Origin of the sequence: Neisseria sp. 27098_8_158 (assembly GCF_041433145.1) — a bacterium.
GTDB lineage: Bacteria > Pseudomonadota > Gammaproteobacteria > Burkholderiales > Neisseriaceae > Neisseria > Neisseria subflava_E.
In genome coordinates, this window is record NZ_JAPWAZ010000002.1 from 1 (window position 1) to 115,044 (window position 115,044).

At 50.5% G+C, this 115,044-nt stretch carries 109 protein-coding genes, 1 other RNA gene and 2 pseudogenes (1 of these 112 only partly in view); 65 read left to right on the forward strand and 47 right to left on the reverse strand.

Translation table 11 applies throughout. The features are described from left to right. Positions 1-32: 32 nt before the first annotated feature. The 4 genes from dksA to O3681_RS05495 all read right to left on the reverse strand — a co-directional run bounded on the left by dksA (position 33) and on the right by O3681_RS05495 (position 2,812). The gene (gene dksA / locus O3681_RS05480) at positions 33-449 is read right to left on the reverse strand and encodes an RNA polymerase-binding protein DksA (RefSeq protein ID WP_004519243.1); all 417 of its coding nucleotides are present in this window, start codon (positions 447-449) and stop codon (positions 33-35) included. A gap of 233 nt (positions 450-682) precedes the next feature. Then, the gene (locus O3681_RS05485; RefSeq protein ID WP_101755624.1) at positions 683-1,240 is read right to left on the reverse strand and encodes a YggT family protein; all 558 of its coding nucleotides are present in this window, start codon (positions 1,238-1,240) and stop codon (positions 683-685) included. Between the two features lie 2 nt (positions 1,241-1,242). Further along, entirely contained in the window at positions 1,243-2,040 is a 798-nt protein-coding gene (gene proC, locus O3681_RS05490; protein WP_107723948.1) for a pyrroline-5-carboxylate reductase, read from the reverse strand. Positions 2,041-2,116: 76 nt separating this feature from the next. Continuing rightward, positions 2,117-2,812, reverse strand: a complete 696-nt coding sequence (locus O3681_RS05495; protein WP_107723947.1) for a YggS family pyridoxal phosphate-dependent enzyme — start codon at positions 2,810-2,812, stop codon at positions 2,117-2,119. Between the two features lie 117 nt (positions 2,813-2,929). Here O3681_RS05495 and O3681_RS05500 point away from each other — a divergent pair, with 117 nt between their 5' ends. From O3681_RS05500 to yccS, 3 genes are all read left to right on the forward strand, one after another. Continuing rightward, positions 2,930-3,976, forward strand: a complete 1,047-nt coding sequence (locus tag O3681_RS05500) for a type IV pilus twitching motility protein PilT (protein ID WP_004519239.1) — start codon at positions 2,930-2,932, stop codon at positions 3,974-3,976. A gap of 86 nt (positions 3,977-4,062) precedes the next feature. After that, positions 4,063-5,292 (forward strand): PilT/PilU family type 4a pilus ATPase, encoded by a 1,230-nt coding sequence (locus tag O3681_RS05505; RefSeq protein WP_049333157.1) that lies wholly within the window; start codon positions 4,063-4,065, stop codon positions 5,290-5,292. Between the two features lie 165 nt (positions 5,293-5,457). Beyond that, positions 5,458-7,599 (forward strand): YccS family putative transporter, encoded by a 2,142-nt coding sequence (yccS, locus tag O3681_RS05510; RefSeq protein WP_371459486.1) that lies wholly within the window; start codon positions 5,458-5,460, stop codon positions 7,597-7,599. A gap of 93 nt (positions 7,600-7,692) precedes the next feature. Here yccS and O3681_RS05515 read toward each other — a convergent pair whose 3' ends face one another. Then, on the reverse strand, positions 7,693-8,871 hold the full coding sequence (locus tag O3681_RS05515; protein WP_036493913.1) for a phosphoglycerate kinase: 1,179 nt from the start codon (positions 8,869-8,871) through the stop codon (positions 7,693-7,695). A gap of 193 nt (positions 8,872-9,064) precedes the next feature. Between O3681_RS05515 and O3681_RS05520 the strand changes: the two genes are divergently transcribed. Then, positions 9,065-10,414, forward strand: coding sequence for a M16 family metallopeptidase (locus O3681_RS05520; RefSeq protein WP_371459487.1), 1,350 nt, complete (start codon positions 9,065-9,067; stop codon positions 10,412-10,414). 58 nt (positions 10,415-10,472) lie between these two features. Further along, complete coding sequence (locus O3681_RS05525) at positions 10,473-11,771, forward strand: M16 family metallopeptidase (protein WP_371459488.1); 1,299 nt, start codon at positions 10,473-10,475, stop codon at positions 11,769-11,771. Positions 11,772-11,901: 130 nt separating this feature from the next. Here O3681_RS05525 and O3681_RS05530 read toward each other — a convergent pair whose 3' ends face one another. From O3681_RS05530 to O3681_RS05560, 7 genes are all read right to left on the reverse strand, one after another. Next, positions 11,902-13,290 (reverse strand): calcium-binding protein, encoded by a 1,389-nt coding sequence (locus tag O3681_RS05530; RefSeq protein ID WP_283122298.1) that lies wholly within the window; start codon positions 13,288-13,290, stop codon positions 11,902-11,904. A 3-nt stretch (positions 13,291-13,293) separates the two neighbouring features. Then, positions 13,294-14,163: a hypothetical protein gene (locus O3681_RS05535; protein WP_371459489.1), complete on the reverse strand. Its 870-nt coding sequence runs from the start codon at positions 14,161-14,163 to the stop codon at positions 13,294-13,296. A gap of 286 nt (positions 14,164-14,449) precedes the next feature. Then, entirely contained in the window at positions 14,450-15,307 is an 858-nt protein-coding gene (locus O3681_RS05540; RefSeq protein ID WP_371459490.1) for a hypothetical protein, read from the reverse strand. A 72-nt stretch (positions 15,308-15,379) separates the two neighbouring features. Next, on the reverse strand, positions 15,380-17,218 hold the full coding sequence (glmS, locus tag O3681_RS05545) for a glutamine--fructose-6-phosphate transaminase (isomerizing) (protein WP_371459491.1): 1,839 nt from the start codon (positions 17,216-17,218) through the stop codon (positions 15,380-15,382). 161 nt (positions 17,219-17,379) lie between these two features. Beyond that, positions 17,380-18,753: a bifunctional UDP-N-acetylglucosamine diphosphorylase/glucosamine-1-phosphate N-acetyltransferase GlmU gene (gene glmU, locus O3681_RS05550; protein ID WP_371459492.1), complete on the reverse strand. Its 1,374-nt coding sequence runs from the start codon at positions 18,751-18,753 to the stop codon at positions 17,380-17,382. 97 nt (positions 18,754-18,850) lie between these two features. Then, complete coding sequence (locus O3681_RS05555; RefSeq protein ID WP_003686634.1) at positions 18,851-19,135, reverse strand: membrane lipoprotein lipid attachment site-containing protein; 285 nt, start codon at positions 19,133-19,135, stop codon at positions 18,851-18,853. 61 nt (positions 19,136-19,196) lie between these two features. Further along, a complete protein-coding gene (locus tag O3681_RS05560; protein ID WP_371459493.1) occupies positions 19,197-19,844 on the reverse strand; it encodes a pyrimidine 5'-nucleotidase in 648 nt (215 codons plus the stop codon). A gap of 64 nt (positions 19,845-19,908) precedes the next feature. Here O3681_RS05560 and O3681_RS05565 point away from each other — a divergent pair, with 64 nt between their 5' ends. The 5 genes from O3681_RS05565 to O3681_RS05585 all read left to right on the forward strand — a co-directional run bounded on the left by O3681_RS05565 (position 19,909) and on the right by O3681_RS05585 (position 24,332). Beyond that, the gene (locus tag O3681_RS05565) at positions 19,909-20,910 is read left to right on the forward strand and encodes a thiamine ABC transporter substrate-binding protein (protein WP_070587829.1); all 1,002 of its coding nucleotides are present in this window, start codon (positions 19,909-19,911) and stop codon (positions 20,908-20,910) included. A 111-nt stretch (positions 20,911-21,021) separates the two neighbouring features. After that, a complete protein-coding gene (locus O3681_RS05570; RefSeq protein WP_371459494.1) occupies positions 21,022-21,867 on the forward strand; it encodes a mechanosensitive ion channel family protein in 846 nt (281 codons plus the stop codon). Between the two features lie 76 nt (positions 21,868-21,943). Beyond that, on the forward strand, positions 21,944-22,411 hold the full coding sequence (locus tag O3681_RS05575; RefSeq protein WP_371459495.1) for a CinA family protein: 468 nt from the start codon (positions 21,944-21,946) through the stop codon (positions 22,409-22,411). A 127-nt stretch (positions 22,412-22,538) separates the two neighbouring features. After that, a complete protein-coding gene (locus tag O3681_RS05580) occupies positions 22,539-23,216 on the forward strand; it encodes a hypothetical protein (protein WP_315114119.1) in 678 nt (225 codons plus the stop codon). A gap of 30 nt (positions 23,217-23,246) precedes the next feature. Further along, on the forward strand, positions 23,247-24,332 hold the full coding sequence (locus O3681_RS05585) for a hypothetical protein (protein ID WP_371459496.1): 1,086 nt from the start codon (positions 23,247-23,249) through the stop codon (positions 24,330-24,332). 72 nt (positions 24,333-24,404) lie between these two features. Here O3681_RS05585 and efeB read toward each other — a convergent pair whose 3' ends face one another. The 3 genes from efeB to efeU all read right to left on the reverse strand — a co-directional run bounded on the left by efeB (position 24,405) and on the right by efeU (position 27,809). Further along, positions 24,405-25,670 (reverse strand): iron uptake transporter deferrochelatase/peroxidase subunit, encoded by a 1,266-nt coding sequence (gene efeB / locus O3681_RS05590; RefSeq protein WP_070631554.1) that lies wholly within the window; start codon positions 25,668-25,670, stop codon positions 24,405-24,407. Between the two features lie 135 nt (positions 25,671-25,805). After that, a complete protein-coding gene (efeO, locus tag O3681_RS05595; RefSeq protein WP_049333129.1) occupies positions 25,806-26,972 on the reverse strand; it encodes an iron uptake system protein EfeO in 1,167 nt (388 codons plus the stop codon). A gap of 12 nt (positions 26,973-26,984) precedes the next feature. Beyond that, positions 26,985-27,809: an iron uptake transporter permease EfeU gene (efeU, locus tag O3681_RS05600; RefSeq protein ID WP_036492490.1), complete on the reverse strand. Its 825-nt coding sequence runs from the start codon at positions 27,807-27,809 to the stop codon at positions 26,985-26,987. A 395-nt stretch (positions 27,810-28,204) separates the two neighbouring features. Between efeU and O3681_RS05605 the strand changes: the two genes are divergently transcribed. From O3681_RS05605 to O3681_RS05615, 3 genes are all read left to right on the forward strand, one after another. Then, the gene (locus tag O3681_RS05605) at positions 28,205-29,380 is read left to right on the forward strand and encodes a cytochrome-c peroxidase (RefSeq protein WP_070765511.1); all 1,176 of its coding nucleotides are present in this window, start codon (positions 28,205-28,207) and stop codon (positions 29,378-29,380) included. Positions 29,381-29,518: 138 nt separating this feature from the next. After that, complete coding sequence (locus tag O3681_RS05610) at positions 29,519-29,848, forward strand: FKBP-type peptidyl-prolyl cis-trans isomerase (protein WP_094192864.1); 330 nt, start codon at positions 29,519-29,521, stop codon at positions 29,846-29,848. A gap of 125 nt (positions 29,849-29,973) precedes the next feature. Continuing rightward, positions 29,974-30,222 carry a BolA family protein gene (locus O3681_RS05615; protein WP_003686612.1) on the forward strand — a complete coding sequence of 83 codons (249 nt, stop codon included), beginning with the start codon at positions 29,974-29,976 and terminating at the stop codon, positions 30,220-30,222. Between the two features lie 152 nt (positions 30,223-30,374). Here O3681_RS05615 and O3681_RS05620 read toward each other — a convergent pair whose 3' ends face one another. Both O3681_RS05620 and bioH read right to left on the reverse strand, forming a co-directional pair. Then, a complete protein-coding gene (locus tag O3681_RS05620; RefSeq protein ID WP_371459497.1) occupies positions 30,375-31,163 on the reverse strand; it encodes a methyltransferase in 789 nt (262 codons plus the stop codon). 55 nt (positions 31,164-31,218) lie between these two features. Next, positions 31,219-31,965, reverse strand: coding sequence for a pimeloyl-ACP methyl ester esterase BioH (bioH, locus tag O3681_RS05625; protein ID WP_371459498.1), 747 nt, complete (start codon positions 31,963-31,965; stop codon positions 31,219-31,221). On the opposite strand from bioH, the gene O3681_RS05630 reads away from it, so the two are divergent. From O3681_RS05630 to rnpB, 7 genes are all read left to right on the forward strand, one after another. Further along, positions 31,964-32,680: a ComF family protein gene (locus O3681_RS05630; RefSeq protein ID WP_371459499.1), complete on the forward strand. Its 717-nt coding sequence runs from the start codon at positions 31,964-31,966 to the stop codon at positions 32,678-32,680. The two genes, bioH and O3681_RS05630, sit on opposite strands and share 2 nt — an antisense overlap. A 64-nt stretch (positions 32,681-32,744) precedes the next feature. Continuing rightward, complete coding sequence (gene trmL, locus O3681_RS05635) at positions 32,745-33,209, forward strand: tRNA (uridine(34)/cytosine(34)/5-carboxymethylaminomethyluridine(34)-2'-O)-methyltransferase TrmL (protein ID WP_371459500.1); 465 nt, start codon at positions 32,745-32,747, stop codon at positions 33,207-33,209. 48 nt (positions 33,210-33,257) lie between these two features. Next, a complete protein-coding gene (locus O3681_RS05640; protein WP_371459501.1) occupies positions 33,258-33,977 on the forward strand; it encodes a septal ring lytic transglycosylase RlpA family protein in 720 nt (239 codons plus the stop codon). 98 nt (positions 33,978-34,075) lie between these two features. Further along, entirely contained in the window at positions 34,076-34,660 is a 585-nt protein-coding gene (gene ruvA, locus O3681_RS05645) for a Holliday junction branch migration protein RuvA (RefSeq protein WP_070646431.1), read from the forward strand. A gap of 13 nt (positions 34,661-34,673) precedes the next feature. Beyond that, positions 34,674-34,907 (forward strand): methionine-binding protein, encoded by a 234-nt coding sequence (locus O3681_RS05650; RefSeq protein ID WP_371459502.1) that lies wholly within the window; start codon positions 34,674-34,676, stop codon positions 34,905-34,907. Between the two features lie 54 nt (positions 34,908-34,961). Beyond that, positions 34,962-35,672 (forward strand): hypothetical protein, encoded by a 711-nt coding sequence (locus tag O3681_RS05655; protein WP_107848562.1) that lies wholly within the window; start codon positions 34,962-34,964, stop codon positions 35,670-35,672. A 53-nt stretch (positions 35,673-35,725) separates the two neighbouring features. Continuing rightward, positions 35,726-36,087: RNase P RNA component class A (gene rnpB / locus O3681_RS05660), an RNA gene on the forward strand. 106 nt (positions 36,088-36,193) lie between these two features. Here rnpB and O3681_RS05665 read toward each other — a convergent pair. Next, positions 36,194-37,516 (reverse strand): murein transglycosylase A, encoded by a 1,323-nt coding sequence (locus tag O3681_RS05665; protein ID WP_371459503.1) that lies wholly within the window; start codon positions 37,514-37,516, stop codon positions 36,194-36,196. Between the two features lie 90 nt (positions 37,517-37,606). Next, the gene (locus tag O3681_RS05670; RefSeq protein WP_371459504.1) at positions 37,607-38,194 is read right to left on the reverse strand and encodes an RDD family protein; all 588 of its coding nucleotides are present in this window, start codon (positions 38,192-38,194) and stop codon (positions 37,607-37,609) included. Between the two features lie 240 nt (positions 38,195-38,434). On the opposite strand from O3681_RS05670, the gene asd reads away from it, so the two are divergent. Continuing rightward, positions 38,435-39,550 carry an aspartate-semialdehyde dehydrogenase gene (asd, locus tag O3681_RS05675; RefSeq protein ID WP_063076326.1) on the forward strand — a complete coding sequence of 372 codons (1,116 nt, stop codon included), beginning with the start codon at positions 38,435-38,437 and terminating at the stop codon, positions 39,548-39,550. Between the two features lie 89 nt (positions 39,551-39,639). Here asd and O3681_RS05680 read toward each other — a convergent pair whose 3' ends face one another. Further along, positions 39,640-40,437: a factor H-binding protein gene (locus O3681_RS05680; protein WP_371459708.1), complete on the reverse strand. Its 798-nt coding sequence runs from the start codon at positions 40,435-40,437 to the stop codon at positions 39,640-39,642. A gap of 197 nt (positions 40,438-40,634) precedes the next feature. Between O3681_RS05680 and O3681_RS05685 the strand changes: the two genes are divergently transcribed. Then, on the forward strand, positions 40,635-41,117 hold the full coding sequence (locus O3681_RS05685; RefSeq protein ID WP_049349171.1) for a dihydrofolate reductase: 483 nt from the start codon (positions 40,635-40,637) through the stop codon (positions 41,115-41,117). An 82-nt stretch (positions 41,118-41,199) separates the two neighbouring features. Here O3681_RS05685 and O3681_RS05690 read toward each other — a convergent pair whose 3' ends face one another. Continuing rightward, positions 41,200-41,466 carry a DUF3079 domain-containing protein gene (locus tag O3681_RS05690; protein ID WP_003686685.1) on the reverse strand — a complete coding sequence of 89 codons (267 nt, stop codon included), beginning with the start codon at positions 41,464-41,466 and terminating at the stop codon, positions 41,200-41,202. Between the two features lie 167 nt (positions 41,467-41,633). On the opposite strand from O3681_RS05690, the gene O3681_RS05695 reads away from it, so the two are divergent. Then, entirely contained in the window at positions 41,634-42,089 is a 456-nt protein-coding gene (locus tag O3681_RS05695; protein WP_371459505.1) for a GNAT family N-acetyltransferase, read from the forward strand. 68 nt (positions 42,090-42,157) lie between these two features. Here O3681_RS05695 and dinG read toward each other — a convergent pair whose 3' ends face one another. Both dinG and O3681_RS05705 read right to left on the reverse strand, forming a co-directional pair. Next, entirely contained in the window at positions 42,158-44,308 is a 2,151-nt protein-coding gene (dinG, locus tag O3681_RS05700) for an ATP-dependent DNA helicase DinG (RefSeq protein WP_371459506.1), read from the reverse strand. Between the two features lie 164 nt (positions 44,309-44,472). Further along, positions 44,473-44,691 (reverse strand): DUF2061 domain-containing protein, encoded by a 219-nt coding sequence (locus tag O3681_RS05705; protein WP_070826381.1) that lies wholly within the window; start codon positions 44,689-44,691, stop codon positions 44,473-44,475. 128 nt (positions 44,692-44,819) lie between these two features. Here O3681_RS05705 and O3681_RS05710 point away from each other — a divergent pair, with 128 nt between their 5' ends. Continuing rightward, the gene (locus O3681_RS05710; RefSeq protein ID WP_371459507.1) at positions 44,820-45,770 is read left to right on the forward strand and encodes a D-2-hydroxyacid dehydrogenase; all 951 of its coding nucleotides are present in this window, start codon (positions 44,820-44,822) and stop codon (positions 45,768-45,770) included. 195 nt (positions 45,771-45,965) lie between these two features. Here O3681_RS05710 and gnd read toward each other — a convergent pair whose 3' ends face one another. Then, positions 45,966-47,414, reverse strand: coding sequence for a decarboxylating NADP(+)-dependent phosphogluconate dehydrogenase (gene gnd, locus O3681_RS05715; RefSeq protein ID WP_371459508.1), 1,449 nt, complete (start codon positions 47,412-47,414; stop codon positions 45,966-45,968). A gap of 482 nt (positions 47,415-47,896) precedes the next feature. Here gnd and ggt point away from each other — a divergent pair, with 482 nt between their 5' ends. Then, positions 47,897-49,678 (forward strand): gamma-glutamyltransferase, encoded by a 1,782-nt coding sequence (gene ggt, locus O3681_RS05720; protein ID WP_371459509.1) that lies wholly within the window; start codon positions 47,897-47,899, stop codon positions 49,676-49,678. 236 nt (positions 49,679-49,914) lie between these two features. Here ggt and lpxC read toward each other — a convergent pair whose 3' ends face one another. After that, positions 49,915-50,829: a UDP-3-O-acyl-N-acetylglucosamine deacetylase gene (lpxC, locus tag O3681_RS05725; RefSeq protein ID WP_107723921.1), complete on the reverse strand. Its 915-nt coding sequence runs from the start codon at positions 50,827-50,829 to the stop codon at positions 49,915-49,917. 651 nt (positions 50,830-51,480) lie between these two features. Between lpxC and gap the strand changes: the two genes are divergently transcribed. Beyond that, positions 51,481-52,485, forward strand: a complete 1,005-nt coding sequence (gene gap / locus O3681_RS05730; RefSeq protein ID WP_107723920.1) for a type I glyceraldehyde-3-phosphate dehydrogenase — start codon at positions 51,481-51,483, stop codon at positions 52,483-52,485. Positions 52,486-52,580: 95 nt separating this feature from the next. On the opposite strand, the gene tsaA is transcribed toward gap, so the two are convergent. After that, a complete protein-coding gene (gene tsaA, locus O3681_RS05735; protein WP_070606544.1) occupies positions 52,581-53,255 on the reverse strand; it encodes a tRNA (N6-threonylcarbamoyladenosine(37)-N6)-methyltransferase TrmO in 675 nt (224 codons plus the stop codon). 170 nt (positions 53,256-53,425) lie between these two features. Here tsaA and O3681_RS05740 point away from each other — a divergent pair, with 170 nt between their 5' ends. From O3681_RS05740 to O3681_RS05760, 5 genes are all read left to right on the forward strand, one after another. Next, positions 53,426-54,061: a nicotinamidase gene (locus O3681_RS05740; protein ID WP_107723918.1), complete on the forward strand. Its 636-nt coding sequence runs from the start codon at positions 53,426-53,428 to the stop codon at positions 54,059-54,061. Between the two features lie 47 nt (positions 54,062-54,108). Further along, positions 54,109-55,077, forward strand: a complete 969-nt coding sequence (gene waaC, locus O3681_RS05745) for a lipopolysaccharide heptosyltransferase I (RefSeq protein WP_371459510.1) — start codon at positions 54,109-54,111, stop codon at positions 55,075-55,077. A gap of 184 nt (positions 55,078-55,261) precedes the next feature. Continuing rightward, entirely contained in the window at positions 55,262-56,011 is a 750-nt protein-coding gene (locus tag O3681_RS05750; RefSeq protein ID WP_003686610.1) for an electron transfer flavoprotein subunit beta/FixA family protein, read from the forward strand. A gap of 10 nt (positions 56,012-56,021) precedes the next feature. Next, complete coding sequence (locus O3681_RS05755; protein ID WP_371459511.1) at positions 56,022-56,954, forward strand: electron transfer flavoprotein subunit alpha/FixB family protein; 933 nt, start codon at positions 56,022-56,024, stop codon at positions 56,952-56,954. 61 nt (positions 56,955-57,015) lie between these two features. Beyond that, positions 57,016-57,627: a YigZ family protein gene (locus O3681_RS05760; protein ID WP_293187332.1), complete on the forward strand. Its 612-nt coding sequence runs from the start codon at positions 57,016-57,018 to the stop codon at positions 57,625-57,627. Between the two features lie 54 nt (positions 57,628-57,681). Here the strand turns inward: O3681_RS05760 and O3681_RS05765 are convergent, their stop codons facing one another. Further along, positions 57,682-57,993, reverse strand: coding sequence for a DUF4298 domain-containing protein (locus tag O3681_RS05765; RefSeq protein ID WP_314458485.1), 312 nt, complete (start codon positions 57,991-57,993; stop codon positions 57,682-57,684). Positions 57,994-58,132: 139 nt separating this feature from the next. Between O3681_RS05765 and purD the strand changes: the two genes are divergently transcribed. Next, the gene (gene purD / locus O3681_RS05770) at positions 58,133-59,404 is read left to right on the forward strand and encodes a phosphoribosylamine--glycine ligase (RefSeq protein ID WP_371459512.1); all 1,272 of its coding nucleotides are present in this window, start codon (positions 58,133-58,135) and stop codon (positions 59,402-59,404) included. A 72-nt stretch (positions 59,405-59,476) separates the two neighbouring features. Next, positions 59,477-60,046 carry an L-threonylcarbamoyladenylate synthase gene (locus O3681_RS05775; RefSeq protein WP_308882040.1) on the forward strand — a complete coding sequence of 190 codons (570 nt, stop codon included), beginning with the start codon at positions 59,477-59,479 and terminating at the stop codon, positions 60,044-60,046. 384 nt (positions 60,047-60,430) lie between these two features. On the opposite strand, the gene O3681_RS05780 is transcribed toward O3681_RS05775, so the two are convergent. After that, the gene (locus tag O3681_RS05780; protein ID WP_063068604.1) at positions 60,431-60,871 is read right to left on the reverse strand and encodes a surface-adhesin E family protein; all 441 of its coding nucleotides are present in this window, start codon (positions 60,869-60,871) and stop codon (positions 60,431-60,433) included. Positions 60,872-61,081: 210 nt separating this feature from the next. Between O3681_RS05780 and purB the strand changes: the two genes are divergently transcribed. Next, positions 61,082-62,452, forward strand: coding sequence for an adenylosuccinate lyase (gene purB / locus O3681_RS05785; protein WP_293212178.1), 1,371 nt, complete (start codon positions 61,082-61,084; stop codon positions 62,450-62,452). A gap of 129 nt (positions 62,453-62,581) precedes the next feature. On the opposite strand, the gene msrAB is transcribed toward purB, so the two are convergent. Then, positions 62,582-64,150 carry a bifunctional peptide-methionine (S)-S-oxide reductase MsrA/peptide-methionine (R)-S-oxide reductase MsrB gene (msrAB, locus tag O3681_RS05790; RefSeq protein WP_371459513.1) on the reverse strand — a complete coding sequence of 523 codons (1,569 nt, stop codon included), beginning with the start codon at positions 64,148-64,150 and terminating at the stop codon, positions 62,582-62,584. A gap of 145 nt (positions 64,151-64,295) precedes the next feature. Between msrAB and O3681_RS05795 the strand changes: the two are divergent. Both O3681_RS05795 and ftsY read left to right on the forward strand, forming a co-directional pair. After that, a pseudogene (locus O3681_RS05795) lies at positions 64,296-64,463 on the forward strand (signal recognition particle-docking protein FtsY); the annotation flags it as partial. Between the two features lie 81 nt (positions 64,464-64,544). Beyond that, positions 64,545-65,828 carry a signal recognition particle-docking protein FtsY gene (gene ftsY / locus O3681_RS05800; protein WP_371459709.1) on the forward strand — a complete coding sequence of 428 codons (1,284 nt, stop codon included), beginning with the start codon at positions 64,545-64,547 and terminating at the stop codon, positions 65,826-65,828. Between the two features lie 156 nt (positions 65,829-65,984). Here the strand turns inward: ftsY and O3681_RS05805 are convergent, their stop codons facing one another. From O3681_RS05805 to O3681_RS05825, 5 genes are all read right to left on the reverse strand, one after another. Beyond that, on the reverse strand, positions 65,985-66,881 hold the full coding sequence (locus O3681_RS05805) for a polyprenyl synthetase family protein (protein ID WP_070646462.1): 897 nt from the start codon (positions 66,879-66,881) through the stop codon (positions 65,985-65,987). After that, positions 66,865-67,092, reverse strand: a complete 228-nt coding sequence (locus tag O3681_RS05810) for an exodeoxyribonuclease VII small subunit (RefSeq protein ID WP_003681131.1) — start codon at positions 67,090-67,092, stop codon at positions 66,865-66,867. The genes O3681_RS05805 and O3681_RS05810 overlap by 17 nt, the downstream gene beginning before the upstream one ends. Positions 67,093-67,227: 135 nt before the next feature. Then, a complete protein-coding gene (locus tag O3681_RS05815) occupies positions 67,228-69,084 on the reverse strand; it encodes a ribonuclease catalytic domain-containing protein (protein ID WP_070584463.1) in 1,857 nt (618 codons plus the stop codon). A gap of 108 nt (positions 69,085-69,192) precedes the next feature. Beyond that, complete coding sequence (locus tag O3681_RS05820; RefSeq protein ID WP_371459514.1) at positions 69,193-70,113, reverse strand: patatin-like phospholipase family protein; 921 nt, start codon at positions 70,111-70,113, stop codon at positions 69,193-69,195. A 99-nt stretch (positions 70,114-70,212) separates the two neighbouring features. Beyond that, positions 70,213-70,830, reverse strand: coding sequence for a tellurite resistance TerB family protein (locus O3681_RS05825; protein ID WP_049349212.1), 618 nt, complete (start codon positions 70,828-70,830; stop codon positions 70,213-70,215). A 150-nt stretch (positions 70,831-70,980) separates the two neighbouring features. Between O3681_RS05825 and rsgA the strand changes: the two genes are divergently transcribed. Beyond that, a complete protein-coding gene (gene rsgA / locus O3681_RS05830) occupies positions 70,981-71,847 on the forward strand; it encodes a ribosome small subunit-dependent GTPase A (protein WP_371459515.1) in 867 nt (288 codons plus the stop codon). 108 nt (positions 71,848-71,955) lie between these two features. On the opposite strand, the gene O3681_RS05835 is transcribed toward rsgA, so the two are convergent. The 3 genes and pseudogenes from O3681_RS05835 to O3681_RS05845 all read right to left on the reverse strand — a co-directional run. Further along, the gene (locus tag O3681_RS05835; RefSeq protein WP_371459516.1) at positions 71,956-72,150 is read right to left on the reverse strand and encodes a virulence regulator; all 195 of its coding nucleotides are present in this window, start codon (positions 72,148-72,150) and stop codon (positions 71,956-71,958) included. 23 nt (positions 72,151-72,173) lie between these two features. Beyond that, the gene (gene metG, locus O3681_RS05840) at positions 72,174-74,231 is read right to left on the reverse strand and encodes a methionine--tRNA ligase (RefSeq protein WP_314272825.1); all 2,058 of its coding nucleotides are present in this window, start codon (positions 74,229-74,231) and stop codon (positions 72,174-72,176) included. A 128-nt stretch (positions 74,232-74,359) separates the two neighbouring features. Next, a pseudogene (locus tag O3681_RS05845) lies at positions 74,360-74,770 on the reverse strand (hypothetical protein); the annotation flags it as partial. A 658-nt stretch (positions 74,771-75,428) separates the two neighbouring features. Between O3681_RS05845 and O3681_RS05850 the strand changes: the two are divergent. After that, positions 75,429-75,803 carry a hypothetical protein gene (locus O3681_RS05850; RefSeq protein WP_107723905.1) on the forward strand — a complete coding sequence of 125 codons (375 nt, stop codon included), beginning with the start codon at positions 75,429-75,431 and terminating at the stop codon, positions 75,801-75,803. A gap of 86 nt (positions 75,804-75,889) precedes the next feature. Here the strand turns inward: O3681_RS05850 and O3681_RS05855 are convergent, their stop codons facing one another. From O3681_RS05855 to O3681_RS05875, 5 genes are all read right to left on the reverse strand, one after another. Further along, positions 75,890-76,048, reverse strand: coding sequence for a hypothetical protein (locus O3681_RS05855; protein ID WP_159068473.1), 159 nt, complete (start codon positions 76,046-76,048; stop codon positions 75,890-75,892). Positions 76,049-76,175: 127 nt separating this feature from the next. Further along, positions 76,176-77,429: a UDP-N-acetylglucosamine 1-carboxyvinyltransferase gene (murA, locus tag O3681_RS05860; RefSeq protein ID WP_049333045.1), complete on the reverse strand. Its 1,254-nt coding sequence runs from the start codon at positions 77,427-77,429 to the stop codon at positions 76,176-76,178. A gap of 190 nt (positions 77,430-77,619) precedes the next feature. Beyond that, the gene (gene ftsX / locus O3681_RS05865; RefSeq protein ID WP_063076502.1) at positions 77,620-78,537 is read right to left on the reverse strand and encodes a permease-like cell division protein FtsX; all 918 of its coding nucleotides are present in this window, start codon (positions 78,535-78,537) and stop codon (positions 77,620-77,622) included. Then, positions 78,534-79,184 carry a cell division ATP-binding protein FtsE gene (ftsE, locus tag O3681_RS05870; protein WP_107723904.1) on the reverse strand — a complete coding sequence of 217 codons (651 nt, stop codon included), beginning with the start codon at positions 79,182-79,184 and terminating at the stop codon, positions 78,534-78,536. Before ftsE ends, ftsX begins: the two co-directional genes overlap by 4 nt. A 251-nt stretch (positions 79,185-79,435) precedes the next feature. Continuing rightward, positions 79,436-79,918: a TlpA disulfide reductase family protein gene (locus tag O3681_RS05875; RefSeq protein WP_049349226.1), complete on the reverse strand. Its 483-nt coding sequence runs from the start codon at positions 79,916-79,918 to the stop codon at positions 79,436-79,438. Positions 79,919-80,087: 169 nt separating this feature from the next. Here O3681_RS05875 and arsC point away from each other — a divergent pair, with 169 nt between their 5' ends. Both arsC and O3681_RS05885 read left to right on the forward strand, forming a co-directional pair. Then, on the forward strand, positions 80,088-80,447 hold the full coding sequence (gene arsC, locus O3681_RS05880; RefSeq protein WP_004519164.1) for an arsenate reductase (glutaredoxin): 360 nt from the start codon (positions 80,088-80,090) through the stop codon (positions 80,445-80,447). Between the two features lie 25 nt (positions 80,448-80,472). Beyond that, positions 80,473-81,129 carry a YdcF family protein gene (locus O3681_RS05885; RefSeq protein ID WP_070606488.1) on the forward strand — a complete coding sequence of 219 codons (657 nt, stop codon included), beginning with the start codon at positions 80,473-80,475 and terminating at the stop codon, positions 81,127-81,129. 179 nt (positions 81,130-81,308) lie between these two features. Here O3681_RS05885 and O3681_RS05890 read toward each other — a convergent pair whose 3' ends face one another. Continuing rightward, complete coding sequence (locus O3681_RS05890; RefSeq protein ID WP_234394603.1) at positions 81,309-81,461, reverse strand: hypothetical protein; 153 nt, start codon at positions 81,459-81,461, stop codon at positions 81,309-81,311. A 117-nt stretch (positions 81,462-81,578) separates the two neighbouring features. Continuing rightward, on the reverse strand, positions 81,579-82,673 hold the full coding sequence (locus tag O3681_RS05895; RefSeq protein WP_107723903.1) for an ABC transporter substrate-binding protein: 1,095 nt from the start codon (positions 82,671-82,673) through the stop codon (positions 81,579-81,581). Positions 82,674-82,832: 159 nt separating this feature from the next. Between O3681_RS05895 and gltX the strand changes: the two genes are divergently transcribed. From gltX to O3681_RS05955, 12 genes are all read left to right on the forward strand, one after another. After that, a complete protein-coding gene (gene gltX, locus O3681_RS05900) occupies positions 82,833-84,227 on the forward strand; it encodes a glutamate--tRNA ligase (RefSeq protein WP_107723902.1) in 1,395 nt (464 codons plus the stop codon). 106 nt (positions 84,228-84,333) lie between these two features. Further along, on the forward strand, positions 84,334-84,765 hold the full coding sequence (locus O3681_RS05905) for a hypothetical protein (protein WP_234394602.1): 432 nt from the start codon (positions 84,334-84,336) through the stop codon (positions 84,763-84,765). Further along, positions 84,758-85,732: a hypothetical protein gene (locus tag O3681_RS05910; RefSeq protein WP_371459517.1), complete on the forward strand. Its 975-nt coding sequence runs from the start codon at positions 84,758-84,760 to the stop codon at positions 85,730-85,732. The genes O3681_RS05905 and O3681_RS05910 overlap by 8 nt, the downstream gene beginning before the upstream one ends. 277 nt (positions 85,733-86,009) lie before the next feature. Then, positions 86,010-86,348 carry a hypothetical protein gene (locus tag O3681_RS05915; RefSeq protein ID WP_308881978.1) on the forward strand — a complete coding sequence of 113 codons (339 nt, stop codon included), beginning with the start codon at positions 86,010-86,012 and terminating at the stop codon, positions 86,346-86,348. A 58-nt stretch (positions 86,349-86,406) separates the two neighbouring features. Beyond that, entirely contained in the window at positions 86,407-86,742 is a 336-nt protein-coding gene (locus O3681_RS05920) for a zinc ribbon domain-containing protein YjdM (RefSeq protein ID WP_308881976.1), read from the forward strand. A 215-nt stretch (positions 86,743-86,957) separates the two neighbouring features. Beyond that, positions 86,958-89,267: a DNA helicase RecQ gene (gene recQ / locus O3681_RS05925; protein ID WP_371459518.1), complete on the forward strand. Its 2,310-nt coding sequence runs from the start codon at positions 86,958-86,960 to the stop codon at positions 89,265-89,267. Between the two features lie 226 nt (positions 89,268-89,493). Then, entirely contained in the window at positions 89,494-89,943 is a 450-nt protein-coding gene (locus O3681_RS05930; RefSeq protein ID WP_371459519.1) for a DoxX family protein, read from the forward strand. A gap of 83 nt (positions 89,944-90,026) precedes the next feature. Beyond that, a complete protein-coding gene (locus O3681_RS05935) occupies positions 90,027-90,344 on the forward strand; it encodes a hypothetical protein (protein ID WP_250591055.1) in 318 nt (105 codons plus the stop codon). 86 nt (positions 90,345-90,430) lie between these two features. Next, positions 90,431-91,273, forward strand: coding sequence for a DUF692 domain-containing protein (locus O3681_RS05940; protein ID WP_371459520.1), 843 nt, complete (start codon positions 90,431-90,433; stop codon positions 91,271-91,273). Continuing rightward, entirely contained in the window at positions 91,263-91,949 is a 687-nt protein-coding gene (locus tag O3681_RS05945; protein WP_107723896.1) for a DUF2063 domain-containing protein, read from the forward strand. Before O3681_RS05940 ends, O3681_RS05945 begins: the two co-directional genes overlap by 11 nt. A 142-nt stretch (positions 91,950-92,091) precedes the next feature. Further along, positions 92,092-92,670 carry a sigma-70 family RNA polymerase sigma factor gene (locus O3681_RS05950; protein WP_063068580.1) on the forward strand — a complete coding sequence of 193 codons (579 nt, stop codon included), beginning with the start codon at positions 92,092-92,094 and terminating at the stop codon, positions 92,668-92,670. Positions 92,671-92,682: 12 nt separating this feature from the next. Continuing rightward, entirely contained in the window at positions 92,683-92,856 is a 174-nt protein-coding gene (locus O3681_RS05955; RefSeq protein ID WP_049323681.1) for a hypothetical protein, read from the forward strand. Positions 92,857-93,094: 238 nt separating this feature from the next. Here O3681_RS05955 and O3681_RS05960 read toward each other — a convergent pair whose 3' ends face one another. Both O3681_RS05960 and O3681_RS05965 read right to left on the reverse strand, forming a co-directional pair. Continuing rightward, positions 93,095-97,243, reverse strand: coding sequence for a translocation/assembly module TamB domain-containing protein (locus O3681_RS05960; protein WP_371459521.1), 4,149 nt, complete (start codon positions 97,241-97,243; stop codon positions 93,095-93,097). Between the two features lie 80 nt (positions 97,244-97,323). Further along, the gene (locus tag O3681_RS05965; protein WP_107696804.1) at positions 97,324-99,165 is read right to left on the reverse strand and encodes an autotransporter assembly complex family protein; all 1,842 of its coding nucleotides are present in this window, start codon (positions 99,163-99,165) and stop codon (positions 97,324-97,326) included. Positions 99,166-99,612: 447 nt separating this feature from the next. On the opposite strand from O3681_RS05965, the gene sstT reads away from it, so the two are divergent. Together sstT and O3681_RS05975 are read left to right on the forward strand one after the other, a co-directional pair. Then, complete coding sequence (gene sstT, locus O3681_RS05970; protein WP_070646271.1) at positions 99,613-100,836, forward strand: serine/threonine transporter SstT; 1,224 nt, start codon at positions 99,613-99,615, stop codon at positions 100,834-100,836. Between the two features lie 227 nt (positions 100,837-101,063). Beyond that, entirely contained in the window at positions 101,064-102,920 is a 1,857-nt protein-coding gene (locus tag O3681_RS05975; protein ID WP_371459522.1) for an ABC transporter ATP-binding protein, read from the forward strand. Positions 102,921-103,028: 108 nt separating this feature from the next. Here the strand turns inward: O3681_RS05975 and O3681_RS05980 are convergent, their stop codons facing one another. Beyond that, a complete protein-coding gene (locus O3681_RS05980) occupies positions 103,029-103,757 on the reverse strand; it encodes a TIGR00730 family Rossman fold protein (RefSeq protein WP_371459523.1) in 729 nt (242 codons plus the stop codon). Positions 103,758-103,898: 141 nt separating this feature from the next. Between O3681_RS05980 and truC the strand changes: the two genes are divergently transcribed. The 11 genes from truC to nuoH all read left to right on the forward strand — a co-directional run. Next, the gene (gene truC / locus O3681_RS05985; protein ID WP_107696843.1) at positions 103,899-104,615 is read left to right on the forward strand and encodes a tRNA pseudouridine(65) synthase TruC; all 717 of its coding nucleotides are present in this window, start codon (positions 103,899-103,901) and stop codon (positions 104,613-104,615) included. 97 nt (positions 104,616-104,712) lie between these two features. Then, positions 104,713-105,816 carry a peptide chain release factor 2 gene (gene prfB, locus O3681_RS05990; protein ID WP_003681666.1) on the forward strand — a complete coding sequence of 368 codons (1,104 nt, stop codon included), beginning with the start codon at positions 104,713-104,715 and terminating at the stop codon, positions 105,814-105,816. A 450-nt stretch (positions 105,817-106,266) separates the two neighbouring features. After that, the gene (locus O3681_RS05995; RefSeq protein ID WP_371459524.1) at positions 106,267-107,724 is read left to right on the forward strand and encodes an oligopeptide:H+ symporter; all 1,458 of its coding nucleotides are present in this window, start codon (positions 106,267-106,269) and stop codon (positions 107,722-107,724) included. Between the two features lie 334 nt (positions 107,725-108,058). Further along, positions 108,059-108,415: an NADH-quinone oxidoreductase subunit A gene (locus O3681_RS06000; protein WP_003686600.1), complete on the forward strand. Its 357-nt coding sequence runs from the start codon at positions 108,059-108,061 to the stop codon at positions 108,413-108,415. Then, positions 108,406-108,888 (forward strand): NADH-quinone oxidoreductase subunit B family protein, encoded by a 483-nt coding sequence (locus tag O3681_RS06005; protein WP_002215610.1) that lies wholly within the window; start codon positions 108,406-108,408, stop codon positions 108,886-108,888. Before O3681_RS06000 ends, O3681_RS06005 begins: the two co-directional genes overlap by 10 nt. A gap of 12 nt (positions 108,889-108,900) precedes the next feature. Further along, entirely contained in the window at positions 108,901-109,494 is a 594-nt protein-coding gene (locus O3681_RS06010) for an NADH-quinone oxidoreductase subunit C (protein WP_049332999.1), read from the forward strand. After that, entirely contained in the window at positions 109,484-110,740 is a 1,257-nt protein-coding gene (nuoD, locus tag O3681_RS06015) for an NADH dehydrogenase (quinone) subunit D (protein ID WP_002221612.1), read from the forward strand. Before O3681_RS06010 ends, nuoD begins: the two co-directional genes overlap by 11 nt. Further along, the gene (nuoE, locus tag O3681_RS06020) at positions 110,740-111,213 is read left to right on the forward strand and encodes an NADH-quinone oxidoreductase subunit NuoE (protein WP_107723887.1); all 474 of its coding nucleotides are present in this window, start codon (positions 110,740-110,742) and stop codon (positions 111,211-111,213) included. The genes nuoD and nuoE overlap by 1 nt, the downstream gene beginning before the upstream one ends. A 57-nt stretch (positions 111,214-111,270) precedes the next feature. After that, complete coding sequence (nuoF, locus tag O3681_RS06025) at positions 111,271-112,566, forward strand: NADH-quinone oxidoreductase subunit NuoF (RefSeq protein ID WP_003676995.1); 1,296 nt, start codon at positions 111,271-111,273, stop codon at positions 112,564-112,566. Between the two features lie 58 nt (positions 112,567-112,624). Next, a complete protein-coding gene (nuoG, locus tag O3681_RS06030) occupies positions 112,625-114,886 on the forward strand; it encodes an NADH-quinone oxidoreductase subunit NuoG (RefSeq protein WP_107723886.1) in 2,262 nt (753 codons plus the stop codon). 2 nt (positions 114,887-114,888) lie between these two features. Next, positions 114,889-115,044 carry the 5' end (the start) of an NADH-quinone oxidoreductase subunit NuoH gene (nuoH, locus tag O3681_RS06035; RefSeq protein WP_002216340.1) on the forward strand. The gene runs 921 nt beyond the window's last position, so only the first 156 of its 1,077 coding nucleotides appear in the window; it begins with the start codon at positions 114,889-114,891; its stop codon lies beyond the right edge, outside the window.

A 115,044-nucleotide genomic window follows, 5' to 3' on the forward strand; every position in this document is an offset into this window, starting at 1 on the left:
GACGGCCTTTTGAGGTTTCTATCTTTATATTCTTAGTCGGCGAACTGTTTTTTCATTCGTTCGCGGCGCTCTTGCGCTTCTACGGACAATGTCGCGGTCGGACGTGCCAGCAGGCGTTTGAGGCCGATGGGTTCGCCGGTATCGGCACAGAAACCGTAATCACCTTCGTCAATGCTGCGGAGAGTCGCTTGCACTTTATTGAGAAGTTTACGCTCACGATCGCGGGTGCGCAGTTCTAAAGCGTATTCTTCTTCTTGAGTAGCTCGATCAGCAGGATCGGGAGCGGATTCGTGCTCTTGAAGATGGCCGGTAGTGGTGTTTGCATTTTCAATCAGCTCTTCTTGCATTTTAACCAGTAGTTCGCGGAAGAAGGCCAATTGGTCGCTGTTCATGTAGTCCTCTTCAGGACCATCCCAGTTTAAAATATCTTGTTCTGTCAGCTTTGCCATGGTGTCTGCTTTCGGTTTGTTGTTAATGATTTGGATGCTACGGGTTTGCTTTTATTGGGTTTTCTTGAATTTCCGTTTTGGAAATTGGGCGAATCATATCATGTTTTACCTATTCATTTGTTCTTTATATTTCGATTTGCACTTTTTTGCACTACCTTACACCTAAATGTATTAAAGCGCTTTTTAGGACGTTGTATTTTTGGTCGTTAATACCTGCTGCGCTTTCAGACGGCCTATTGAAGCAACCATAGGTTGGTTTGCTGGATAAGTTGGGGAAACCATCGGGCCAGCCACAACCATAATAAGAGTGCCAATAAACTGCCTGAAAAATCGTATCGTCCTACGCGTAAGAAGGAAAACGGTTTGAGCAATGGCTGCAAGATTCGTTCGATGGCATAAGTCAACGGCGAATAGCGGCCCTGTATACTGAACACCATTCTAATAATCAGACCAATAAGTAATGTATAAGCCGCGGCTTTCAGCATATGGAGCGCGGCAAACCAGAAGTTTGCCAAAATCAGCTTATTGCTGATGGACAGCGCCGGCGAGATGAAAATAATGGCGGTACAGGCAAGGTAGTACACCAGAAAACCTGAAGGCAGGCAGTACCAATCGGTTTTCTCGCCGGATGGAAATGCTTTTTGCCAAGGTTTGGTCAGCCAGCCTGTTGCCTGTATGCTGAATTTGAGCAGGGGTTGTTCTGCTGCCAATCCTGCGTATCGGAGCAAAAAGCGCGTGATACACAGGATGGCAATAGCGTCTGCCAATAATAGGAGCAAGTCGCCGCGCATGTTCAGACGGCCTTATATTGTTGCGCCATTTCTTGCGAACGTTTGACGCAGGCTTCTACACCCTGTTCGATGGCTTCGGCAACGTGACGGACTTTGAAGGTTTCGATGGCTTCGTGTGTCGTGCCGCCTTTGGAAGTTACGTTTTGCTGTAATTGTGCGAATGCTTCGCCGGTTTGTTCGGCCAAAGCCACTGCGCCTTTAAATGTAGCAAGGCTCAGTTCGCGTGCGTCTTGCTCATTGAAACCTTGTGCTAAGGCCGCATTTTGGAGAGCGCCCAACAGATAGAAAACATAGGCGGGGCCGCTGCCGCTGATGCCGGTAATATTGTGGAGTTGCTCTTCCTCGTTCAGCCAAACGGTTGTGCCGACAGAGCGCATGATGCCGTCTGCGGCTGTGCGGTCGGCTTCTGAAACACTTGCATCGGCAAACATACCGGATACGCCCAAACCGATTTTGGCCGGCGTATTGGGCATGATGCGTACGATACGGCGTGTGCCTCCCAGATAATGGCTGAGGGTATCGATGGACAAACCTGCCGCTACGGACAACACCAGCGCACCATTTAAACGGATGTTTTGACAGGCTGCCTGCATGTCTTGCGGTTTAACAGCGAGAATGAGGACATCGTCCGCACTCAATTCGGGCAGGTTTTCAGAAGTGGCTACGCCCAATTCTTGCTCCAGTTGCGCTCGTCTTTCGGCGCCGCGTTCGACAATGTGGACACGATAACCGTCTTGTTTGACCAAACCGCCTGCAATGGCAGTCGCCATATTGCCGCCGCCGAGAAAATAGATATTCATATATATGTCACTCCTTTGTGATATCGATCAGGCCGTCTGAAACTGCTGTCTACCCGGTTCAGACGGCCTATTACTTTTATTGAGGATAATGCCGCTTGCCGAAAATCGCGCTGCCGATGCGGACGTGGGTTGCGCCGCATTCTACCGCAATTGGCATATCGCCGGACATACCCATAGACAAAACATCTGCTTCGACACCTGCCGCATTCAGCTCAGCCAACAGCCGTTGCATGGTGTGAAACTGGCCGCGTAACTCATCGTCGCTGCTGTCAGCCTTGGCCACACACATCAATCCGCGCACTTTAATATTCGGCAACTTGGCCACTTCAAGGGCCAGCGCAACCGCTTCATCGGGCGCCACACCGTGTTTCGCCTCTTCCGCGGCAATGTTCACTTCAATACACACCTGCAACGGCGACATTTCAGACGGCCTTTGTTCACTCAAGCGCCGAGCCGTTTTCAAACGGCCTATCGTATGCACCCAATGTGCGCGCTCGGCCACAAATTTGGTTTTATTAGACTGCACATCGCCGATAACGTGCCAAACAATATCCGGCAAATCGGCCAGCGTTTCCGTTTTCTCAAACCATTCCTGAATATAGTTCTCGCCAAAATCGCGCTGACCGGCCGCATATACTTCGCGGATATCATCTGCCGGAAAGGTCTTGCTGACCGCTACCAGCTTCACCGCTTCCGCAGGCCGTCCGACAGCCTCAGCCGCCTGTTCAACCGCCCGGCATACGTCCTGATAGTTTTGTTGCAATACCGACATGGTTTTCTCCTTTAACCCGTTCATCACTCGGCATTTTGAAAATTTTACTTGGTCGAACGGATTTATCTATTTAAAATAAAGCGATTTTATTATTCTAAACCAAAACAAGGCCACATTATGCAGATTACCGACTTACTCGCGTTCGGCGTGAAAAACAAAGCCTCCGACCTCCATTTGAGTTCTGGCATTTCCCCCATGATACGCGTACACGGCGACATCCGCCGCATCAACCTGCCCGAGATGAGCTCGGAAGAAGTCGGTACCATGATTACCTCGGTCATGAACGACCACCAGCGCAAGCTCTATCAACAGGATTTTGAAGTCGATTTCTCATTTGAGCTGCCTAATGTTGCCCGTTTCCGCGTCAACGCCTTTATGACCGAACGCGGCCCGGCCGCCGTATTCCGTACCATTCCGAGCACCGTTCTGACGCTGGAAGAATTGCGTGCGCCGCGCATTTTCCAAAAAATTGCCGAAAATCCACGCGGTTTGGTCTTGGTAACCGGCCCGACCGGTTCGGGTAAATCCACCACGCTGGCGGCGATGGTCAACTACATCAACGAAACCCAACCGGCCCACATTCTGACCATCGAAGACCCGATTGAGTTCGTCCACCAAAGCAAAAAGGCGCTCATCAACCAGCGCGAGCTGCATCAGCACACCCACAGCTTTACCAACGCCCTGCGCTCCGCCCTGCGCGAAGACCCCGACGTGATTTTGATCGGTGAGATGCGCGACCCTGAAACCATCTCCCTCGCCCTGACCGCCGCCGAAACTGGCCACTTGGTTTTCGGTACGCTGCACACGACCGGCGCCGCCAAAACCATCGACCGTATTGTCGACGTATTCCCAGCCGGCGAAAAAGAAATCGTGCGCTCCATGTTGTCCGAATCCTTGCGCGCCATCATTTCCCAAACCCTGCTGAAAACCCGCGACGGCAACGGCCGCGTCGCCGCACACGAAATCCTGATTTCCACACCGGCCGTGCGCAACCTCATCCGCGAGAACAAAATCGCCCAAATCAACGCCGCCCTCCAAACCGGTCAGGCCCACGGTATGCAAACCCTCGATCAAGCCCTGCAAACCCTTGTCCGCCAAGGCACCATCAGTCCCGAGCTGGCACGCAGCAAAGCGCAAAACATCGAAAACCTCTCTGTTTTCTAAACCATACTCAGGCCGTCTGAACCCCATCATCCCGTTTTCAGACGGCCTTTCAGCCTGACCGAATACCCGTTTTAAAGAGAATCATCATGAGCGACCTCGCCCCTCTGCACGACCTGTTAAGCGAAATGGTGCAAGCCTACTCACAAAAAAACCAAGCACCGCACATCCCGACCCCGGCCGAAATCGGCACGCATCTTCACCCCCTGCTCGACCGTATGTGTGAAGAGGCCGAAAAACGCAACGCGTCCGACATCTTCATCAGCGCAGGCTTTCCCCCTGCCATCAAAGTCGGCGGCACCCTCACGCCCATGCCCCACAAAGCGCTGACCGGCGCAGACACCGCCGCCATCGCCGAGTCCACCATGAACCCCGACCAGCTCGAAGCCTTCAATCGCGACTGGGAAATCAACTATTCCGTCCAATCGCGCAGCAACACGCGCTACCGCGTCAACGCCTACCACGAGCAAGGCCGCGTCGGCATGGTATTGCGCCGCGTCAGCCAAGACATTCCCGAAATGAAGACCCTCGGCTTGCCCGAAAAGCTCCAAGAGCTTGCACTCGCTCCGCGCGGCCTGCTGATCCTCGCCGGCCCGACCGGTTCGGGTAAGTCCACCACCATGGCCTCCATGCTCAACTACCGCAACCAAAAGCTGCCCGGCCATATCGTTACCATCGAAGACCCCATCGAGTTTATCTACAAACCTTGCCGCAGCATCTTCACCCAGCGCGAAATCGGCATCGATACCGACAACTGGAAAACCGCCGTTCAAAGCGCCATGCGTCAAGCACCCGATGTCGTCTGTATCGGCGAAGTCCGCAGCGAAGAAAGCATGGAATACGCCCTCCAACTGGCTCAAACCGGCCATCTGTGCGTTTTCACCATCCATGCCAGCACGGCCTCCCAAACCATCGAGCGTATCATCAACTTCTATCCGGAAGACCGACGCCAACAGGTTTTGATGGATTTGGCGTTAAACCTCGTCGGTATCATCGGCCAACGCCTCACCATCAAGAAAAACCGCCAACGCACGGCCGTTACCGACCTCCTGCTCAATACTCCGGCCATGCAGGACTTGATTTTCAAAGGCGAATTGCTGGAAATCCGTGACCTGATGGCACGCTCCGGCAGCAACGGCATGCAGACGTTCGACCAAAACCTCTTCAACCTCTACGCACAAGGCCAAATCGAACTCAGCGAAGCCCTGCGCCAAGCAGTTTCCGCCAACGATTTGCGCCTGCGCATTCAAATGCACGACGAGGGCAACAATACCGAGCGTCTCTACGACCGCATCAGCGACCTCAACCTGATGACCTGATGGCGCAAGCCAAACAAGGCCGTCTGAACGGATGTGGAAACGAAATCAAGTATTTTCCCGTATCCGTTCAGACGGCCTTATCTCATTTAAAGCATTCTGAAACCGACTGAAAATCCTGTTAAAATCCAATCATTCACCTCATAACGAATAATAAACAACACCATCATGAACACTCCGCCGCTCAAACCTCTGATCATTGCCTCCCTGCCCGTCTTCGCCAGCGTATTCATCGCCGCCACCCTCGTTTGGCACTTCGATACGCCCAAACTAGTTATGCCCTTCGTACTCGGCATTATTGCCGGCGGTTTGGTCGATTTGGACAACCGCCTCACAGGCCGTCTGAAAAACATCGTCATCACCGTTGCCCTGTTTACCCTCTCCTCATTGCTTGCCCAAAGCACCATCGGCACAGGCGTTCCCTTCATCTTGGCCCTGACCCTGATGACTTTCGGCTTCACCATCCTCGGCACCATCGGCCTAAAATACCGCACCTTCGCTTTCGGTGCGCTCGCCGTCGCCACCTACACCACGCTGACATACACCCCCGAAACCTACTGGCTGACCAACCCCGTCATGATTCTGTTGGGCACTGTCCTATACAGCGTCAACACCCTGATCTTCCAAATCATCCTGCCCCACCGCCCCATCCAAGAAACCGTCGCCAATGCCTACGACGCACTCAGCAACTACTTCGATGCCAAAGCCGACTTTTTCGATCCCGACGAAGCCGCATGGTTGGGCAACCGCCAAATCGACTTGGCCATGAGCAACACCAGCGTGATTACCGCCTTCAACCAATGCCGCGGCGCACTTTTCTACCGATTGCGCGGCCAACACCGCCATCCGCGTACCGCCAAAATGCTGCACTACTACCTCTGCGCGCAAGATATGCACGAACGCATCAGCTCCGCCCACGTCGATTACAGCGAAATGGCCGAGCAGCTCAAAAATACCGACCTCATCTTCCGCATCCGCCGCCTGCTCGAAATGCAAGGCCAGGCGTGCCGCAACGTTGCCGCCTCCCTGCGCAACAACAAACCCTACGCATACAGCAAACGCCTCGGCCGCGCCATGGAAGGCTGCCGCCAATCCCTCAGCCATTTTGCCGAGACCCATGCCGACAATGCCAACCTCCACAATATCCGCCGCCTGCTCGACAACCTCAGCAGCGTCGATTACCAACTGCGGCAACTGCAAAACGATGCGTCCCTTGCCGAAAACGACAATGCCGACACCCGCATCGCCGCCCTTGAAAACACCAAGTTCCGCAATATCGGCGAAACCGTCATCAGCCAACTCAATTTCGACTCCGGCGTCTTCCGCCATGCCACCCGCCTCTCCATCGTCGTAGCCGCGGCCTGCATCATTGTCGAAATCCTCCATCTCAACCTCGGCTACTGGATTCTGCTGACCGCACTTTTCGTCTGCCAGCCCAACTACACCGCCACCAAAAGCCGCGTGTACCAACGCATTGCCGGCACGATTCTCGGCGTGATTGTCGGTTCGCTCGTTCCCTACTTCACCCCGTCTGTTGAAACCAAGCTCTGGATTGTCATCGCCAGCACCACCCTGTTCTTCATGACCCGAAGCTACAAATACAGCTTCTCCACCTTCTTCATCACCATCCAAGCCCTGACCAGCCTCTCGCTTGCCGGTTTGGACGTGTACCACGCCATGCCCATCCGCATCATCGACACCATCGTCGGTTCCGTTATCGCATGGGCTGCCGCCACCTACCTCTGGCCCGATTGGCGTTATCTCACCCTCAGTCACACCGCCGCCCAGACCATCACTGCCAACGGCCGCTATCTCGACGCCATCCTCGACCAACTGCAAAACGGCAGCCGTGACGATGTCGACTACCGCCTCACCCGCCGCCAAGCCCACGAAAGCACCGCCGCCCTCAGCAGCACCTTATCCGACATGAGCAGCAACCCGAAAAAATACCAAGACCGCCTGCAAGACGGTTTTACCCTGCTCAAAACCAGCTATGCGCTGACCGGCCACATTTCCGCGCTCGGCGCATACCGCGACCAGGTTCATCACGACGGCAGCGATACCTTCGCCCCATATGCCCGCCTGACCCACCACATCGCCGAACTCCTCAAACAAATGCCGCAGACCGAACCGGCCACCTTCGATGCAAGCATCGAAGCCATCCGACAGGAGTTTGCCGATTTGGAACAGACCGACAAAGAGCAGTCCCAACAAAACCAAATTCTCAAACACCAGCTCGACCTCATCATCCGCCAGCTTGCACCGTGTTATCAGGCATTGCACAGACAGTCGGATACGCAAACCGCCTAAACCGATAACACATTTCAACAAAATAAATAAGGCCGTCTGAAACCCGATTTGGATTTCAGACGGCCTTTATTCAGCCATCGAGATTAAAACTGATTATGCGCCGCGTTTTTCCAAAGCAGCAACGGCAGGCAACTCTTTGCCTTCCAAGAACTCAAGGAACGCACCGCCGCCGGTAGAGATGTAGCTGATTTGGTCGGTTACGCCGAATTTGGCAATCGCCGCCAAAGTGTCGCCGCCGCCGGCAATCGAGAACGCATCGCTTTGGGCAATCGCTTCGGCCAATACTTTGGTACCGCCGGCAAATTGGTCAAACTCAAACACGCCGACCGGGCCGTTCCACACCACCGTACCGGCAGCTTTGAGCAACTCGGCCAAAGCAGCTGCTGATTTCGGGCCGATGTCCAAAATCATGTCGTCTTCGGCAACGTCGGCAATGTCTTTCACCACAGCTTCCGCATCAGCGGCAAAGGCTTTAGCGACAACCACATCGGTCGGCAACGGAACAGAGCCGCCTTTGGCCGCCATTTTCGCCATGATTTTTTTGGATTCTTCCACCAAATCGTGTTCGGCCAAAGATTTGCCGATGGCTTTGCCTTCTGCCAACAGGAAGGTATTGGCAATGCCGCCGCCGACGATCAGTTGATCAACTTTGTCGGCCAAAGATTCGAGGATGGTCAGTTTGGTAGACACTTTGCTGCCGGCAACGATGGCAACCATCGGATGAGCAGGTTGTTTCAGGGCTTTGCCCAAAGCGTCGAGTTCGCCCGCCATCAACACGCCGGCGCAGGCAACCGGTGCGGCTTGGGCAACGGCTTCAGTCGAAGCTTGGGCACGGTGGGCGGTACCGAATGCGTCGTTGACGAACACGTCGCACAAAGAAGCGTAGGCTTTGCCCAGCTCCAAGTCGTTTTTCTTCTCGCCTTTGTTGATGCGCACGTTTTGCAGCATCACGACATCACCGGCGTTCAAAGTCGGTTTGTTTTCACGCCAGTCGTTCAATACTTTCACGTCTTTGCCCAACAGTTTGCCCAAATGCGCGGCAACAGGCGCCACATCGTCTTCAGGATGGAATTCGCCTTCGGTCGGTCGGCCGAGGTGGGTCATCACGATCACAGATGCGCCGTTGTCCAAGCAGTATTTAATGGATGCGAGCGAAGCGCGGATACGGGTGTCGTCGCTGATGTTGCCGTCTTTGAACGGTACGTTCATATCGGCGCGGATAAGAACGGTTTTGCCTTGAACATTTTGTTCGGTCAGTTTCAAAAATGCCATGATGATTCCTTTGTGATGGTTGGAAACGGGAATGTTTGGGATTATCCGCGAATGAGGCGCGACGGTAAAGATTGGCAACGGCCGCGCTTGATGTGAATCAGCAGATAAGGCCTGGGCCGTCTGAAACATTCGGCCAATCTTTCAGATTTTCCGCTATACTTTGGCGATTGATTTTCATTTTACGGATTAAACCATGTTACGCCGAATTGCTTTAATGCTTGCCTTCGCGCTGCCTGCCGCCTCATGGGCGCAGACGCTTTCTGAAACCCTGCCCAACGGTCTGAAAATCATCGTCAAAGAAGACCACCGCGCGCCTGTGGCCGTTTCGCAGATTTGGTACAAAATCGGCAGCGTGGATGAGAAACCAGGCAAAAGCGGCCTGAGCCACGCTTTGGAACACATGATGTTTAAAGGCACGAAAGACGTCCCCTCCGGCGAGTTCAACCGCCGCGTGTCCGAGCTGGGCGGGCAAAACAATGCCTATACCAACCGCAATGAAACGGTGTATTACGAAAACGTCGCCGCCGCCAACCTGCCCGAGATTCTGAAGCTCGAAGCCGACCGCATGCACAACCTCAACTTCAGCGACAAAGAATTCCTCAACGAGATGAACGTCATCCGTGAAGAACGCCGCCAGCGCACGGAAGACACGGCCGACGGCAAAATGTGGGAGCAAGCCTATCTTGCCGCCTTTACCCAACCGTCCATGCGCGCCTCCGTCATCGGCTACATGAAAGATTTGCACACCCTAAAAGCCGACGACTTGCGCGCGTGGTACAAACAATATTACGCGCCCAACAATGCCGTATTGGTCATTGTCGGCGATGTCGATGCCAAACAAACGCTTCAGACGGCCGCCAAACTCTTTGGAGATATTCCCGCCAAAGCTCAGCCGCCGCGCAACAAACTCCATACCGAACCCTATTTGCGCAAGCCTGTTACAGTCAAAGCCACTTCTCCGGTTACACACCAGCCGCTGATTGCCATCAACTTCCGTGTGCCGAAACTCCAAAAACTCGATGACACGATGCCTTTCGCCCTCGACGTCCTCTCCGATATTTTGGCAGGCAACGCGTCCAGCCGTTTTGATAAAAACCTCGTGCGCGGCAAGCAAACCGCATTGAGCGCAGGAACGCATTACGACATCATCAGCCGTGAAATGCCGCTGTTCAGCGTCATGGCCATGCCTGCCGAAGGCGTGAAAACCGATACCCTGATTGCCCAGCTGCGCCAAGAAATCAAAGACATTGCCGACAACGGCGTTTCCGAAGAAGAATTGCAGCGCGTCAAAACCCAGGCAGCGGTCAGCGAAATCTACGCCAAAGACTCCATGTCTTCCCAAGCCTCCATGATGGGCCGCCTCGAAGCGCGCGGTTTCCAATATACCGACGAACAAGAAATCCACCGCCGCTTACAGGCAGTCAGCGCGCAAGAAGTACAGGCCGCCGCCCGGATGTTGACCGACGAGCGCATGAGTACCGTCATCATCGAGCCGCAAAAACCTGCCGCCGCGCCAAGCAAAAAAGCTGCCAAACGCCGATAAACATCAGGCCGTCTGAAAGCCCATACCCTTTCAGACGGCCTTAACAGAAAGCCACAACATGAAACCCACCCTGCTCGCCCTTGCCCTACTCCTGCCCTTAAGCGTCCAAGCCGCCACCGACATCCAACGCTGGCGCAACCGCGACGGCACCCAAATCCTCCTTGTCGAACGCCACGAAAACCCCATCATCGACCTTGAAGTCAGCTTCAAAGGCGCAGGCAGCGTCGCCAATCCGGACGGCAAAAGCCAAGTTGCCGAATTTACCGCCGCCCTTCTGACCGACGGCACCCAAGAACTGGACGAAGAAGCCTTCAATGCCCAAGCCGACAACATCGGCGCACAAATCAGCAGCGACAGCAATGCCGAAAGCGCATCCGCAGGCTTCCGCAGCCTCAGCAAAGCCGACATCCGCGACAAAGCCGCCAACTTGCTCAACCACTCGCTGACCCGTCCGCGCTTTGACGAAGCCGTTTTCCGCCGCCGTCAAATCCAATCCATTACCGGCTTGCAACAACAGGAAACCACCCCCGACTACACCGCCACGCGCGAACTGACCAAGCTCATCTACCCGAACCATCCCTACGGCAGCGGCGCAAACATAACCGTTGACAGCCTCAAACGCGTTAGTCTGGACGACATCCGCGCCTTCCACCGCACCCACTACGGCAAAGACAACGCCATCGTCGCCATCGTCGGCGACCTCAACCGCAAACAGGCAGAGCAACTGGTCGAGCGCGTCCTCAAAGACCTGCCGGCCAAAGCCACCGCAACCCACGCCATTCCACCCGTTCCCAAACAAACCGCCCAACGCCGCTACATCCCCTTTGCCGGTACACAGGCACAAGTCCTGCTCGGCACCTCCCTCATCAAACGCCACGACCCTGACTACTATGCCCTCGTTGCCGGCAACTACATCCTCGGCGGCGGCGGTTTCGACAGCCGCCTCATGAAAGTTTTGCGCGACCGACACGGCTACACCTACGGCGTATACAGCAGCCTCGCCCCGGCGACAGAAGAAGGCACGTTTGCCGTTTCCTACTCCACCCAAAAGAAAAACACCAAAGCCTCACTGGCCGACACCCAAGCCGTCATCGAGCAGTTTATCGCCGAAGGCCCGACCGAAGCCGAGCTGAAACAGGCAAAAGCCAATATCGTCGGCGGCTTTCCTCTGCGCTACGACTCCAACGACAAACTGCTCAACTACCTGAGCCTGATCGGCCTCTACGACCTGCCCAACGACTACTTGGAAGCCTACCCCAAAGCCATTAACGGCCTGACCGTCGAACAAGTCCGCGACGCATGGCAACGCCGCGTTAAATTCAAAGACCTCAACACCGTCGTTGTCGGCGCAGAATAAAACGCTTTAAAACAACAGGCCGTCTGAAAGATTTTTCAGACGGCCTTTAGCTTTGTTTAAAATCAATCAAACCATTTGTAGATAATTGGTAGAATTTAAGTCCTCTTTTTACATTTTCTTTTGATTTTACTTAAGAAATCCTCGCTCCATGTGATTGGGATTGCACGATTTGTTTTTGTTGCTCCTCATATTCAATTTGTTGTGCTGTTTGCTGAATTTGGCTCAAGCTTTCCTCTACCGGCGTCTTAGCCGCTTCCCACATATCTACAGAAGCCATTATTAATCCGGGGGCTCTGTGTCCGACCGAGACTTTCCCATTATCGTTAATATTGATTAAAGACACACCACTCATCTTGTTTTTATAAGCCACTGAAGCTAACGACATCGCAATATTGTCCAAACTATTTGCATCGTAAGCGATGTTTTTCTGGGCACAAAAATCAGCAAAAATCTGTTTCCCTTGATGATAGATTTTTTGGGCGTTTTGCGGCATATCCTCAATAGTTAAAGCCGTTGGTTTATCAATATCCGCCGCGTATTGATCGCGTTCATCCCTTTCATCCAAAGACATCATATTCGGATCTTTTTCGATAAGGTCACGGGTTTTTTGGTACATTTCGTTGGCATTCTGCTCAATGTCTCGCCAACGCCCCAGCAGGCTTTTATCATATAAGGCTGGTGATTTTTTCAGCTTATTAAATAACCCTCCTCCTTGACGAAACAGAAGAATACCTGTTTCTTCCATCAGAATATCTGGTTTTTCTTGGTTCGATTTCTCCGATTGGAGTCTTTTGAAGTCCTTATCCGTAATATTGACAAACGGCAGCTTGTCGGTATCGGTATAGACGAGCGGGACCGATCTGCCTATACCTTTCGGGTCCAATACGGAATTGAACACTGCATTTGCTTTGCCTACCGCCCATTTCTGAAGTTTTCCCGAAGCGTCTTGGGAAGATGAACCGCCGATGAAGTCGAAGTTGTCGTTTTTAGGCGTGATTCTGAGGTTGCGGATTTCTCGACTGCCGTCGGGCCGGACGAAGAATTGGAGTTTGGCAATATCCGTTTGGGTAACGGTTACTTGGGTTGAGCCGAAAATAAAAGCGCGTTCGACGTAATCGGAGGATGAGGTATCTATGCCGTATTGGGAAATAGCTGTAGTAAATCCTCTTTCTGTTTTAGGTAATTCTCTAACTCTTTGAGCAATCTTTGTCTTTCCATAAATCAAATCGATAGCTTCATCAAAAGAGTAAGGCTTATCTCTAACAAGTAGATTTTTAGCATTAAAAAAGTTTTCAAACATTTTAAAATCTGCTGCCGAAGCATATCGTCCTGCACCATTTCTCATATAGTCTGTTGCGTCAATATGAATAGGTTTTCGTTCGGTAGAGGTTGCCGCAGTAAGCATATCTTCTTTCTTTGGAGGGATTGCAGCATTCCACAAATAATGTGATAAAACTTTATCTACTGATACTTCAGATACTTTTAACGCATTACGAGAAATTCCACTTACATTAGGCATGTCTTATCCTTTCAGTTTAGTTTGATGGATATAATATGGTTGCCAGAGTATATCTCCACAATTATTCATAAATAGGATTTCTGAAAATCTACTCTGATATGTTTTTTCTTTTTTCGTTTCATCTTGGCGTAATCCAGGAATAATCTCTTTGATCTCTACATAAAAATTCCCCACACCATAATCCATAATATTAATATTTTTTGGAATTTCGTTTTCCGGAAAAATTCTTGCAAATTCTATATAGGTAACTAATTCACTATTTTTTATTTTTAATATAGCTTCTTTTTTATTTAAGATATTACAGCAGTCCGAGCCAAAAATAACTTCTTCCTCTTCAGGTGCTCTAAACACCAGGGTAAATCCTTTGCTGCCATAGCCGGTTAAATATTTCTCTAAATCTTCAGTTTTTTCTATTTCTTTTTCCTGATATTGTGGTAATAGAGGATGATCTCTTGGGTCTTTCTTTTCTAAAAAAAGGCTATCCCATTTTCCGTTAGTATAATCTTGTGGGACAAACCACACACGGCAAGCTTTTTTATTACGAATACAATCCTCGCTGGTATAAGCATCCCCAGCCAATGTAGTAGTAAAATCTGTCCGATAAGCTTCTGCAACCCCCAACAACCTACCTGCAAAACTGACCATTGCTTTCCTGTGTAATTCTGCGGGCGTATAAAACTTTCTATCCCGCCAGCAATAGCCCGCTCTGAGTTTTTCCCTGTATTCCTGTTCCGAAACCCCGTCAGGCTTTGGGTCTTTGGCAATCAGTTCTTTCCAGTATTGGTATTTGTCGGGTGCGGTATATTCATATATACCGAAGCCTGCTGCCGCCAAAGCAGCGATTACCAGTAGGTATTTGTAGACTTTATTCATTTGCTTGCCTTTAATTAATAACCAAGGTTGTCTAAAACTTTTCAGACGACCTCTTTGCTTGTAAGAGGTTCCAATATAGCATATTGGTTTGCACCATTTTTCATATAGTTAGTTGCATCTATTTTGATAGGATTACGATTTGTAGAAGTTACTAATGAAGCCATATTTTCTTTCTCTGGAAGCATTGCAATATTCCATAAATAATGAGATAAAACTCCATCTATGGTTACTTCTGATACTCTTAATGATTTTCGCTGTCTTACATAACATTCCTATTGGATATAGGTTAATAAATATAATGAGGCTGCCACAATACATCGCCACAATTATTCATGAATAACATATCTGAAAAGTCAATCTGATAAGTTTTTTCTTTATTTTCATCCCATTGATAGAATCCTGGACTAACCTCTGAATAACTAAAATAAAAATTACCAACCCCGTAATTTTCGATATCGATATTCTTTGGTATCTCACTCTCTGGAAACGTTGCCGCTCCCTCTAAATAAGTAATCAACGTATTATTTTTTATTATTGGGGCAGCTTCTTCTATACTTAAAACTTTACAGCAGTCAGAACCGTAAATGCTTGCTCCTCCTTGATTATATCCTCTGATAATCAAAGAAAAACCTTTTACATCATACTGTTCCAAATATTTTTTTAAATCATCCGGTTGTTTTATTTCATATTTTAAATACTTTGCCAACAGTGTTCCATCCGTTGGATCTTTCTCCGCCAAAAACATCCTATCCCATTGCTCGTTAGTGTAATCCTGCGGAACAAACCAGACGCTACAGGCTTTTTCGTGACGTACGCAGTCTGCACCCGTAGAATAATCCCGTCCACCCTGATTGGTGGTCATGTTGGCCTTATAGGCTTCTGTTTCTCCCAATAATCTACCTGCAAAACTGACCATTGCTTTCCTGTGTAATTCCTCAGGGGTGTAAAACTTCCTGTCCCGCCAGCAATAGCCTGCTCTGAGTTTTTCCCTGTATTCCTGTTCCGAAACCCCGTCAGGCTTTGGGTCTTTGGCAATCAGTTCTTTCCAGTATTGGTATTTGTCGGGCGCGGTATATTCATATATACCGAAGTCTGCTGCCGCCAAAGCAGCGATTGCCAGTAGGTATTTGTAGACTTTATTCATTTGCTTGCCTTTAATTAATAATTAAGGTCGTCTGAAACTTTTCAGACGACCTTTTATCGTTCAAGCTAGGCTTTACTCAACCGTTACCGATTTAGCCAGATTTCGCGGTTTGTCCACGTCTGTACCGCGTGCGAGGGCGGCGTGGTAAGACAGGAGTTGCACGGGGATGGTGTGCACAATCGGCGAGAGTACGCCGACGTGGCGTGGGGCGCGGATAACGTGCACGCCTTCGGTGGCGTTGAAGTTGCTGTCGAGGTCAGCGAAGACGAATAGTTCGCCGCCGCGTGCGCCGACTTCCTGCATGTTGGCTTTCACTTTGTCCAACAGACTGTCGTTCGGAGCAATTACGACAACAGGCATGTTCTCGTCTACCAAGGCCAACGGGCCGTGTTTCAACTCACCCGCAGGATAAGCTTCGGCGTGGATATAGGTAATCTCTTTCAGCTTCAATGCACCTTCAAGGGCGATTGGGAAGTGGATACCGCGGCCCAAGAATAGTGCGCTGGTTTTCTTGGCAAATTTTTGCGCCCAAGCGGCGATTTGCGGCTCAAGATTGAGAACGTGCTGAATGCTGCCCGGCAGTTGGCGCAATTCTTCGACGTATTCACGCGCCTGTTCATCGGAAACCAGGCCGCGCTGTTTGCCCAAGGTAACGGCCAGGCCGAACAGGACAACCAGTTGGGTCGTGAACGCTTTGGTAGAGGCAACGCCGATTTCTGCACCAGCGCGTGTGTACAGTACCAATTCGCTTTCACGCGGCAGGGCGGATTCCATCACGTTACAGATAGACAGGCTGTGTTTGTGTCCCAAGGATTGCGCGTATTTCAGGGCTTCCATGGTGTCTAGGGTTTCGCCGGATTGGGAAATGGTGATGACCAGTTGTTTCGGATCGGCAATCACGTCGCGGTAGCGGTATTCGCTGGCGATTTCCACGTCGGTCGGCACTTTGGCGATGGATTCGAGCCAGTATTTAGCAGTCAGCGCGGCATAGTAGGACGTACCGCAGGCAAGGATTTTGATGCTGTGGATGTCGTCGAATACTTCGCGTGCATTCGCGCCGAAGTTTTCAGGTTCGAAACCGCCGTCCAAGAAGACTTCGGCAGTATCGGCAATGGCGCGGGGCTGTTCGTGGATTTCTTTTTGCATGAAATGGCTGTATGGACCCAACTCCAAAGAAGCCAAAGACAACTCGGACACTTTAATCGCGCGTTCGGTTTGCGCACCGGTTTTGTCGAGCAGTTTTTCGATACCGTTTGCGTTCAGCAGGGCAATGTCGCCGTCTTCCAAGTAAGCGATGCGGCGGGTAAAGGCGATTACGGCGGATACGTCGGAAGCGATAAAGGTTTCTTGCTCGCCCAAGGCCACCAACAGCGGGCAGCCCATGCGCGCAACAACCATTTGTTCAGGGTTGTCTTGTGCGATAACGGCAATGGCGTATGCGCCGTGGAAACGGGCAGTCGCGGCTTGGACGGCTTCAAACAGTTTGCCGCCGTTTTGTGTGTATTCGTGGTTGACGCTGTGGGCGATGACTTCGGTATCGGTTTGCGATTCGAAGGTGTAACCCAACGCTTGCAGGCGTTCGCGTTCGGCTTCAAAGTTTTCGATGATGCCGTTGTGGACAACCGCAATCATGCCGCCGGAAATGTGGGGGTGGGCGTTAGGCTCGGTTACACCGCCGTGGGTTGCCCAACGGGTATGGCCGATGCCGATATGGCCGAACACGCCTTTTTCGCGTGCCGCATCTTCCATCAGCTGCACACGGCCGACACGGCGGACGCGTTTGATTTTGCCGTCCATGTTTACGGCAATACCCGACGAATCATAGCCTCGGTATTCAAGGCGTTTGAGACCGTCGGTCAGAAAATCGACTACATTGTGATTGGCGCGAATAGCACCTACGATACCGCACATATAAGTTCCTTAGTATCAAAAGTTTGAGAAAATGACTGCTGCTCCGGCTCCCGAAAGCGGCAGTCGGAAAACGCCGTTTTATATTCATTGAAACGGCAAATCTGGGTTTCAGACGGCCTGTTGTTTCTCAAGGCCGTCTGAAAGTAAATAAAAGACCGGCCTTACTTCTTATCGCCTTTTTCCGGACGCACCCAGCCTTCGATGACGGTTTGGCGCGAACGGGCGAGGACGAGTTTGCCGTCTTCGCAGTTGCGGGTAATCGCACTGCCCGCGCCTGTCGTCACTTTGTTGCCGAGGGTAACGGGGGCAACCAGTACGCAGTTTGAACCGATGCGCACTTCGTCGCCGATGACGGTTTTGTGTTTGTTCACGCCGTCGTAGTTGGCAATAATCGTGCCGGCGCCGAAGTTGGTTTTGCTGCCGATCTCGGCATCACCGATGTAGGTGAGGTGGTTGGCTTTGGTGCCGTTGCCGATGGTGGCGTTTTTGACTTCGACGAAGTTACCAATGTGTACGTCGTCGGCCAGTTTGGCTTGCGGACGCAAACGGGCGTATGGGCCGATTTGGTTGTTTTCGCCGACTTCGCAACCTTCAAAATGGGAGAATGGGGCGATTTTGGTGTTGGCACCGATTTTGGCGTTTTTGATCACGCAGTTGGCACCGATTTCAACGTTGTCGCCGAGTTCGACTTCGCCTTCGATGACGACGTTGACGTCAATCACGACATCTTGTCCGTGTTTCAGACGGCCTCGTAAATCGAAACGTGCCGGATCGCGCAGGGTTACGCCTGCTTTGAGCAATTCTTGCGCCTGTTCAGTTTGGAAAATACGCTCGAGTTCGGCCAGTTGGAGTTTGTTGTTCACGCCGGCGGCCAGATAAGAGGCGCGGACTTGGACGGGATGAACTTTAATACCGTCGGCAACGGCTTTGGCGATGAGGTCGGTCAGATAGTATTCGCCTTGGGCATTGTTGCTGGAAAGGCTGTTCAACCAAGCTTCGAGTTTGGCGTTAGGCAAAACCAAAATGCCGGTATTGATTTCTTTCACGGCTTTTTGGGCGGCATCGGCGTCTTTTTCTTCGACAATGGCAGTTACGCTGCCGTTGCTGTCGCGGACGATGCGGCCCAAACCTGTTGGGTCGTTAGGCACATCGGTCAACAGGCCGACTTCGTCGCCTGCGGCTTCAAGCAGGGTTTCGAGGGTGGCTGCGTCAATCAGGGGAACGTCGCCGTACAACACCAGCGTGCGGCCTTCGGCGGAAAGGTGCGGCAGGGCGGTTTTGACAGCGTGGCCGGTACCGAGCTGTTCGGTTTGTTCGACCCAAACGACATCGCGTTTGACGGTGTCCAAGACTTGCTCTTTGCCGTGGCCGATGACGACGCAGATGTTTTGGGGATTCAGGGAGGCGGCAGTGTCGATAACGCGCTCAACCATGGGAAGGCCGCCGATGCGGTGCAGCACTTTGGGCATTTTGGAGTACATGCGCGTGCCTTTGCCGGCGGCGAGGATGACGATATTTAAAGCTGTCTGAGCCATGATACGGTTTCCGTTGTCGTTGTTTGAGGCCGTCTGAAAAGTGTGGCAACAAGTGTTGATTGTTTTTCACTCCGTTTCAGACGGCCTTGGGATATTGTTATTCGGTTGCTGGCTGTTGGTTGGCAAATTGCGGTTTTTGCCAGTGCTGGCCGCGTTCGCCGTGTTCAGCATGATCCGCTTGATTGGATTGGACGGCGCGGCGCTCTGGGCGGAACTGGTTGTAATTCATGTTTTTAGAATAAGTACCGTCCTGATAAACGATAGGTGTGCCGGTAGCATATTTTTGGCGTACGGCGGTACGGCCGGATTCGTTGGTGTAGGTTTCCCAAGAGCAACCGGCCAAAACGGCGGCGGCGGTCAGAATTAAAGCGAGTTTACGCACGATGTTGTCCTTGTTTTTAAATGTCGGCAATACCGTGTATTGTACTTGATTTTTCAAAACTTCACGGCAGTTTTGTGCAAAATTCAAGCAAGCCCTGCATATCTTTCGCTATGCCGTCGGCAAATGGCAACGGATGGGCTTTTTCGCCGTACCAAACGGTCTTCATGCCCAAGGCTTTGGCTTGGTGCAGATTGTCGGCGCTGTCGTCCACCATAATGCACTGTTCGGGTTTGACGCCCAACAGGCGGCAGACGTTGAGATAGGCTTGCTGATTGGGTTTGTAGAGCAGACCGAAGTCGTCCGTGCCGAACAAGCCGTCAAAATGCGCTTCCAAGCCCAATGCCTCAACCAATGCGCGGACATAAAACGAAGGCCCGTTGGAAAATACGGCTTTTCGCCCTTTCAGACGGCCTAAAACGTCATCAGTTCCATCCATACCCTCCACCTTTGCCAAAATTTGCTTAAGGGGGTGACTTTCACGCAAAAATTCATCGATATCGACTTCGGGATGATGAATTTGCAAACCGGCAAGCGTCGCGCCGTATCGGTGCCAATAATCTTGGCGCAGGTGGGAGGCGGCTTCTTCGGAAAGTTTCAGACGGCCTGCCATGTATTCGGTCATGGCGCGGTTGATGATGTAGAAAATGCCGGCTTCGGCATTGTGCAAAGTGTTGTCGAGGTCAAACAGCCAAATGGGGGAATGATTCATATCGTGCCTTGATATGCAGATTTTGTTATGATATTTCGTATTTTACCCGCACAAAGGAAAGAGAATGAAACTGAAATTGTCCGCCCTAGCCCTGTTGCTGGCTTCGGCAAACCTATACGCCCAAACCGAAGTGCGTTTGGCCGTGCACAAATCCTTCAGCCTGCCCCAATCCGTCATCGCACAATTTGAAAAAGCCAACGATGCCAAAGTGTCCGTCATCAAGGCAGGCAGCGGCAACGAAATGCTCAACAAGCTGATTTTGAGCAAGGCCAACCCGATTGCCGATGCGGTTTACGGTTTGGACAACGCCAACATCGGCAAAGCCAAAGCCGCCGGCATCCTCGCCGCCAGCCAACCCAAATCCGCGCCCGTAACCGCTTCCCTGCCCGATGCGCTGGCCGTCGATTACGCCTATGTCGCCATCAACTACGACAAAAAATGGTTTGAACAGAAAAAACTGCCCCTGCCGCAAACCCTGCAAGACCTGACCAAACCGGAATATAAAAACCTTCTGGTGACTCCGTCTCCCGCCACATCCTCGCCTGGCCTCTCCTTCCTCTTGGCCAACATCGGCGGCATGGGTGAAGAAGGCGCGTTCAAATGGTGGGCGCAAATGCGCCAAAACGGCGTGAAAGTCGCCAAAGGTTGGAGCGAAGCCTACTACACCGACTTTACCCAAAACGGCGGCGCCTATCCCCTCGTGGTCAGCTATGCCACCAGCCCGGCGGCCGAAGTCCACTACTCCAAAGGCAAATACAGCACCCCGCCCACCGGCAACCTCTTCCTCAAAGGCGGCACATTCCGCCAAGTTGAAGGCGCGGCCGTTTTGAAAGGCGCAAAACAACCCGAACTGGCGGCCAAACTGGTGAGCTGGCTGCAAAGCGGTGAAGTGCAAAAAGCCCTGCCTGCCGAAATGTGGGTCTATCCAGCAGTCAAAAACACGCCGCTGCCCAAAGTATTCGAGTTTGCCCAAACCCCGAAACACAGCGATTCCCCCAACCGCGCCGACATCAACACCAAACAAAAACAATGGGTGAGCCGTTGGAGCAAAACCGTTTTACGTTAAACCGAAAAACTTAAAAACACATCAAGGCCGTCTGAAAAAACAAATCATTAGTTTTTCAGACGGCCTTGTTTTACAATGACCTTTTAAACAACTTCACACGCACACACAATTATGAATTTCGATCTTCAAGTCCTCTCCTCCTTCTCCGGCTGGGAACAACTCGCCCAAACCGGCATGTCTTTCGGCATGAACCTGCTGGCCGCCTTGGCCATCTTCTTTATCGGCCGCTGGATCGCCACGCGCTTAGTAACACTGATGAAAGCCGCGCTGACACGCGCCAAAGTCGATAAAACGCTGGTCAGCTTCCTCGGCAACGTCGCCAATATCGGCCTGCTGATCCTCGTCATCATCGCCGCACTGGGCAAACTCGGCATCCCGACCACTTCCGTTACTGCCTTGATCGGTGGCGCAGGCTTGGCCGTGGCTTTGTCTTTGAAAGACCAACTGTCCAACTTCGCCGCCGGCGCGCTGATTATCCTGTTCCGCCCATTTAAAGTCGGCGACTTTATCCGCGTCAACGGCTTTGAAGGCATCGTCCGCGAAATCAAAATGGTACAGACCTCTTTAAGCACACCTGACAACGAAGAAGTCGTCCTGCCCAACAGCGTGGTCATGACCAACAGCATCACCAACCGCTCCTCCCTGCCCCTGTGCCGAGCTCAAGTCGTTGTCGGCGTCGATTACGCCTGCGACTTGAAAGCCGCCAAAGCCGCCGTATTGAGAGCGGCAACCGAGCATCCATTATGTGTTCAAACCGAAGAACGACCTGCCGTCGTATACATTACCAACCTTGGCGACAGCGCCATCGAAATCACCCTTTGGGCGTGGACGCAAGAAGAAAATCTCGGCCCGTTCCGATTCGCCCTGAACGAGCAAGTGGTTGAAAACCTGCGTGCCGCCAACATCAACATCCCATTCCCACAATGTGATGTCCACCTCATTCAGCCGAAAGTCTGATTTCAGCTTTCAGGCCGTCTGAAATCCGGCGGGCCAAGCGCCTGCCCGGTTTTACCCTTTTCCCTAAGGAGCCGCCATGTCCCACCTGCAAACCATCGCCGAACACCTGACCAACCGCCGTCAAACCGTTACCTGCGCCGAGTCCTGCACCGGCGGCCTGCTTGCAGGTGAGCTGACTTCCATTCCCGGCAGCTCGCAGTGGTTTCACCAAAGCTTCGTCACATACAGCAACCAAGCCAAACAAGACCGCCTCGGCGTCATGCCCGACACCTTGCTGAAACACGGCGCGGTTAGCCGCGAGACCGTCTATGAAATGGCACGCGGCGCAAAAGCCGTGGCGCAGGCAGATTACGCCTTGAGTATTTCCGGCATCGCCGGTCCTAGCGGCGGCAGCGCGGCCAAACCGGTCGGTACAGTCTGGTTCGGCCTGGCCACGCCCGAAGGCTCGTTTGAGCAAACCGTACTATTCCCAGGCGACCGCGAAGCAGTAAGGGGGCAAGCCGTCGAATACGCATTGGCTTTCTTGGCGGAACATTTGGTTTGATAGAAAAAACTCAGGCCGTCTGAAATCAGGTTTCAGACGGCCTTTCACAAATTAAGATATTTAAAACTTTAATGGTATATACTTAATCATATTTTTTACTATCAACCGAAAATATAAAGGAAAAATAATGAACAAAACAAAAAAATATACACTAGCTTTTTTAGGTTTTTTTGTAACTTTTTTAAGTGCCTGTTCCCAATATGGCGATCCATATAAAGACGTACCGAAAGAAATTAATGGACATCCTGTATACGAGGTGCCGTTCGAACAGCCTTTGATTATCGACCCGAAGAAGGAGCAGGTGTTTTATTTCAAATTGAAAAAAAAGCCAAAAGCCCTCGAAACGAACTATGCGGTCTATATTATGGCAATGTTTCCATTTGAAGATAAAAAATATTACGATATTGAAAAGGGAGTGGATATGAATGATTATTTAATTGAAAATAAATTGCTAAATTTTGAAACTTCTCTAACTCATTTAGATAAAAACCAGAAAGAAACTCAAATAAGTCTGAGTAATAATTTTATTCATTATGCTGAATTACCAAAAATTAATAATGATTATATGAATGCCGTTAGATTCAAGAATAACCAAACTCAATTTGTTGCTGATGAAAATACTGCGCTCTCATCTCGCACATTTAATGGAGAAGAATTCAGTATCCGAAAAAATGCAATGGCTTGGTTTCTGATACAGGAAAAAGGAGGTTATTACAGACTTAAAATCAGACCGCTGCAAAAATTCCCTAATTATCCAAAGCTCCGTCTGTCTGTGTCCGTCAATACCCAACCGTATCATAAATAATTTAATTCTGAAATTCTGATCAAAGGAAAAATGATGAACAATCAAAAGAAATACACCCTGACAATTTATGTGGCAGGCGCAGGTACACCTCTGTTGAAAAACGGAAAACCTTGGATGGAGAATGGCAAGCAACTAACCTCTGATCCAGGTCATGTTTTCTACGGTATTAGCGAAGATGGTGGTCAAACAATCAAGGCCTACGGTTTTGCACCACCACACGGTTCTGAAAAGTTTAGCTGGACTTCTCCTGACAAGCCAGGCGAGGTTCAAAAAGATGAACATAAAGTTTATAGCAAGCAAGTATATCGAAAAACGGTAGCTATTACAGAAGCGCAGTATAAAACCTTAGAAAATTTTGGAAAAAATCCAAAAAAATATAGTTTTAATTCAGATATCTACAACTGGAACAGCCGAAGCTGCATCGATTTCGTCTATGCCGCATTAAATGCCAGCAACGTTTATTCCACTCACAGCAAAGATTTATACAGGAACGGCCAGAAAATCGGTACGATTAATACTTCCAAAAAAGCGGCAACCAAAGTATTGGGCAATATTCCCGAATTTGAAAAGATCCCGAATACCATTTCCCGTTATCCTGCAGGAAAAAATATCGATGAGTTAATGGAAAATGTACACAAGCTAATGCCTGAGAGAACTTTTACCCAACGATACATTTTAACTGAAAATCAACGCGAACAAGGGCATCAATACGCACAGGTTAGCATCGATGGGGATATTCTAAAAATCAACGATATGCCTAAAACTGCCCAGGCCATCTTCCATCAGTGTAAACAGGCTTTTACTGACTTCTGTGATAAGAAAAATATTGCCTATGATAAAAATGATGTAGATAAAATTGCTATGTCATTAACCTCCGCATACTATGAAAACAATATGCAGGACGTGTCTTTATTCAATATTAACGATAATGGGAAAGTCTCGGTCGGACACAGAGCCCCCGGATTAATAATGGCTTCTGTAGATATGTGGGAAGCGGCTAAGACGCCGGTAGAGGAAAGCCTGAGCCAAATTCAGCAAACGGCACAACGAATTGAATATGAGGAGCAACAAAAACAAATCGTGCAATCCCAATCACGTGGAATGATGCTTTCTTAACTAAAAAGGCCGTCTGAAATCTGGAAATCAGGTTTCAGACGGCCTTTTTATCTATTCAAACCATCGGCGGATTTATACGCCCAAAAGTTCTTTGCCGAGGAAGCTGCCTTTTTCGACACCCGGCAGGACGAAGAAATAGCCGCCGCCAAACGGGCTGATGTATTCCTCCAGCGGCTCGCCGTTAAGCAGGTTTTGCACGAAGATGAAGCCGTCGGCCAGGTTGGCCTGATAGCAGATGAAAATCAGGCCGACGTCGAGCTGGCCGTTGGCGGCGAGGCCGCGCGAGTAGTTGAAGGCGCGGCGGTAGAGCAGGTGTTTTTTCATGAACTCCGGATCGCGCGGATTGGCAAGGCGCATATGGCTGTCTTTGGGCGTGATTTTGCCGTCGGGGTCTTTGGCGAAATCGGCGGTGTCGCCCTCTTTTTTACCGTCCATGGGCGCGCCGCTGTATTTGCGCCGGCCGAAAATATCGGTTTGTTCCTGCATCGGGGTGCGGTCCCAAAACTCGACAAAGTGGCGGATGAGGCGGACGGCCTGATAGCTGCCGTTTTTCGCCCATGCCGGTTCGTCCAAGCTGTTGGCGGCAACGCCCGTCCACAGGACTTGATCGGCGACTTTGGGATCTTCGACTTTGGGATTGCCTGAGCCGTCGCGGAAACCTAAAAGATTGCGCGCGGCAATGGCGCCGGGTTCGGCTTTAGGGAGCCAACCGTCTATGCTCCAACGGATCACGGCAAACTGGGCGGTGTTTTTGATGATATCGCGCAGGGCGGCTTGGCAGGTTTCGGGGGAGAATGCGCAAATTTGCAGGCTGAGGTCGCCGTCGCACCAAGATTTTTGGAGTTTGTCGTTGGGGAAGTCGCGCATTTCCTGCAGGTGTTTCGGCTTTTTGTCTTTGAGGCCGAAGCGGTCGTCAAAGAGGCTGCTGCCGACGCCGACGGTAACCGTCAATCCGTCGGGGCGGAATTGTTTGCCGAGGATGCCGCTGCCCGCAGGCGGGAGCTTGTCGTCGCCGTCTTGGTATTCGCCGCCTTGGGTGAGGAATTCGATGCGGGCGGTCAGGGCGCGGAACAGGTTTTCAAGTTGTTTGGCGTCTTTGGCGGTAACGTCAAAGGCACACATGATGCCGAAGAGCTGGTGTGGCGTGACGATACCTGCCTGATGCTCGCCATAACACGGATAGGCCAGCTCGGAATGTTGGTTGTTTTGGGTCTCGGCGGCGGCTTCGCCTTGTTTTTTACCGGCAAAATAACCGGCAACGCCGATGGCACCGGCGGCAAGGGCAGTTTTGAAAAGGGTTCGTTTTTCGGGTTGTGCCGGTTGTTTGTTTTGGCTCATGGTCTGCTCCTTGGCAGGGAACGGAAAGATTGCAATCGTGTGAAGTAAGGTTGGTTTTCAAGCATATTTTGTGTGGGCGACAATAAGATTCAGACGGCCTTTCAATATCCAAAGGCCGTCTGAAAACGCGTCATCTTATTTCAAACCCAAAATGCCGCGCAGTTTGGCCAAGTCTTCTGCCAAGGCATTAATCGGCGCCTGCAGGGCTTTGCGGTCTTCTTCGCTCAGTTTGTCGTACAGCTCGAAGCCGTCTTGTTTTTTGTATTTCGCCAAAATGTCTTCAACCTGTTTGAAGTTGGCATCGGTTTTTTCCAACAACGCTTTGTCTTTGGCTTCGATCAGCGGACGGAACAAATCAACGATTTTTTTGGAGCCTTCCACATTGGCTTGGAAGTCGCTCAAGTCGGTATGGCTGTAACGGTCTTCTTCGCCGCTGATTTTGCTGCCGGCCACTTCTTCAATCAGTTCGGACGCGCCGCCGACCACCTTACCCGGAGGGAATGCCAATGCGTCGATTTCTTTTTGCAGTGCTTCGACATCGGTCATCAGTTTGGCTGCAATTTCCTTCACGCCGGATACGTCTTTTTCTACCCAAAGGGCGTGTTCGATACGGTGGAAGCCGGTAAATCCGGCATCTTTCGCACCGTCTTTGAAGTCGTCTTCACGCGCATCGATGACGGGGTCGAGTTCGCTGAAAAGCTCGGCAATCGGTTCGATACGTTCGTAATGGACGCGGGTGGCGGCAAACAGGGATTTGGCCTTTTCAATGTCGCCGGCTTTAACGGCTTCGGTAAAGGTTTTGGTTTTCGCCACCAGCTCTTTAACCTCGCCTTGAACGTAAGCTTTATAGTCGGCGAGCGGTTGGGACAGTTTTTCCAAATCCGCTTCGTTGGCAGTGTCTTTGAAGCCGCTGTCGGTAACAATCAGCTTACCGCGCGGATTGGTCAACAGGCCGCAAGTCATTTCGTATTCGCCCGGCAGTAGGGTAACGGTCATTTTGTCGGATAAACCCGGGGCGATGTTTTCACGCTCGTCCACCACCATCACGCCTTTCAAGATTTCCCATTCCAGCTTGCGGCCGCTGTCGTTTTTAATGTTGAACACGACTTGGCCGCTGGGGACGGTCAATTCCATTGGTTCACAAGCAGTATCGTTCACGCCGATATTGACCGAACCGTCGGCATTAGCGGCAGCGGATGCGCCTGAAGCGGCAGGCGCGGCTTTTTCGGCTTCAGGCGGCTGACACGCGGTCAAACCCAGAGCCAACATTACGGACAAAGCAGTCAGATTGAATTTTTTCATTTTCATTCCTTTTTATTTAGTTAACGTTTTTGCTGGCGCACTGCCGCGCAAAAACCAAATCATGACGGGAACCAGATACAGCAGCCAAATCAGGACTTCGCCTTCGGTTGGGTGGTCGGTATAGCCGAAGAAACCGCCGAGCAGCACGCCTAAAGGGCTGTCTTCATGCAAATATTTCGATGTGTCGAAAGCAATATCCTGCATCACATTCCATACGCCGGCCTCATGCAGCGCGCGAAACGAACCGGCCAGCAGACCGGCCGCCACCACAATCAAAAACGCGCCCGTCCAACGGAAAAACTTCGCCAAGTTCAGGCGCATACCGCCCTGATAAATCAGCGTACCGATGACAACCGCCACCAACAGCCCCAATACCGCGCCTATCGGCATAGACCACGTCGGGCTTTGCTGGAACACGGCCAGCAGGAAAAACACACTCTCCAAACCTTCGCGCGCCACAGCCAAAAACGCCATGCCGACCAAGGCCCAACCCTGGCCGCTGCCGCGGTTTAAGGCCGACTGAACAGAATCCTGAAGATGCTGTTTCATCGAACGCGCGGCCTTCTTCATCCACAAAATCATGTACGTCAGCATCGCCACAGCCACCAGGCCGATGGCGCCGACCACCAATTCCTGTTCTTTTTGCGGAATCTCGCCGGTAGCGGAATGAATGCCGTAACCAATACCCAAACACATGACCGAAGCCAAAAACACGCCCAGCCAAACCTTCGGCATCAGCTCGCTGTGTCCCGACTGTTTCAAAAAACTGGCAACAATGCCGACGATCAGGGCGGCTTCGATGCCCTCGCGCAGCATAATCAATAAAGCAATCAGCATAAAAAACTCTAAAGTGAAATGTTCATTTGTTAACGCATTTATAACGCTTTATGCTTAATAACGCAAATTATTTTTATTTTTTAATAACCCCATATTTATTAAGATTTTTTAAAATAAAATAACGGACGTAATCAATAAAAACTAAAAGGCCGTCTGAATAAGGCCGTCTGAATTTTATTTTTTCAGACGGCCTTAATTTATCTAAGCAATTGTAAATAAATAATAAAAAAGTTCCATAGTATAAATTTCCCTATCAGTGATATTTTCAGAATTTATCAAATTTAAAAGGTTGATTTACAACAAAAATTAAAACCGCCTTATCTTTTATAGTTGGCATATTGCTGGTGCAATCAGCAATCCATGACATAACAAACGCATAACAAAGGAACCCTCCTATGCCACGTTTAAAACTCCACCAAATCGCTTTGGCTTTGGCCGTTTCTGCCGCGCTGACCGCCTGCGGCGAGAAAACGGCTCAAACAACCGAAACCCCTCAAGCGGCTTCTGCCGCGAGCACTGCCGATGCTGTCGCAAGCACCGCCGCCGTTTCAGCCCCTCAAAATTCCGCCGATGTTTCTGCCGAAGACAAAGCCCTGTTGGAACGCGCGCAAGCCGTGTTCAAACCTTTGCCTGATGCGGCCGAAATGCAAAAAATCCGTCCGTTTACCGAAGAGCAGGTCAAACTCGGCCAACAACTTTGGTACGAAACCCGCCTGTCCAAAGGTAACACTGTCAGCTGTAACTCCTGCCACAACTTGGCAACGGCCGGCGTGGACAACATGCCGACCAGCGCGGGCCACAAAAGCCAATTCGGCGCCCGTAACCCCCCGACTGCCCTGAATGCCGCCTTGTTGGGCAGCCAATTCTGGGATGGCCGTGCCGCCGATGTGGAAGAACAAGCCGGCGGCCCATTGCTCAACCCGGTTGAAATGGCCAACGCGACCGAAGCCGATGCCGCCGCCAAAATCGCCGGCATTCCCGAATACCAAGAGAAATTCAAAGCCGCATTCCCTGAAGACGGCGCGGTTTCCTTCAAAAACATCACCGCCGCATTGGGCGCATTTGAACGCACCCTGCTGACCCCGACCCGTTGGGACGACTACCTCAAAGGCAACGTATCGGCCCTGAGCGAACAAGAACGCAAAGGCGTACGCGCATTTATGGACAACGGCTGTATGTCCTGCCACAGTGGTGTCAACTTGGGCGGTACCATGTTCCAAAAATTCGGTTTGGTGGACGGTCCTTACTGGAAACACATCGACGATCCTAAACACGACAAAGGCCGTGCGGACGTAACCAAAAAAGCCGAAGACGAATTCTTCTTCCGCGTTCCCGGCTTGAGAAACGTTGAGCGCACCTACCCATACTTCCACAACGGCAGCGTTTGGGAACTGGATAAAGCCGTCAACATCATGGCGAAAGCGCAATTGGGTAAAACCCTGGCTCCGGAAGACACTGAAAACATCGTTGCCTTCTTGAAAGCCCTCTCCGGCAATGTTCCGGAGTCTGCCCGAACCATGCCTGAGCTGCCCATCTCCCACGATGTCAAATCCCAACCTGACAACAAATAAGGGTTAGCATAAAACAAGGCCGTCTGAAAATCCGTTTCAGACGGCCTTTTTGTTGCCGGCCATATGGGCGCCTTTGTTTCACGATTCCACACAATATGGTAATCTTGAGCCGATTTTCACCATACATCCGAAAGGAACATCATGAGCCTGATTATTGAAGACTTGCAAGAAGGCCACGGCAAAGAAGCCGTCAAAGGCAAAGAAATCACCGTACATTACACCGGCTGGTTGGAAGACGGTACCAAATTCGACTCCAGCCTCGACCGCCGTCAACCGCTGACCATCACCCTGGGCGTCGGCCAAGTGATTAAAGGTTGGGACGAAGGCTTCGGCGGCATGAAAGAAGGCGGCAAACGCAAGCTGACCATTCCTTCCGAAATGGGCTACGGCGCACACGGTGCCGGCGGCGTGATTCCTCCGCACGCGACTTTGATTTTTGAAGTCGAGCTGCTGAAAGTGTACGAATAAGCATTTGACGCTTCCAAAGGTCGAGGCCGTCTGAAACCCGAAGTTTGGTTTTTCAGACGGCCTGTTTTTATCAAGATTCGGTATAATGCCTGTTTTACAAACAAACCATTTCCCAAGGAACCCTCATGCTTTTACCCGAACAAGTCAAAACCCTGATTGAAGGCGTTACCCCTTGCGAACACGTCGAAGTCGAAGGCGACGGCCATCACTTCTTCGCCGTAATCGTTTCCTCCTCATTTGAAGGCAAAGCCCGCCTCGCCCGCCACCGCCTGATTAAAGACGGCCTCAAGCCGCAACTCGAAAGCAACGAATTGCACGCGCTGTCTATTTCCGTTGCCGCCACTCCGGCCGAATGGGCGGCCAAACAGGCTTAATTTGGAATCAAACAAAAAGCCGTCTGAAAACTTTTCAGACGGCCTTTTTCATACATATTAATCAGCGCAGGCAATCGATACAAACGCCAAACCGCATTCGACAACACACAATCGCGGCGTAAACCCTACCGGAAACAGCAACCAAACTAGCCCTACCGTTTCGGGAAAAACTGCACCACATTCTCCCCTTGAGGCAACACCAATTTCTTCACGGCATGGCCGTACACGGTTTCAAGCGTGATGTTCAGACGGCCTTCGTTGGCAAAAATCTTATCCACACATTCCTTGGCCGCTTGCGGATTGCTGAACTTCAACGCGTTCCATAATCCCAAGGTTTCCATGTCCTGCCAAAACGTCCCGGCTTTTTTATAGCTCAGCTCAAGCTTGGCCGTATCGGTTACCGGATCGTAAAAGCCGTTGTCGGCGAGCATATCGCCCAAATCGTGCATATCAATCAACGTGGGCGCTTCGCATTCGATGCCTTCATGGTTCAGACGGCCTGTCAGCTCGGTCAGGCTGTCGCGGCCAAAGTGTGTGAAAAACAATAATCCGTCGGTTTTCAAAGCAGCGGCCCAGTTTTTCAATACCGGCAAAATATCATCGGCGCGGCTGAGGCTGAGGTTGGCCCACAACATATCGGCGGATGCTTCGGGCAACGGCGCGGTCAGGGCTTGGCAATGCTGCGGGATGGTTTTGCCGGTCAGCTTCTGCCAGAAACCACCTTTGCGCGTGGCGGCGGCGGTTTTCAAAAAATCGGCATTCGGATCGTATTCTTCAAACACGGCGTCGGGATAACGCGCGGCCAGCAGGCTGCGGCTGATGTCGGCATCGGCACCAATCAGCATGATGCGTTTGGGTGCATTGCGGACCAGTTGCAGGCGCTCGTCGGTGTCTTGGGCGAGATGGCGGTGAATCTGCCAGCGTTTGTCTTGTTCGGTCATGGTGGGTCGTGTCAGCGGGCTTTGCCCGGCAATGTTTTTATGGTTTAAGGCTGTTTCAGACGGCCTTTTCGACAAAATTGCGGTAGATTTCGGCAAATTCGTCGGCATGGCTTAAAAAGGGCGCGTGTGCGGCTTTGTCGATAAGGATCAGCTCGCTGTCGCTCAAATGGCGGTGCAAATATTCGCCCATGCGCGGCGGCGTGATCGCGTCTTTCTGTCCAAACACCAGCAATGACGGCGTTTGAATAAGCGGCAACAACGGACGCGCGTCGGCATGGTTGACGGCTTCAAGCGCGGCCTGTAAGGCAGAAGGCGTGCCGCAGCACGCCAAATCGGGCAATACCCGGTTTAAGATTTCGCCTGAATGCGGCGTGTGCAGCAGTTGCAGTTGTAGAAACTGTTTAATATGTTTGGCATAATCCTGCTGGAATGCGCCGACCATCTTGCCCAAGGCGGGTTGCGCCAAGCCTTCGGGATAATCCGTGTCGGCAGTCAATCGGGCAAAACTTGCCGTCAGGCAGAGCGATTGGATTTTGTCGGGATAAAGCGCGGTCAGATACAGGGCAACCAGTCCGCCCAGCGACCAGCCGAGAATGTGTGCCGGCGTGTCGATTTGTCCGGCGAAGGCTTCGGCAACGGCGGCAATATCAAACGGTTCGGCAAAAGGCGCATCGCCGTGTCCGGGCAAATCAAGCGCGCGGACATCCCAATCGGCAGGCAGGCGCGGTATCAAATCGTCGAATACATGGCGGTTCGCCGCCCAACCGTGTATCAGATAAACTTTTTTGGCGGAGTGTGGCATGAATGTTCTTTCTTGGTGGCGCAGCTTGAAACAGCTCAATGCGCGACGTTGCGTATTATGCCACGATTCCGTTTCAGACGGCCTTTGCCGAGGCTGCGCAAACGATTTGACGGAATATTTTATCGACGCGGCACAAAGCTGCCCTTTGTGTTTCCGCCATGTCGCGGGCGGGACAGTGTGCGGCAGTTGTCAGAAAAAGCCGCCCGCATTTGATAGAATGTGGGCCTCGCTGTATTACGAACCACCCGTCAGCAGCATGATACGCGAACTGAAACACTTAGCGGATTTGGGCATGAGCCGTCCGTTGGCGGATTTGATGAACCAAAACGCACCGGACTGGCTGACGACGGAACACTTCGATTTCGTCCTGCCCATGCCTTTGAGCAAAGAGCGGCGGCTCAAGCGCGGATTCAACCAAAGCGAGGTGTTGACGGATATTTTGGCAAAACGCTACGGCTGGACGCTGCTGCCGCGCCACGCGGTTTTCAGACGGCATGGCGAGCCGCAAAGTACGCTGAAAAGCGACGAACGTCGGCGAAATATCAAGAATGCATTTAAAATCAAAGCCGAATTGCCGAAGGCGTGTAATATTCTGTTAATTGATGATGTCTTCACCACCGGCTCGACTTTAAACGAATTGGCGAAAACGCTGAAAAAATCAGGCGCAGGCCGGATTTGTTGTTGGTCTTTGGCACGGCCGCCAATGAAAAAATAGCTTAAAGTTTTTGACACCCATGGAACATTTCGGCATTATGCCACTCTATAAGTGATTGATTTATATGTTTACCATAGTTTTGTACCAACCTGAAATCCCGCCCAATACGGGCAATATCATCCGCCTGTGCGCCAATACCGGTGCCGATTTGCACTTGGTCAAGCCGCTTGGGTTTCCGCTGGATTCGTCCAAAATGAAACGCGCGGGTTTGGATTATCACGAGTTTGCCAAACTGACGGTACATGAGAATTTCGATGATTGCCTCAAGGCCCTTGAAGGCCGCCGTATTTTCGCGCTGACCACCAAAGGCTCTACCCGCCCCGACGAAGTTTCCTTCCGCGAAGGCGACGTGTTGCTGTTTGGTCCCGAAACGCGCGGCCTGCCTGCCGAAATTCTCGACAGCCTGCCTGCCGGACAAAAAATCCGCCTGCCGATGATGCCCGGCAGCAGGAGCATGAATCTTTCCAATACCGTCGCCGTTATTCTGTTTGAAGCATGGCGACAAAACGGTTTTGCCGGCGGCGTATAACAGGCCGTCTGAAACCGCTGCGTTATCAACTCAAGAACGGAACCCGTTTTGACTTTTACCAAAAAAACCCTCCTTTCCTTAGCCGCCGCCACCATCGGCGTCCTTTCCATCAATGCCGCCGTTGCCGACAGCGTAGTCCGAGTCGAAAAACTGCATCCTTCTGCCAACCGCAGTTACAAAGTTGCCGGCAAACGCTACACGCCGCTGACCCAAGTTTCCTCTTTCAGCCAAACCGGCAAAGCCTCATGGTACGGCAACCAATTCCACGGCCGTAAAACTTCCAGCGGCGAGCGTTACAATATGAACTCCCTCTCCGCCGCCCACAAAACCCTCCCTATTCCCAGCTACGCACGTGTGACCAATATGCAAAACGGCAAAAGCGTCATCGTCCGTGTCAACGACCGCGGTCCTTTCCACGGCAACCGCGTCATCGATGTTTCCCGCGCCGCCGCCCAACAATTGGGTTTCATCAACCAAGGCACGGCCAATGTCAAAGTTGAGCAAATCATCCCCGGCCAAACCGCCGCTCAAACCATTGTTTCCCCAAACAACAAAGAATTTTTTGTTGATTTGAAATCCTTCGGTACCCAACGCGAAGCACAAGCTTATTTGAACCAAGCCGCACAAAGCCTGCCGTCAGACAGCAAAGTCATGCTGGAAAAACGCAACTACGAATACGTTGTCAAAATGGGGCCGTTCAGCAGCCAAGAACGTGCCGCCGAAGCAGGCGAACGCGCCCGTCATCTGAATCTGGTGTCCGCCATCTGATTTCGTCCGCGTTAGCGCTGAAGTTTGATACAATACAAGGCCGTCTGAAACCCGATTGTAAGGTTTCAGACGGCCTTTTTTAATCACAGGGGAACACCATGATCAGCAGGCTCACAGGAAAATTGATTGAGAAAAATCCGCCGCAGGTCGTTATCGACGTCAACGGCGTCGGTTATGAAGCCGATGTTTCCATGCAGACTTTCTACAACCTGCCCCCCGTTGGCGAAACCGTCCATCTCTACACCCAGCTTGTCGTCCGCGAAGACGCGCATTTGCTGTTTGGTTTCGCCTCAGCCGAGGAACGCGCCACCTTCCGTCAACTGGTCAAAGTCAGCGGCATCGGTGCCAAAACTGCATTGGGTATTTTATCGGCCATGAATGCCGACGAGCTGGCGCAAGCCATCGCCGAAGAAGACGTGAAACGCCTCTCCTCCGCCCCCGGCATCGGCAAGAAAACCGCCGAACGCATGGTGTTGGAACTACGCGGCAAACTCGTATCCCATACCGTTTCAGACGGCCTGTTTGCCCCTGATGCCGTTGCCGACGAAAGCCAAGACATCATCAACACCCTGCTTGCCCTTGGCTACAATGAACGCGAAGCCAAAGCCGCCACCAAAGGCATTCCCAAAGGCACGGAAGTCGGCGAAGGCGTACGCCTGGCCTTGAAAAACCTGCTCAAATAAGGCCGTCTGAAACATGAAGGCATTGGCCCTGAGCATCTCCCTCTTTCTAAGTGCGTGCGTCTATACTGAGACTCCGTATGGGCGCGCCGCCGTCTTAGACCTGCCCGTCCACTCGCAAACCACTGTCAACAAAACCGTGACCATCAACGCCCCGCCCGGGACGACCGTCATCTATCAAGACAGTGAACCCGTCCGCAATTACCCGGCCTATCCCGTTTATCCCCGCCGGGTTTATCGTTATCGATAAACAATGCTGACCGTTTGAAACCATAGGTTCAGACGGCCTGTTGAGAGACCAACCATGAAATACATCCTTCCCCTGCTTTTACTCCTGAGCGCCTGCACACCGGACACCAAGACCACCACGGATGCCGCATCCGCCCCCAAAACACACGGCTTCGCACACCGCCTGACCGAAGGTGAAAAACTGCTGACCCAAGCCCTCATCAAACAAGACCTCGCCGCCTACTTCAAACACGAAACCGGCGGCGCATTTGCCGAACAAGCCCCCTTATTCTCGGCCCAGCAACTTGCCGAACAGAAAAACATCCCTAAAAACGATGCCATCGGCGTTTACGGCAAAATCATCAAAACCCAAGGCCGCACCGCCTGGCTGCAAACCGACAAGCAAACCCTCAAACTCGATTTGGCCGAACCGCTGCAAGAAGCTCAAGGCGAAGTTACCCTTGTCTGCCAACACGAAAACACCGCATTCCAAGACTGCCAAACAGAAGAAAACTTCGCCCGACGCTTTACCGAACAAATTTTCTCGGCGGTCGAGTCCGGACGCGTATCTGCCCAAACAGACGCACCGGCCGAAGAAATCATGGCCGGCCGCCTCATCCCATTTTTAAGTGCCGCCAGCGACTTTACCGGCAACTTCAAAGCCTGCGCCACCACCATGACCGAATACTGCACCAGCCGCCTGGCACGCGAAATGCCCGAATCCGCAGTCCGCAAAAAAGCACAGGAATTGGGTTTGACCGAAATAGCATTTAAAAAGAAAAAATAAATATTTAGGCCGTCTGAACCCTATGGCAGCTGTGTTATAATCCGCACCTCATACAGGTCGGACAGACAGTCGCCGCGTATCGCGTAAGGCATACGGGGAGGAAAGTCCGGGCTCCATAGAGCAGAATGCCGGCTAACGGCCGGGCGCGGCAACGCGACGGAAAGTGGAACAGAAAGCAATACCGCCGATGATTGCCTTCGGGCAAAACAGGTAAGGGTGAAAAGGTGCGGTAAGAGCGCACCGTGCATTTGGTAACAAAGCGCAGCAGGCTAAACCCCATTCGGAGCAAGACCAAACAGAACGCGATGACGCTGCTCGCCGAGCGTTCGGGTAGGTTGCTTGAGCACACCAGCAATGATGTGCCTAGAGGAATGACTGTCCGCGACAGAACCCGGCTTACCGTCCGAGCTGTATGTCCCCATACCGCGGCAGGTTTTTAAAACCTGCCGCATTTTTATAGAAATAAAAAGGCCGTCTAAAACCTCAATCTTGGTTTCAGACGGCCTTTTTTAAACCGCTGTTTATGGACGGTATTCCGGTTTCATGCCGTTGGGCAGAAGCTGCCATACATAGCCGGTGGTTTTCATTTTGCCGGCCACTTCGCCTGCTTCGTCGCCATAACCCCAGAAATAATCCACACGGACCGCGCCTTTAATCGCGCTGCCGGTATCTTGCGCCATAATCAAGCGGTTGAGGGCTTTTTTGGTGATCGGATGGGCAGTGGCGACAAATAATGGTGCGCCAAGCGTGATGTAGTGGCGGTCGATGGCACCGGCGTATTCGCCCATCAACGGCGTACCCAATGCGCCCACCGGGCCGGAATCACTGCTGCCGGTCAGCTCGCGGAAGAAGACGTAGCTTGGGTTTTGTCCCAAAACTTCGGCAAGGCGGCCGGGGTTTTGCTTCATATAGGCCTTGATGCCCTGCATGCTGGTCTGACCCAGCGGCAGATAGCCTTTGTCCGCCATATAGCGGCCGATGGAAACATACGGATGCTCGTTTTTATCGGCAAATCCGACACGGATGTATTTGCCGGACGGCGTTTTCAGACGGCCTGAACCTTGAATGTGCATAAAGAAAAGTTCAACCGGATCATCTGCATAACCCAAAATCGGCGCTTTGCCGTTAAGTGCGCCGCCGTTGATTTGGCTGCGGGTGTGGTAAGGAACAAAACGGCTGCCTTCAAAACGGCCTTTCAGCGCAGTGCTGCGTGCTGTAATCGGGAATCTGGACAAGTCGGCCGTGTATGTGCCGCTGTTGTCGATGACGCCGCTGTTTGGGCCGGTTTGGCGGATGCGGACGGTGGCTTTGCTGCCTCTCAAGTTTGCAGCCAGCGGAACGGAAACAAAATCGTTCGGAATGCCGTAAATAGGGAAACGGGATTGGCTTGTGGGCTTGTCGTCGCCGTGCAGGACCGGTTCGTAATAGCCGGTAATGGTGCCGGCAGGATTGCCGCCGTTATCGACGCGCCATGCGGTGAAATAGCGCTCGAAAAAGTGCTTGGCTTGGAAATGGTGCACCGGCGTCTGCATGGCTTGGATACAAACGTCCTGCCAACCTTGGCGGTTTTTGAGTTTTTCACAGCCTAAGCGGAAAGACTGCAGGCTTTTGGTAAAGTGTTGGAGGTCCCAGTGCGGCAATTCGTTGTAGGAAACTACGGTGTAGTTTGCTCCTCCCCCGCTCACTGTCGTACCGACGGGATCGGGCGTACCGGTGGGGCGGTCAGGGCCTTTGATAACGCTGGTGTCGGTTTCGGGAAGGTTTTTAATGCTTTTGCTCGGACAGGCGGCAAGAATGGCTGCGGCAATACTGACGAGCGTGATGCGGTACAGATGTTTTTTCATGGAATCAATAGCGTGTCGAAAGGCCGTCTGAAAGCTATTTTTTCAGACGGCCTATGTTGGAAAGTGCTGATTTTAACACAAAAAAGCGATTTATCGGCGCGGCGGCAATTTGACGACAACCGTATCGGCCAGTATATCGTAGAGCGTGCGGCGGTCGCGTTTGACAGAGAAGAGCATGATGAAGTTGATCAGTGTAATCAGTAGTGAATAAATTAAAATGTTTCCTTTTAATACAAAGTATGTAGCAAACACAATGGCAAGTACAATTAAGCCCCATGCAACTTCTCGTACCAATACCGTACCAAGAAAACCCGGATTGCTGCCATTGCTTTTCAATACTCGAATACGCATGATCTTTTTACCCAAGGATTGACCATAGCGGCTCATGTAATAAAGCTGAACAACACCGACAATTAAATATACGATAGAGGTCAATCCTAGCATCTGTGTCATATCGGCCCGCTCGCTGACACTTATTATAAGCTCTTGTGTAAAAGCAATATTTTTCTGCTTGGCAATTGCTGCTGTCTCAGTATATAAAATATAATAATAGGGTAAAAAAATAATTACATTAAATAAATAATTCAACAAATATGCCGCGACCCGTGACCATACTGAAGCAATATGGACATCCACTATTTCTGTTTTAGGCAAATCCGACAAATTGATTTCGCTCATTTAATCTTCCTCTGTGCTATTTAATGAGATGCAATTTCATTGCCATCTTAACCTATTTTTCCATCATTCTAAAAAATTTCGATAAAAACCTTTACATTTTCCGCAGACAGCGTTAAAACGTTTGTTTTCCCCTTTTTTATAGTGGGTTAACAAAAGTCTGAACAAAGCGCAGGCGATGCCGTTCCGATTTTTGTTAATGCACTATAAACTTATCCGGATTTTCTTTGTAAGGAGTAACACATGAAAGTAGGTTTTGTCGGCTGGCGCGGTATGGTCGGCTCTGTTTTGATGCAGCGTATGAAAGAAGAAAACGACTTCGCCCACATTCCCGAAGCGTTTTTCTTTACCACTTCCAACGTCGGCGGCGCTGCCCCTGATTTCGGTCAGGCAGCCAAAACATTGTTGGATGCCAACGATGTTGCCGAATTGGCAAAAATGGACATTATCGTTACCTGTCAGGGTGGCGATTACACCAAATCCGTCTTCCAACCCCTGCGCGACAGCGGCTGGAACGGCTACTGGGTTGACGCGGCTTCTTCCCTACGCATGAAAGACGATGCGATTATCGTCCTCGACCCTGTCAACCGCAACGTCATCGACAACGGCCTCAAAAACGGCGTGAAAAACTACATCGGCGGCAACTGTACCGTTTCCCTGATGCTGATGGCTTTGGGCGGTTTGTTCCAAAACGATTTGGTCGAATGGGCAACCAGCATGACCTACCAAGCCGCTTCAGGCGCAGGTGCGAAAAACATGCGCGAACTCATCAGCGGCATGGGTGCGATTCACGCTAAAGTGGCGGACGAACTTGCCGATCCTTCCAGCGCGATTCTCGATATCGACCGCAAAGTGTCCGATTTCCTGCGCAGCGAAGACTATCCGAAAGCCAACTTCGGCGTACCGCTCGCCGGCAGCCTGATTCCGTGGATTGACGTAGACTTGGGCAACGGCCAGTCCAAAGAAGAATGGAAGGGCGGCGTAGAAACCAACAAAATCCTCGGCCGCAGCGACAATCCGACCGTAATCGACGGCTTGTGCGTGCGCATCGGCTCTATGCGCTGCCACAGCCAAGCCCTCACCCTGAAACTGAAAAAAGACCTGCCTGTTTCTGAAATCGAAGCCATCTTGGCAGGTGCAAACGATTGGGTGAAAGTTATCCCCAACGAAAAAGAAGCCAGCATTCACGAGCTGACGCCTGCCAAAGTTACCGGCACGCTGTCTGTTCCTGTCGGCCGTATCCGCAAACTGGAGATGGGCGGCGAATACATCAGCGCGTTCACTGTCGGCGACCAACTCTTGTGGGGTGCTGCCGAGCCGTTGCGCCGCGTATTGCGCATTATCTTGGGCAGCCTGTAATTTAGGTTGGCATGAAAAAAGCAACGGTTTGAGCCGTTGCTTTTTTTGTCACAACAAGGCCGTCTGAAATGTTCAGACGGCCTTATTTCCTATTCTTTCTTACCGGCCAAACCGATTTCTTTGGTAGAGTCGCCAACTTTGATTTGCGCCTTACCGGCAATTTCTTCAGCCTGAGGGCCGAAGAGTTTCAAATCATAACGGCCGCTTTCGATACCGTTCAAACTGGTTTTACCGCTGATGGCAGCTTTACCATTGTTATTGGCAATGCCTGCGGCAAGCAGGTCGACATTATTGTGGGAAGCCATGCTGCTGATTTTGCCGTAACCTTGTTTTTTATCGAAATCGACGGTGTATTTCAGACGGCCGCTGCGGTCGTCGCCGTTAAACGCAATACCCGAATACTGATAGCTGCCTTGTTTGGGCAAATTGCGGTAAGCGGTTTCATCGCCTTGGACTTCGCCGACAGTGAATGTGTATGTATCCAGGTTTTGCAGCTTGCCTGCGTCATCGGCTTTTTGTTTGGCGTAACGCGCGGCAACAGTGGAATAATTTTGTTTATACACTTGGAAGTCGCCGGTTTCCAAAGTGATGACTTGGCCGTTTACCTTGATTTTTTGGGCGTAGTCGTAAGAGGATACTTTATCGGTTTTCAAAAAGCCGGTATCGAGTTTGCCGCCTTTTTGCAGGGTTTGCGTTTTACCGTTAGCCGTCAGCTCCAACGTACCGTTTTCAGGGACGGATTCGTTCAATTCAACGGACAACACGCCTTTCGGATGCGGATTGAGCGGCTCGGTCACGGCATTCGACAAGCCGCTTGTTGCGCCGCCGCAGGCAGCCAGCATCAAAGACAGGGAAGCAGTCAAAGCAGAAATGCGGAGGGTTCTCATCATTTTTTCCTTTCCTTTTTTATTTGATATGATATTTATCATATACCTAAAAAAATGAACAATAAATGATTTTTGTCAAAATTAAGTATTTTGAATATTGATTTTATAAATATTGAAACATTTTTAGAATATCGGGCATTCAGTCCTTCCCGCCTCCCTTCCGCTATAATCATTTTATTTTGCAAACGGATTTCATCATGCCGAAAATCACCCTTATCGCCGCCTACGCCGCCCGCCGCTGTATCGGCATCAACAACACCATGCCTTGGCATTTGCCCGAGGATTTTGCCTTTTTCAAATCCTACACCACCGGCAAACCCGTCATTATGGGCCGCAAAACATGGGAATCTCTGCCGCGCAAACCGCTGCCCGGCCGTCAAAATATCGTCATTACCCGCCAAGATTATCAGGCCGAAGGCGCGCAAACGGCGGCTTCTTTGGAAGATGCGCTGGCTTTGTGTCAGGGAGTTGAAGAAGTCATCATCATGGGCGGCGCGCAAATTTATGCACAAGCCCTGCCGATTGCCACCGATTTACGTTTGACCGAAGTCGGTTTGGATGTGGATGGCGATGCGTTTTTTCCTGAGTTTTCCACAGAAACATGGCAAGAAGCCTCTCGGGAAAACCATGTTTCCGCCAAAGGCATCGAATACGCATTTGTGCATTATGTGAAGGCATAATCCGACAACGCAAAGGCCGTCTGAATCCCTGTTTTTCAGGTTTCAGACGGCCTTTTTATTTCGTTTGTTTACGGCATACCGTTTAAGCTGTTTTGTTTTTCAAAGGCAGTTTGATATGCGGTTTGGCCGGCTTGGGTGCTTCTTTCAGTCCAAGTTCGATTTGTTGCTCTTCGCTCAACAAATTGCTCCAGTCGCCTTTTTTATACCAGTCGCGGCCGTCCAACTCGATGGGGTGCTGAATGCGCTCGCAACCGTTGCCGCATTGCAAATCGTCTTCTTTGCAGTATTTGTCGCAACCCCAGCAGATACGCTCGGGATTTTTCGGGAAAATGGGAAATTTCTTGGCCATGATGTTCTTCTTTTGTTTGTGTGCGGTATGGGCAGAATTATAAGTGATTTGAATGGGGCTGGCGGCGGGTTTATCGTGTTTTACGCTGATTTTTTAAGATGTGTTAACCTTTCAGACGGCCTATACTGTAAAAATAATCCCTACGCGGTACAACAAAAGGACCCGATATGAACATATGCCGTCTGAAGCCTGAATTTATCGAGCCTTTAGCCCTCGCGCTGTTTGAGGAGTGGCACGATTTTGCGCCGTGGTCGTCTCTGGACAAAATCCGTGCATATTACGCGCAGTGCCTCGATGGGGATGACTTGCCGCTGGCGTTTGCGGCTGTGGATAAGGAAGGGCGGCTGATGGGTTCGGCGGCATTGAAGCAGTTTGATATGGCGTGTTTTCCCGAATACGAATATTGGCTGGGCGATGTGTTCGTTTTACCGCAATTTCGCGGTTTGGGCGTAGGCAGGCAGCTGGTCTCGTTTTGTCTGGATAAAGCACGCGAACTGGGTTTGCCGCATCTGTATCTCTATACGCCGGATGTGCAGGCCGTGTATGAAAAGTTCGGCTGGAAAGAAATCACGCAGACTTGGCACAACGGGGAAACCGTATCCGTCATGAAATTGGATTTATAGCTTGAAAAGAATAAAAGGCCGTCTGAACATTTGGTTTCAGACGGCCTTTGCCTTTGAATTATCCACAACTACCCTATCCGTTTAAACGGCGGCAAACAGGCCAATAATTGTTGGCCGTAGCGTTGCGTTTTGACGCGGTTGTCGAGGATGGTCACGCGGCCGTAATCCTGTTCGGTACGGATAAGGCGGCCGACGGCTTGAATCAGTTTGATGCTGGCTTCGGGTACCGTAATTTCGATAAAGGGATTGCCGCCGCGTTGTTCAATCCAACGGTTTTGGGTTTTCTCGATGGGATTGTCCGGCATGGCAAACGGCAACTTGGCAATAATGACTTGCACACAGGCCGTGCCGGGCAGATCAAGGCCTTCGGCAAAACTGTCGAGGCCGAAAATAATGCTGGCTTTGCCTTCGGCAATGGCTTGATGGTGCCTTTGTAAAAGAACGGCCTTGGGCAACTCGCCCTGCACAAGCAGAAGCGGCAAGTATTCGTCAGGCAGTCGTAAGGCGACATCCTGCATTTGCTTGCGCGAGGAAAACAACACCAGCGTACCGATGGCTTCAACCGGCGAAACCAGCTTCGGCAACCATTCGACAATGGCGGCCGTGTGCGCATCAGGGTCTTTGGGGCTGGCGTGTACGGGCGGAATATACAGCTCGCCTTGCGTATCGAAATTAAACGGGCTTTCCAATGCAAGCGTGGTGGTTTCAGGCAGCCACAGCAGGCCGGTTTGGCGCAAAATCAGGTTGAAGCTGCCGAGCGATTGCAGGGTGGCCGAAGTCAGCACCGCGCCTGCCGCGCGCCGCCACAGGCTATTGGCAAGGTGGGATGCGCTGCTAATGGGGCTGGCATTGAAAATGTAGTCGTTTTTGTCATCGGCACGGCGGGTTATCCATTTCGCCAACGGCTCTTCGCCCTCAATGGGAACGGTGGAGAGCAAATCCCAAACCGCGCTGATTTGTTCGATACGGGCGATAAAAAGGCCGAACTCGCTGGTCAGGCGGTCAATGAGCGCACCGTCCTGCTCTTTTTCGCGGCGCGCGGCGGAAAGCGCATCGTTCAGCCCAACAACGTGTTTGAGCAGGCTGCGTGCAGCAATGGCCGTATTGGAAACTGTGGTTTCCAGGCCTTCGGGGATTTTGCCGTCTTCCCACAGCCAAGTCGGTTCGTTGTGTTTCCGCCTGTCGTTTTCAGACGACCCCAGACTTAAAGACGGCTCTTCCGCCAAGTGAAACTGCCATTCGTGCAGGCTGTCGAGCAAGGATGTGGCAGCTTCGTCGGCAAGGTTGGCAAGTTCGGCTTTATCGGTCAGCGCGGCAATTTTGCCGGTCAGCTGCGGCAGTTTTTCCAGCGTCCAAACGGCAATATTCCATGAATGTTCGGCGGCAAAACGGCTGAGGGCTTTTTTGGGCAGGTGGTGCGCTTCGTCTATGCAATAGAAACTGTTTTCGGGCGCAGGCAGAATCACGCCGCCGCCCATGCTGATGTCGGCAAGCAGAAGATCGTGGTTGGCAACGACGACATCGACGGTTTCCAAAACATCGCGTGCCAGGTAAAACGGGCATTCCGAACGGTTAGGACAGGCGGATTTCAGGCAGCCGTGGCGGTCGTTGGTCACTTTGAGCCAAATCGCGTCATCGATTTTTTCCGGCCAAGTGTCGCGGTCGCCATTAAAGCGGCGGGCGGAAAATTCATCGGCAATGTCGCGCAGCAGGTTCAATTCTTCCGGCTTGGGTTTGCTGTCCCACAACACTTCCGGTGCTTCAAAACCAAGCAGGTTTTGCTGGGCGTTGTTTTGTGTCAGTTGATAGAGTTTGTAAGGGCAAAGATAACGGCCGCGCCCTTTGGCAAGCGCAAAGGTCAGCTCCAAACCGCTTTTTTCGACCAGAAACGGCAAATCGCGGTCGACCAACTGCTCCTGCAAGGCCACCGTCGCACTGCTGACAATCAGCCGTTTGCCGCGCGTCTGCGCCATGATGCCGCCGGCCAAAAGGTAGGCCAACGATTTACCCACGCCAGTCGGCCCTTCGATCACGGCAATGCTCTCACCCTCGCGTTTGGGCGCTTCTTCGCCTTCTTCACGCGTCAACGTCCGCGAAAAAGCGTTGGCAATCGCCGCAATCATTTCCCGCTGCGAAGCGCGCGGACGGAAACCGGGCAGGTTTTTGCCGATGTTTTGGTAATGGTCGCGGATGGCGTTTTTTTCTAAATCGGTGAGCATTGAGGCCGTCTGAATGGGTTTGCAAGAATAGCGTATTTTAGCATTTTTACCTTCATGAAGCCTTCGTAAAGTCTTACTCTATTTTAGGGTTTGGCATTTTGATGGCGATGGCTAAACCGAAAAACCATAATCGGTTTTAATCAAGCAAAAGGCCGTCTGAAACTTTAGCCGCACTGATGCAGAGGCACCCACAATTTTTGCTTCTCGGATTTGTTTTTCTCGTAGCGGTTCCACGCTTTTTCGTGAAAATAAAAGACGACGGTATTGACGATGGGTTCGACCAAAGCCACCGCGCTGGAAACGCCGATACTGCCGGTCAGAATATAGGCGACACTAAATGCAACGCTGAAATGCAAAATAGCAAATGTAATGGTTTTAATCATGCTGTTTTCCTGATACATTGATGTTTTAATCGCTACATAATAATTATTATCAACTAACGCGTATATTTTAAATCCTTTATCCTGATTTAGATTTTATAAATCGATATTTTATTTTTGATAGGAATTTTATGAACCCGCTCCATATTGTCGTCCTCGACCGCGATACCCTCGTCAACCGCCCGTTTGACTTTGATTTTCCACATACATTGAGCAGCTACGGCACAACCGAAGCGCACGAAACGCTGGAGCGCATCCACGGAGCGGACATTGTGATTACCAACAAAGTCGTGATTTCCGCCCAAGCATTTGCCGAAAATCCACAACTCAAGCTGGTTGCCGTTACCGCGACCGGCGTCAACAATGTGGACGTTGAGGCCGCCAAACAAAACGGCACGGCAGTGTGCAATATCCGCGCTTACGGCAATGAATCTGTGGCGGAACACGCGTTTATGATGATGATTACCCTGATGCGCAACCTGCCTGCCTATCAGCGCGACGTTGCGGCAGGCTTGTGGGAAAACTCGCCGTTTTTCTGCCACCTCGGCGCACCGATGCGCGATTTAAACGGTAAAACGCTGGCGATTTTCGGTCGCGGCAATATCGGTAAAACGCTGGCAACTTATGCACAGGCTTTCAAAATGAATGTCGTATTCGCCGAACATAAATATGCCCAAAATGTCCGCGACGGCTATGTTTCCTTTGACGAAGCCATCCGCTCCGCCGATGCCGTGTCGCTTAATTGCCCGCTCACGCCGCAAACGGCCAACATGATAGGCGAAGCCGAATTGCAGCAAATGAAACCCGGCGCCATCCTCATCAACTGCGGGCGCGGCGGCTTAGTCGATGAAGCCGCTTTGGTTGCGGCGTTGAAATACGGACAAATCGGCGGGGCAGGTTTTGACGTGTTGACACAAGAGCCACCACGCGACGGCAATCCTCTGCTGAAAGCCCGACTGCCCAACCTCATCGTCACGCCACACATTGCATGGGCAAGCCAAGAGGCCGCCAACCGCCTGTTTGACATCCTTTTGGACAACATCAACCGCTTCGTGGTCGGCAATCCGCAAAATCTGGTTTAAGCTATGGAAAACCTGTTGATAAGGTTGTGAACAATTTTAAAGGCCGTCTGAAACATTCAGACGGCCTTTATTAATCTTTATTTATTTCATAAAGTTATCTATCAAATACTATAAATTGTTTCATTCTTCATTGTGGATAACCCTATAAAAAGGCCGTCTGAAATACTCAGACGGCCTTTTGTTTGCCTGGGCAAATTAGATATCGTATGTGGTTGAAGCGGTATCGCCGCCCTTACCTGTCCAGTTGGTATGGAAGAACTCGCCGCGCGGTTTGTCGGTACGCTCGTAGGTGTGCGCGCCGAAGTAGTCGCGTTGGGCTTGCAACAGGTTGGCCGGCAGGCGCGCGGAAGTGTAGCCGTCGAGGAAAGTAATCGCGGAAGCCATGCAGGGCATAGGGATGCCGCATTCGATGGCTTTGGCAACGACTTTGCGCCATGCAGGCAGACAGGTTTCCAATACGCCTTTGAAATAAGGATCGGAACCCAAGAACACCAAATCGGGATTGGCTTCGTATGCGTCGCGGATGTTGCCCAAGAAGGCGCTGCGGATAATGCAGCCTTCACGCCACAAGAGGGCGGTGTTGCCGTAATTCAATGCCCAATCGTTGTTTTCGCTGGCTTCGCGGATCAGCATAAAGCCTTGTGCATAAGAAATGATTTTGGATGCCAACAGGGCTTGGCGCAAAGCATCTACCCATGCGGCTTTATCGCCTTCAATCGGGGTAATGGTTTTGCCAAACAGGCTGTTTGCTTGGATGCGTTGGTCTTTAAACGCGGACACGCAACGTGCAAACACGGCTTCGGAAATCAGGGTCAACGGGATACCCAAATCGAGGGCATTGATGCCGGTCCATTTGCCTGTACCTTTTTGACCTGCGGTATCAAGGATTTTTTCAACCAAAGGTTCGCCGTTTTCATCTCTGTAACCCAAAATCGCGGCGGTAATTTCGACCAGATAAGAATCCAGTTCGGTTTTGTTCCATTCGTTGAAAATGCGGTGCATTTCGTCGTAGCTCAGACCCAAGCCGTCTTTCATGAATTGGTACGCTTCGCAAATCAACTGCATATCGCCGTATTCGATGCCGTTGTGCACCATTTTGACGAAGTGGCCCGCACCATCGCGACCGACCCAGTCGCAGCAAGGCTCGCCTTGAGGCGTTTTGGCGGAGATGGCTTGGAAAATCGGCTTAACAGCAGGCCATGCGGCTTCATCGCCGCCAGGCATGATAGACGGACCGTGACGCGCGCCTTCTTCGCCGCCGGACACGCCCGCGCCGATAAAGCGGATGCCTTTTGCCGCCAGCTCGTGGGTGCGGCGGGTGGAATCGGGATAGTTGGCGTTGCCGCCGTCAATAATAATGTCGCCTTGGTCCAAAAGCGGAACGAGTTGTTCGATAAAGTCGTCAACGACAGAACCTGCGCGAACCATCATCATGATTTTGCGCGGTTTTTCCAGTTTATCCACTAAATCTTGCAATGAATAGGCACCGATAATGTTGGTGCCTTTAGCTGCGCCGTTGAGAAAATCGTCTACTTTAGCGGTGGTCCGGTTGTACGCCACGACTTTGAAACCGCGATCGTTCATATTCAAAATCAAATTTTGACCCATAACGGCCAAGCCGATTACGCCGATATCGCCTTTCATTGATGGAAGCTCCATTATTAATTTAATTTATCAACCGTAACTCTATCTGATTTACAGAGATTTAACAATCCTTAACTATCTAATTTTTTGAAAAGATGCCTTTACGTTTCAGACGGCCTTTACCTTTGGGAAAACAAACTATAAATTAGATTTTAAATAATAAATAGAAGATGATATTGAGTGCTGCCACAGCTTGTTGATAACTTTGATTATAAAAATTTTTCAAATACTTAGCTGATATTTTTTGATGAGGATAAAGTATGGTCGGCCTTGTTTGTAGGTGTGGATAAATTTTTTCTGCTGCTCCATTCTGTGGGTAACTTTTTGCCTGTGCACAATCTTAGCTTGTTTTATACTTCTCCAATTGGAACTGATTGACTGGAGAAATAGTCAAATAGTTTTTTATTTCAAGCTATTTTCATATTTCCTTTTGTTTAAGCTGGGAAAAGGCCGTCTGAAAATATGTCAATAAGGGTATGCATATGAAGTTTTCTTTTAGTATTAACCTGTTATCCGTTTTGATTTTGGCCGCTTGTGCGCAACAGCCAGTTCAAAAGCCGGTTCAAAAGCCTCAAGTTTCCCTGCCCTCCGTATCTATGGATAACCATGCGCCGGAGCAAGGGACGGGGCTGACGGAGCAGAAATTAATCCGCGCCAAACATTATATGGCGGCGTCTGCCAATCCGCTGGCAACTGAAGCCGGTTATGAAATTTTGAAGCGCGGCGGCAGTGCGATAGATGCGATGGTTGCCATGCAGACAACTTTGGGACTGGTTGAGCCGCAGTCTTCCGGATTGGGCGGCGGCGCGTTTTTGGTGTATTGGGACAATAAGGCGAAAAAGCTGACAACGTTTGATGCCCGAGAAACGGCGCCGAAAGCGGCAACGCCGGGGCTTTTCTTGGACGAAAACGGCAAACCGATGGGCTTTATGAAAGCTGTGGTCGGCGGCCGTTCGGTCGGTGTGCCGGGGATTCCGAAGCTGCTCGAAGATGTCCACAAGCGTTACGGAAAATTGCCGTGGGCAAGTTTGTTTGAAAAACCGATTACTTTGGCGGAACAGGGTTTTGCTGTTTCTCCGCGTATGGCGAAATCCATCGAACAAAATTTGGAACCCTTGCAACGTTATCCGCAAACTGCTGCCTATTTCTTACCCGACGGCAAACCTTTGGCTACGGGAACGGTTTTGAAAAATCCTGAATTTGCGCGTTCTGTGCGCCTGTTGGCGGAAAAAGGCAGTGCGCCGTTTTATCAGGGAATGCAGGCGCAGAATATTGTTCGTGCCGTTACCGGTGCTGTGGATAATCCTGGCAAAATCAGCATGGCGGATTTGAAAAACTACCGCGTTATCGAGCGTGAACCGGTTTGCGCGCCGTATCGTGAATATGAAGTTTGCGGTATGGGCGCACCAAGTTCGGGCGCGATTGCTTTGGGGCAGATTTTGGGTGTATTGCAGAATCAGGATATGAAGGCGTTGGGTGTGGAAAATATCCACAGTTGGCGCTGGATAGGCGATGCGTCGCGGATTGCTTTTGCCGACCGTGATTATTATGTCGGCGATCCTGCGTTTGTGAATGTTCCGACCCGTGCCATGATTTCTCAGGCTTATTTGAAACCGCGTGCTAAAGAAATCCGCCAATCCGACAAGGCATTGGAAACTGTTCAGGCAGGCAAGTTCGGCAAGGTATACGCGCAAGGCATGGCGGTCGAGCTGCCGTCCACCAGCCATTTGGTGGTTGTGGATAAAGACGGTAACGTTGTATCGATGACGACTTCGATTGAAAACGCGTTCGGTTCGGGGCTGATGGCAAACGGCTATCTGCTCAACAACGAATTAACCGATTTTGCCTTCAACCCTGTCGGCGCGGACGGTAAAACGGTGGCAAACAGCGTGGCAGGCGGCAAACGTCCGCGTTCTTCGATGGCGCCGACCATTGTGATGAAAGACGGAAAACCTTATATGGCGGTTGGTTCGCCGGGCGGCAGCCGCATTATCGGTTTCATTGCTAAAACACTGGTGGCGCATATCGATTGGGGTATGGACATTCAGACGGCAATTTCACTGCCGAATATGCTCAATCGCGGCAGCCAGTATGAAATCGAGGATAAAACAGCGGCTGCGGATAAAGCGGCTGCGTTGGAAAAACTGGGCTACAAAGTCCAAATCCGCGATTTGAATTCCGGCGTGCAAGGCATTGTGATCGGCAAAGACGGTTTGCTCGGTGGCGCCGACCCGCGCCGTGAAGGCAAGGTCATGGGCGATTGATATTGTCAGTTTGACTGAAAAAGGCCGTCTGAAACCTAGTTGTTCAGACGGCCTTTTAGTTTTAGAAAATATATGGATAAGTTGTGTATAAGAATAACGTTAAATTTTAATATTTTTATTTTTCAATAGGATAAAATGGATGAATATGTGGATAATTACTTGTGGAAAATGACATGAAAAAGGCCGTCTGAAAGGTTCAGACGGCCTTTTCATTGGACTGCTTTATCTATTTTCTATCAGGCTGCCGGCAACTCGTGAAAAGCAGTGGGCAAGTCTTCGTCATCGGCAAACTCAACCCATTCGTAAGCGCTTTCATCTGCCAAAACGGCACGCAACAATGCATTATTGATGGCATGGCCTGATTTGTAACCTTCAAATGCGCCGATAATCGGATGGCCGACAATGTATAAATCGCCAATAGCATCAAGGATTTTGTGGCGGACAAATTCATCGGGATAGCGCAAACCTTCCGGATTCAAAACATCCATGTCGTCAATCACGATGGCGTTGTTCAAATTGCCGCCCAGTCCGAGATTGTGGGCGCGCATCATTTCCACTTCGTGCATAAAGCCGAAGGTACGGGCACGGGCAATCTCATCAATATAGGATTTTCCTGCAAAATCAATCTCGAAAGTAGGTGCGCTGCGATTGAATACGGGGTGGTCAAATTCGATGGTTAAAGTAACTTTAAAGCCATCGTAAGGCGTAAAGCGCACCCATTTTCCGGTTTCTTTGATTTCAACAGGTTTGAGGATTTTTAGAAAACGTTTTTGGGCTTTTTGATCGACAACGCCTGCATTTTGTAAAAGGTAAATAAACGGCAGGCTGGAGCCGTCCATAATCGGAATTTCGGGTGCGTTCAATTCAATCAAGGCATTGTCGATGCCATAGGCAGACAGAGCCGACATAATGTGTTCAATCGTGCCGATGCGCACGCCTTTATCGGTAACGATGGTTGAAGAGAGGCGGGTATCGTTGATCAAATAAGGATTCAATTTGATTATTTCGCCCATTTCCCCACTTAAATCGGTACGGCGGAACGAAATACCGCTGTTTTCTTCGGCAGGATGCAAAGTCAGAGCGACCCTTTCGCCCGAATGCAGGCCAACGCCAGTAACGCTTACTGATTTGGCTAAAGTCCGTTGCAGCATAATTGCTTCCTTTTAAAAAGTCTGATGGGCAAATGATACGTTAAAAAGGAAAAAACAAGCCATCATTTTTAATAGTATTTGCCAATATGGATGTTTTGCGGGTGTGAATTTCAAAATTTTAATTATCCACAATAGCATGTGAAATTGAAGTGGGTAATTTGGGTTTTATCCACAGAAAAATAGAAGAACTAAGATTCTATCCTTTTTTATTCCGGCATTCAGTTGGGGTTGGCCTCAAAGATAAAAAGCGACTATCAAATTGGTTTTAAAGAAAGTTATTCCGTTATCCACAGATGGTTTGGTTCTTCATCAAAATCATCATTTTAAAAATTAAAATATTATAATTTGAAGAAAACACTGAATTATCAACACAAAAATGGCAAAATACGGAGGAAATAGAACTAAGTTTATGATTTCCATAAACTTATGAAACTTTTAAGATTGTAAAAAGGTTTTTATGAAATAAAATATCAAAATTAAGGACTGATTCGATTTACCTGATATTTTCCTACAAACAAGAATTTCATGTTTTCTTTATTTAAATCAAACAACTTAAAAGTAATTATCTATAATCCTAGAAAGTAATTTTATTTCAGGATACAATGGCTTTACTGAAAAATTTTTCCCATTCCATCTAATAGGAGTAGCAAAATGAGTATTAAAGTAGCGATTAATGGTTTTGGCCGTATCGGTCGTCTGGCATTGCGTCAAATTGAAAAAGCCCAAGGTATCGAAGTCGTTGCTGTTAACGACTTGACTCCTGCCGATATGCTGCTGCACCTCTTTAAATACGACAGTACTCAAGGCCGCTTTGAAGGCTCTGCCGAATTGAAAGATGATGCGATTGTTGTGAACGGCAAAGAAATCAAAGTATTTGCCAATCCTAATCCTGAAGAATTGCCTTGGGGCGAGCTGGGTGTGGACGTTGTTCTCGAATGTACCGGTTTCTTTACCAATAAAACCAAAGCTGAAGCCCATATCCGTGCCGGTGCGCGCAAAGTTGTAATTTCTGCACCTGGCGGCAATGATGTGAAAACCGTTGTATATGGCGTAAACCAAGATATTTTGGACGGCAGCGAAACTGTTATTTCAGCCGCTTCTTGTACGACTAACTGTCTGGCCCCTATGGCTGCGGTATTGCAAAAAGAATTCGGTATTGTTGAAGGCCTGATGACTACCATCCACGCTTATACTGGCGACCAAAACACCCTTGACGCGCCACACCGTAAAGGCGACTTCCGCCGCGCCCGTGCCGCTGCATTGAATATCGTACCGAACAGCACCGGTGCCGCTAAAGCCATCGGCTTGGTTATTCCTGAGTTGAACGGCAAACTTGATGGTTCTGCCCAACGCGTTCCTGTTGCTACCGGCTCTTTGACCGAACTGGTTTCTATTCTCGAACGCCCTGTTACCAAAGAAGAAATCAATGCAGCCATGAAAGCCGCCGCTAGCGAGTCTTATGGCTACACTGAAGATCAAATCGTTTCTTCCGACGTTATCGGTATTGAATACGGCTCACTCTTCGATGCGACTCAAACCCGTGTGATGACTGTTGGCGACAAACAATTGGTGAAAACCGTTGCTTGGTACGACAATGAAATGTCTTACACTTGCCAATTGGTTCGTACCTTGGAATTTTTTGCCAGCAAAATCTAAAGGATAACGGGCTGAATCAATCAGTCTATGGATAATTAAAAGGCCGTCTGAACATTTCAGACGGCCTTTTGTTTGTAGATAGATTCAATTTGCAATCAGATTGTGGATAGTTTAATCACTGTGGCACATTTGTTTTCTATCCTAAACTGCACTTCATAATCTGCAATATTCATTACATAAACCCGTTCGGGAATATCTTGATAGGCAGGACGGGGATCTTGGGCGATGCTTTGTTCAATGAGATGTTTTTCTTCTGTGGATAAATGTTCCGCAAGCGTACTTTCTGCCCAGACTACACTCAATTCTTCAGGTTTGCCGCTGACAAAGCCTGATGATGCGTCAGGTTTGGATTCCACAAACGGGATGTAGGGTTTGATATCCACTACCGGAGTACCGTCCAACAGGTCTGCACCGCTGCAATAGATGCGGACAGGTTTGCCTGATTCGATGCGTTCGAGTTTTAGCAGGGATAAACCGAGATGATTGGGGCGGTGCGGGCTGCGTGTGGCAAATACGCCCATTTTTTGTTTGCCTCCAAGCCGTGGCGGACGCACCATTTGCGCCCAACCTTCATCCAATACGCCGTGGAAAATAAAACTTATCCACACATAGTCGAAATCTTCCAAGCCCCGAACGCTGTCAGCGGTAAATTCAGGAGTGAGTTCAATGCAAATTTCTGCCGCAGGAACCAAACCTGGTTGGCGGGCAATGCCGAATTTTTGTTTGTAGGGGGAATGAACGGTTGCAATAGGCGTAATCGAATAGGACATAATTTGTGGATAAATATTCTGTGCAAACTGTCATCATATCACAGATGTTTTCCCACATTTTGCAGTAGTAATTTGTTATAATACAAAGCATTTATTCCAAATGTCCGTACATTGGCAATAAATGAATAATTTAAATTATTTAAAATAAAATCAATAGGTTAAATTAATACATGATTGTTTCTATCGATGTAGATGCACAAAAAACGTTTACGCCTTTGTGCCCGAAAGAATTACCTGTTGCCGAAGGTCATCTGATTGCGGATGAACTCAATGTCCAAGCCGCATTGGCGGATTTACGCGTTATGACGAAAGATGCGCATCATGTCGCGGCAAAATGGCTTGTGGATAATCCTGTTGATATGTTAAAACCGACGGGTTTACCCGATGCGGATTTGACTTGGGTGTCACATGCGATGGTTGGAACATATGGCTATGAGTTGTTGGATGGCCTGCCTTCAGCCAAGGAATACGATTATTGTGTTTGGAAAGGCGTCGATCCTGAGTTACATCCTTACGGCGCATGTTTTCACGATATTGAGGAAAAGCTCAGTACAGGTTTGATCGAATGGTTGCGCTGTCAAAATGCAGATACAGTTATTGTCGGCGGTTTGGCAACGGATTATTGTGTGAAGACAACGGTTTTACAGTTGCTTAAAGGCGGGGCTTGGAAAGTCATTGTCAATCAGGCTGCTTGCCGTGGCATTGCTCCGGAAACGGTTGAATCTGCATGGCAGGAAATGCATTCTGCCGGGGCTATTATTTTAGAAAACGCCGAAGAAATAAGAAAATACATTAATAATCAATAAATTATATTTTTAAATTCTGTTGTTTCACGTGAAACATTTTCCAAAATATGAAGATTTTACTTGTCCGCTTGTCCAGTATGGGCGATTTAATTCATACGTTGCCCGCAGTTGAAGATTTAGCGCGACAATGTTCTGATGTGGAGCTCCATTGGCTGTGTGAGGCAGGATTTGCAGATATCGCCCGCTTACATCCTTTTGTCAAAAAGGTTCATGTAATGAAATGGCGGCAGTGGCGCAAACACCTTTTTCAGGCTGAAACGTGGCGTGAAATAGGCCGTCTGAAAACGGATTTACAGGCTGAATCTTTTGATTTTGTTTTAGATAGCCAAGGACTGATTAAAAGCGCATGCTTTGCCAAAATGGCGAAATCCTCTATTTACGGCTTGGATAAACACAGCGCGCGTGAAAGTTTGGCTGCCCTTGCATACAGTAAAACGTTTGCCGTACCGAAAGGCAAAAATGCGGTCTGGCGAAACCGTGAATTATTCGCCCAAGTATTTGGTTATACAATGCCTGAAACGCAGGTATTTGGTTTGTCGGTTCCTGAATCAGGCCGTCTGAAAAATTTGCAATCCCCCTATTACGTTGCTTTGCATGCAACCAGTCGTGACAGTAAATTATGGCCGGTAGAATACTGGCGTGCATTATTGAAAAAGTTGAATGAAGAACAACAATGCAATGTATATCTGCCATGGGGAAATGAAACCGAAAAAATGCGTGCCGAACAGATTGCAAGCGATTTACCGTTTGCTTCGGTTTGCGACAAAATGAATTTATTACAGGCTGCATTTTTATTGAAAAACGCAGAGGGTATTATTGGTGTAGATACCGGACTACTGCATCTTGCCAATGCGTTGGAAAAGCCTGTTGTAGGAATTTATACAGATACAGATCCGGCCAAGACCGGCGTTCAAGTTTCGGCTTATGCAAAAAATTTAGGCGGTATTGCTCAAATTCCCAATGTTGACGAGGTTTATCAAACCTTGATGGATTGTGTTGCAGCATACGGTAAATAATTGCTGGGGAGCTGGATTTATTTTCTGAGTAAATGCTTTAGAAATGATATAATTCCGCTCTATTTGCCAAGATTTATACAAATTTGGTTTTATCATGTTGGTAAAAACCAAATTGGATTTTATATAAAGAATGTATCAAAAGCAGTATGCTAGATTTGATGGACATTCTTTTTAGGAGAATTGAATGAAAGCACTGGTCGCAGTAAAGCGCGTAGTGGACTATAACGTCAAAGTTCGTGTGAAAGCCGATGGTTCTGATGTGGATATCGGTAATGTCAAAATGTCGATGAACCCGTTTGATGAAATTGCGGTAGAAGAAGCTGTCCGTTTGAAAGAAGCCGGAAAAGTAAGCGAGATTGTTGCTGTTTCTCTTGGCGAGAAAAAATGCGAAGAGACGTTGCGTACTGCTTTGGCGATGGGTGCCGACCGTGCGGTTCATGTTGAAACTGATGCGAAGTTGGAGCCTTTGGCCGTTGCGAAATTGCTGAAAGCTGTTGCGGATAAAGAAAATCCGCAAATTTTATTGCTGGGTAAACAGGCAATTGACGATGACGCCAACCAAGTTGCCCAAATGCTGGCTGCGTTGTTGAATGCGGCTCAAGGTACTTTTGCATCAAAAGTGCAAATTGAAGGCGAAGAAGCATTGGTAACCCGCGAAATTGACGGCGGCGAAGAGACTGTTGCATTGAAGCTGCCTGCGGTCATCAGTGCAGATTTGCGTTTGAACGAACCACGCTTTGTCAAACTTCCTAATATCATGGCGGCAAAGAAAAAGCCTTTGGAAAAATTAAGTCCTGCCGATTTGGCTGTGGATATTTCTCCGCGTTTGAATACCGTGAAATTTGCCGAACCTAAAGCACGTCAAGCCGGTGTGAAAGTGGCTGATGTTGCCGAGTTGGTTGAAAAGCTGAAAAACGAAGCCAAAGTGATCTAAGGAGTATGAAATGAGCGTATTGATTATTGCGGAACATAATAACCAACATTTGAATCCTGCCACTTTGCATGCGGTAACAGCTGCCGCTAAATTAGGTAATGTAGATTTATTGGTTGCTGGCAGTAATGCTGCTGCGGTGGTTGAAGAGGCAAAACAGGTTGCAGGCATAGCGAAAGTTTTGGTAGCCGATGCGCCCTATTACGCTGAAGGCTTGGCAGAAGAATTAGCGCCTTTGGTTGTTAAACTGGCTGCGGATTACCGTTATGTGGCTGCAACTGCAACTGCGTTTGGCAAAAATCTTCTGCCCCGAGTAGCCGCCCTGTTGGATGTGCCACAAGTTTCGGATTTAACTGAAGTTGTGGATAACTCGACATTTGTCCGTCCGATTTATGCTGGTAATGCATTTGAAACCATTCAATCCAATTCTGAAAAACTGGTACTGACTTTCCGTGCGACAGCATTTGATGTTGCCGGACAAGGCGGTAATGCAGAAGTGGTCAATGTTGAGGCAACGCCTGCTCAAAACCTGAGCCGTTTCGTAAACCGTCAACTTTCCCAGTCTGACCGTCCTGAATTGACTCAGGCAAAAGTGATTGTTTCCGGTGGTCGTGCATTGGGCAGCGCTGAAAAATTCAATGAAGTATTGACTCCTTTGGCTGATGTTTTGGGTGCGGCGATTGGGGCATCCCGTGCAGCAGTGGATGCCGAGTATGCGCCAAACGATGCCCAAGTCGGACAAACCGGTAAAGTGGTTGCGCCGCAACTGTACTTTGCTATCGGTATTTCCGGTGCTATCCAACACGTTGCCGGTATGCAGGACAGTAAAGTAATTGTTGCCATCAACAAAGATGCTGACGCTCCGATTTTCAATGTGGCAGATTACGGCTTGGTTGGTGATTTGTTTGAAGTTGTACCTCAACTGACTGAAGCACTGAAAAACTAATGTTTCACGTGAAACGTTCAGACGGCCTTTTATAACAAAGGCCGTCTGAAAATATTTTGGCATGATTACGACCTATAAAACCATTACCACACCGACACAGGCTGAATTTAAAGATAAAGGCAGTCGCTTCATTGCATACGCCTATCCTATCCGCACTTTGGCCGATGTGAAGAAATATCTCGACCCATTAAAGGAAGAGCATCACAAAGCACGACATTGGTGTTACGCCTATCGATTGGGTGTGGACGGAATGCAGTTTCGCGCAAACGATGATGGAGAACCGTCCGGAAGCGCAGGCCGCCCTATTTTGGGGCAAATTGATTCTGTCGGCGTAACGGATGTGTTGGTTGTGGTTGTGCGCTATTTTGGCGGTACGCTATTGGGTGTTCCCGGTTTGATTCATGCTTATAAGGAATCAACGGCTCAGGCATTGGCGATAGCTGAAGTTGTTGAAAAGAATGTCGAAAAGACAGTTTGGTTGAAGTGTGAATATCCTGTTTTGAATGAGACTATACGGATTGCCAAACAATATCAGGCCGATATTGTGGAACAGGATTTGCAGCTGGATTGTAAGTTGACAGTGAAAATAGCGTTGGCCGATTATGAAGCCTGTATTGCCGCCTGGAAAAATACGCGCCAAATTGAAGTAAATACTGAGAAGCCGTTTGAATAAAAGGTCGTCTGAACATATTTGATCAATCAAAAGTTTCAGACGGCCTTTGATGTTTTAGCCTTGGTATCTGTCTAAAGCATTTACGCTTGAGCGCAGGTGTTCCCAAGCCAGTTGATGAAATTCTCCCAGTGCGTTCCATAGGGCATCTTCGCTCATAATGCTGTATTCGCCCTGTGTGTGTAAATCAACATCTGCACCTTCTTCAATGGCTTGATAACACGCTTGGTATTCGTTGGTATAGAAGTCATCCATGTCTTGCATGAGGCTTGCAGCATGTTTCCAGCGGGCGATATCTGCTTCCAGTTGTGGTAGTAATTCGCACCATTCACGGTATTTACTTTGAATTTCGTCAATACGTTTTTGCATGATTTTCCTTTCGTTGTTTGAAATTAGAGTATGGTTGTCTTGGTGCAATATTATTCTTAATTTGAAACAGCTATGCAAGATGGAACAATATTCCATCGATTGAATTTTATTTACAACATCTATTCTTGAAGGAGACGGTATGAAATTGCTCGTTATTGGTAATGGTGGACGTGAACACGCACTGGCTTGGAAATTGGCGCAGTCGTCTAAAGTAGAAACTGTCTTTGTTGCACCTGGTAATGCCGGAACGGCAATTGAGCCTAAACTGCAGAATGTGGCGTTGACGGCGCATCAAGATTTGATTGATTTTTGCCGTAATGAAAATATTGCCTTTACCGTAGTCGGCCCTGAAGCGCCTTTGGCTGCGGGTGTGGTGAATGACTTCCGTGCTGCCGGATTGAAGATTTTTGGCCCGACTCAATACGCGGCCCAGTTGGAGAGTTCAAAAGATTTTGCTAAAGCGTTTATGGCAAAATATAACATTCCAACCGCGCAATACCAAACCTTTGAAAATGCCGATGCGGCACATGATTACGTCAACCAAAAAGGTGCGCCGATTGTTATTAAAGCGGATGGTTTGGCTGCCGGTAAAGGCGTGATTGTCGCCATGACTTTGGATGAAGCTCATGCCGCTATCGACGATATGTTGTTGGGCAACAAAATGGGCAATGCAGGCGCGCGCGTCGTGATTGAAGATTTCCTGCAAGGCGAGGAAGCAAGCTTTATCGTTATGGTGGACGGCAATCATGTTTTGCCGATGGCAACCAGTCAAGACCATAAACGCCTGTTGGATGACGACAAAGGCCCTAATACCGGTGGTATGGGCGCATACAGCCCTGCTCCGGTGGTGACGCCTGATGTGTACGAGCGCGCGATGAATGAAATTATTTTGCCGACCGTGGCCGGTATGAAAGCAGAAGGTCATGAATTTACCGGCTTTTTATACGCGGGCTTAATGATTGATAAAACCGGTGCGCCTTATACCATCGAATTTAACTGCCGTTTCGGCGACCCTGAAACCCAGCCGATTATGAGCCGTTTGGATAGCGATTTAGTGGACTTGGTTGAAGCGGCAATCGACAGCAAACTGGATAGTGTTTCTGCCGAATGGAATCCGCAGACTGCAGTAGGCGTAGTGTTGGCTGCACAAAATTATCCTGATTCTCCAAAAAAAGGCGATGTGATCTTCGGCTTGGATAAGGCCAATCAAACTGGTAAAGTTTTCCATGCCGGTACTGCAACGAATGAAAAAGGCGAAGTTGTAACCAACGGCGGCCGTGTGTTGTGTGTAGTCGGTTTGGGCGATGATGTTGCACAAGCTAAAAGCAAGGCTTATGAGGCATTGGAAACAATCCATTTTGACGGTATGCAATACCGTAAAGACATTGCCGATAAAGCCATCAACCGTTAATAATGAATAGAAATAGGCCGTCTGAACACAGATTGTCCGACAATCGCAGTTTCAGACGGCCTTGGTATTATGATGATGTTCCCCAGAATTTTATCGGCTGCAGCCCAACGCAGGCTGCAGGCGCATCTTAAAAAAGGCGGTTTGGTCGCCTATCCTACCGAGTCTTGCTATGGCTTGGGTTGTATCCCTACTTTGCCCAAAGCGCTCAATCAACTGATTCATCTGAAAAAACGACCGCAACACAAAGGCATGATTGTCATTGGACATAGCTTGGAACAGTTGCAACCTTTGCTGCAAAGGCCGTCTGAAAATATCCAAACCATGCTGCATGAAGCATGGCCGGCTCCGAAAACTTTCTTATTGCCGGCCGGCAAAAAAGTATTGTCCTCATTGCGGGGGAAAGGACGCAGTAAATTGGCTGTCAGGGTTCCTGCGCACGCAGGTGCAAGGCGTTTGTGTCAGGTTTTGGAAAAGCCTTTAGTCTCTACTTCATGCAATCGTGCAGGAAAACGGGCGTGCAAAACGGAAAGGGAAGTTAGAAGACAATTTGGCAGGAAAGTCTGGGTTGTAGGTGGATTGATAGGTAAGCAGAAAACGCCTAGCCAGATTATTGACGGAGAAACAGGGGTAAGGCTGCGTTAAAGAAGGGCTGTATCATTAAAGGAAAGGCATTTATTTGAGAAGCAAATTTTTTCCAAGAGATTGGAATACTTTTGTGAAAAGCATTAAGTGCAGATCCAGTTTGATGCATAGCAGTCTGTAAATACAGATCGATTAAGCAGATAGTAAGTCAGTAAATAGAGTAGAAAGCAGTATTTTGTGAAATACTCTTGCAAAGAATGAAGCAAATTTTGAGCGTAAATGAATCGCTGTAATAAATTATTTTTGAATAAACAAAATTTGTGGATAAATTTGAAGATAAATTTCCATAAAAACATAAAAAGGCTGTCTGAAACTTGATATTCAAAGCATTCAGACGGCCTTTTAAATATTTAAACTGTGGATAACTTTGTGAATAAGTGTGGATTAAAGCTTATGTCCGCACACAGTTTCGTATTGTTTTTCAGTAATCGTACCGCTCATGACGCTCATTGGGCGGATGCTGGTCGGCGTATAGCTTTGGTTGGAAATGACCCGGCCGTGTTCGTCCATCAGTTGTAGCGCTGCCAGACGATAGGTTTTGTTTGAGCAATGAATTTCCCAGCTGCCGATGGCTGTTTTATAGGCCGGCGTATTGACGAAACGTTCCTCTTTCAGTTTGGAAACGGTTTTTTTATCGCGGAAAGTAACCAGTGCGCCATTTCTTTTAATGCTGCTTCTATCAATGGCCACTTTGATATTGCCTTCAGAGATGGTGCCGATATTGGTCCAGCTGCCGCCGCTGCTCGATGTGGTTGTTGTTTCACAGGCACTCAACATCAAAGCCGCAAATACGGTTGCAGCTAGGGAAAAACGTTTGATATTCATAAAACCTCATTATTTACAGAAAGTCAGTCGATATTATCCGTGAAGATGGCATATATCGTAAATCGATTTTGCAAAGTTGAACCTCTGAAAAGAAATTTATGAAAAATACGCTGAAAAGGCCGTCTGAAACCTGTTTTTCAGACGGCCTTGAAGTGTAAAATCATGTATAATTGCAAACAATTTGGTTTTCATCCCATAGGAAGATCCGACATGATTAACCCTATCGCTGCACTTTCCCCATTAGATGGCCGCTACGCCAAATCCGTTGAAGCATTGCGTCCGATTTTCTCCGAATACGGCCTGATGCGTGCGCGTGTCAAAGTTGAATTAAACTGGCTCAAAGCTCTTGCCGCCGAGCCTAAGATTGCAGAAGTTCCTGCTTTCAGCGATTTTACGCTTGCCGAAATCGACAAAGTGATCGAAAACTTCTCGCTTGAAGATGCCGCTGCCGTCAAAGCTATTGAGGCGACCACCAATCACGACGTCAAAGCCATCGAATATTGGCTTAAAGAACGCTTCTCCGGCGTACCTGAAGTGGCTGCTGCCAGCGAGTTCATCCACTTTGCCTGCACCAGCGAAGACATCAACAACCTGTCCCACGCTTTAATGCTGCAAGAAGCGCGTGAGGCTGTTTTGCTGCCGAAACTGGCCGAAATCATCGAGAAGTTGACCGGCATGGCGCATGAGTTGGCTGCCGTCCCTATGATGAGCCGCACGCATGGCCAGCCTGCTACACCAAGTACACTGGGTAAAGAAATCGCTAATGTTGTGTACCGCCTGCAACGTCAGTTTAAAAACCTGCAAGCGCAAGAGTTCCTCGGCAAAATCAATGGCGCAGTCGGCAACTACAATGCTCATATGGTCGCTTATCCCGATGTGGATTGGGAAACCCATTGCCGCAACTTCGTTGAAATCAGCCTCGGCTTGACCTTCAACCCCTACACCATTCAAATCGAGCCGCACGACTATATGGCGGAATTTTTCCAAGCCATTAGCCGTGTCAACACGATTCTGATCGACTTCAACCGCGACGTTTGGGGCTATATTTCTTTGGGTTACTTCAAACAAAAAGTCAAAGCAGGCGAAGTCGGTTCTTCCACCATGCCGCACAAAGTCAATCCGATCGACTTTGAAAACTCCGAAGGCAACCTCGGTATGGCCAATGCCGTATTGGGCTTTTTGTCTGAAAAACTGCCGATTTCCCGTTGGCAGCGCGACCTGACCGACAGCACCGTATTGCGCAATATGGGCGTGGGCGTGGGCTATACCGTATTGGGCTTTGCCGCCCATCTGCGCGGTCTGAACAAGCTTGAGCCGAATCCTGCCGCCCTTGCTGCCGATTTGGACGCCACTTGGGAGCTGCTGGCCGAGCCGATTCAAACCGTAATGCGTCGTTACGGCGTGGCCAATCCTTACGAGAAGCTGAAAGATCTGACACGCGGTAAAGACGGCATTACGCCTGAAGTGTTGAAACTCTTTATCGAATCGTTGGAAATTCCGGCAGAAGCCAAAGCCAAATTGCTTGAGCTGACCCCTGCGTTGTATGTGGGTAAAGCCGAAGAGTTGGCAAAACGAATTTAAAAGGTTTTTGTAGGGCGCACGTTCTTAGTTATTGAGATTTTTTGATAGATAAGAACCAGCTTTCTACATTCGACAAATTAAAAAGGCCGTCTGAAATCTCTTTCAGACGGCCTTTTTCGATTCAAACCGTTATTTCACTTTGTCTTTCAATGCGTCGTAGCCGGCAGCGTCCATTTCTTCCAAAGGAATGAATTTCAAACTTGCGCCGTTGATGCAATAGCGCAGGCCGCCTTTGTCTTTCGGACCGTCGGCGAAGACGTGTCCCAAGTGCGAGTCGGCGGCATGGCTGCGCACTTCGGTGCGGCGCATGTTGTAGCTGAAATCGTCGTGTTCGGTAACGGAGGAGGCGTTAATCGGGTGGGTGAAGCTCGGCCAGCCGCAGCCGGAATCGAATTTGTCGGCAGAGCTGAATAGGGGTTCGCCGCTGACAATGTCCACATAAATACCGGGTTTGAACAAGTGGTCGTATTCATGACTGAAGGCGTATTCGGTCGCGCTGTTTTGAGTAACTTGGTATTGCTCTTCGGTCAGGAGGCGTTTGAGTTCGGCATCGCCGGGTTTTTTATACGTTGCCGCGTCAAAGCCTTTGCCTTGCGGGGCAGCTTTGGTTTTGCCCGGCAGCGGTTCGTCGGCTTTGCGTATGTCGATGTGGCAATAGCCGTTGGGGTTTTTAATCAGGTAGTCCTGATGGTATTCCTCAGCGTCGTAGAAGTTTTGCAGCGGCTCGTTTTCGACGACGAGGGGCTGTTGGTATTTTTGCTGCTCGCGTTTGAGGGCGGCGGCGATAACGGCTTTTTCGGCGGGGTCGGTGTAGTACACGCCGCTGCGGTATTGCGTGCCGATGTCGTTACCTTGTTTGTTGAGGCTGGTTGGGTCAACGACGCGGAAATAGTATTGCAGGATGTCGTCGAGGCTGAGTTTGTCGGCATCGTAGGTCACTTTGACGGTCTCGGCATGACCCGTGTCGCGGTAGGACACGTCTTCGTAGCTCGGATTTTTCGTTTTGCCGTTGGCGTAGCCGGATACTGCGTCAATCACGCCGTCTATGCGTTGGAAATAGGCTTCCAAGCCCCAGAAGCAGCCGCCGGCAAGGTAGATGGTGCGCGTATTCATGATTGCTGAATCCTTTTTCTGTGTGTCGGGTTTGTAGAACGAGTTTTTCAGACGGCCTATATCGGCATTCGGGTCGCGGATTAAAGCCAATGCCTGCGCTTCGTTGATACTGCCTTTGACGATGCGCTGCACGTCGCCGTCTTTGCCGATTAATGCCCATGAAGGGTAAACACTGATATTCAGGCTTTGGGCGATGGAGCCGCCGTTGTCGGTAACGACGGGTAGCTTGGGATAATTCAAACCGGCATACCATTTTTGAAAGTCGCCGTCTTTTTTCTCGTGTAGAAAACCGGGTGAGGCAACGGTAATCAGGTTGGCAGAACCGAATTTTGCATCTTGCGCCCATTTTTCGGTTTGTCCCAATTCGGACAAACACAAAGGACACCAACTTGCCCAAAATTTAATCAGGGTGGGTTTGTCTTTTTTCAGGAAAACACTGGCAGGGCGGTTGTCAGGGGTTTTTAACGAGGATAATGCCTGCGGTACGGTTGCGGCTTCGGTATCCATCATTTTGGATGAGCAGGCGCCAAGCGCAAGCAGGCAACCGAACTTGGCGCAAAGGGAAAAGAAGGTACGGGGTTTCATCTTTATGTTTCCTGTATGGATGGTTTGCCTTGTTAGACGTTGGAAATGCCAAAACCTGACAACCTTGATTTTCAGACGACCTTGCCACGTAAAATACGCTACAATACTCCCTATTTCAAGTTTCTAAAATTAAAAGGAAAATTTAATGTTCAGCTTCTTCCGTCGCAAGAAAAAACAGGAAACTCCGGCTCCTGAGGAGGATCAAGTTCAGGAAAGCGCAGCAAAAGTAGAATCTGAAGTTGCTCAAGTAGTTGAAAATATTAAAGAAGATGCCGAATCTTTAGCAGTAAACGTCAAAGGACATGTTGAATCAGTTGTCGAATCGGCTGTAGAAACTGTCAGCGAAACCGTCGAGCAGGTTCGGGAAGCTTTGACCGAAACGCCGTCTGAAACAGTGGAAAAAGTAGAAGAACACCTTGAAGCGGAAAAAGAAGCGGTTGTTGAAACCGTCAGCGAGGCTGTTGAACAGGTTCAAGAAACCGTTACCGAGATGCCGGCTGAAGCGGCTGAGGCTGCTGAAGAAGTCGCGGAACAGGCTGAAGTGGTAAAAGAAGTGGCTGTTGAAACTGTTAGCGAGGCTGTTGAACAGGTTCAAGAAACCGTTGCCGAGATGCCGTCTGAAGTGGCTGAAACTGTTGAGGAAGCAGCGGAACAGGCCGAAGCAGTCAAAAAAGAAGCTGTTGAGGCAGTTAGTGAGACTGTCGAGCAAGTTCAAGAAGTTGTTGCAGAGGCTTCAGCCGAAGCCCCTACTCCGGTAGAAGAACCCAAGCTCGGTTGGGCTGCGCGTTTGAAACAAGGCTTGACCAAATCACGCGACAAAATGGCAAAATCATTGGCCGGCGTGTTCGGCGGCGGACAAATCGACGAGGATTTGTACGAAGAGCTGGAAACCGTGCTGATTACCAGCGATATGGGCATGGAAGCCACCGAATACTTGATGAAAGACGTGCGCGACCGCGTCAGCCTCAAAGGCCTCAAAGACGGCAACGAATTGCGCGGTGCGCTGAAAGATGCGCTGTATGACTTGATTAAGCCTCTGGAGAAACCTTTGGTCTTGCCGGAAACCAAGGAGCCTTTCGTGATTATGCTTGCCGGTATCAACGGCGCAGGCAAAACCACGTCTATCGGCAAATTGGCCAAATACTTCCAAGCCCAGGGCAAATCTGTATTGCTGGCGGCAGGCGATACTTTCCGTGCCGCCGCGCGTGAGCAGCTTCAAGCTTGGGGCGAGCGCAACAATGTGACCGTGATTTCGCAAACTACGGGTGATTCCGCAGCCGTTTGCTTCGATGCCGTCCAAGCCGCGAAAGCGCGCGGGATCGACATCGTGCTGGCCGATACTGCCGGCCGTCTGCCGACCCAGCTTCATTTGATGGAAGAAATCAAAAAAGTGAAGCGCGTGTTGCAAAAAGCCATGCCGGATGCGCCACATGAAATCATCGTCGTGCTTGATGCCAACATCGGTCAAAATGCCGTCAACCAAGTGAAAGCCTTTGACGAAGCGCTGGGTCTGACCGGCCTGATCGTCACCAAGCTAGACGGTACGGCCAAAGGCGGTATCCTTGCCGCCCTTGCCTCCGACCGCCCTGTTCCTGTCCGCTACATCGGCGTAGGCGAAGGCATCGACGATTTGCGTCCGTTTAATGCCAAAGCGTTTGTAGATGCCCTATTGGATTAAACAGACAGGCTGAGGCTTGTAAATGCAGTTTGCGGGGGATTTCTGAGCCGTATTTTGAAAGGCTTCGCATTCGGTTGGTACCAGCCAAACAGGCTGTTAAAAAGGCCGTCTGAAACCTAAAATCAGGTTTCAGACGGCCTTTATTGATTTGCAGGTTTAGTTTTTCCGTGCAGTAACAAACTCGGCCAGTTGGCGCAGGCGCAGGGCTTTGTCGCCGAATGGCTCGATCAGGGCAACGGCTTCTGCAATCAGCGTTTCTGCATAAGTACGCGCGGCGTGCAGGCCCATCAGTTTGACGTAGGTCGGTTTGTCGTTGTCCGAGTCTTTGCCGGCGGTTTTGCCCAAGGTGGCGGTATCGGCTTCGCAGTCCAATACATCGTCGATCACTTGGAAAGCCAGGCCTAATTTGGCGGCGTAGTGGTCTAAGGTTTGGATTTGCGCCGGTGTTAAGTCCGGGCAGGAAAGTGCGCCTAAGGCCACGGCCGCGCGGATGAGTGCGCCGGTTTTGAGGCTGTGCATCTGTTCCAATTCAGCCTGATTCATGGCTTTGCCGACATTGGCAAGGTCGATGGCTTGTCCGCCCGCCATGCCGAGGCTGCCGGACGCCTGGGCCAGCGTGGACAACATGGCAAGCTGGCGTTCGGCAGGCAGGCCTGTCGGACGGCTCAGTACATCAAAGGCTTGGGTTTGCAGCGCATCGCCGACCAAAAGGGCGGTTGCTTCATCGTATTGCACATGGCAGGTCGGTTTGCCGCGGCGCAGGCTGTCGTTGTCCATCGCCGGCATATCGTCATGAACCAACGAATAGACGTGCACCATTTCGATGGCCGCCATCGCCTGCTCGACGGCATTTTGGTTTGCTTCGCCCAATTCGGACGCGGCAAGCACCAAGAGCGGGCGCAGCCGTTTGCCGCCGCCGAGGGTAACGTAACGCATGGCTTCGTGCAGCGTGTGCGGCACTTGGCTTTCAGACGGCAAGAAATGCGCCAGCAGCAATTCGGTTTGCGCTTGGGCTTTTTGCTGCCATGTTTTGAGTTCATTCGCCGGGTTCAAGGTTCAACTCCTTCAGTTCGCCGGCATCCAAGACTTGCAGTTTCTGCTCGACTTCCGCCAATTTGGTTTGGCAGTATCTGACCAATTCGTTGCCTTCCTGATAGGCGGCCAGAGCGTCTTCCAGCGGCATTTCGCTGCTTTGCATGGCCTGGGTCAGGGTTTCGAGGCGGGATAAAGCTTCTTCAAAGGATTGGGGGGCGTTTTTTTTCATGGTTTGAAATGATGGGCAGAAAAGGGGAATTGTAGCATTTTTAGATGATGAAGGCCGTCTGAACTGGGATGAAAACGAAATCAAAGATTTCTGTTTCTTTGTTCAGACGGCCTTTTTTCAAACGGAATAACGTTATCAGCCCGGTAAAACGGCTTTTTGATAGTTGAGCGCGATAAACTGCTTCTCGGCATCCAATTCAGTGATTTTGAACAATGCCTGCGATTTGGGCAGCGCGTCAAACGGAATACCGGTCGCACGCGTTACCAGCGGCAGGCCTTCAATGCGGACGAGGTCTTCTTTGAGGATGGTGGCCGTCAGCTCGCTCGTGCCTTGCTGTTGCAGATAGACGAGGCTCCAGTAGGCTTCCATTTGGCGTTGGAAGTCGGCGTAGGCTGTATAGGCGGCATCAAAGTCGCGCAGCGCGGCGAAAAGCTCGGCATCGCTGTTTTGATACAGCGGCTCGGCAGTGTCGTCGATCAGGCTGATCAGCTGCTTTTGGTTGATGTAGTCGGCGGCGCGGCGCAGCGGCGAGGTAAACCAGCCGTAATGCTGCACGCCCATGCCGATGTGCGGCTCGGATTTGGTGCTCATGCGCACTTTGCCTGCCGGTTGGACGCGGAAAAGGCCGGGCAGCTCGTTTTCGTCCAGCATTTGCGCCCAAGTGCTGTTGGCAAGAATCATCATCTCGCTGACCAGCGTATCGATGGGCGAACCGCGTTCGCGGCGGACGACGGATACGTTGCCTTCCTCATCCAATTCGATGCTGTAATCGTATTGCGGCGCACGGTCGGGTTCGTATTTGCCGCGCGCTTTTTGCAGGGCGATGGCAAATTGATAGAACCAAATCAGGTCTTGATGGTGGGCGAACATCATTTCGCCGGCTTCGTCCAAGCCGGTTTCGGCGTTGAAATGCGGCTCGATGGTCTGAATGCGCAGGTTTTCAGCGATGTTGACGGCTTCGATTTTGCAGGTCGGCTCGCCGACGTTGAACTCGCCGTCCACATCGAAATAAATGCTGACGGCAGGGCGGTACGCGCCCGCATCAAGGCTGAACGCGGCAATCCAGTTTTCGGGCAGCATGGTGATTTTGCCACCGGGGAAATAGACCGTGCTCAAGCGTTCCATGATGTTTTTTTCCATTTTGTCGCCTTGAGCGACAGCGAGAGACGGTGCGGCGATGTGGATACCGACGCGCTTCGTGCCGTTGCCCAAGTCGGTCAGGCTCAAGGCATCGTCCACTTCGGTGGTCGATTCGTCGTCAATGGAAAAGGCGGTAACGTCGGCCTTGGGCAGGTCGGGCATTTCGGGAAGGGAGAGGTCGGGGAAACCTGTTCCTTTGGGGAAATATTTGATTTCAAACCCGTCTTGCAGGTATTGGGGAATGGACGTAATGCCGCCTGTTTTTTTCGCCAGTTCGTAGGCGGAGGTTTTCAGCGCATCGGCGGCTTTGGTAAAGGCTTTGTAGGTCAGCGACTGCTTGTCGGGCGCGTGCAGGATGGTTTTCAGATCCGCTGCGATTTCAGACGGCATCTCGCCGCGTTTCAAGGCTTCCGCCCAAGCGTCGATTTGCGCGTCTTGTTGTTTTTTGCGTTCGATGGCGGCAAGCGCTTGTTTTAAGGTTTCTTCGGGCGCGGCTTTGAACACGCCTTTGGCTTTTTTGTAGAAATACATCGGCGCGGCGTAAAGCGCAATCAAAGTCGCCGCCAGCTCGGTTTTGGTCGGCGCATGGCCGTAATATTCTTCGGCGATGGCTTCGGCGGTAAATTCCTCTTCGCCGCATACTTCCCACAATAAATCGGTGTCGATATCCGCCGCCTGTGCCTGCGCGTTTTCCAAAAATGCCGCCATATCGCCGTCAAACTCGGCAAAGACATTGTTTGCCTTCACTTTGGTGCGTTTGCCGTGTTGGGTATCGACTTGGTAGGTGGCGTCGTTTTTTTGGACGATGGAGGCAACTTTGAATTGGCCGGACTCTTCGTAAAAGATATTCATTTTTTTCGGATTTTATGATTTGTAGGAAACGCGTGATTTTAGCAGATTTGCACAAGAAAGGCCGTCTGAAAAACATACTTTCAGACGGCCTGTTCAAACGGCGGATGATTAATACTGATATGCCGCCAGTTTGCGTTTGATTTCAGGCAGGGCTGCGCGTGCGGCCTGTTCACCCAGTTGGATGGCGCGTTGTTTTTGGTCGAAGCCGCCAACCGAACCCAGCTCCAAAACCTGCGGTTTGATGACCACATTGGCTTGTCCCAATTCTTGATGCAACGCAGTTTGACTCATCACGTTGAAGGTTTGGTCAAGATAGGAGAACATGCCTTGGCTGACATTTTTGGCCGGACGGGCGGAAATATCGACGGCAATGATGAAGTTTGCGCCCATTTTTTTCGCCGCGCTGACCGGTACGGGTTGCGACAGGCCGCCGTCTACATATTTGCGGTTGCCGATGACGACAGGCTGGAATACGTTTGGAATCGACGCAGAAGCGCGGACGGCCTGTCCGGCATTGCCTACGTTGAACACCACCGGTTTGCCGCTTTCAAAATCAGTCGCAACGGCGGCAAACTTGATGGGGAACTGCTGCATCGGGCGGTTGCCGACTTTGCGGTTGATGTAGTTTTGCAGTTTTTCGCCTTTGATGAAGCCGCTGGTGGACAAGGTCAAATCCACCAAATCGGTTTTACCCAAAATTTCCGCTTCCAATTCGAGGCGGTCGGGCGACATTCCCGAAGCGTACATACTGCCGACAATCGAGCCTGCGGATGTGCCGGTAACAATTTTGACCGGAATATTGTTTTCTTTCAAAACCTTAATAATCCCAATATGGGCAAAGCCTTTGGACGCGCCGCCGCCCAAAGCCAGCGCAACTGTGGCTTTCGGTTTGGGTGCAGGATGCGAAACCGTATTTTGACCCTGCGTAGAAGGTTTGGATTGCGGTGCGTTGCCGTTCGGACAGGCAGCCAATACCAAGACGGACGAAGCGGCTAAAAACGTTTTAAATGTGGAAAAAAGTTTATTCATGTTCAGACAGCCTTTAATATGTCGAAAGAGTTATTTTACTCTGAAATTAAGTCGAAAGGCCGTCTGAAATCAGGTTTCAGACGGCCTTTTAAATCAAGCTTAAGCCAATTCGAGCTGTTTTTCCAAGCTTTCGACCAGCTGGTCGTCCAAATTCAAAGCTTGGGACAAACGGCTCAGGAACACAATTTCCTTGCGCGACAAGTCCGCGCAGACCAATCTGGCCGCCAGATAAGTTTCGGCTGCCAAAGCCTCGTCGCTGCCGACTGAAGCGGCAATTTGCTCGATGGAGGCCGGTTGCGCATATTCCGCCTGCAGCCATGCCGCCGTTTCCGCATCGCTGCCGCTTTCACGCTCAATCGCCGCGCGTTCTGCATCATCAATCAGGCCGTCTGAAGCCGCCGCCGCAATCATCGTTTGCAAAATCACACGGCTGTGGTTTTCACCAATCAGACCGGCAGGTTGGAACGCACTTTGCGGCAATTCGTCCTGCTGGCGGTTTTGTTTCCAGTTTTGATAGCCTTTATAAGCCAGAAAACCCAAAGCGGCGACCGAGCCGGCCTTGACCAGCTTCTTCGTGTTTTTCTTTTTCAACAGCATCGATGCCAAAGCACCCGTCAGCGCGCCGCCGCCGAAAGAATTGAGCGGACTGTCCGCCACCGCTTTGCCGCCTTTTTGAGCCGCACCCAAAACCTGATTGAGCAACTGACTGAAATCCATAAAAAATCTCCTGAAAACAAATACATTGCAAATATAGAGTAGAAACATCCAAAAACCAAGCCAAAGAAAGTTAAAAGGTGCAAACAAGTTTTCAGACGGCCATAGCCGACTTTCGGTACAATCACAACATTCCAAACAATAAGCCCCATCATGACCGATACCGCCCAAATCATTACCAGCTATGGCCGCCGCTATATCGTCCGCACCCCCGACGGCCAAACATATGACGCCACCACCCGCAAAAAACGCGTCGATTTCGCCTGCGGCGACCAAGTCCGCATCAGCCCCATCAACGGCGAACAAGTCGTGATTGAAGACTACCTCCCGCGCGAAAGCCTGCTCTACCGCCAAGACGCGTGGAAAACCAAACTGATTGCCGCCAACGTTACCCAACTCCTCATCGTCACCGCTGCCAGCCCCTCACCTAGCGAAGCCCTGTTGCAACGCGCCCTCCTCGCAGCCGAAGCGGCCGGCATCGACGCCGTCATCGTCCTCAATAAAGCCGACCTCCCCGAAACCGCCCAATGGCGCGAGAAACTCAAATTCTACGAAACCCTCGGCTACTCCGTGGTCGAAACCAACGCATTGGAAAACGCCGACATCCTGCGTCCCATTTTAGAAGGGCAAACCAACATCCTGCTCGGACAAAGCGGCATGGGCAAGTCCACCTTGACCAACGCCCTACTCGGCAACCAAGCCGCCCGAACCGGCGACATTTCCACCGCGCTCGACTCCGGCAAACACACCACCACCCATGCCCAACTGTACGATTTAAACGCAGAAACCCGACTCATCGACTCCCCCGGCCTGCAAGAATTCGGCCTGCACCATCTCCAAGCCGCCGATTTACTGCAATACTTCCCCGACCTGCGCCACCTCATCGGCCAGTGCCGTTTCCACAACTGCACCCACCGCACCGAACCCGGCTGCGCCGTCAAAGCCGGTGCCGAATCAGGCGAAGCCAAACCCGAGCGTATCGAATTTCTGCAACGCGTTACCGATGAATTATTGAGATAAAGTTTTAACGGAAATAAGCGTTTGGATAAATAAAAAGGCCGTCTGAAAGTTTCAGACGGCCTTTTGTTGAAGCATAACCAAATTTACCTTTCAACCGGTATTGCTACCTTAGCGGGAAAGAGACGGTGCTTTTCGCGGCGGATTGTTCATGAGAAGAACGGCTTCTTCAATTTTCTTGTCCTCCCGATCATGGAGCTCTACCGGAAACTTCAAACGCAACACTGCAACAATAGCGCCAACCGATAAGCCTGCATCATGAAGCAACTCAATTTCTTTAAGTACCGGTGCGGAAAGGTTTAACATGGTTTCTCCTTAAGATTTGATACTTAGCCCACTTTATCCCCGGGCTGTGCGCCTGCGTCAACGTCGAGGAGCTTCAGTTTGCCCTCTGCGGTGGCGGCGGAGAGGATCATGCCTTCGGATACGCCGAATTTTGCCATTTTACGTGGGGCGAAGTTGGCGACGGCGATGACCATGCGGCCGTTCAATTCGGCAGGATTTGGGTAAGATGCGGCGATGCCGGAGAAGATGATACGTTTTTCAAAACCGAAATCGAGGTCGAATTTCAAAAGTTTGGTGCTGCCTTCGACGGCTTCGCAGTTCAATACTTTGGCGACGCGCATGTCGATTTTCATAAAGTCGTCAAAGCTGGCCTGTTCGGCGACTTTCTCGTATTTACTCTCTTCGGCGGCAGGCGCGGCTGCGGCGGCGATACTTTGTTTGTTGGCTTCGATTAAATCGTCCACTTGTTTTTGCTCCACTCGTTGCATTAAATGTTCGTACTTATTGATAGCGTGTTCGCCCAAGGTTTCGCGTGTGTTTGCCCAAGTGATGGCTTCCAAATTCAGGAATTTGGCGGCGTTTTCGGCTACTTTCGGCAATACGGGGGCGAGGTAGGCGGTCAACATGGTAAAGGCGTTGATGAGCTCGCTGCATACTTCGTGCAGGCGTGCGTCTTGGCCTTCTTGTTTGGCGAGTTCCCAAGGTTTGTTGGCATCAACGTATTCGTTAACAATGTCTGCCAAGGCCATGATGTCGCGCAGGGCTTTGGCGTATTCGCGGCTTTCGTAGCATTCGGCAATGGCTTCGCTTTGCGCAGTCAGTTTTGCCAGCAATTCGCTGTCGGCAACGTCTTTCAGACGGCCTTCAAAGCGTTTGGCGATGAAACCTGAAGCGCGGGCGGCGATGTTGACGTATTTGCCGACGAGGTCGCTGTTGACGCGGCTGATAAAGTCTTGCAGGTTCAAATCGATGTCTTCGATTTTGCTGTTGAGCTTGGCAGCGATGTAGTAGCGCATCCACTCGGGGTTCAGGCCTTGTTCCAGATAGGATTTGGCGGTGATGAAGGTGCCGCGCGATTTGGACATTTTTTGTCCGTCCACGGTCAAAAAGCCGTGTGCGTACACGCCGGTCGGGGCGCGGTGGCCGGAGAAATGCAGCATGGCGGGCCAGAACAGGGCGTGGAAATAGAGAATATCTTTGCCGATGAAGTGGTACATCTCGGTTTGGCTGTCGGCTTTGAAGTATTCGTCAAAATCGATGCCGATTCGGTCGCACAGGTTTTTAAACGACGCCATGTAGCCGACGGGCGCGTCCAGCCAGACGTAGAAGTATTTGCCCGGCGCGTCGGGGATTTCAAAACCGAAATACGGCGCGTCGCGGGAGATGTCCCAGTCGGACAGCGTGGTTTCTTCGCCTTCGCCCAGCCATTCTTTCATTTTGTTGAGGGCTTCTGGTTGCAGATGGGGCTTGCCGTCGTGCGGATTGTTGCCGGAAGTCCATGCTTTGAGGAAGTCGGCGCATTCGCCCAGTTTGAAGAAGAAGTGTTCGGATTCGCGCAATTCGGGTTTGGCACCGGAAACGGCGGAATACGGGTTAATCAGTTCGGTCGGGGAATAGGTGGTGCCGCAGACTTCGCAGTTGTCGCCGTATTGGTCTTGGGCGTGGCATTTGGGGCATTCGCCTTTGACGAAGCGGTCGGGCAGGAACATTTGTTTTTCAGGGTCGAAAAGCTGCTCGATGACGCGGCTTTCGATTTTGCCGTTGGCTTTCAGTGCGCGGTAAATATCTTGGGAAAACTGTTTGTTTTCAGGGGAGTGGGTGCTGTAATAATTGTCGTAACCGATGTTGAAACCGGTAAAGTCGGCGAGGTGCTCTTCGCGCACTTTGGCAATCATGTCTTCAGGCGCAATGCCTTGTTTTTGCGCGGCAAGCATTACGGGCGTGCCGTGGGTGTCGTCGGCGCAGCAGTAGTAGCATTCGTGGCCGCGCAGTTTTTGGAAGCGTACCCAAACATCGGTTTGGATGTGTTCGACCATGTGGCCGAGGTGGATGCTGCCGTTGGCATATGGCAGCGCGGAAGTGACAAGGATTTTGCGTGTCATGGTTTGTGCTTTTAAAAACAATGGATAAAGATGTCGGGAATTATACCGCAAAACAATACGCAAAGGCCGTCTGAAACCTGATTGCCGGTGTTTCAGACGGCCTTTTGAGATGTTCTAGAAAGGTTTTGTTACCCAATACTCATTCCACGCGATTGAGATTGTGCCAATTGTTTTTGTTGCTCTTCATATTCAGAGAGTTGTGCCGTTTGCTGGATTTGATTAAAGCTCTTTTCCGCGGGAATAGATGCAGATAGTCCTATATCCATAGAAGCAAGATTTAATGTAGGATTTCGGTTTCCGATTAGATACTGGTCGTTTTTTACACTAAATAAAGTAAGATCAGTTATATTTTTTGACTGAGCCAAGGCGGTAAGTGCCATCGCGGAATTTTGCAGTTTTTCCTCATTAATAGACAGATTGTTTGTCTTATGATATGTCGTTAGGTGCACCATTGCAGTATTGAAGATCTTTTGGGCTTCGGGGGAAAGGAATTGCGGTTTGGATGAAGAAGCTGCCTGCGTGTATTGAGGTACATCTTCAATGTTTTTTATAGAAGGCAAAATATCATCAGTTTTACTTAGAATATTTTTTTGGCTCCAACTTTGCTTCGGTAAAGGTCGTTCGATTGTTTTATTCAATGGGCTGTGAGGAATAGGATTAGAAATATCTTTTAACTCTTTAATATTTCGAGGAACGCGAATAGCACCTTCATGGTCAACCAGCCCAGTAATATCATTACCATAAACTTGTTTATGGTAAATATCCCCTTCTTTTAAAGCAGTATAGAGAAAATCTACACAGCTATTACTAAAAGCATTATAAAATGAAGAATTAAATCCATGTTTATCAGGGTGTAATCCAAAATCTTTTAAAGCATCATATTGCTTTTTTGTAATTTCCATAGTACGTTCAAGAACAGGGTTTTGATATATATTAAACTCATTATTTACGACTTTTCCTTTCCAAATAGGGAAAGAACTAGTAGGAGCAAACCCCCATCCCATCTGACGATTTCCATCACTTATTGAATAATATACATGCCCTACAGTTGACGTATCTTTTTCTCCACCCTTCAAAGTAGGCGTACCAGGCGCTGCAACATAAATCGTTAATGTATAACGATTTTCCATTTTTTACTCCTAAGATAAAAGTTAGTTAATTTCACGAAATATTTTTTTCAGCCAATATATCTGAAACATGGAGTTGATTATAATTGGAATTCCGCATAAAAAATATATTATTGATATTCCAATAAAGCAGGCATCTTCTTTTTGGAATACACATGTTGTAATCCATATAATTATAGATGGTATTAAAAAAGTTATTAGGAATACTACTTTTCTACCTATAGAATTATCTCTTATTTTAAATATTGAAACAAATATAGCCGTTATTATAGTTGGAATAAAAAACAAATACAGAAAATTTTCTCCAAGGCTAATTAGAAAGTCATGTAAAGCAAGCCGACTACTGGAGTCAAAATTTAATAAAACTGAAATAGATGCTGCCAATAAAAAAGACAATATTGCATTGAATAATACAAAATGCGTAATTACAGCTTTGTACGGATAGTTCTTTAAATCAAGCATGCTGTTATCCTAATAATCAAAAATTTAACTAAATAAGCACTATAATATACTTCGATTTCAGATTGGTTCTTACTCAGTCTTAGTAGTCCTTTCTTTTAACAATGAAGTTACTTTCAAATATTGTTTCAATAGATTCCTCTCTGTTTTATCTTGTTTTTGAGCGGCAAGCATCACGGGCGTACCGTTGGCATACGGCAGTGCGGAAGTGACAAGGATTTTGCGTGTCATGGTTTGTGCTTTTAAAAACAATGGATAAAGATGTCGGGAATTATACCGCAAAACAATACGTAAAGGCCGTCTGAAACCCGATTGCCGGTGTTTCAGACGGCCTTTTATTTATCGGCTGCGTATGGGATTAACCGCGTACGCGTTCGATTTTTGCGCCTACGCCGCCGAGTTTTTTCTCGATGTATTCATAGCCGCGGTCAAGGTGGTAGATGCGTTCGACGATGGTTTCGCCATCTGCGACCAAACCTGCCATGACGAGGCTGGCGGAGGCGCGCAGGTCGGTTGCCATCACGACGGCACCGGAGAGTTTTTCTACGCCTTTGATGTAGGCGGTGTTGCCTTCGGTGGTGATGTCTGCGCCCATGCGGTTGAGTTCGGGAACGTGCATGAAGCGGTTTTCAAAAATGGTTTCCACCACGCGGCTGCTGCCTTCGGCAATGGCGTTCATGGCCATAAACTGCGCCTGCATGTCGGTTGGGAAGCCTGGGTGGACGACGGTGCGTATGTCCACGGCTTTGGGGCGTTGCTGCATGTCGATAGAAATCCAGTTGTCGCCTGCTTCGATGATGGCGCCGGCTTCGGTCAGTTTGTCCAATACGACTTCCATGGTTTTGGGGGCGGCATTGCGCAGGACGACTTTGCCGCCGGTCATGGCGACGGCGCAGAGGAAGGTACCGGCTTCGATACGGTCGGGAACGACGCTGTGTTCGCAGCCGTGCAGCTCTTTTACACCTTCGATGGTCATGGTTGCTGTACCGATGCCGCTGATTTTTGCGCCCATTTTAACGAGGCATTCGGCCAAATCGACGACTTCGGGTTCAATGGCGCAGTTTTCGAGGATGGTGGTGCCTTCGGCGAGCGTGGCCGCCATCAGCAGGTTTTCGGTACCGCCTACGGTCACGACGTCCATGGTGACACGCGTGCCTTTCAGACGGCCTTTGGCTTTGACGTAACCGTGTTCGATGGTGATTTCCGCACCCATGGTTTCGAGGCCTTTGAGGTGTTGGTCAACCGGGCGCGAACCGATGGCGCAGCCGCCGGGCAGGCTGACTTGGGCTTCACCGAAGCGGGCGAGGGTCGGGCCCAAAACCAAGATGGATGCGCGCATGGTTTTTACCAGCTCGTAAGGTGCGCAGGTGTTGTTGACAGTGCCACCGTTGATTTCAAATTCGGAGATGTTGTCGGTCAAAACACGTGCGCCCATGCCTTGCAGCAGTTTTTGGGTGGTTTTGACGTCGGCGAGCATGGGTACGTTTTTCAGGCGTAAAGTGCCGGAAGTCAGCAGGCCGGCACACATCAGCGGCAGGGCGGCGTTTTTTGCGCCGGATACGATGATTTCGCCGTTGAGGGGGCCGTTGGCAGAGATTTTGAGTTTGTCCACAGGATGTCTTTCGTTATTTGTCTGCACGGTTTATGCCGCACAAATGAAATGAGATGGATAATAAGCCACCAATTATAAGGGATTATGCCCTTGCTGTTAGATTTGGCAGTATTAAATTTTCACAAGGTTTGTTTAAGTTGCGAAAGGATAAGATTTCAGGCCGTCTGAATGGTTCAGACGGCCTGTTTGCTTATTTTTTGGCTTTGAAGCCCAAAAGGTGTTGCGTGGTGGCCAGCCATGCGCCGAATACGCCCAGCGCGATGACGAAGCCGAATACCAGCGACACTTCGCTAAATGTGAAGAAACGCCAGCCGATGTTCAGACCGTAGGGTTTGAAAATCGCGTCCACCAGCGGCCGTACTTCGGCCAGCAGCCAGGCCGACAAGCCCAAGCTGACGGCGGCGGAGAAAATACTCTGCCACATTGCCTGATAAAGGAAAGGACGGCGGATAAAGGAAGCGGGCGCCCCCAACAGCTTGGTGATTTCCAACTCTTCTTTGCGGCTGAGGATTTGCAGGCGGATGGTGTTGTGTGCCACCAAGACAAAGGCCATGCCCAAAGTCAGCGAGAGGAACCACAAAATCTTACGGATAAATTCGTTAATACGATAAAGGGTCTGTACCCATTCCGTATCCATGGTTGCAGATTCAACGCGCGGCAGTTTGGTAATGTCTTTATAGATGGCCTGCATCTGATCCGGAGAAGTGGCAGGGTCGGGCGTAACGATAAAGACATCAGGCAACGGGTTGCCATCGAGCATGGAAACGAGGTTTTGGTCGAGATTGGTCTGTAATTCTTCCAAACCTTCCTGCTTGCTGATAAAGCGGACTTTATCGATACGGCTGTCGCGTTGGAGCAGGTTTTTTACCGTATCGGCATCAGAACCTGCCGCATCGGTGTCCATATAAACCGTAATTTGCGGCGACTCGTTGAGTTTGCCCAATACGCTTTGTCCGCTTTGGATGCCCAAATACATGAACAGCGGCAAGGTCATGGCAACGGCAAGCATGAGCAGGGTCAGTAGCGTGCCGATGGGTTGGCGCAGAAGCTCTTTGAGCGCGGCGCGCGCCGATTCGACGTGTAACGAGATGTAATGAATCATGCTCATGCGAGGCGTCCTTTCTGCAGGCGCAAGACACGGTGGCCGTAATCCGTCATCAGCGTTTCATCGTGCGCCGCAACAATCACGGTTGTGCCTGCTTCATGGAAGGTTTTGAACAATTCCATAATATCCAGCGCATAGGCGCGGTCGAGACTGGCGGACGGCTCGTCGGCAATCAGCAGGCTGGGTTGGTGAACCACTGCGCGCGCGATGCACAAACGTTGTTGTTCGCCGCCGGACAAAGTGATGGGCATATCGTTTTCGCGGCCTTTCAAGCCGACTTTCTCAATCGCAATACGCGCGCGCTCTTCAGCTTTGCGCGGCTGGTAGCCGCTAATCCGCAAAGGCAGGATAACGTTTTGCAAGACATTGCGGTCGTAGAGGATTTTGTGGTCTTGGAAGACAATGCCGATATGTTGGCGCATAAAGCCGATTTGATTGTCGCTCAAGGTGCCGAGGTCTTGATTGTTGAACCAAACCTTGCCTTTGGTAGGCTTGGTAATGCCTGAAATCAGCTTCAAAATGGTGGATTTGCCCGAACCCGAATGGCCGGCGATAAAAATCATCTCACCTTTGTTAATCTGGAAACTGACATTTTTCAGGGCTTCGAAACCGCCGGGATAGGTTTTGGAAACTTGTTCGAAACGGATCATGGGTTTTCCTGAAAATAGGGATTCAGACGGCCGGCGTCATCGATAGGGCAACATGCCGTCTGAAAAAATGGGGATATTCACAGATTATAAATATTTCGGCTGCTTTTTGATAGTGAAACCCCGGTTCTGCCTGTGGAGACACTGTCGGTTTGCAACACAAAGTAATATGGTTTGAAAAAAGGCCGTCTGAACGGTTGGGTTTCAGACGGCCTCGGTATCAGCAGCGTAGGTTAAGCACCCTATCCGCTGTTTTATTTACATTTGGTTTTGGCCAAATTCACGGCGGCGGTCAGGCTTTTTTCGTTGACTTCGCCGGTGATGGTTTGTTTGTAGCCGCATTTCGGCGCTTCGACGACAGTAAAGGGCAATACGCCGACGTTGTTGCCGTGGGCTTTCATGAAGTTGCGGCTGTTGGCACCAGTGTAACGCCAAATCGGGTAGCTAACCGGCGTTTGTTTCAGGAACTTGCCGATGTTGTCGGTCGTATCCAGCGCGATGCCGACCATATCGACGCTGCCTTTTTTCTGCGCTTTGTACCATGCGGACATGGCGGGCATTTCTTTACGGCAGGGGCCGCACCAGGTTGCCCACAGGTTGACCACGCGCACGGGGGCTTTGAGCGATTCCAGACTTTGCGGTTTGTTGTCCTGCCAACCTGCCGTTTCGTCGGCGGCAAAGGCCGGTGCAGCGGTAAAAACGGTGGCGGACAGTAGAAGGGCGGTTAAGGCTTTCATGGTTGTATCCTTGAGGTTGCCAATCGAAATTGTGTTTATTGTAAAACGGTTTGGTGGGCATGCCTACCGATTCGTATCAAGATATCAAGTAAAAAGTTTGAGTAAAAATCAGTTGCAGACGATAATAACCGCCATCATTGAATGATTTTGCAATAATACGGAGACTTTCATGCCGTCTGAATTCACACTTTATCACAACCCGCGTTGCAGCAAATCGCGTGCCGCGCTGGCTTTGCTCGAAGAAAAAGGCGTTGCCGCCGACGTGGTCAAATATCTGGATACCGCGCCCGATTTGGCGACTTTGCAGGATATGTTTGCCAAACTCGGTATCGAATCGGTGCGCGGCATGATGCGCACGAAAGATGACTTGTACAAAGAATTGGGTTTGGACAATCCCGATTTGGACAATGCCGCCCTGCTTCAGGCAATCGCCGAACACCCCGCCCTGCTCGAGCGTCCCGTTTTGGTAACGCCTACGCGCGCAGCCATCGGCCGTCCGTTGGAAAACATTGCCGCCCTACTCGGCTGACGGGGTTGGATAAGGCCGTCTGAAGATGATTTCCCTGCTTAAAAGCCGCAATGGTCTGCGATATTACCTGTTTCGCGGCCTTGCTTTGAGCGTTTTGCTGGTGTGCGGTATTTTTTTGAGCGGCACATGGCAGATTTACCGGACAGGTTTGCAAACCTTGCCGAAGGACGTTCATGCCGATGCGGCGGTGGTGTTAGGTGCGGCGGCGTGGGACAAACGCCCGTCGCCGGTGTTCCGTGAGCGTATCAACCACGCCATCACGCTCTACCAAAGCCATCGGGTCGGCAAAATCATTTTCACCGGCGGTACGCCCAAAAAAGGATTTATGACCGAAGCCGAAGTGGGGCGCCGATACGCGCTCAAGCAGGGCATACCGGCGCACAATATCCTATTTGAAAACACGTCGCGCAACACTTACGAAAACCTGCGCAATATCGTCCCCATCATGCACGCCAACGGAGTCGGCAGCATTATCGTTGTCAGCGATCCGTATCATTTGGCGCGCGCCGAAGAAATGGCCGCCGATTTGGGCTTGTCAGATGCGCAGTTCTCCGCCACACCGACCACGCGCTTTGATGAGCGCAGCAAGAAAGCCAAGTTCCTGATGCAGGAGAGCTATTCTTTGTTTCTCTACCGTATCGGCAAATGGAGCGATGCGGTTTGGAATTGGATAAGCAGTTGAGCCTTGGGCAAGCCATACAAAAGGCCGTCTGAAGCCTTTTAGGTTTCAGACGGTCTAAATGTATTCTTACTTATTGATATTGATTTGTAGCTATACTGCCCAAAAAGACTACGGCCAGCACCAGATAAATTGCCATTACGATGGCAAACAGAATCAAGGCAGCCTTGAAATAATTGGCTTTATTCGGATTGGTGTTTGAGCTGAATGCCCACACAAACATCATGATCAGATTGACCAGCGGAATCATCATAATCAAGCTGGTTACCAACCAACCATTCGCTGATGCTGACGACCGGAGCCTGAGGCCGGTCGATTTGGTTTTGTCCGTTCATACGTACCCAGTAATTTTGTTGAAAGAACGGTAATTATACTCATTAAATATTTATCGGCATAACATGTTCAGGCCGTCTGAATCTTCAGACGGCCTGAGCCTATGATTTTTGCAGCCGCTATTTCAATCGGATGTAAAACGTACCGTCCGGCACGACGGGCAGGTATTTGCGGTAGAAGTCCAGATAGGTCTTGTTTGGGTCTATGTCGGCAAACTGCTGCGGATACAGGGTTTTGGCGATAAATTGCGCGCTGGCCAAATCGGTGAGCGAGCGGGAGGCGGTGTGGTAGATGCCGTAAACGCGTTTGTTTTTGACGGCAGGAATGTCTGCCCAGCCTTTGCGTTTGACAAATCCGGCCAGGCGGCGTTGCGCATCGGCCTGGCTGATGCCTATGCCCATCGCCATAATGCCAGGCTTGTCTTTATGGCCGTTTTCCGTCCCCGAAATGACGATGACGTCGGGTTTGGCCGTCAGGAATTTTTCAGGGTTTATCGGTCCCCAGTTTTTAACGTAAGGCGCGGCGATATTGTTGCCGCCTGCTGTGTCGGCAATCGCGCCCCACATATCTTTGCCGAAGGTGTAGCTGTATTCGGACGGGCCTTTGTCGCCGAACTCGATATAGATTTTCGGTTTGGACTGCTTGGCGCGCGCGACGCGTTTTTGGATGTCGGCAATGCCTCGGGCGTATTCGGCGGCAATTTTTTGGGCGCGCGCCTGCGTACCGTTGAGTTCGCCGAAAATTTCCGCACTGCGCGTGTGCCGCGCGACGGTTTCGGCGTTGAAATCGACCACGACGACGGGTATGCCTGCCGCTTTAATGCGCGGCAGATGGGTGGCGATGGCCTTATACTGCCAGTCGGCCAGAATCAATACGTCCGGCTTGAGCGCGAGCGTTTTCTCCAGTGAAAACGTGCCGGTGCTGATGTTGCCGATGTCTGCAATGTTTTGCAGCGTAGGCAGCTTCTGTTTGAACATCACCCAGCTGCCGGGATTGAATTTCTCCCAAAACTCACGCGAAATGCCGATGACGTTTTTAAATTTGTCCGCGCCCGTTACCGCGATATAGTCGGGATAGTAAAACGCCAAAACCGCGCGTTTGACAGGGACATCGACTTTGACTTCGCGTCCCAATACGTCTTTGATAGTTTTGATTTCGGCTTGGGCAAAAAGGGGCAGGAGGGCGAGGGCGGTAAATAAAGCGCGTTTGTTCATGAGCGGATACTTTCAAAGAAATGATTATCATTAGTTTTGTTTTCAGGAGAAAAGTTCCCAGACGGTCCTTCTGCGCCGACATTATTTTTAGACGGCCTTACATTGTTTAAACCTTGCCGAAAAAGTAAAATACCTGTTTTCAAAGACTTTGGAGCCATCATGACCGTCAAAACCCGTTTCGCCCCCAGCCCCACCGGCTACCTGCACATCGGCGGCGTACGCACCGCCTTGTTTTCATGGGCGTTTGCCCGCCATCATAAAGGCGAGTTCCTATTGCGTATCGAAGACACCGACTTGGCGCGCTCTACTGCCGAATCTGTCAACATCATCCTCGACGGCATGAAATGGGTCGGCCTGAACTACGACAACGCCGACAACATCGTGTACCAAACCCGCCGTTTCGACCGCTATAAAGAAGTCATCGCCGAACTCTTGGAAAAAGGCGCTGCCTACTACTGCTATTGCAGCAAAGAAGAGCTGGAAGCCATGCGCGAGAAAGCCGAAAAAGAAGGCACGGCAACTTACGACCGCCGCTGGCGCCCTGAAGAAGGCAAAACTCTGCCCGAAATCCCTGCCGACGTGCAACCTGTTGTCCGTTTCAAAACGCCTTTGGACGGCGTGACCAAATGGACGGACTTGGTCAAAGGCGAAATCTCCATCCCCAACGAAGCGCTCGACGACCTGATTATCGCCCGCGCCGACGGCACACCGACCTACAACTTCTGCGTCGTGGTGGACGACTACGACATGGGCGTTACCCACGTTATCCGCGGTGACGACCATGTGAACAACACGCCGAAACAAATCAACATCTTAAAAGCCATTGGCGCCACCCTCCCCGAATACGGCCACCTGCCCATGATTCTCAACGAACAAGGCAAAAAAATCTCCAAACGCAGCGGCGATACCGTTGCCATCACTGATTTTGGCGCAATGGGCATCCTGCCCGAAGCCATGCTCAACTATCTGGCACGCTTGGGCTGGGCGCACGGCGACGACGAATTCTTCACGATGGAACAATTCATCGAATGGTTTGATTTGAAAGACGTTTCCCCATCCCCAAGCCGCATGGATTTGAAGAAACTCTACTGGATCAACGGCGAACACATCAAAATCACCGCCAACGAAAAACTGGCCGAAATGGTGAAACCGCGCCTCGCCCTGCGCGATATCCACGAAACAAGCAAGCCTGCTTTGGAAGATGTGTTGGCATTGGTCAAAGACCGCGCCCAAGACCTGAACACGCTTGCCGACGAGTGCCTCTACTTCTATGTCAAACAAACCCCTGCCGAAGCAGACGTGCAGAAACACTGGGACGACGAAGCCGCCGCCCGTATGCTGCGCTTTGCCGAACGCCTCGAAGGGCTGGAAGACTGGACCGCCGAAGCCATCCACGACCTCTTCAAACCTTTCTGCGACGAAGAAGGCATCAAAATGGGCAAACTCGGTATGCCCCTGCGCCTCGCTGTCTGCGGTACGGCGAAAACCCCAAGCGTCGATGCCGTATTGGCATTAATCGGCAAAGAAGAAGTGTTGAAACGGATCCGTTCGTAAGGCATGAATGATAAAAGGCCGTCTGAAAATTTTTCAGACGGCCTTTTGGGTTGTCAAGATTTAGTCTTCAGACGTATAATCATTATGTTTTTATAATGGTATGATTATGAAAAATATTTCTTTTAAAGTTATTCTAATACTCATATTTATAATAATAGTGTTTATTTGTCTATTTTTTAGATTTTTTAATAGGAATAATAACTTATTTCCATTAATTCAAGGAAAAAATAGTATCCCTTTAATCGAGATTTTTAATGGGTATGATGAAGTTTGTATTCAAAAACCTTATGTATTGGAAACTGATTTTGAGAATAAATTAGGACAAGATTTATTTTTTTACAAAATGGCCGAAGATAAAACAATATTTTGGGGTAAAAAAAATGGAAAATTTGAGAAGGTTTATTACATTGAATCGTGGCCTATGAACAGACAACCCGAAGTTTGTTATCCTGTAAATGAAAATATTTGTTTACAGGCAGAAATATCAAATAATTCAAATTTTTCTAACTTTAATTTAGGGAAGTGTGAAAATGAGTGATTACTATTTTAGTCCTAGTACTGTTAAGGAGTATGTAGCTGGTACTTTTGTGTCGCATGCAGTAAAAAAGGCTAATGAATATGGTGGCTTTGCAGGGGAAGATGATATAGACCCACATAATAATAGCTATGATGCATATAGACATGCTCTTTTAAGTGCAGTTATTACTCAAAATATTCAACAAGTAGCTGAAGATATATTAATATCTGATTCTGGTATTGCTTACTCTGTATCTCAGGATCAATTTCATGAATTATCCAAGGTAATAGGACGTGATCAAGCTAAAGCAATACTTGATGATCATGAAGATATTTCTAAAAAGCCTGCTAACATGAGTATGGAGGATTGGCGAAAAGAAGTTAACATGGATAAATGGAATAACGCCGTTGGACAAAAGGAATATTTCAAATGGGAACAAGCAATAATCAAAGGAGAAACTAAAGATCCATTGGAAAAATGGATCTATGATGCAGTAAAAAGAGGAGAGACAATAAATAATTTGGATGATAATCGCGTTTTTACTGAGGAAATGAAATTATCATTTAAAAATGAGAAAGAACAGCTACTACAATATTCACAGTCCTTTTTTGTATCCAAACTACAATCCCTTGCTCCTGAAACCCAAAATCTTTTCAATGCAGTAAAAGGACATCTAACCGAATACCATGAGAAAAATGGGATACCGATTGAGGAAGCAAAACTGCAAAACTCCGCAATGGCTCTTACTGCGTTGGGTTATTCCAAAAAAATGACAGATGTCACGCTGTTTAATGTAAAAGACGGACAGTATCTGATTGGTGAGCGTAATCCCATATTGAATCGAGTATCTATGGATATGCAGACAGCAGCCTATATTCCGATAGAAGAAAGCCTTGCAAAGGTTCAGGAAGCGACGCAGCGTTTTGAGTATGAAGAACAGCAAAGACAGTATGCGCAGTCACAAGCACAGGGGATAAGTCGTTCTTAAAACGTAATTAAAGGGAAGGCCGTTTGAAAATTTTTCAGACGGCCTTTTCTAATAAAACCAGAAAATAATGGAATAAGGCGGAGAATATGAGAAAATAATAGCCGCCTGCCTGTCACAACAGTTGATTGAATTAACTTTTATCGGCAGCCTGAATGTCCGGATTGGATAAAATAAACCATCAAGAACAAAGACCAACAAGCATATTATGTAAACTTGGCGGCTGAAAAATCGGCTCTGCGCTTTACTTTACAAATCAAACAACTTTAAAGGAAAACCCATGAAAAAAACCTTACTTGCCCTGATGATGTTATCCGCCGCCGCTGCGTATGCCGGTGAGGCGGAAGACCGTTTGCTGTCCGTCCAATCGGTTTACCGTGCCGCTTTGAATGAGCAAAACAGCAACGACAGCAAAATCATTTCCCTGCAAAGTGATTTGGAAAGCGCGCAGCGCCGTTTGCAGGCAGCGCAATCCGATATTGACCGTTTGAAAGGCGAAATTCAGACGGCCTTGGCTCAGAAAGAGCAGCAAAATGCCAAGCTGCAACAAGCCGGCCAGATGTTGGACGCGGCTTGGAATGCCGTCTACGGCGCAGGCGGCAGCAAGGCGACTCAATAATTTAGACATTGTATTATTGAGTTTTACGCTTCTTTTATCATATTTATAAGGAAACCTCATGTCCCTACCTCCCTGCCCGAAATGCCACTCGGAATACACTTACGAAGACGGCGCTCAATACGTTTGCCCTGAGTGCGCCCATGAGTGGAACGAGGCCGATACTGTGGCTGCCGGCGATGATGCCTTGGAAGTCAAAGATGCCAACGGCGCGGTATTGCAAGATGGTGATACGGTTGTCTTGATTAAAGATCTGAAAGTCAAAGGCAGCTCTATGGTCATCAAGCAAGGCACCAAAGTCAAAGGCATCCGCCTGCAAGAGGGCGACCACAATATCGGTTGTAAAATCGATGGTAGCGCGATGAACTTGAAATCTGAGTTCGTCAAAAAAGCCTAAAGATTTTATTTTTGAAAGGCCGTCTGAAACCCTAATATCAGGTTTCAGACGGCCTTTATACATTTATTCAAAATAAAATAAATCTTTATTTAAAATTAAATAAATTAAATAGAGTTGAATTTCAGGCCATCTGAAAAAGCGGCGGAAAAATGTTCCGCACATACGCGGGTGTAAAACCGTTAAAATAACGCTTTCCCCTATTCTACGGAACCATTATGCCTCAGCCGGCCGCCAAACAGATTTTGCACGAAGTATTCGGTTATCCCGAATTTCGTGGCAAGCAGGAGGCTATCGTCAATGCTTTGGCTGGCGGCGAGAGTTTGATGGTGTTGATGCCGACGGGCGGGGGCAAGTCTTTGTGTTACCAGATTCCGGCGCTGATGCGCGAAGGCGTGGCGGTTGTCGTATCGCCGCTGATTGCGTTGATGAACGACCAAGTAGCCAGCCTGCATGTGGCCGGGATTGAAGCGGCGGCAGTCAACAGCAGTACATCGGCAGATGAGGCGCGCGAGATTGCCGACAAGCTTGCCCAAGGCCGTCTGAAACTGCTTTACGTCGCGCCGGAACGCTTGGTTACCGACCGCTTTTTACGTTTCCTCGACCAACAAACCGTCAGCTTGTTTGCCATTGATGAGGCGCATTGCGTCAGTCAATGGGGACACGATTTCCGCCCCGAATATCAACAGCTCGGCATGCTTGCCGAACGCTATCCAAACGTCCCGCGCATCGCCCTGACTGCTACCGCCGATGCGGCCACACGCGCCGACATCAAGCATTATCTGCACTTGGACAATGCGCCCGAATTTATCTCCAGCTTTGACCGTCCGAATATTTATTATCAGGTTATCGAAAAAAATAATGGCAAAAAACAATTACTGGATTTCATCCGCAAGCAGATGCATGGGCAAAGCGGCATTGTGTATTGTTTGAGCCGCAAAAAAGTCGAGGATGTGGCGCAGTTTTTGTGTGAAAACGGCTTGGAGGCAATTCCGTATCATGCCGGTTTGAGCATGGGCGTGCGCGAGGAAAACCAACGCCGCTTTACGCATGAAGACAATATTATTGTGGTGGCGACCGTGGCGTTCGGTATGGGCATAGACAAACCCGACGTGCGCTTTGTCGCCCATCTCGATATGCCCCAGAGTGTCGAACATTTCTATCAAGAATCGGGGCGCGCCGGTCGGGACGGGCTGCCTGCCGTGAGCTGGCTGTGTTACGGCTTGAACGATTGGGTGTTGCTGCGCGAACGGATTGCCGAAGGCAACAGCGACGAGGTGCAAAAGCAAATCGAAATGCAAAAACTCGATGCCATGCTTTCCGTCTGCGAAACTGCCGCCTGCCGCCGCGTACTGCTGCTCAAACATTTCGGCGAAGAATCCGAACCTTGCGGCCATTGCGACAACTGCCTGCATCCGCCTGTGCGGTTTGACGGCACAGTGTTGGTGCAAAAATTACTCAGCTGCGTGTACCGCGCCGGACAACGTTTTGCCGCCGGTTACATCACCAACCTTTTGCGCGGCAAAAGCGACGATTGGATACAGCGCAACGGCCATGACAAGTTATCCACATTCGGCATCGGCAGCGAACAGACCGACAAGGAATGGCGCAGCGTCATCCGCCAGTGCATCAGCTTGGGCTATCTCACCGTCAATGTCGAGCAACATCAAGCCCTGCAGCTGACCGAAGCGGCAAAAAAAGTCCTCAAGGGCGAAACCGAAGTCATGCTGCGCCCCCTGCGCCGCGAAAAAACGGCCACCCAAAAACCGAAAGACGATTGGTTGCGTACCGAGCGCGAAGAGCGTTTGTGGCAGGCATTGCGCCAATGGCGGCAACAACGCGCCCGGGCAGAGGAAGTGCCGGCCTATGTGGTTTGCGGCGACAAAACCCTGCGCGATATTGTCGAAAAAATGCCCCGAAGTTTGGAAGATTTACATCAAATCTACGGCTTGGGCGAGGCGAAAATCAATAAATTCGGTTTGGAGATACTCGACGTTTGCGAAACGGCCGAAGCCGGTACGGTTTCCACAGACAGCGCCCAAGTTATCCACAGCTTGGGCGAGCGCGAACAGGCCTTAAAACAGGCTTTGGAAACTTGGCGCGAGCAGCAGGCAAGTGCCGATCAAGTAACGCTGGGTACGGTATTCTCCAACGAAAGCATGGACGATTTGTTGACCAATACGCCTGCCGAACCCATCGACCTTTTAGGCGTGTATAAACTCGGAGAAAAACGTATCGAGCAATACGGCGAGGGCATTTTAAACATCTGCCGGCCGTTTTCAGACGGCCTAAGCGAAGAGGACAAACGCAAACGCCGATTGATGCGCCGTCTGCTTCAGTGGAACATCGATACTGCCCGCCATGAAGGCCTCGAAGCCTATCAGATATGCAGCAAAGTTACCCTGCGCGCGATTGCCGCCCGACGGCCGCAAAATTTGGCGGAGTTGGCGGAAATCCACGGTATGAATGAGGAGAAAACCGACAAATACGGTGCGGAAATTGTCGAATTGTGCAAACAAGCGGATTAATGGATTGCGATTATCATCAAAGGCCGTCTGAAACCCAATTCAAGTATGGTGTTTCAGACGGCCTTTTTGAATTTTTAATCTTTATAAAACAATGAATAAGAAGATATCTTCATTTGTTTTGTCAGTTTTTTAAAGCTGCCACGTCTAAACAGGCATGAAAGATGGGATGGTGCCGATGGATTTTTCGTCCCATCCCATTCGACACACACATCGATAAGGAAAATAAATGAACACCTCATCCAACCCCTCTTGGCAGGCCGCTTTCGGTTTGTTGGCACTCAGGCTTTTTGCTGCGTATGAATTTCTTGAGGCCGGCCTGGAAAAATGGAACGGGGAAAACTGGTTTGCAGATATCAACAGTCAATTTCCCTTTCCGTTCAATTTGTTGCCGGATACGGTCAATTGGAATTTGGCCATGTGGGCGGAACTGGTTTTGCCTGCGCTGCTCATCGTTGGCTTGGCAACGCGGCTGTCCGCGCTGGGATTGATGGTAGTGACGGCTGTCGCATGGTCTGCGGTACATGCCGGCTTGGGGTACAATGTGTGCGACAACGGTTATAAAATGGCACTGATTTATTTGGTGGTTTTATTTCCTGTCCTATTGCAGGGCGCAGGCCGTCTGTCTTTGGATGCCCTGCTGAAGAAACACTGTTGTCGCATCAAGCATTTTCTTTAATGATTCACGGTCGCGGGCCGACTTTAAATGCCCGATATTATCCCTTGATTTATTTAAACCCATATTTTAAAAAGGAAGTTAAAATGAAAAAAAATGTAGCTGCTGCTTTGGCCGGTGCACTGTCCCTGTCTTTGGCTGCCGGCGTTGTTGCCGCTGATAAACCGTTAAGCAGCAAAGCAGGTGTTCAAAAATCTGCTCAAGGCTCTTGCGGTGCGGTTAAAGCCGGTGAAGGTGCATGCGGTGCAAGCGCTGTTTCTAAAGCAAGCGAAGGCAAATGTGGCGAAGGCAAATGCGGTTCAACCGTGGAAAAAACTCACGCTAAAAAAGGCAAAGCATCTAAAGCCAAAGCTGCCAAAGTAGTAGAAGGCAAATGCGGCGAAGGTAAATGCGGTTCTAAATAATCCTGCAACATACCTTTAACAAAGTCGCATTTTATAAATGAAAATGCGACTTTGTCGTTCATACGGCACCATAACAGGACATCACCATGATTCAACACGCAGGCTTGGGCTACCGCCGCGACTTGGCGGAAGACTTCCTCTCGCTTTCAGATGACAGCCCGATACGCTTTATCGAAGCCGCCCCCGAAAATTGGCTGAAAATGGGCGGCAGGGCGCGCAAACAGTTTGACCGCGTGGCGGAACGGCTGCCGCTGGCGTTGCACGGATTATCCATGTCATTGGGCGGACAAGCACCGCTGGATACCGATTTGATAGACGGAATCAAAGAAATGATGCGCCGTTATGACTGCACGTTTTTCTCCGACCATTTGAGCTATTGCCACGACGGCGGTCATCTTTACGATTTGTTGCCGCTGCCTTTCACTGAAGAAATGGTGCAATATACTGCGCGCCGTATCCGCGAAGTGCAGGATCGGTTGGGCTGCCGCATCGCCGTAGAAAACACCTCCTACTACCTGCATTCTCCGCTTGCCGAAATGAATGAGGTCGAGTTCCTCAACGCGGTTGCCCGTGAAGCCGATTGTGGCATTCATTTGGATGTGAACAATATCTATGTCAACGCCGTCAATCACGGCCTGTTGTCGCCTGAAGCCTTTTTAGAGAATGTGGACGCAGAGCGCGTGTGCTATATCCATATTGCCGGACATGACGTGGAAACGCCGGAATTGTTGATTGATACGCATGGTGCGGCGGTATTGCCGACTGTTTGGGATTTGCTCGAACTCACCTATGCCAAGCTGCCGACGATTCCGCCCACCCTGTTGGAACGCGATTTCAATTTTCCGCCTTTTGCCGAACTCGAAGCCGAAGTCGCCAAAATCGCCGACTATCAAATGCGTGCCGGAAAGGAATACCGCCGTGCAGCCTGAAACTTCCGCCCAATACCAACACCGCTTTGCCAAAGCCATACGCGAAGGCAAAGCCGCAGACGGATTGCCGCGAGAGCGCCTGAATGTCTATATCCGACTGATACGCAACAATATTCACAGCTTTATCGACCGTTGTTATACCGAAACGCTGCAATACTTTGACAGCGAAGAATGGGGCCGTCTGAAAGAAGGTTTCGTCCGCGACGCATGTGCCCAAACGCCCTATTTTCAAGAAATCCCCGGCGAGTTCCTCCGATATTGCCAAAGCCTGCCGCTTTCAGACGACCTCTTGGCCTTGATGGACTTTGAACACACCCAGCTGCTCGCCGAAACCGCTCAAACCGACAGCGAAGCCTCGCCTGCCGATTCAGACGATTTGGCTTACACCCTTTCTCCCGCCGCCTTTGTGCGCCGTTATCAGTATGATGTGACGGACGAATTGCAGGAGGCGGAAACCGCCGTTTTGGTGTGGCGCGATAAGGAAGACGACGTGATGTATCAAACGCTCGACGATTTCGATGCCTTATTGCTGGAAACGCTGGCAGAAACGCCCACTTCCCTAAACGGCCTGCAAACCATGCTGGCAGAGTTCATGCCGTCTGAAAACGTTTGGCAGGACGCATTAAGGCAGAAATGGGCGGAATGGCTGGAACAGGGCATTTTGGTTGCGGCATAAACCAAGGCCGTCTGAAACGGGCGCAGTCGGTTTCGGCGAAACAAAAATACTACTGAAATCGTTTATAGATTCAATCGCATGCTCTTTCCGTATCAGCGTAAAATCAGAAGCATATTGATCATTCATTTCATACTGATACATTATGGCCCTACCCGAACTGACCGATGCCGAGCTTGCCGAATCCCGTAAACTGCTACTGCGCTTTGCCCATATCCAGCTGCCCGACCGCCCCGATTTGGCGGAAGACCTCGTACAGGAAACCATGCTTTCTGCCTACCGTGCAGCCGAGGGTTTCAAAGGCGACGCCCAAGTGAGCAGCTGGCTGTTTGCAATCTTAAAAAACAAAATTACCGACTGCCTGCGCCAAATCGGACGGCAACGCCAAGTTTTCGTCACGCGCGACGAGGAAGCCTTGGATGAAGCCTTTGAAGGACATTTTGCCGCTGATGGGCATTGGACGGATGAAGGACAACCTCAGGGTTGGGACTCGCCCGAAGCCAGTTTGAACAATAAAGAGTTCTACCAAGTTTTACAGACCTGCCTCTACCATCTGCCGGAAAACACCGCTCGCGTGTTTACCATGAAAGAAATTCTCGGTTTTTCAAGCGATGAAATCCGCGAGCAATGCGGCATCAGCCATGCCAACTATCACACCATCATGCACCGCGCGCGCGAAACCTTGCGCCAGTGCCTGCAAATCAAATGGTTCTCCCATGCCTGACAGGAAAACGCCATGAAAAAATGCCGCAAAATAACCGATCTGATTTCCAAACAGCAAGACCAAGTGCGTCTCAGTCTTTTTAACCGCATTGCCCTTGCCGTGCACCTGTCGCTCTGTCCCCGTTGCCGCGAATATAAGAAACAGCTCGAATTAATCAGCAACGCCATGCACAAGATGTTTCGATGATTCAAAAAAGGCCGTCTGAAACCTGCCCCTGTCAGTTTCAGACGGCCTTTTTGTATCTGTTTGATTTATCGCTAACCTTGAATAAGCTATGGTTTGCCGTTCACTTTTTTAGCTGCATTTATTTTTAAACTTGCGCCGTTGACCTTTGTTTTTTGAGGCATGGCTGAAGATTCTAATACGGTAGAACAAGATAAAGGCCGTCTGAAAGATGAATTTCAGACGGCCTTTTTCACGGCTTTTAGTGTTGTTCTTCCGGCTCGGGTTCGTCTTTGCCGAACCAGTTGTCAAAGCGGATGGTGTATTTCAACTCGCCGCCGGAGGAGCGCGTGCCGATGCGGGCAACGGCTTGGATGGCGCGGGTCAGTTGGTACACGAGTTTGACGGATTGTTCGGCGCTAGAGATGCCGTATTCGTAACCTGCGTAGAGGTTGTTGGTGAGCTGTTTGCCGACGGTCAGGACTTGTTCGGCAGGGTTGAGCTCGCCTGTTTGGGCATTGCGGCTGCGTTTGCTGGTAAAGCCCAAATCATCGACAAGGCCGATGCGGTCGTTGACTTGGCCGGCAAGCAGTGCGCTGGCGGCCGCAGAGAGCGTGGCATTGTCGCCGTCGCTGCCGCTGCTGGCACGGTTGAGGATGAGCCAGGAGAGTTTGTCTTTTTCACTCATGGCTTCTTTGGCAACCAAGGTTACGCGCGGATTGTTGAGGCTGCCGAGGACTTCGACACCTGCACCGACCGGGGAGAGACGGCGTTCGGCACGGATGTTGAGGTTTGGATTGGTCAGCGGGCCGACAAAGGAAACCGATCCTTTGGTGATGTCGAGGTCTTGGCCGTAGGCTTTGTAGCGGCCTTTGACAACGCGCACGGTACCGACGCCTTGGACGGCTTCGCCCGGACGGGACGTGATGGCCAGTTTGCCGCCGATGGTAACGTCTGCGCCGTAGCCGACAAAACGGACATTGTCGTTGATGTTCAAGACAAGGTTCATATTAATCGGCGTGGTGGCCGTTGCTTCTTTTTTGGTTTCGCCCAGTACAACCACGTCGTCATCGAGGGTCGGCATGGAGGATTTTTGCGAACCAAACCTGCCGTAGTCGGTGTTGAGCGTGCCGTTGAGCGATACGCCTTTTTCCGGATTGTAGAGGACTTTGGCCGCGCCGGAGAGCTGCAGTTGGCGGTTTGGACGCGAGAGGGTGCGGTATTTGTCGAAGACGATGTCCACGTCGACATCGGGGTTGGCATTGGCAAGGTTGACCGCGCCTTTGAGCTCAATCGTGCCGCCGCGGTGGAATTTGAGGCTGTCGATGACCCATTTTTGACCTTGCAGGCGTGAACGCAATACGCCGTTATCGAGAATCAGGCCTTGGGTTTGATGGCGGTAATAGAGGTTGTCGCCGTTAATCAGGCCGCTCAGTTGCGGATCGTTCAGACGGCCTGCCAAGTTGACGGCGGCGTTCAGACGGCCTTTGAGGGTTTGGCCGACGGGCAGGAAGTTGCGGAAGACTTCGAGGTTGGCAACGTTCAGGTTGAGCTTGCCGCTCAGAGGGGCGGTATCGAAGCTGGTGCCCTGACCGATGTTGACGGTACCGTCGGCACGGCCGTAATTGGTTTGGAGGTCGAGTTTGCTGTTGACGATAGGTGAACCGAGTCGGCCGCCGATGGTGGCGGTCGCGTTCAGACGGCCTGCAATGCCTTGGGCTGTCGCCGGCATAAAGGATTTGAGCGAGCCCAAATCGGGAACGCTGATATTGACCTTGCCATTGACGGGGGCGTTGTTGATGTTGTTGCCGAACTGCTGGGCGATGCCGAGCGTGCCGTCAACTTTGCCGAAGCGGGTGTTGCCTTCCAGCGTGCTGTCGATGCGGCCGTTTTGGAAACGGGTGCGCAGGGCGAGCGCGGAAAGTCCCAAAGGCTGTTTGTTTTTCGGGTCTTTGCCCGGCAGGATGATGTCGCCGCTTTGACGGTTGATGTTGAGGAAGCCGCGCGCGTTTTGACTGTACGCCAAATCCCAGTCGCCGCCCAAGACGAGGTTGTGTTCGATGGGCGGAGTGTAGAAGTTGTGCAATTCGGTAATGTGCAGATTTTGTGCGCTGCCTTTACTGGTAATGCCGGCTTTCTTGTCCCAAACGAAATTTTGCAGGTTGAGGTTGCCGCCCATGGCCGCCCAGCGCGCGCTGCTGAGGGAAACACGTTCGCTGCCGGCTTCGAGGTTGAGGCGGTTTTGCAGTTTGAGGTTGAACGCGCCGTTGATGTCGAGCGTGTCAACCGTGCCTTTCCATTGGGTTTGGTCTTTGTTGAGGCCGCCGGTGGCGTCGAGGTCGAGCTTGTAGCGTTTGTTGTCCACCGCCATGCTGCTGTTGCCGCGGATGTGGTGGTGCGAACCTGTGCCGTTGATGAGCAGATTGACGTTGTCAATCATGGCCGCGCCGCCGGAGACGGCGATGTGTTCGCCTTTAATATCGGCACTCAACGGACGGTTGGTATCTGGCGAACCTTTAAGCTTGAAGTCGAGGGTGCGGATGTTGATGGTATTGGCGACTTTGAAGTTGCGCGCTTCACCGTTCAAATCGGCTTCAAGGGTTTTCAGGCCGTCTGAAAAGCTGCCGGAGATGTAGCCGCGCGCGTTGAGCAGGCCGCCCAAGCCGAAGCCGAAACGCGACAAATCGGGGGCGGTAATGTTGAGGTTGAGGCGGTCGCCTTTTTTGCCGAAGCTGCCGTTGGTTTTGACGATGTTGCTGCCGAGGGTCAGGTCGGTCAGGGCGCGAGAGAGGTGTTTGTTTTCATAGGCAACGTCGGCTTTGCCGCTGAGCGGAACGCCGTTGAGCGTACTCGGTGCAAACTGCATTTTGCCGGCAAATTTTTCTTGCGCCAGTATGCCTGTTAAGTTGATGTTGCCGTTGACGCTGCCTTGCGGAAGCTGCGGATCGATGCGCGCAGGGTTGAAGGCTTTGCTGACGATGTCCAGTTGCAGTTTACGGTCTTTGAAGAGTTCGAGCGAGCCTTTGGCGTTGAGCTCGCCGCCGTTTTGCGGAACCAGGCGGACTTTGTCGAGCTTGAGTGTGCGCTGGCCGAGCTGTTTGTCGGTTTGGAAAAACAGCATGCCGTCTGTACGCGCAAATCCGCTGTCGAGATTCCAGTTGATGACAGGGGAGGAGGTTTCGCCTTTGACGTCGATACTGCCGTTCAGACGGCCTGCGATGTTTTGACGGACAAAGTCGTCTGCGCCAGTATTGTTGATGCCCAGTGCGAGTTTGAGCTGGTCTTGGGCGGTGTCGATAGTGCCGGATACGTCTATGCTGCCGTCTTTGAGCAGGCCGACGCCGATGTCTTCGATTTTGACCGTGCCTTTGTCGTCGACAATGAATTCGCCGAGGATGCGTTTGACGGGGATATAGTTTTCATCGGCAAAACCGGCTTGGTCGTTTTCCAAGTCTATCGAGCCTTCCAGCGCAACGCCGTCTGTAAAGGACGGAATAGTGGTGGCGTCGAAATTCAGGCGCGCTTTGGGCAGGCTGGGCAGGAAGGCCTGCGGATTGATGTTGGAACCTTTAACCAGGATTTCGCCGACGGTTTCGTTGAGGCTGTCGGCGAATGGGTGGATGGTGGATTTGGCAGACAAATGAACGTTGTCGCCGTCGAGCAGCAGGTCGGTGGATACGTCTTGCAGGCTGCCCCATAGGCGCACCGTGCCGTGTATGGTTTCGCCCTCAAGCTGGCCTTTGGTGTAGATGGCGGTATTGAGGACGTAGGGTTTGTTCAAACCGAGCACCACCGCGCCTGTCGAGCTGCTCCAGGGCGTATCGGCGGTTTTGATGTGGAGGCGGTGTTCTTTTTTGTCGTAATGATAGGCCGCATGCAGATGGTCGAGATAGACGGTCTGCTTGTCAAAACGCTTGCCCACGCTGATTTTGCCGGTTTCCAAACGGTCGAGATAGGCGGTAACGGGCAGGTCTATGCTGTCGGGCAGGCCTTTTGAAGGCTCTTCTTCTTTGGGCGGCGTGCGCTTGGTCACAATGGCGATGTCGCCGGCCACGACTTCGGTAATGTGCAAGGACGGACGGAGCAGCTCGGACGGTTTCCAATCAAAGCGGAAGCTGCTGATTTTGATGTCCGCACCGTCTGTTTCAATCAACCATTTGTCGCCTTCAAAACCTTCAATCAGCGTGCCCTTCAGCGTATCGGAAGAGATTTTGACGCCGAACCATGACGGGATTTTGTACAAACCGAAACGCAAACCCGATTCCGTACCGATCAGCCAGCCGATTGCGCCGGCGGAAACGGTCAATACGCCCAGGGTGGACAGGACAAAGCCGCGCAACAGGCGTTTTTTGCGCTTTGGTGGGGCGGGCTGTTGTTCAGACGGCGTGGAAGTGTTTGCAGTATCGGTCATGATATTTTTCTGTTTGTCTGTTGTTCAGACGGCCTGAAATGGCTGAGGCCGTCTGAAAGAATGGATGGTGAGTATGTTTTTTAAAACCTTGTGCCCAAGCTGATGTGCCAGCGGATTTTTTTGTCGTGGTGGCCGTAGGCAATGTCAAAGGAGAACGGCGCAACCGGGCTGAACCAGCGCACACCCAAGCCGGTACCGTGTTTTAAGGTCATGTGTTTGAAGTTGCTCGCCGCATCGCCAACATCGTGGAAGATGGCGCCGGAGAAGCTTTTGGTAACCGGGAATTGATATTCGAGGCTGCCGACCACCAAGGCGCGTTGCGGCAGAACGGAGCCGTTGGGGCCGGCCAAGCCGATGCTGTCGAGTTCGTAACCGCGTACGGAAGTCGCGCCGCCGGTGCGGAACATCAGGCTGGACGGCACTTCTTCGCCTTCGCGGGCATAAACGTAGCCTGCCTGTCCGCGTACGATGAATGTACCGATTTTTTTGTTTTCAGGTGTGAAGAAATAGCCTGCCCGTGCCGTGGCGCGTGCCATTTGGGTGGAGGAGAGGAGTTTGCCCAAAGTTGTACCGATTTTGCCGTCGAGGTAGTAGCCGTTTTGAGGGTGCAGCTCGGTTTCGATGCTTTGCCGTTTCCATGAGGCGGTCAGCATGGTGGCATGGCTTCGGCCTAAATCGTAGCTGGTGTCGGGGACTTTGCGGTCTTCGGTAATGAATTCGAGGCCGAAGCGGGCATCGATATTGTTGCGGTCGCGGACATACCAAATACCGCTGCTCAGGGCGCGTTTTTCAAGGTTTTGCGTGGTCGAGCGGTTGTAGGAAACGTTGCTGGTCCAGTAGTTACCGCGGTTGTTGCGCGGTTGGCTGATACCGGCGGCCAGCGTGGTTTCGTATTTGTCCATGTCCCAAACGATGGAACCGATGTAGCCTTTGTTAAAGAGGTTGTAATAGTCGTAGGCGATGCGGCCGCCGATTCCGTATTCGGAGTCGTAGCGGATACCGGTTTCCAGTTTGTGGCGTTTGACTTCGGTCACGTTGATTTTGACGGGAACGCGGTCGCCTTGCAGTTGGTCGAAGTCGGCTTGTACGGACGCACCGGAGTAGTGGCCGTTTTGTTCGAGCGCCTGTTGCAGGTCGAGGATTTTGTCTAAGTCGTAAGGCGAACCGGGTTGGAAGCGCGCCATGCCGGAAACCACGCTCTCAGGGTAGCGGCGTGTGCCGGTTATTTGGAAATCGCCAAAGTAAATGGGACGGTTGCTCTCTACGATGACGTTCAAATCGGCTTTTTGGGTATTGGGATTGATGGTGGCTTGGGTGGTGGTGAGTTTCGCCAACGGATATTTTTTGCGTGTTACCGCGCTGAGGACGGAGGTTTTACTTGCACTCCAGCCGTCTTGGTCGAAGTTTTCTCCAACAGGCTGTTGCCAGTTTTCCATCGCATTTTGGTAGTACTCGGCCAAGTTGTCGTCATTCAATACGTCGCCGAGGATGGCCACGCTGACGTTGTCGACTTTGGTGCGCGGGCCGGGGGTAACGTTGACGGTGTAGCTCTCGCCGTGGTCTTGAATATTGACGTTGCTGTTGAAGTAGCCTTTGGTCCGGAGCATGGTTTTGACGTTGTCGGGTGCCTCTTCAGCGAGGAAGCCGACCTGCTCTTTATCCAGCTCTTCGTCCTGCTGCTGGGTAATCAGCGGCAGGTATTCTTCAAGCATTTCTTTGATTTCGCTGTCTTGGGTGTCGATTTTGACGGGGAATTTGGGCTTGAGTTTGCCTGTTTGGTCGTCTTTGGGCTGCTTGGGCATTTCGGATTCGGGAACAGCTTCGTAGTCTTCCGCTTTGGGAACGGAAGTATCTACTGCCAACGCGTGTCCGTAGGCGAGCGCCAATGATGCAAATAAAACAGGGTAGGTCAGTTTGGTCATGATGTGTGTTCGACAGCGACAATTCTTCAGTTTGGGGATTTTAACATTATTTCTGCAAGGTTTCAGGCTATGGTTATAAACGGAAATTTAGCGCGATAATGTTGCAAAATGTGACGTAAGGGCGGATTTTGGTTTGTTTCTATCTGATTGTAATATTTATGTTTTGTGTTTTGACTGATGAAGTTACCTTTATATTCGGCTCTATGGCGCAGATTTCAGGCCGTCTGAAATCAAGATTATAGAGGGATAAGGCAACGGTATGGGTATGCTTGAAAGTAGGATTTGAGCGGGTTTGATTGTATTTTTGGCATAAAGTGCCAACTGTGTCATAAATGCTAAACTTTAATGCTGTTTTTGTGAGGTGTGCATGAAAACCTCGCCGACAAATGATTTTTTATTTTAGAATGTAAGACTTTTTTAACATATCTTTAAATTGAAGGAACGGATATGGCAAGTGGCAATCCGCTTTTAAACGCGATCAACAGCGTCAGCCTGGTGGTGCAAATCGCCATCGGCTTGGTTTTAGGTATTCTTGTGGGCGCAGTTGCGCCGCAAGTCGGTATCAGCGCAGGACTGCTGGGCAGCCTGTTTGTCGGTGCGCTTAAGGCTATTGCACCGATTTTGGTATTTGTTTTGGTGACTGCCGCCATTGCGCAACACCAAAAAGGCAATCAGGCCCACATAAAACCGATTTTGATTTTGTATATTTTCGGTACGTTCGCAGCGGCTGTGGTGGCGGTTGTCGCCAGCATGGCATTCCCGACCACGCTGATTCTGCGTGCGGCCGGCGATGTGTCCGTTGCGCCGCCTTCCGGCATTGTCGAAGTGTTGAAAACGCTGCTGATGAATTTGGTGGCCAACCCGATTAATGCGCTGGCCAATGCCAACTATATCGGCATTTTGGCTTGGGCCCTGATATTGGGTGCGGCTTTGCGCCATCACGGTTCGGATACGACCCGCCAAGTGGCGGCCGATTTGGCTGATACCGTTTCGACCGTTGTGAAATGGATTATCCGTTTTGCGCCGCTGGGTATTTTCGGCTTGGTGTCTTCTACCATTGCCGAAACCGGTTTTGAAGCGCTTGCCGGCTATATGCAGCTGTTGGCCGTATTGCTCGGCTGTATGCTGTTTATCGCGTTGGTGGTCAACCCGATTATTGTGTGGACGCAAATCCGCAGCAATCCTTTCCCGCTGGTGTTTACCTGCCTGCGCGAAAGCGGCGTGTATGCCTTCTTTACCCGTTCTTCCGCCGCCAATATCCCTGTGAACATGGCATTGGCGAAAAAACTTGGCCTGCACGAAGACACTTACTCTATCTCCATTCCATTGGGTGCAACCATCAATATGGCCGGTGCGGCAATCACCATTACCGTTTTGGCGATGGCTGCGGCGCACACGCAAGGCATTACGGTTGACTTCGCCACCGCCCTGCTGTTGAGCCTGGTGGCTACTGTCAGCGCGTGCGGTGCATCCGGTGTGGCCGGTGGCTCGTTGCTGCTGATTCCTTTGGCGTGCAGCCTGTTCGGTATCGATAACGATGTGGCCATGCAGGTGGTTGCCGTCGGCTTCATTATCGGCGTGATTCAAGACTCTGCAGAAACTGCGTTGAACTCTTCCACCGACGTTTTGTTTACTGCCGCTGCCGATTTGGGTCGTCAACGTAAAGAGTGATTTTTAAGGGCAACCTAAATCCAGCAAAGGCCGTCTGAAAAGTTTTAGACGGCCTTTGTTTTATGCAAAGCAAAGGGATTTTTAGATGGTCAAGCCAATAGATTGGTTTGGTCGGCCTGACGGTATCCGCTGTCATCAGTTGGATTTTTCCCGTAAAATACAGTCTTGAATGTATTTGAACACCTCTTTTCAGACGGCCTGACCGTCTTATCACATTTGCAAAAACAATGATTAAAAAAATATTCTCGTGGTTCGAGTCTCGCATCGACCCTTATCCCGAAGCCGCTCCGAAAACACCAGAAAAAGGGTTGTGGCGGTTTATTTGGAGCAACATTGAAGGCGTGCGCAAATGGATTGCCGTGTTGGCTGTGTTTACGGTCGGTGTCGGCATCATGGAAGCCTTGATGTTCCAATTTATGGGCAAGGTGGTCGACTGGCTTGGCACGTATACACCGCAAACGCTTTTTGTTGAAAAAGGCCACGCATTAATCGGCATGATGGCTATGGTGGCATTTTTTGCCGTTTGGACCTTTTTCGCGTCCAGTGTGCGCCTGCAAACCCTGCAAGGCGTGTTCCCCATGCGCCTGCGCTGGAATTTCCACCGCCTGATGCTGGGGCAGAGCCTGGGCTTTTATCAGGACGAATTTGCAGGACGCGTGTCCGCCAAAGTCATGCAGACCGCGCTGGCGCTGCGCGATGTCGTGATGACCGTTGCCGATATGGTTGTGTATGTGCTGGTGTACTTCATCACTTCCGGCGTGATTCTATCCTCATTCGATGCCTGGCTTATCGTGCCGTTTATCTGCTGGATGATTGGATTCGCGATGATTATGCGCTTTCTGATTCCCAAACTCGGCAAAACCGCTGCGCGTCAGGCCGATGCACGCTCGCTGATGACCGGCCGCATTACCGACGCCTACTCCAATATCGCCACCGTCAAACTTTTCTCCCACGGCGCGCGCGAGGCCGCTTATGCCAAGCAGTCGATGGAAGAGTTTATGGTAACCGTCCATGCCCAAATGCGTTTGGCAACGCTGCTGCACACCTGCAGCTTTATCGTCAACAGTTCGCTGACCGTCGGTACGACCGCCTTGGGTATTTGGCTTTGGTATCACGGCCAAGTCGGCGTAGGTGCGGTAGCCACGGCCACAGCCATGGCATTGCGTGTGAACGGTTTGTCGCAATACATCATGTGGGAATCTGCCCGATTGTTTGAAAACATCGGTACTGTCAACGACGGCATGGCCACCCTGTCCAAACCCCACACCATCCTCGACAAGCCGCAAGCCTTGCCGCTTAAAGTCACCCGAGGCGAAATCAAGTTTGATCATGTCGATTTCTCCTACGAAGCAGGCAAACCGCTTCTTAACGGCTTTAATCTGAACATCAAACCCGGCGAAAAAGTCGGCTTGATCGGCCGTAGCGGCGCGGGTAAATCCACCATCGTCAACCTGCTCCTACGCTTTTACGAACCGCAAAGCGGCACGATTTCGATCGACGGCCAAAACGTGGACAGCGTGACCCAAGAAAGTCTGCGCGCCCAAATCGGTTTGGTGACACAAGATACCTCCCTGCTGCACCGCTCCGTCCGTGACAACATTATCTACGGCCGTCCCGATGCAACCGAAGCCGAAATGATTTCCGCCGCCGAACGCGCCGAGGCCGCCGGTTTTATTCCAAACTTAAGCGATGCCAAAGGCCGACGCGGCTATGATGCGCACGTTGGCGAACGCGGCGTGAAACTTTCCGGCGGCCAACGCCAACGCATCGCCATCGCCCGCGTCATGCTCAAAGACGCGCCGATTCTGTTGCTTGACGAAGCCACCAGCGCGCTCGACTCCGAAGTCGAAGCTGCCATCCAAGAAAGCCTCGACAAAATGATGGAAGGCAAAACCGTGATTGCCATCGCCCACCGCCTCTCCACCATCGCCGCGATGGACCGCCTCATCGTCTTGGACAAAGGCCGCATCATCGAAGAAGGCAGCCACACCGAGTTGCTCGAGAAACAAGGTCTGTATGCCAAACTTTGGGCGCACCAAAGCGGCGGCTTCTTGAGTGAGCATGTCGAGTGGGAAAACAATTAAACGCTTTGAAAGAAGATAAAAGGCCGTCTGAAAACATTTTCAGACGGCCTTTATTAATGAAGCAAAGGACAGGTGGGATAACCGCTTTTTTGTTGAAACCTTAGTTTTTTACAGCCCCAGCGACCAAGCATTTTGGTGTTCGGACAAGTCTTCCAAGCGGTTTTCGTAATGGGCGAAGATTTCTTCGATGATTTCGTCTTCGTCGTCGATGGTGCGGATCAAGTTCAAATCCTCTTCCAAAATCAGGTTTCTGCCCAGCAACTGCTCGCGTATCCAGTCCAACAGCCCTGCCCAAAATGCTTTGCCTACTAAGATAATCGGGCGGTCGGGCGTTTTACCGGTTTGCACCAAAGTCAGGCTTTCAAACAATTCGTCCAATGTGCCGAAACCGCCGGGCATGACGACATAGGCCACGGCGTGTTTGACGAACATGACTTTGCGCGGGAAGAAGTGTTGGAATTTAATCGACAAATCCTGATACGGATTGGCTTTTTGCTCGTGCGGCAACACGATATTCAGCCCCACCGCCGGACTTGCACCTGCAAACGCGCCTTTGTTGGCCGCTTCCATAATGCCCGGACCGCCGCCGGAAATGACGGAAAATCCGGCATCCGACAGCTTGCGTGCCAAGCGCAATGTGAACTCGTAGTCGGGATGGTTTTCGGGCGTACGCGCGCTGCCGTAAATGCTGACGGCTGGCTGAATGGCGCGCAATTCTTCGCCGGCTTCGACAAATTCGGAAATAATTTTCAATACATGATACGACTCGCGCGCCTGAATATCGCGGCGTGTTTCGTCGGGCAGCATGGGTTTGGGCAGTTTTTTAAGCAGGCTCACGGCTTTTCCTTCATGTTTTTATGTGCAGTATTGTAACCCGAAAGGGGCAGGCCGTCTGAAAGTTGGGTTTCGGCGGCAAGTGTGCCTGCCACATTTTCAAAAGCCCGTTACAATATCTGCTTTTATTTTTACTGCTTTGCCATGCTCGATATTATCCACCGCGACAGCCGCACCATCGCCGTCAACAAACCTGCCGGAATGCTGGTGCACCGAAGCTGGTTAGACAAACATGAAACCCGTTTTGCCGTGCAGACCCTGCGCGATCAAATCGGGCAGCACGTTTATCCCGTCCACCGCCTCGACCGCCCGACTTCCGGTGTCTTGCTGTTTGCCCTTGATACGGAAGCCGCACGGTTATTGACGCAGCAGTTTGAAAACAAAGCCATCGAAAAAACTTATTGGGCCATCGTTCGCGGTCATCTGCCTTCAGACGGCCTGATTGATTACGCCCTCAAATATATGCCCGACAAAATTGCCGAAGCGCAGACCGAAGCGACTTTGCAGGAAGCGCAAACCGCCTACCGCTGTCTGGCACAAACCGAGTTGCCGTTCCAATCCGCCCTGCGTTATCCGACCTCGCGTTATTCTTGGGCCGAACTCACGCCGCACACCGGCCGCAAACACCAACTCCGCCGCCATATGAAACACATTTTCCACCCCATCGTCGGCGACACCAACTACGGCGATTTGCGCCAAAACCATGCCGTTGCCGAACATGTCGGCACGCAACGCCTGATGTTGCACGCGCGAAGCCTCAGTTTTCAAAGCATAGAAGATGGCAGCCGGATTACTGTAAACGCGCCGATAGACAACGACTGGCGGCTTTGGATGGAAAAATTTAAAACCGAGGCCGTCTGAAAATCCAAACTGCACATTTTCAGACGGCCCGGTCATGGAAAAAAACAGGCAAATCCCTTACAATACGCCCCTAAAATTTTGAAAGAACACAAGAATCATGGAAGCCGAAGTAATCAACCAGCTTAACAACACCCTAAACGACTTGGAGAAGCGCAGCGAAGACATCCGCGTCTACATGGACTACCAAGGCAAAAAAGACCGCCTTGAAGAAGTCGTCGGCCTCTCCGAAGACCCGGAACTGTGGAACGACCCCAAACGCGCCCAAGAAATCGGCAAAGAGCGCAAAATCCTCGAAGGCATCGTGGTAACCCTCGACAACATCGCCACAGGCATCGAAGACAACCGTATGTTGATCGAAATGGCTGTTGAAGAAAACGACGAAGAAGGTTTCGCCGCCGTGCAGGAAGATGTGGCCGGTTTGGAAAAACAAATGGCCGACCTCGAATTCAAACGAATGTTCAACCAGCCTGCCGACCCGAACAACTGCTTTATCGACATTACCGCAGGCGCAGGCGGTACGGAAGCCGAAGACTGGGCAGGCATGCTGTTCCGCATGTACAGCCGTTACGCCGAGCGCAAAGGCTTCAAAATCGAAATCCTTGAGGAAGACGACGGCGAAATCGCAGGTATCAACCGCGCCACCATCCGCGTGGAAGGCGAATACGCCTACGGCTTGCTGCGTACCGAAACCGGCGTTCACCGCTTGGTGCGATACTCGCCGTTTGACTCCAACAACAAACGCCATACGTCTTTTTCATCCGTGTTCGTGTACCCCGAAATCGACGACTCCATCGAAATCGAAATCAACCCGGCCGATTTGCGTATCGACACCTATCGCGCATCCGGTGCCGGTGGTCAGCACATTAACAAAACCGACTCTGCCGTGCGTATTACCCACGAGCCGACAGGGATTGTAGTGCAATGTCAAAACGACCGCTCGCAACACGCCAACAAAGCTGCCGCGATGGAAATGTTGAAATCCAAACTGTACGAATTGGAAATGCGCAAACGCAACGAAGAGAAACAGGCGTTGGAAGAAGGCAAATCCGATGTGGGTTGGGGCAGCCAAATCCGCTCATACGTTTTGGACTCCTCACGCATCAAAGACTTGCGTACAGGCTACGAAGTCGGCAACACCAAAGCCGTATTGGACGGCGACTTGGACGGCTTCATCGAAGCCAGCCTGAAACAAGGTGTGTAAACCGTAAGAGATAAACAGGCCGTCTGAAAGGTTCCAGACGGCCTGTTTGTTGTTGAATATGGCAGTAACTATATCCACTCCGATGATTTATATTTCCAGCGGGTAAAAGGTTTTATCTATTTGAATAAGCTAAAGTCTTATCAGTCTAAATGGAATGCCGAACGCCGTAAATATATCCGTTTTCGGCCGCATGAAAAATACAATATAGCAAATCTAAAAATTAATAGGTTTTTGAATATGTAGGGCATGACGGAGATGGCCGCGATATGCTTGTTATGTAGCTATTGAGTTCTTTTTTAAATGCGAATATTAATCTTTCTGTAAGAATATGCTTTTTAATGTTTTGCAAATGCAAAGATTGACGGTAATATATGGCTTCCATAAAAATGATTGGTAGGTATAACAGGCCGTCTGAAGCCTGAGCCTGTCTAATATATAGGAGAACTCATAATGTCCGGTCAAAAGCCATCTTCTGCCGAGAAAACTTTCTTCGGCCATCCTTTGCAATTATCCACCCTATTCCACATTGAGCTGTGGGAACGTTTTTCCTTCTACGGTATGCAGGGCATCCTGCTGATTTATCTGTATTACACCGCGAATCAAGGCGGTTTGGGTATGGATAAAGCCTTGGCTGGCGGCATTGTCGGCGCGTACGGCGGCAGCGTTTACCTGTCCACCATTCTCGGTGCATGGTTGGCCGACCGCATTTGGGGTGCGGAACGTACCCTGTTTATCGCCGGTATCGTCGTGATGACCGGCCATATTTTATTGGCGATTGTGCCGGGTTTGATGGGATTGCTGTTGGGCTTGGTGTTTATCGCGCTGGGCAGCGGCGGCGTGAAATCGTCTGCCGGTTCGATGGTCGGCTCTTTGTATGAACGGGACGACCTGCGCGAATTACGCGATGCCGGTTTCTCCATTTTCTATATTTCCATCAATATCGGCGGTTTCTTAGGCCCTTTGTTGACCGGTATTTTGCAAGACAGAATGGGATTCCATTACGGTTTCGGCGCGGCGGCCGTCGGTATGGCATTTGGCCTGCTGTGGTATTCGCGCGGCCGTAAAAACCTGCCGCATACGCCGGCTCCGAATCCGTTGCGCCCTGAAAAGGTTCAGACTGCAATAGCTGTTGGCGTGTTGCTGGTTTTGGTGTTGGGCAGCGTGATTGCTTCCGGCGTGCTCAATCTTGAGAACTTTTCACGCTGGCTTTTGGGCGTGGTCATTATCACCGTTATCGCTTATTTTGCACGCTTGCTGGGCAGCAGCCAAGTTGAGGCAGCCAATAAACGTTACATCATGGCCTATATTCCGCTGTTTTTGACTATTTGTATGTTCTGGGCGGTTTGGTTTCAGGTGTACACCGTTGCAACGGTTTATTTTGACGAAACGGTTGACCGTACTTTCTTCGGCTTTACCGTGCCTGTTTCATGGAAAGATTCGATACAGGCCATGTGGGTGGTTCTCTTTTCCGGCGTGATGGCCACGGTGTGGACGAAAATGGGCAAACGCCAACCTAAAACACCGTTGAAGTTTGCGCTGGCCATGTTGGTAACCGGCGTCTCTTATTTGTGTTTCATCCCATATATTTCATCCGGAACCCCGATGCCGATTATCGTGTTTATGCTGGTGTTGCTGGCGATTACGATAGGCGAGTTGATGCTGTCGCCGATTTCGCTGTCGTTTTCCACTAAAATCGCACCGAGCATGTTTAAAACACAAATGGTTGCGTTGAATTTCTTAGCATTGTCCATCGGCTTTACCTTGGGCGGAGTGTTGTTTAAAGACTACTACAATGCTCAGTCGCCATTGGATTTCTACTGGATGCTGGCCACCATCGGCGCAGTAACCTGCGGTATCCTGCTGGTACTTACCCCGGTATTGAACCGCATGCTCAAAGGTGTCGATTGATTTTTCTATTTAAAATAATGTGATGTACGCAGGCCGTCTGAAAAGAATCAGTTTTCAGACGGCCTGATGCTTTTATTGAGGTTTGGGAAAGGACGGTTTTCCAGATTTTTGAAGTAAATCGGACAGGCGGAAAATCCGAATTAAATGATACATGATTAAAACGAAATTAAAATTTGGAAATATTAAATAAGAATAAGAATTGTTCTCATAACTTTATTGAATTTATTAGGGTTTTTTTGCTGATTTGCTGATATTTACCTTTAAATGGCTTTTGAAATTCGATAAAATGGTAATCTATTTTTAAGATTTGTCTGTCAACCAGTTAGGTACGACCATGTTGGCCAGTTACTTTCCCGTCCTCGTATTCATCCTCGTCGGCCTTGCGGCCGGCGTACTGTTTATTCTGCTCGGCACAATTTTAGGCCCGAAACGTCACTATGCCGAAAAAGACGCGGCTTACGAATGCGGTTTTGAAGCCTTTGAAAACGCAAGGATGAAGTTCGACGTGCGCTATTACCTCGTCGCCATCCTCTTTATCCTGTTTGATTTGGAGGTCGCGTTCATGTTGCCGTGGGCAGTCGTGTTCAAAGATTTGGGCGCGTACGGCTTCTGGTCTATGCTGGTGTTTATCGTCGTTCTGACGGTAGGCTTTATTTACGAATGGAAAAAAGGTGCGCTGGAATGGGAATAGAAGGCGTTTTGAAAAAAGGTTTCATCACCACCAGCGCGGATACGGTGCTGAACTATATGCGTACCGGTTCGCTGTGGCCGGTTACTTTCGGCTTGGCCTGCTGCGCCGTGGAAATGATGCATGCGGGTATGGCGCGTTATGACCTTGACCGTTTCGGCATCATTTTCCGTCCGTCCCCCCGTCAGGCCGACCTGATGATTGTGGCAGGTACGCTGACCAACAAAATGGCGCCCGCCCTGCGCCGCGTATACGACCAGCTCGCCGAGCCGCGCTGGGTATTGTCTATGGGCTCGTGTGCCAACGGTGGCGGCTATTACCACTATTCTTATTCCGTTGTGCGCGGTGCCGACCGCGTCGTGCCAGTAGACGTTTATGTGCCGGGTTGTCCGCCGACTGCGGAAGCCCTGATTTACGGCCTGATTCAGCTCCAACAAAAAATCAAGCGCACTTCCACCATCGCGCGTGACGAGTAAGGAGAGGACGATATGGCAAGCATTCAAAACTTATACGAGACCGTCGTCGGCGTGCTTGGCGATCAGGCAAGCAAAGTCATTTCAGCTTTGGGCGAGATTACCGTCGAGTGTCTGCCCGAGCACTATATTTCAGTCATGACCGCATTGCGCGACCATGAAGAGTTGCATTTCGAGCTTCTGGTCGACTTGTGCGGTGTCGATTACAGCACTTACAAAAACGAAGTATGGCAGGGCAAGCGCTTTGCCGTCGTCAGTCAGCTGCTTTCCGTTAAAAACAATCAACGCATCCGCGTACGAGTCTGGGTTTCAGACGACGACTTCCCCATAGTCGAATCCGTAGTCGATATTTACAACAGCGCGGATTGGTACGAACGCGAAGCTTTCGATATGTACGGCATCATGTTCAACAACCATCCGGACCTGCGCCGCATCCTGACCGATTACGGTTTCGTTGGACATCCGTTCCGCAAAGACTTCCCGATTTCCGGCTATGTGGAAATGCGTTACGACGAAGAGCAAAAACGCGTGATTTACCAACCTGTTACCATTGAGCCGCGCGAGATCACGCCGCGTATCGTCCGTGAGGAGAACTACGGTGGCCAATAAATTAAGAAACTACACCATCAACTTCGGCCCGCAACACCCTGCGGCGCACGGCGTATTGCGTATGATTTTGGAGTTGGAGGGCGAAACCATCGTCCGCGCCGACCCACATATCGGCCTCCTGCACCGCGGTACTGAAAAACTGGCTGAAACCAAAACCTATCTGCAAGCCCTGCCCTATATGGACCGCTTGGACTACGTTTCCATGATGGTCAACGAGCAGGCGTATTGCTTGGCAGTAGAAAAACTTGCCGGTATCGATGTGCCTATCCGCGCCCAATACATCCGCGTGATGTTCGCCGAAGTAACGCGCATCCTCAATCACTTGATGGGCATCGGTTCGCACGCCTTCGACATCGGCGCGATGACCGCCATCCTTTACGCCTTCCGCGACCGCGAAGAGCTGATGGACTTGTACGAAGCCGTTTCCGGCGCGCGTATGCACGCCGCCTACTTCCGTCCCGGCGGCGTTTACCGCGACCTGCCCGATTTCATGCCTAAATACGAGAGCAGCAAATTCCGTAATGCCAAAGTATTGAAGCAGCTCAACGAATCCCGCGAAGGCACCATGCTCGACTTCATCGATGCCTTCTGCGAACGTTTCCCGAAAAACATCGACACACTCGAAACCCTCCTGACCGACAACCGCATTTGGAAACAGCGTACCGTCGGCATCGGCGTCGTCTCTCCTGAGCGCGCCATGCAAAAAGGCTTTACCGGCGTCATGTTGCGCGGTTCCGGCGTAGAATGGGACGTGCGTAAGACACAGCCTTACGAAGTGTACGACAAAATGGATTTCGACATCCCCGTCGGCGTCAATGGCGACTGCTACGACCGTTACCTCTGCCGTATGGAAGAAATGCGTCAATCCGTGCGCATCATCAAACAATGCTCCGAGTGGTTGCGTGTCAATCCGGGTCCGGTCATTACCACAAACCACAAATTCGCTCCGCCCAAACGTACCGAAATGAAAACAGGTATGGAAGACCTGATTCACCATTTCAAACTCTTTACCGAGGGTATGCACGTTCCTGAGGGCGAGACCTACACCGCTGTCGAACATCCGAAAGGCGAGTTCGGCGTTTACATCATTTCAGACGGCGCAAACAAACCCTACCGCCTGAAAATCCGCGCACCCGGCTTCGCCCATCTGCAAGGCATGGACGAAATGGCAAAAGGCCACATGCTGGCCGACGTCGTTGCCATCATCGGTACGCAGGACATCGTATTCGGGGAGGTTGACCGATAATGTTATCCGCAGAATCCTTAAAACAAATTGATATTGAGTTGGCAAAATACCCTGCAGACCAACGCCGCTCCGCCATTATGGGCGCATTGCGTATTGCCCAGACCGAAAAAGGCTGGCTCGCTCCCGAGATCATCGCTTTTGTCGCAGACTATATCGGCATCTCGCCTGCACAAGCCTACGAAGTCGCTACTTTCTACAATATGTACGACCTTGAGCCTGTCGGCAAATACAAACTGACCGTTTGTACCAACCTGCCCTGCGCCCTGCGCGGCGGTATGGCTACCGGCGAATACCTCAAACAAAAACTCGGTATCGGCTACGGCGAAACCACGCCTGACGGTAAATTTACCCTTGTCGAAGGCGAATGCATGGGCGCATGCGGCGACGCTCCGGTTATGCTGGTCAACAACCACAGCATGTGCAGCTTTATGACCGAAGAAGCAATTGACAAGAAACTTGCCGAACTGAAATAAAAGGCCGTCTGAAAACAACGGCTGCAACCGATACGAAAACGAACAGGCACACCAAAAATGGCTATTTACCAATCAGGCGTGATTTTTGACCAAGTGGATACCGCCAATCCCGATTGCTGGACATTGGACGAATACGTCAAACGTGGCGGCTATACCGCCCTGCGTAAAATCCTGTCCGAAAACATCTCGCAAACCGATGTGATTGACGAAGTCAAAACCTCCGGCTTGCGCGGTCGTGGTGGTGCGGGCTTCCCGACCGGTTTGAAATGGAGCTTTATGCCCCGTTCCTTCCCGGGCGAAAAATATGTGGTTTGCAACACCGACGAAGGCGAGCCGGGTACATTTAAAGACCGCGACATCATTATGTTCAATCCTCATGCCCTGATTGAAGGCATGATTATTGCCGGTTACGCGATGGGCGCGAAAGCCGGCTACAACTATATCCACGGCGAAATTTTCGAAGGCTACCAACGTTTTGAAGCTGCTTTGGAGCAGGCGCGTGCCGCAGGCTTTTTGGGTAAAAATATTTTGGGTTCGGATTTTGAATTTGAACTCTTTGCCCACCATGGCTACGGCGCATATATTTGCGGCGAAGAAACCGCATTGCTCGAATCGTTGGAAGGCAAAAAAGGCCAGCCGCGCTTTAAGCCGCCATTCCCTGCTTCATTCGGCCTGTACGGCAAACCGACTACCATCAACAATACCGAAACGTTCTCCTCCGTCCCCTTCATTATCCGTGACGGCGGACAGGCATTTGCCGATAAAGGTATTCCGAATGCAGGCGGTACTAAATTGTTCTGTATTTCCGGTCATGTCGAGCGTCCGGGCAACTATGAAGTGCCATTGGGTACGCCGTTTGCTGAAGTCTTGAAAATGGCGGGTGGTATGCGCGGCGGTAAAAAACTTAAAGCCGTTATTCCCGGTGGTTCGTCCGCGCCCGTGTTGCCTGCCGATATCATGATGCAGACCAATATGGACTATGACTCGATTTCCAAAGCCGGCTCGATGCTGGGTTCCGGCGCGATTATCGTCATGGACGAAGACGTGTGCATGGTTAAAGCCCTTGAGCGCCTGAGCTACTTCTACTACGACGAGTCTTGCGGCCAATGTACGCCTTGCCGAGAAGGTACGGGCTGGCTCTACCGCATCGTCCACCGCATCGTAGAAGGCAAAGGCCGCATGGAAGACTTGGATTTGTTGGATTCTATCGGTAATCAAATGGCAGGCCGCACTATCTGCGCCCTTGCCGATGCCGCCGTCTTCCCTGTCCGCAGCTTTACCAAGCATTTCCGTGATGAGTTTGTGCATTACATCGAACACGGCGGACCGATGAAACCGAATAAGTGGTGCTAAGTTTTCAGACGGCCTCTAAAAGAATTATTTATTAAATACCCGTAACTAGGAACGAACCATGTTACAAATCGAAATCGACGGCAAACAGGTATCTGTGGAGCAGGGCGCGACGGTAATTGAAGCCGCGCACAAGCTCGGTACTTATATCCCGCATTTCTGTTACCACAAAAAACTTTCCATCGCTGCCAACTGCCGTATGTGTTTGGTGGACGTGGAAAAAGCCCCCAAACCCCTGCCCGCCTGTGCCACGCCGGTTACAGACGGCATGATTGTGCGTACGCATTCGGCAAAAGCCCGAGAGGCGCAAGAAGGCGTGATGGAGTTCCTGCTCATCAACCATCCGCTTGATTGTCCGACCTGTGACCAAGGTGGCGAATGCCAGTTGCAGGATTTGGCGATGGGCTACGGCAAAACCACCAGCCGTTATACCGAAGAAAAACGTTCCGTCGTCGGCAAGGATATGGGTCCTTTGGTTTCCGCCGAGGAAATGAGCCGTTGTATCCACTGTACCCGTTGCGTCCGTTTCACTGAAGAAATCGCCGGCGTGCAAGAAATCGCCATGGCCAACCGCGGTGAACACTCCGAGATCATGCCTTTTATCGGCAAAGCAGTGGAAACCGAATTGTCAGGCAACGTCATCGATTTGTGTCCTGTCGGCGCATTGACCAGCAAACCGTTCCGCTTCAACGCGCGTACTTGGGAATTGAACCGCCGCAAATCCGTTTCTGCCCATGATGCTTTGGGCAGCAACCTGATTGTGCAAACCAAAGACCATACCGTCCGCCGTGTGTTGCCGCTGGAAAACGAAGCCATCAACGAATGCTGGCTGTCCGACCGCGACCGTTTCGCCTACGAAGGCCTGTATCACGAAAGCCGTCTGAAAAACCCGAAAATCAAACAGGGCGGCGAGTGGATGGACGTAGATTGGAAAACCGCACTGGAATATGTCCGCAGCGCGATTGAATGTATCGCCAAAGACGGCAACCAAAACCAAGTCGGCATTTGGGCGAACCCGATGAATACGGTTGAAGAGCTGTATCTGGCCAAAAAACTTGCCGACGGCTTGGGTGTTAAAAACTTTGCCACCCGTTTGCGCCAACAAGACAAACGTCTTTCAGACGGCCTTAAAGGTGCGCAATGGTTGGGACAAAGCATTGAATCTTTGGCTGACAACGATGCCGTATTGGTAGTCGGCGCGAACTTGCGCAAAGAACAGCCGCTCCTGACCGCCCGCCTGCGCCGCGCCGCCAAAGACCGTATGGCCTTGAGCGTATTGTCCAGCAGTAAAGAAGAATTGTTTATGCCGCTTCTGTCTCAAGAAGCCGCACATCCCGACGAGTGGGCAGGCCGTCTGAAAAACCTGTCTGTTAATGCGGAACACGCCGTTACCGCCAGCCTGAAAAACGCTGAAAAAGCAGCGGTGATTTTGGGCGCGGAAGTGCAAAACCATCCTGATTACGCCGCCATTTATGCCGCCGCGCAAGAGCTGGCAGACGCGACCGGCGCAGTGCTGGGCATTTTGCCGCAAGCCGCCAACAGCGTTGGTGCGGATGTTTTGAATGTAAACTCCGGTGAGAGCGTTACCGAAATGGCAAACGCGCCGAAACAGGCAGTCTTGTTGCTCAACGTCGAGCCTGAAATCGATACGGCGGACGGCGCAAAAGCCGTAGCCGCGTTGAAACAGGCAAAAAGCGTGATGGCGTTTACACCGTTTGTCAGCGAAACGCTGCTGGACGTGTGCGACGTATTGTTGCCGATTGCGCCGTTTACCGAAACATCAGGCAGCTTCATCAATATGGAAGGCCGTCTGCAATCTTTCCACGGCGTGGTACAAGGCTTCGGCGATTCGCGTCCGATGTGGAAAGTGTTGCGCGTATTGGGCAACCTGTTTGACCTGAAAGGTTTTGAATACCACGATACCGCTGCGATTCTGAAAGATGCGCTGGATGTAGAAAGTCTGCCGTCCAAACTGGACAACCGCAGCACATGGACAGAGGAGGGCATTCAGACGGCCTCAGACCGCCTCGTCCGTGTCGGCGGCGTCGGTATTTATCACACTGATTCTATCGTACGCCGTTCCGCACCGTTGCAAGAAACCAGCCATGCCGCCGTGCCTGCCGCGCGTGTAAATCCAAACACTTTGGCGCGCTTAGGCCTGCAAGACGGACAAACTGCTGTCGCCAAACAAAACGGCGCAAGCGTATCGGTTGCTGTCAAAGCCGATGCCGGTTTGCCTGAAAACGTGGTGCATCTGCCGCTGCATACCGAAAATGCCGCGCTGGGTGCGTTGATGGACACTATTGAACTGGCGGGAGCTTGATCATGCAAGAATGGTTCCAAAACCTCTTTGCCGCAACGCTCGGTCTGGGCGATTTGGGTATCACCGTAGGCTTGGTGGTATCCGTCATCGTCAAAATCGTGATTATCCTGATTCCGCTGATTCTGACCGTTGCCTACCTGACATATTTTGAACGTAAA

Excerpts from the sequence above, each read along its gene's own strand:
- dksA (WP_004519243.1), bottom strand. The coding sequence starts at position 449 with ATGGCAAAGCTGACAGAACAAGATATTTTAAACTGGGATGGTCCTGAA.
- O3681_RS05485 (WP_101755624.1), bottom strand. The coding sequence starts at position 1,240 with ATGCGCGGCGACTTGCTCCTATTATTGGCAGACGCTATTGCCATCCTG.
- proC (WP_107723948.1), bottom strand. The coding sequence starts at position 2,040 with ATGAATATCTATTTTCTCGGCGGCGGCAATATGGCGACTGCCATTGCA.
- O3681_RS05495 (WP_107723947.1), bottom strand. The coding sequence starts at position 2,812 with ATGTCGGTATTGCAACAAAACTATCAGGACGTATGCCGGGCGGTTGAA.
- O3681_RS05500 (WP_004519239.1), top strand. The coding sequence starts at position 2,930 with ATGCAGATTACCGACTTACTCGCGTTCGGCGTGAAAAACAAAGCCTCC.
- O3681_RS05505 (WP_049333157.1), top strand. The coding sequence starts at position 4,063 with ATGAGCGACCTCGCCCCTCTGCACGACCTGTTAAGCGAAATGGTGCAA.
- yccS (WP_371459486.1), top strand. The coding sequence starts at position 5,458 with ATGAACACTCCGCCGCTCAAACCTCTGATCATTGCCTCCCTGCCCGTC.
- O3681_RS05515 (WP_036493913.1), bottom strand. The coding sequence starts at position 8,871 with ATGGCATTTTTGAAACTGACCGAACAAAATGTTCAAGGCAAAACCGTT.
- O3681_RS05520 (WP_371459487.1), top strand. The coding sequence starts at position 9,065 with ATGTTACGCCGAATTGCTTTAATGCTTGCCTTCGCGCTGCCTGCCGCC.
- O3681_RS05525 (WP_371459488.1), top strand. The coding sequence starts at position 10,473 with ATGAAACCCACCCTGCTCGCCCTTGCCCTACTCCTGCCCTTAAGCGTC.
- O3681_RS05530 (WP_283122298.1), bottom strand. The coding sequence starts at position 13,290 with ATGCCTAATGTAAGTGGAATTTCTCGTAATGCGTTAAAAGTATCTGAA.
- O3681_RS05535 (WP_371459489.1), bottom strand. The coding sequence starts at position 14,163 with ATGAATAAAGTCTACAAATACCTACTGGTAATCGCTGCTTTGGCGGCA.
- O3681_RS05540 (WP_371459490.1), bottom strand. The coding sequence starts at position 15,307 with ATGAATAAAGTCTACAAATACCTACTGGCAATCGCTGCTTTGGCGGCA.
- glmS (WP_371459491.1), bottom strand. The coding sequence starts at position 17,218 with ATGTGCGGTATCGTAGGTGCTATTCGCGCCAATCACAATGTAGTCGAT.
- glmU (WP_371459492.1), bottom strand. The coding sequence starts at position 18,753 with ATGGCTCAGACAGCTTTAAATATCGTCATCCTCGCCGCCGGCAAAGGC.
- O3681_RS05560 (WP_371459493.1), bottom strand. The coding sequence starts at position 19,844 with ATGAATCATTCCCCCATTTGGCTGTTTGACCTCGACAACACTTTGCAC.
- O3681_RS05565 (WP_070587829.1), top strand. The coding sequence starts at position 19,909 with ATGAAACTGAAATTGTCCGCCCTAGCCCTGTTGCTGGCTTCGGCAAAC.
- O3681_RS05570 (WP_371459494.1), top strand. The coding sequence starts at position 21,022 with ATGAATTTCGATCTTCAAGTCCTCTCCTCCTTCTCCGGCTGGGAACAA.
- O3681_RS05575 (WP_371459495.1), top strand. The coding sequence starts at position 21,944 with ATGTCCCACCTGCAAACCATCGCCGAACACCTGACCAACCGCCGTCAA.
- O3681_RS05580 (WP_315114119.1), top strand. The coding sequence starts at position 22,539 with ATGAACAAAACAAAAAAATATACACTAGCTTTTTTAGGTTTTTTTGTA.
- O3681_RS05585 (WP_371459496.1), top strand. The coding sequence starts at position 23,247 with ATGATGAACAATCAAAAGAAATACACCCTGACAATTTATGTGGCAGGC.
- efeB (WP_070631554.1), bottom strand. The coding sequence starts at position 25,670 with ATGAGCCAAAACAAACAACCGGCACAACCCGAAAAACGAACCCTTTTC.
- efeO (WP_049333129.1), bottom strand. The coding sequence starts at position 26,972 with ATGAAAAAATTCAATCTGACTGCTTTGTCCGTAATGTTGGCTCTGGGT.
- efeU (WP_036492490.1), bottom strand. The coding sequence starts at position 27,809 with ATGCTGATTGCTTTATTGATTATGCTGCGCGAGGGCATCGAAGCCGCC.
- O3681_RS05605 (WP_070765511.1), top strand. The coding sequence starts at position 28,205 with ATGCCACGTTTAAAACTCCACCAAATCGCTTTGGCTTTGGCCGTTTCT.
- O3681_RS05615 (WP_003686612.1), top strand. The coding sequence starts at position 29,974 with ATGCTTTTACCCGAACAAGTCAAAACCCTGATTGAAGGCGTTACCCCT.
- O3681_RS05620 (WP_371459497.1), bottom strand. The coding sequence starts at position 31,163 with ATGACCGAACAAGACAAACGCTGGCAGATTCACCGCCATCTCGCCCAA.
- O3681_RS05630 (WP_371459499.1), top strand. The coding sequence starts at position 31,964 with ATGAATGTTCTTTCTTGGTGGCGCAGCTTGAAACAGCTCAATGCGCGA.
- bioH (WP_371459498.1), bottom strand. The coding sequence starts at position 31,965 with ATGCCACACTCCGCCAAAAAAGTTTATCTGATACACGGTTGGGCGGCG.
- trmL (WP_371459500.1), top strand. The coding sequence starts at position 32,745 with ATGTTTACCATAGTTTTGTACCAACCTGAAATCCCGCCCAATACGGGC.
- ruvA (WP_070646431.1), top strand. The coding sequence starts at position 34,076 with ATGATCAGCAGGCTCACAGGAAAATTGATTGAGAAAAATCCGCCGCAG.
- O3681_RS05650 (WP_371459502.1), top strand. The coding sequence starts at position 34,674 with ATGAAGGCATTGGCCCTGAGCATCTCCCTCTTTCTAAGTGCGTGCGTC.
- O3681_RS05655 (WP_107848562.1), top strand. The coding sequence starts at position 34,962 with ATGAAATACATCCTTCCCCTGCTTTTACTCCTGAGCGCCTGCACACCG.
- O3681_RS05665 (WP_371459503.1), bottom strand. The coding sequence starts at position 37,516 with ATGAAAAAACATCTGTACCGCATCACGCTCGTCAGTATTGCCGCAGCC.
- O3681_RS05670 (WP_371459504.1), bottom strand. The coding sequence starts at position 38,194 with ATGAGCGAAATCAATTTGTCGGATTTGCCTAAAACAGAAATAGTGGAT.
- asd (WP_063076326.1), top strand. The coding sequence starts at position 38,435 with ATGAAAGTAGGTTTTGTCGGCTGGCGCGGTATGGTCGGCTCTGTTTTG.
- O3681_RS05680 (WP_371459708.1), bottom strand. The coding sequence starts at position 40,437 with ATGAGAACCCTCCGCATTTCTGCTTTGACTGCTTCCCTGTCTTTGATG.
- O3681_RS05685 (WP_049349171.1), top strand. The coding sequence starts at position 40,635 with ATGCCGAAAATCACCCTTATCGCCGCCTACGCCGCCCGCCGCTGTATC.
- O3681_RS05690 (WP_003686685.1), bottom strand. The coding sequence starts at position 41,466 with ATGGCCAAGAAATTTCCCATTTTCCCGAAAAATCCCGAGCGTATCTGC.
- O3681_RS05695 (WP_371459505.1), top strand. The coding sequence starts at position 41,634 with ATGAACATATGCCGTCTGAAGCCTGAATTTATCGAGCCTTTAGCCCTC.
- dinG (WP_371459506.1), bottom strand. The coding sequence starts at position 44,308 with ATGCTCACCGATTTAGAAAAAAACGCCATCCGCGACCATTACCAAAAC.
- O3681_RS05705 (WP_070826381.1), bottom strand. The coding sequence starts at position 44,691 with ATGATTAAAACCATTACATTTGCTATTTTGCATTTCAGCGTTGCATTT.
- O3681_RS05710 (WP_371459507.1), top strand. The coding sequence starts at position 44,820 with ATGAACCCGCTCCATATTGTCGTCCTCGACCGCGATACCCTCGTCAAC.
- gnd (WP_371459508.1), bottom strand. The coding sequence starts at position 47,414 with ATGAAAGGCGATATCGGCGTAATCGGCTTGGCCGTTATGGGTCAAAAT.
- ggt (WP_371459509.1), top strand. The coding sequence starts at position 47,897 with ATGAAGTTTTCTTTTAGTATTAACCTGTTATCCGTTTTGATTTTGGCC.
- lpxC (WP_107723921.1), bottom strand. The coding sequence starts at position 50,829 with ATGCTGCAACGGACTTTAGCCAAATCAGTAAGCGTTACTGGCGTTGGC.
- gap (WP_107723920.1), top strand. The coding sequence starts at position 51,481 with ATGAGTATTAAAGTAGCGATTAATGGTTTTGGCCGTATCGGTCGTCTG.
- tsaA (WP_070606544.1), bottom strand. The coding sequence starts at position 53,255 with ATGTCCTATTCGATTACGCCTATTGCAACCGTTCATTCCCCCTACAAA.
- O3681_RS05740 (WP_107723918.1), top strand. The coding sequence starts at position 53,426 with ATGATTGTTTCTATCGATGTAGATGCACAAAAAACGTTTACGCCTTTG.
- waaC (WP_371459510.1), top strand. The coding sequence starts at position 54,109 with ATGAAGATTTTACTTGTCCGCTTGTCCAGTATGGGCGATTTAATTCAT.
- O3681_RS05750 (WP_003686610.1), top strand. The coding sequence starts at position 55,262 with ATGAAAGCACTGGTCGCAGTAAAGCGCGTAGTGGACTATAACGTCAAA.
- O3681_RS05755 (WP_371459511.1), top strand. The coding sequence starts at position 56,022 with ATGAGCGTATTGATTATTGCGGAACATAATAACCAACATTTGAATCCT.
- O3681_RS05760 (WP_293187332.1), top strand. The coding sequence starts at position 57,016 with ATGATTACGACCTATAAAACCATTACCACACCGACACAGGCTGAATTT.
- O3681_RS05765 (WP_314458485.1), bottom strand. The coding sequence starts at position 57,993 with ATGCAAAAACGTATTGACGAAATTCAAAGTAAATACCGTGAATGGTGC.
- purD (WP_371459512.1), top strand. The coding sequence starts at position 58,133 with ATGAAATTGCTCGTTATTGGTAATGGTGGACGTGAACACGCACTGGCT.
- O3681_RS05775 (WP_308882040.1), top strand. The coding sequence starts at position 59,477 with ATGATGTTCCCCAGAATTTTATCGGCTGCAGCCCAACGCAGGCTGCAG.
- O3681_RS05780 (WP_063068604.1), bottom strand. The coding sequence starts at position 60,871 with ATGAATATCAAACGTTTTTCCCTAGCTGCAACCGTATTTGCGGCTTTG.
- purB (WP_293212178.1), top strand. The coding sequence starts at position 61,082 with ATGATTAACCCTATCGCTGCACTTTCCCCATTAGATGGCCGCTACGCC.
- msrAB (WP_371459513.1), bottom strand. The coding sequence starts at position 64,150 with ATGAAACCCCGTACCTTCTTTTCCCTTTGCGCCAAGTTCGGTTGCCTG.
- O3681_RS05810 (WP_003681131.1), bottom strand. The coding sequence starts at position 67,092 with ATGAAAAAAAACGCCCCCCAATCCTTTGAAGAAGCTTTATCCCGCCTC.
- O3681_RS05815 (WP_070584463.1), bottom strand. The coding sequence starts at position 69,084 with ATGAATATCTTTTACGAAGAGTCCGGCCAATTCAAAGTTGCCTCCATC.
- O3681_RS05820 (WP_371459514.1), bottom strand. The coding sequence starts at position 70,113 with ATGAATAAACTTTTTTCCACATTTAAAACGTTTTTAGCCGCTTCGTCC.
- O3681_RS05825 (WP_049349212.1), bottom strand. The coding sequence starts at position 70,830 with ATGGATTTCAGTCAGTTGCTCAATCAGGTTTTGGGTGCGGCTCAAAAA.
- rsgA (WP_371459515.1), top strand. The coding sequence starts at position 70,981 with ATGACCGATACCGCCCAAATCATTACCAGCTATGGCCGCCGCTATATC.
- O3681_RS05835 (WP_371459516.1), bottom strand. The coding sequence starts at position 72,150 with ATGTTAAACCTTTCCGCACCGGTACTTAAAGAAATTGAGTTGCTTCAT.
- metG (WP_314272825.1), bottom strand. The coding sequence starts at position 74,231 with ATGACACGCAAAATCCTTGTCACTTCCGCGCTGCCATATGCCAACGGC.
- O3681_RS05850 (WP_107723905.1), top strand. The coding sequence starts at position 75,429 with ATGGAGTTGATTATAATTGGAATTCCGCATAAAAAATATATTATTGAT.
- O3681_RS05855 (WP_159068473.1), bottom strand. The coding sequence starts at position 76,048 with ATGACACGCAAAATCCTTGTCACTTCCGCACTGCCGTATGCCAACGGT.
- ftsX (WP_063076502.1), bottom strand. The coding sequence starts at position 78,537 with ATGAGCATGATTCATTACATCTCGTTACACGTCGAATCGGCGCGCGCC.
- ftsE (WP_107723904.1), bottom strand. The coding sequence starts at position 79,184 with ATGATCCGTTTCGAACAAGTTTCCAAAACCTATCCCGGCGGTTTCGAA.
- O3681_RS05875 (WP_049349226.1), bottom strand. The coding sequence starts at position 79,918 with ATGAAAGCCTTAACCGCCCTTCTACTGTCCGCCACCGTTTTTACCGCT.
- arsC (WP_004519164.1), top strand. The coding sequence starts at position 80,088 with ATGCCGTCTGAATTCACACTTTATCACAACCCGCGTTGCAGCAAATCG.
- O3681_RS05885 (WP_070606488.1), top strand. The coding sequence starts at position 80,473 with ATGATTTCCCTGCTTAAAAGCCGCAATGGTCTGCGATATTACCTGTTT.
- O3681_RS05890 (WP_234394603.1), bottom strand. The coding sequence starts at position 81,461 with ATGAACGGACAAAACCAAATCGACCGGCCTCAGGCTCCGGTCGTCAGC.
- O3681_RS05895 (WP_107723903.1), bottom strand. The coding sequence starts at position 82,673 with ATGAACAAACGCGCTTTATTTACCGCCCTCGCCCTCCTGCCCCTTTTT.
- gltX (WP_107723902.1), top strand. The coding sequence starts at position 82,833 with ATGACCGTCAAAACCCGTTTCGCCCCCAGCCCCACCGGCTACCTGCAC.
- O3681_RS05905 (WP_234394602.1), top strand. The coding sequence starts at position 84,334 with ATGAAAAATATTTCTTTTAAAGTTATTCTAATACTCATATTTATAATA.
- O3681_RS05910 (WP_371459517.1), top strand. The coding sequence starts at position 84,758 with ATGAGTGATTACTATTTTAGTCCTAGTACTGTTAAGGAGTATGTAGCT.
- O3681_RS05915 (WP_308881978.1), top strand. The coding sequence starts at position 86,010 with ATGAAAAAAACCTTACTTGCCCTGATGATGTTATCCGCCGCCGCTGCG.
- O3681_RS05920 (WP_308881976.1), top strand. The coding sequence starts at position 86,407 with ATGTCCCTACCTCCCTGCCCGAAATGCCACTCGGAATACACTTACGAA.
- recQ (WP_371459518.1), top strand. The coding sequence starts at position 86,958 with ATGCCTCAGCCGGCCGCCAAACAGATTTTGCACGAAGTATTCGGTTAT.
- O3681_RS05930 (WP_371459519.1), top strand. The coding sequence starts at position 89,494 with ATGAACACCTCATCCAACCCCTCTTGGCAGGCCGCTTTCGGTTTGTTG.
- O3681_RS05935 (WP_250591055.1), top strand. The coding sequence starts at position 90,027 with ATGAAAAAAAATGTAGCTGCTGCTTTGGCCGGTGCACTGTCCCTGTCT.
- O3681_RS05940 (WP_371459520.1), top strand. The coding sequence starts at position 90,431 with ATGATTCAACACGCAGGCTTGGGCTACCGCCGCGACTTGGCGGAAGAC.
- O3681_RS05950 (WP_063068580.1), top strand. The coding sequence starts at position 92,092 with ATGGCCCTACCCGAACTGACCGATGCCGAGCTTGCCGAATCCCGTAAA.
- O3681_RS05955 (WP_049323681.1), top strand. The coding sequence starts at position 92,683 with ATGAAAAAATGCCGCAAAATAACCGATCTGATTTCCAAACAGCAAGAC.
- O3681_RS05960 (WP_371459521.1), bottom strand. The coding sequence starts at position 97,243 with ATGACCGATACTGCAAACACTTCCACGCCGTCTGAACAACAGCCCGCC.
- O3681_RS05965 (WP_107696804.1), bottom strand. The coding sequence starts at position 99,165 with ATGACCAAACTGACCTACCCTGTTTTATTTGCATCATTGGCGCTCGCC.
- sstT (WP_070646271.1), top strand. The coding sequence starts at position 99,613 with ATGGCAAGTGGCAATCCGCTTTTAAACGCGATCAACAGCGTCAGCCTG.
- O3681_RS05975 (WP_371459522.1), top strand. The coding sequence starts at position 101,064 with ATGATTAAAAAAATATTCTCGTGGTTCGAGTCTCGCATCGACCCTTAT.
- truC (WP_107696843.1), top strand. The coding sequence starts at position 103,899 with ATGCTCGATATTATCCACCGCGACAGCCGCACCATCGCCGTCAACAAA.
- prfB (WP_003681666.1), top strand. The coding sequence starts at position 104,713 with ATGGAAGCCGAAGTAATCAACCAGCTTAACAACACCCTAAACGACTTG.
- O3681_RS05995 (WP_371459524.1), top strand. The coding sequence starts at position 106,267 with ATGTCCGGTCAAAAGCCATCTTCTGCCGAGAAAACTTTCTTCGGCCAT.
- O3681_RS06000 (WP_003686600.1), top strand. The coding sequence starts at position 108,059 with ATGTTGGCCAGTTACTTTCCCGTCCTCGTATTCATCCTCGTCGGCCTT.
- O3681_RS06005 (WP_002215610.1), top strand. The coding sequence starts at position 108,406 with ATGGGAATAGAAGGCGTTTTGAAAAAAGGTTTCATCACCACCAGCGCG.
- O3681_RS06010 (WP_049332999.1), top strand. The coding sequence starts at position 108,901 with ATGGCAAGCATTCAAAACTTATACGAGACCGTCGTCGGCGTGCTTGGC.
- nuoE (WP_107723887.1), top strand. The coding sequence starts at position 110,740 with ATGTTATCCGCAGAATCCTTAAAACAAATTGATATTGAGTTGGCAAAA.
- nuoF (WP_003676995.1), top strand. The coding sequence starts at position 111,271 with ATGGCTATTTACCAATCAGGCGTGATTTTTGACCAAGTGGATACCGCC.
- nuoG (WP_107723886.1), top strand. The coding sequence starts at position 112,625 with ATGTTACAAATCGAAATCGACGGCAAACAGGTATCTGTGGAGCAGGGC.